Here is a 113,521-nt window from a genome sequence, read left to right on the forward strand (position 1 = left end):
CCTGGAACGGCAGCTGCTCCGCGCGGGGGCCAGCCACTACGTCACCAAGAAGATCAGCGGGGAGGACCTCTCGATGATCGTCTCCGGCGCGCGTCCTGCACCGGCCACCCCGCATCCGGCGGGAGACGACGTGGATGCGGGCGGCAACGCCATCCTGACCAGCCGCGAACTCGAGGTGCTCCGGATGATCGCGCAGGCGTACACGAACCGCGACATCAGCGTGCAGCTGCACATCGCGGAGGGCACCGTGAAGCGCCACACCACGAACATGTACCTCAAGCTCGGCGCCACCTCCCGCATCGACGCTGTGCGCAAGGCGGCCCGACTCGGCCTGCTCGACGGCCCCGCACCATACGCGCCCTGAGGTCGGCCAGCAGCGTCCCTGACGTCCCTCTGTCGCCCGCGTCCGTCGTCCGCTTCCGCCACCGGATGCGCCGCGACCCGGTGACAGGACCGGCCGCGTCCCGTAGCCTCGACAGCATGACGGAGCCGTCAGCAGCCGCGTCAGTCACGTCCGCCTCCCCACCGGCGGGCGGCACCCGCACGTTCATGCAGGTGCTCGTCAACACGATGATCGCCAACGTCACGACGAGTTTCCTCTGGTTCGCGCTCACGTTCTGGGTGTACCTGGAGACGCGCTCCGTGCTCGCGACCGGCATCGTCGGCGGTGCATACATGCTGCTGGTCGCCGTGTTCTCCATCCTGTTCGGCTCGATCGTCGACCGCTACCGCAAGCACGCCGTGATGGTGGTGGCGAGCGCCGTCACCCTGGTGTCGTTCTGCATCGCCGGGGTCTTCTACCTGCTCTACCCCGAGTCGACGCTGCTCGACCTCGGCGGGCCGATGTTCTGGGTGTTCGCCGGGATCATCCTGTTCGGGTCGGTGATCGAGAACATGCGCAACATCGCGCTGTCGACCACGGTGACCCTGCTCATCCCGGTGGAGCGCCACGCCAACGCCAACGGACTGGTCGGCACGGTGCAGGGGCTCGCCTTCATCGTCACCAGCGTGTTCAGCGGTCTGGCCATCGGGATGCTCGGGATGGGCTGGACGCTCGTCATCGCCATCGCGGTCACCGGGCTGGCGCTGCTGCACCTGCTGTTCCTGCGCATCCCGGAGGACGCACCGCACGCGGACGGGGAGAAGCCGCCCGGCATCGACCTCCGCGGCAGCATCGCGGCGATCCGCAGCGCGCCCGGCCTGTTCGCGCTGATCGTGTTCTCCACGTTCAACAACCTGATCGGCGGCGTCTATCTGGCGCTGATGGACCCGTACGGGCTCGAACTGTTCCGGGTGGAGGCGTGGGGCATCGTCCTCGCCGTCACGGCGACGGGGTTCATCATCGGTGGCCTGCTTGTCGCGAAGTTCGGGCTGGGCACGAACCCGATCCGCACGATGCTGCTCGTGGTGATCGCGATGGGCGTCCTGGGCGCGCTGTTCACCATCCGGGAGTGGTGGTGGCTGTACGCGCTCGGCATCTGGCTGTACATGACGCTGATCCCCGTGGTGGAAGCGGCGGAGCAGACGGTGATCCAGAAGGTGGTGACGTTCCGGCGCCAGGGGCGCGTGTTCGGGTTCGCGCAGGCGATGGAGTCCGCCGCCGCACCGATCACGGCGTTCCTGATCGCCCCGATCGCGCAGTTCGTGATCATCCCGTACATGGCCGGCGACGACGGGCAGGCGACCTGGGGCTGGCTGCTCGGGGAGGGCGACACCCGGGGCATCGCGTTCGTCTTCCTGGTCTCCGGTCTCGTGATGGTGCTGCTCGGGGCAGGGGCGTTCCTCACCCGCGCGTACCGGATGCTCTCCCGAGAGTACGAGACGGCCTAGCGAGATACCGCTAACTGCGGCGCATCCCGGGCGTTTCGCGACAGTTAGTGGTGTCTCGCGGTGGAGTCGCGCGGGATGAGGGTGGTGGAGAGTTCGATGCGGGGTGGACGGGAGGGCTCGTCGTCCTGGTGGGTCTGGCGGGTTTGGAAGAGGAGGCCGACGGCGCCGGCTCCCATCTCGGCGACCGGCTGGTGCACCGTCGTGATCGCGGGCGTCGCCCACTCGGCCTCCGGGCCGTCGTCGAAGCCGACGACGCTGAGGTCGCCCGGGATGCTCAGGCCGAGCGAGCGGGCTGCGTCGTACACGCCGAGCGCCATCAGGTCGGAGCAGGCGAAGACGGCCGTCGGCCGGTCGTCGGCCGACAGCAGCTCGACGGCGCGCTCGGCGGCCAGCGCCCTGCTCCAGTCGGCGAACGCGACGGCCGGCTCTGCCACTCCCGCTTCGCGGAGGGCGGAGCGGAAGCCGTCGATCCTGGCCGTGTTGTAGAGGTGGTCTCGGCCGCCGCCGATGACGCCGAAGCTGGTGTGGCCGAGCTCCAGCAGGTGCTCTGCCGCGGTGCGGCCGCCCTCCCAGTTGGTGACGCCGACGCTCGGCACCGGCGCGGCGGGCCTGCTCATCGGCGTGACGAGGACGACGGGGACGCCACCGGCCGACAGGGCGGCGAGTTGCGCATCCGTCGGATCGACAAGCACGATCACGGCGCCCTGCGACGGCCGCCGGAGCAGGCGGGAGACCCAGTCGCCGTCCCCGCGGGCGATGGTGATGACCACGTCGACGTTGGCGGCGGCGGCCGCCCGTTCCACACCGACCAGCACCCGGTTGGCCCAGCTGCCGTCGACGTGGTTGACGACCAGGTCGATGAGCGGTGGAGCCTCGGAGGAGACCGACCTGGCCCGTGGACGCGGGGCGCCTTTCGCGTATCCGACCTCCCGGATCGCGGACATCACCCTGTCGCGTGTGGCCGGAGAGATGTCCGTTCCGCCCCGCAGAACTTTCGAGACCGTCGGCACGCTCGTGCCGGCAACGGTGGCGACGTCCGACAGGGTCGGCTGCCGCTCCCGTTTCTTCTCTGGGGACATGATCAGAGCATATACATACAATCAACTTGCGCAAGTTTTCGCGATGTGAATCGGTTGCATCCGTTGTATTGACTGTGCGAGGATCGCACCGTCGCTTCGCTCTGAAAGCTTCTTTTGCGCAATTTCTTGCACTTCAGGGGCCGGCGGGTCGGCACTCCATCACTCAACGATGACCACCGGCAAAGCTGCCGGGAATGGAGAAGACGATGCCCGGGTTCGACACCCCCCTGACGGTCTCCCGCCGCGGACTGCTCGCCGGCGCCGGAGGAGTCGCCGTTCTCGCCGCGCTCGCGGCGTGCGCACCGGCCGGTGGAGGCGGAGGCGGTTCGGGAGCGATCAAGTTCTGGAACATGCCGTGGGGGAACACCCAGTTCACCCCGCTCGACAAGAAGATCACCCTCGGATACAAGCCGAAGAGCGGGCTCCCCTCCGCCAGCTACCAGGCCGTGCAGTGGGCGAACTTCACCACCACGTTCGCGTCGGCGGTCGCATCCAACACGGGTCCGGCGGTCAGCAGCGGAAGCGGAACGCAGGCGTTCCAGTTCTCGCAGCAGAACCGGATCGCGTACGCGGACCACCTGCTGGAGTCGTGGAAGTCGAACGGCATGTTCGACGACTTCCTCCCCGGCCTCCTCGACACGATGAAGACGTCGCGCGGCTACGTCGCCCTCCCGTACAACCTCGACATGCGCGCCCTCTGGTACCGCAAGTCGCTGCTCGAGAAGGCCGGCGTCGAGCCGCCCACCGACTGGCAGTCGTACCTGGACGTCTGCGAGGCGCTCAAGAAGATCGGCATCTTCGGCTATGGGATCGCGGCCGGCGCACAGGGCAACGGCGCGCAGGGCATCGTCGGACTGATGATCAACAACGGCGGAGGGCTCTTCGACCACGACCAGAAGCCGAACTGCGTGACGCCGCAGAACATCCAGGCGCTCGAGTTCATCGTCGAGATGGTGAAGAAGGGCTACATGGACCCCGGCAGCGTGAGCTACTCCAGCAGCAACGCGCAGGCGCAGTGGAAGAACGACAAGTTCGCGATGGGGTTCGAGGCGCCGTCTCTCGCCCAGATCCTCGGCGGGACGGTCCAGGACGACATGAGAGTCGGCGACCCGCTGGTCAGCGCGAACGGCACCAAGGGCGCGCTCTACTTCTCGAACAACATCATGATGTACAAGAACACCCCCAGCCAGAAGGGCTCCGAGGCGTTCCTGACCTACTACTACCAGAACATGAAGCAGCTCTGGACGACGAGCACCGGAGCCGGCCTCCCCGTGCTGCGCTCGATCGCCGAGACCCCGGAGTTCCGCGCGGATGCGAACGCGGCCAAGATGGTCGACGTCTGGCAGCCCGTGTGCAAGACGTGGGCCGCCCCGGGAAACGACGCGCTCTTCCCCAACGTCGCCCTCGTGGACAGCACCCCGGCCATGTCGACGTTCGCGCAGAGCATCCTCTCGCTCAAGGTCACTCCGAAGGATGCGCTCAGCACCCTGCAGAAGGCCATCACCGCCGGGATGAAGTGAGTGGCGATGTCCACCGAAACTCTGCGGCGATCCGTCGACAGGGCGCGCAGCGGGGTCGGCTCGTCCGGCCGTGGCCGCCCGCCCGGCGCCGGACGTCCCCGCCGCCGCTTCAGCGTCTCGTGGACGCTGCTGCTGTTCGCGCTCCCCTCGCTCATCCTGCTCGTCCTGCTGAACGCCTATCCCGTTGTCTACGCCGCCCTGCAGTCTCTGCGGAACGGCGACCTCATCGACGCGGGCGACTTCGTCGGCCTGGCCAACTACGTCACGGTGCTGCAGTCGCCCGAGTTCTGGCGGGCGGCGCAGTTCACGGTGGTCTTCACGATCGTCGGCGTCTTCGGAAGCTGGGCGATCGGACTCGCGCTCGCCCTGCTGCTCCGGCCCCGCACCCCGGGCGGCGGCATCTTCAAGGTGCTGCTCCTGCTCCCCTGGGTCGTGCCGATCGTCGTCTCGGCGATGTCCTGGAACTGGCTCGTCGCGACGCCGCAGAGCCCGCTTCCGATGCTGACCAAGGCGCTCGGTCTCGGCGACACCCTGTTCCTCGCCGACCCGACACTCGCGCAGATCACCGTGTGCATCTTCAAGGTGTGGATCAGCTTCCCGTTCATGATGATGATGATGAGCTCGGCGCTCGCGTCGGTGGACGCCAACGTCTATGAGGCGTCCCGGGTGGATGGCGCAGGACCTTGGCAGACATTCCGCCACATCACGCTGCCGATGATCTCGCGCTCCACCTTCATCAGCTGGATCCTGATGACCATCTTCTGCGTCAACGACTTCCCCACGGTCTTCCTCCTCACCGGGGGCGGCCCGCTGCAGTCGACGCAGACGCTCGTCGTGCTCGCGTATTCGACGGTCTTCCAGAACTTCCAGACCGGGCCCGGGGTGGCCATCGCCTTCCTGATGACGCTCGTGCTCGTCGTGATCTCCGTGTTCCTCTACCGACGGATTCGAAAGGTCGACATCTCGTGACCACCACCACCGCCGAGACGACCGGAGGGCGCATCCAGTGGCTGCGGTTCTCCGCCCTGCTTCTGATCGCCGCTCTCGTGCTCGTTCCGCTCGCCGCCGTGATCTTCCTCTCCCTGCAGCCGGCCTTCGGCAGCAGCACGCAGGGACTCACCCTCGACAATTACGCGACGGTGTTCTCGGAGACCGGGGTCGCCGCCTGGCTGGGCAACAGCGTCCTGGTCGCTCTCATCACCGTCGTCGTCGCGATCGTGGTCGCCGCCCCTGCCGGATACGTCCTGTCCCGCGGGCGCGGGCGCCTGGTCTCCGGATACTCGCTCGGCCTGTTCGTCATCCAGTCGCTGCCGGTGATCACCTCGATCATCCCGTTGTTCATCCTGTTCGCGAACCTGGGGCTGGTGGACAGCCTCGGCGGCATCATCATCCTGTACGTGGGCGGCACCCTGGCGGTGGCGACCTGGATGATGGCGGCGTACTTCGACTCCATCCCGATGGCGCTCGAGGAGGCGGCCTGGATGGACGGCTGCTCGGTCTTCACCGGGTTCCTCCGGATCGTGCTCCGCAACTCGCTCCCCGGCATCCTGTCGACGGCGATCTTCTCGTTCCTGCTCTCCTGGAACGACTACCTCGTCGCGGTGATCTTCCTCCGCTCCGAACAGAACTACACACTGCCGATCGGCCTGCAGACCTTCTTCCAGCAGAACGCGACGGACTGGGGACCGGTGATGACGGTGGCGGTCGTGATGATGGTGCCGCCCATCCTGATCTTCGCCTTCCTGAACCGCTACTTCAGCGTCGGAGGCATCGGCGGGTCGCTGGCGGGTCGCTGAGCCCCACTCCGCCGATGTCGCCAGACTGATGCTGTGGCCGGCGGCCGACGACTCCCGGCCGGCCACCGCGCAGTGTGGGTCATGGATGGAGGCTGGCAGTGAAGGCTGAACAGGTCACGGCACCGGTCACCTGGCACGGGGAAGGGCCGTCGTGGGACCGGGTGGGGCAGCGCCTGCTCGTGGTCGACATGCTCGCCGGCGCTGTCGTCGACCTCGCGTCGTTCGACCGCCCGCGGCGCTACGACGTCGGCAGCCCCGTCGCCGCGGTGATCCGGCGCAGGGCCTCCGGCGGTTTCGTCGTGGCGACCGAGCACGGCTTCTCGCTGTTCGACGAGGAGTTCTCCCTCGACCGGCGCCTGCCCGACGTGCTGACCGACCCCGGCATCCGGCTCAACGAGGGAGGCTGCGATCCGTTCGGCCGGTTCTTCTGCGGCTCGATGGCCTACGACGCCACGCCCGGCGCCGCCGCGATCTACCGACTCGAACCGGACACCACCACCTCCGTTGCCCTGACCGGCGCCACCATCTCGAACGGCCTGCAGTGGAGCGCCGACGGGTCGGTCGCCTACTACGTCGACACGGACACCAGGAGGGTGGATGTGTTCGACTACGACGGCACGGACGGCTCGTTCCACGATCGCCGCCCGCTCGTGACGATCGGCGACGACGTCGCCGGATCGCCGGACGGCATGACCATCGACGCGGACGGCGGGCTCTGGGTGGCCTTCTGGGGCGGAGGCGCCGTGCGACGCTACGACCAGGCGGGAGCCCTGACGGCCGTGCTCGACGTGCCCGGCGTCACGAACACCAGCGCGGCCGCCTTCGGTGGGCACGACCTGGACACCCTCTACGTCACGTCGTCCAGGCAGCACCTGCCGGACGACGCCGAGCCGCAGGCCGGGGCCGTGTTCGCCGCGCAGCCGGGGGTGCGCGGCGTCGCACTCCCCGACTACGCCGGCTGAATCAGGGCAGCTGGATCGTGCCGTCCATAAGGCGCGGGATGCCCAGCGGGTTCGCGTCCTGCAGGGCGGGCGGCAGTGCAGCATCCGGAGCGTCCTGGTAGGCGACCGGCCGCAGGAACCGCCCGATGGATGCGGTGCCCACCGAGGTGAAGTGCGGCGCCGTCGTCGCCGGGTACGGCCCGCCATGCTGCTGCGCGTACGTCACGGAGACGCCGGTCGGCCAGCCGTTCCAGAGCACGCGGCCCGCCTTCGCGGCGAGCAGTTCGATCAGGTCGCCGACGCTGTCGTCGTCCTCGCCGTGCACAGTTGCGGTGAGCTGGCCGTTCAGGCTGCGAGCGGCGGCGAGCAGCTCGTCGTCCGAGCCGTAGCGGACGAGCAGGGCGGCCGGCCCGAAGTGCTCCTCCAGCAGCTCCTCCGGATGCGCGAGGAAGGTGGCGACGTCTGTGCCGTACACCGTCGGCGTCGGCTGGTCCCCGCGCTCGGCCGACCCGGCGAGCAGGTCGACTCCGTCGCGGCCGGCGAGCGGGTCGAGGCTGCCGTAGAAGCCGTCGCGGATCGTGTCGGTGAGCATCGGGCCTCCGCTGCTCGCGCGCACCGCATCCACCACCAGCTGCTGGAGCGCAGACGACTCCGGCACGAACAGGACGCCCGGCTTCGTGCAGAACTGGCCGACGCCGAGCGTCATCGACGCCGCGAAGCCGTCGGCGATCCGTTCCGGCCGGGCCGCAGCGGCCGCCCGCGTCACGAAGACGGGGTTGACGCTGCCGAGCTCGCCGTAGAACGGGATCGGCTCCGGCCGGGATGCTGCCAGGTCGAACAGCGCCCGCCCGCCGGAGAGCGACCCGGTGAAGGTCGCGACAGCGAGCCGCGGGTCGAGGACGAGCGTGCGTCCCTCCTCCCTGCCCTCGACGATCGCGAACGTTCCGCCGGGTGCCTCCGCCTCGTCCAGTGCAGCCAGAATGTGCCCCGCGACCGCCCGGCTGAGCTCCGGATGCGCGGGGTGCGCCTTCACGACCACCGGCGCTCCCGCCGCGATGGCCGCCGCGGTGTCTCCACCGGCGACGGAGAAGGCGAACGGGAAGTTGCTCGCCGCGTAGACGGCGGCCGGCCCGATCGGGCGGAGCACCCTGCGCAGGTCGGGGCGGGCGCCCATCGGCCAGTCCGGATCGGCGTGGTCGATGGTGGCGTCGAGATAGCGGCCGTCCTCGACAGTCTGCGCGAACAGGCGCAGCTGGAAGGTGGTGCGCACCAGTTCGCCAGTGAGGCGCTGCGTGGTGAGGTGGCTCTCGCGCGCTGCGAGGTCGACCAGGGCGTCCGCATCGGCATCCAGCCGGTCGGCGATGGCGCGCAGCCAGGCGGCGCGCGCGGTGGGGGCCGAGAGGGCCAGCCGCGGGGCTGCGGCGGCCGCCTCCGTCATGGCGGTGTCGACGTCCACGGTGATCGTGTCCGATGCTGTCATCGCGCTCCCTCCTTCTGGGCGCCGACGAGCGACACCCCGTTGACCAGGCGTCCGACCCCGGCGATGTCGACTCCGACCTCATCGCCGGGCAGCAGCGTGAAGTCCGCGTCCGGCACCACGCCGGTGCCGGTCAGCAGGATCACACCGTCGGGGAAGTCCAGCCCCCGGAACAGCCAGTCGGCGAGGTCGTCGAGCGTGCGCGCCATCTGATCGGTCGACGCGGAGCCGCTGAAGACCGTCTCGCCGCCGCGGCTGATCTCGAGACCGATTGCGAACGGCGCCGCCACCTCCCAGGCCGGGACGATCTCCGGCCCCAGCCCGCAGGCGGCGGTGTACACCTTGGCCTGCGGAAGGTAGAGCAGGTTCTCCCCCTCGATCGACCGGCTCGACGCGTCGTCACCCGGCACGTAGCCGAACAGCCCGCCGTGGGCGTCGAGCACGAGGCCGAGTTCCGGCTCCGGCACGTTCCACGGAGAATCCGCGCGGACACCGACGTTCCCTCCCGGCCCGATCACGCGCGCGCCCGTCGCCTTGAAGAACAGCTCGGGGCGCTCGGCGGCGTAGACCTTGTCGTACGGCGTCCCGTCGCTCGCCTCCTCGATGCGGCCGTCCCTGCTGCGCAGGTAGGTCACACCGGCAGCCCAGACCTCCTGCTGCGGATCGACAGGCGCGAGCACCCTGGTGGGCACGATGCCGCCGCCGGATGCGCGCTCGACGGCGCTGCGCGCATCCGGAGCAGGCAGCCGGAGCAGCTCGGTCAGGGTGAGACCGAGCGGCGAGTACTCGTCACCGCGGCGGACCGCCCAGACGATCTCGCCGCCGGCCTCCACTCTGGCGATGGCCGTGCGCGGCCGGGCTGAGGCGGTGTTCTCGGTGCTCAATGGGACTCCCTCGTGACCACCGAGCCGCTCGACCCGACGAGGAAGTCGAGGTCGGCGCCGGTGTCTGCTCCTTGGACGTGTTCGATGTACAGCTTCTGCCAGCCGCGGTCTGCCCTCGCGAAGCCGTCGACCTCGCGCTGGGCGGCGGTTCGGCCCGCCAGCTCCGCCTCGTCGACCAGGAGTTCCAGGCGCCGGTTCGGCACGTCGAGCGAGATCAGGTCGCCGTCCTGCACGAGCGAGAGCGGTCCGCCGGCGGCCGCCTCGGGGGCGACGTGCAGCACGACGGTGCCGTATGCCGTTCCGGACATACGTCCGTCGCTGATCCTGACCATGTCGCGCACGCCCTGCTTCAGCAGCTTCTGCGGGATGGGCATGTTGCCCACCTCCGGCATGCCGGGGTAGCCCTTCGGCCCGCAGCCGCGGAGGACGACCACGGAGTCCGCGTCGACGTCGAGGTCCGGGTCGTCGAGGCGCGCGTGGGCGTCCTCGATGGAGTCGAAGACGACAGCCCTCCCGGTGTGCACCAGCAGCTCGGGGGTCGCGGCGGCCGGCTTGATGATCGCGCCGCGTGGGGCGAGATTGCCGTGCAGGACCGCGATGCCCGCGTCGTCCTGCAGCGGGTCGTCGCGGAGCGTGATCACGCCGCTGTCCCACACCTGGTTGCCGCCCAGGTAGTCGGTGAGCGGACGCCCGGTGACGGTCTGCGCCGCGGGGTCGAGCAGATCGGTGAGCTGGTCGAGCACGGCGAGGAAGCCTCCGGCGCGGAACAGGTCCTCCATCAGGTATGCGCCCGCCGGCTGCAGGTTGACGAGCAGCGGCACCTGGCCGCCGATCCTGTCGAAGTCCTCCAGGGTGAGGTCGATGCCCAGCCGCCCGGCGATCGCCAGCAGGTGCACGACGGCGTTGGTCGATCCGCCGATCCCGGCGAGCGCGACGATCGCGTTGTGGAAGGACTCCTTCGTGATGACCTGCGAGATGCGGCGATCCTCCAGCGCGAGCTCCACCGCGAGCCTGCCGGACGCGTGGGCCGCTTCGAGCAGGCGGCTGTCCGCGGCAGGGGTGCCCGCGACGCCGGGGATGGTCATGCCGAGCGCCTCGGCCATCAGCCCCATCGTGGATGCGGTGCCCATCGTGTTGCAGTGCCCCTTGCTGCGGATCATCTTCTTGTCCGTCGCCTCGAACTCCGCCTCGCTGAGCGTGCCGGCCCTGACCTCTTCCGAGAGCTGCCAGACACCGGTGCCGCAGCCCATCCGCTCCCCGCGGAAGTAGCCGTTCAGCATCGGGCCGCCCGGCAGCACGACGGCGGGGATGTCGACGGACGCCGCTCCCATCAGCAGGGCAGGGATCGTCTTGTCGCAGCCGCCGAGCAGCACGGCGGCGTCGATCGGGTTGGCGCGCAGCATCTCCTCGGTGGCCATCGCGGCCAGGTTGCGCCAGAGCATCGCCGTCGGCTTGACCAGCGTCTCCCCCAGCGACACCATCGGTACGTTGACCGGGACGCCGCCCGCCTCCCACACGCCCTGCTTGACGTATTCGGCCACCTCGTTGAGGTGCAGGTTGCACGGCGTGAGGTCGCTCGCGGTGTTCGCGATGGCGATCTGGGGCCTCCCGTCGAACGCGTGATCCGGCACGCCTCTGCGCATCCACGCCCGGTGGATGTACGGGTCGCGGCCGTCGCCGCCGTACCAGCCCTGTGATCGGACCATCGGGTGAATCTCCTTTGATTGATGTGCCCTACGGCGTACCGATTACGAAAGTTTTCCACGTTCCGCCATCCGCCGACGCAGGAGCCGATGGCCCCTGCTCCCGCCCGCTCCGAACTCGTTCTCGCGAAAACTTTCGTTAAATCGACGACTTGTTTCGTCGCGCTCTCAGGCTAGGGATGCGGTCTGAAGGTGTCAAGCGCGCCGACGCGGAGCGCGGCTATCCTGTGCCGATGACCCTTGAACTGTGCGTCCTGCTCTGGGCATCCGACGGCAACGACGACGCCCTCTCCCGCTACGAGGACACGGTCCTCGCACTCGTGCCGGAGCACGGAGGCCGGGTGGTCAGCCGGGTGCGCCGCATCGGCGACGGCGACGCCCCGCTCGAGGTGCAGGTCATCCAGCTGCCGGACGACGCAGCGCTGCAGGCGTACCTGACCGACCCGAGACGGGTGGCGCTGGCCGACGTGCACCGCGAGGTCGTGGCGCGCACCGAGCTGATCCGGGTGGAGACGCTGGTCTAGGCCGTTGCCTCCCGGGCCCGCCAACGGGAAGAGGGATATACTGTCCTCAAGACAGCATTTCGAGAGACGGCGGCGATGGCAGTGGATGAGGTTCCCGGCACAGCCCCCGGCCTGCCCTATCGCTCCGGCCAGCTCGCCGCGCTGCTCGAAGTCTTCGCGCTCTGGTCGTCCGGCGCGTTCATCCGGGGTCTCGCCGGCCGGGTCGGCGTCGAACTGGATACCACGGCGATCGTCGCCATCACCCTGCTGGCCAGGGACGGCGAGCAGCGCGCATCCACCCTCGCCTCCCGGCTGCACGTCGGAGCGTCGGCGATCTCGAAGCTGAGCGCCAGGCTCGGCGCGCACGGACTCGTCGAGAAGCGCGACGATCCGGACGACTCCCGCGCGACGCTGCTCCGGCTGACGGAGGACGGCACCGCAGCGGCGAGCGCCCTGGTCGACGCGGGCGACGCCATGATGGCCGACCTCCTGCAGACCTGGCCGGACCGCGACCGCGACGACTTCCGCCGCCTCCTGCAGCGCTTCAGGGACGAGGCCGTAGCGTACGCGGCGGGCGTCTCCGACCCGGCGGCCACGCCCGCACGACCCCCTCAGACCGACACATCCGCATAACCCGCATAACCCGCACAACCCGAGAAAGAAGAGACATGACCCGCACCTACCTCGTCACCGGAGCCGCGAGCGGCATCGGCAAGGCGACAGCCGAACTCCTGCGCTCCGGCGGACATCGCGTGATCGGCGCCGACCTCGCCGGCACCGACATCTCCGCCGACCTCTCCACCGCGGAGGGACGGGCGACGCTCGTCGAGAAGGCGACAGAGCTCTCCGGCGGAGTGCTCGACGGCGTGCTCGCCGTCGCCGGGCTGAGCGCCGGCATCCCCGTCACCGCAGCCGTCAACTACTACGGCGCCATCGCGACGCTCGACGGGCTGCGCCCGCTGCTCGCCGCCTCCAGCGCTCCCCGCGCCGTGGCTGTGGCGTCGATGGCCTCGCTGCAGAGCCACGACGAAACGCTGGTCGACCTGCTGCTCGACGGCACCGAGGAGGGTGCGCTCGCCCGCGCCGCGGTGCTCGCCGAGTCCCAGGCCACCGCGCACCAGATCTACTCGTCCAGCAAGCGCGCGCTCGCCCGCTGGCTGCGCCGGAACGCCGCGACGCCGGAATGGGCGGGTGCGAGCATCCCGCTCAACGCCATCGCCCCGGGTGTCGTCCTCACCCCGATGACCGCCGAGCTCGTCGCCACCCCGGAGGGCCGCGCCCGCCTGAACGAGCAGGTGCCGATGCCCCTCAACGGGCCGTTCGGACCCGAGGTCGCCGCCGAGCTGCTGGTCTGGCTCGCCGGCGAGCAGAACTCGCACCTGTGCGGGCAGGTGATCTTCGTCGACGGCGGCTACGAGGTGACCGTGCGCGGCGACAGCACCTGGTGAGCTGATCCGGACGGCCGCGCGCGGAGGGATGTCCGCTCGCGGCCGCTTTTGTTGCTATGGTCTGGATAGCTATTTCCACGTTGCAACTCTCGATGATGAGGATGTGATGGGTCCACGAACCGAACCCGCAGCCCCCGCAGCACTCCGCGTGACCCGTCCCGTCATCGGCGGCAGGACCTGGCTGGCGCTCGTCGTCGTCGGCCTGGTCGGCCAACTGGCGTGGACCGTCGAGAACATGTACCTCAACGTATACGTGTACGACACGATCTCTCCCGACCCCAACGTCATCGCCATCCTGGTCGGGGCGAGCGCGGTCGCCGCGACGATCGCCACGCTGCTCGTCGGCGCCTGGTCTGACCGGATGGGCCGCCGGCGCGCGATCATCGCCGTCGGCTATGTGGCCTGGGGCATCTGCACGGCCGCGTTCGGGTTCGTCGGAGCCCCGTCCGGTGCTGAAGCTCCCACCGGGGCCGCCCTCATCGGCGCCATCGTCGCGATCGTGCTGCTCGACTGCGTGATGAGCGCGTTCGGCTCCGGCGCCAACGACGCCGCGTTCAGCGCGTGGGTGACAGACTCCACCGCTCCGGCCAACCGGGGCAGGGTCGACGGCGTGCTCGCCGTGCTCCCGCTGATCGCCATGCTGCTGGTGTTCGGGCTGCTCGACGGCCTCACCCGCGCCGGAGACTGGAAGCTGTTCTTCGGCGTGGTCGGCATCGTCACCATCGCGACGGGCGCGCTGTCGTGGTTCCTCATCCGGGATCGCGGCGTTCCGGCCAGGCGGGAGCGCATCCTGAGCGCAGTGGTGCACGGTCTGCGCCCGAGCACGGTCAGGCGGCAGCCCGCCCTCTATCTCACGCTGGCGATCTGGGCCGTCATCGGCACGAGCACCCAGGTGATCCTGCCCTTCGTGATCATCTATCTGCAGCGCTACCTCCGCATCGAGTCGTACGCGCTCGCCCTCGGGATCGTCCTGATCCTGGCGTCCGCGCTGAGCATCGTCGCCGGCCGCGTGATGGACAGGGTCGGCAAGGCCAGGTTCCTGCTCCCCGCCGTCGGCGTCTTCGCTGTCGGCCTGATCGCCATGGCGTTCGCGCGCGACCTGCCGCTGGTCATCGCGGCGGCCACGGTGATGATGTCGGGCATGATGGCGTCGCTGGCGACGATCTCCGCGATGACCCGCGACCACACCCCGGCCGACCGTGCGGGCGCCGTGCAGGGCATCCGGATGATCCTCGCGGTGATGATCCCGATGATCGCCGGTCCGTTCCTCGGCGCCGCTGTCATTTCCGGTGCGGCGAACACATACACCTCGCTCGGCGTCGTGCAGCCGGTGCCCGGTCCGGAGATCTTCGCGACGGCGGCCGTGGTGCTCGTGCTGGTTCCCGTGCTCGTCGCCGTGCGCGCGAAGTGGGGCCGCGCGTGAGTCTGAGGACGCCGTGGGCCGATTCCCTCGACCGGGATGCCGTGCTGCAGGAGTACCCGCGCCCGCAGCTCGTGCGCGACAGCTACCTCAACCTCAACGGCCGGTGGGAGTACGCGATCACCGACAGCGCCGAGCATCCGGTGGACTGGGACGGCGACATCCTCGTGCCGTTCTCCCCGGAGGCGGAGCTCTCCGGCGTCGGGCGGCAGCTGCTTCCTGGACGGCACCTCTGGTACCGGCGCACGCTGCGCATCCCGATCGGGTTCGCGGAGGACAGGGTGCTGCTGCACTTCGGGGCCGTCGACCAGGACTGCGTCGTGTACCTCGACGGCGTTCGGGTGGGCGGGCACTCCGGCGGGTTCCTGCCGTTCTGCATCGACCTCGGTTCCGCTCTGTCCGACGTGGCCGAGCACGTACTGACCGTCGACGTGGTCGACGTCAGCGACACGAGCCACCGTTCCCGCGGCAAGCAGGCGTTGCGCCGCGGGGGCATCTGGTACACCGCGCAGTCCGGGATCTGGCAGACGGTCTGGCTGGAGTCCGTGCCGGCGGTGCACGTGCAGCGGCTCGACATCCGGCCGCTGCTCGCGGACGCCACGGTCGAGGTGACCGTGATCGGCAGCGCCGCCTCGACGACCGCCGAGGCCACGGTCGTCCTGACCGCCGACGGCGCGGTGGTGTCGAGCGGCAGCGGCAGGCCGGGCGAGCCGATCACCCTCCCCGTCGACGACGTGCGTGCGTGGAGCCCGGAGGATCCGTACCTCTACGACCTCGAGGTGCGACTCGGCACCGACAGCGTCACCAGCTACGTCGGGATGCGCTCCGTCGGCGTCGAGCGCGACGGGAACGGCATGCCCCGGCTCCTCCTCAACGGCCGCCCGTACTTCCACGCCGGCGTGCTCGACCAGGGCTACTGGCCGGACGGCCTGCTCACCGCACCCTCCGACGAGGCGCTCATCCACGACATCCAGAGCATGAAGGAGCTCGGCTTCACGATGCTGCGCAAGCACATCAAGGTCGAGTCGCTGCGCTGGTACCACCACTGCGACAGGCTCGGGATGCTCGTCTGGCAGGACATGGTCAACGGCGGCCGCCGGTACAACCCGGCGGTCATCACCGCACCGGTGCTGCTGCCCGTGCGCATCGACGACCGGCGGCATCGCGTCTTCGGCAGGCAGGATGCCGCGGGGCGCGAGGAGTTCCAGCGCGAGCTCGCCGAGACCGTCACGCTGCTGAAGAGCGTGCCGAGCGTGGTGGTCTGGGTGCCGTTCAACGAGGGCTGGGGGCAGTTCGACGCGCTCGACGCCGTGGAGCGCATCCGGTCGCTCGACCAGGACAGGGTCATCGACCACGCCAGCGGCTGGCACGACCAGAGCGGCGGCGACCTGCGCAGCCTGCACGTCTACTTCCGCCGCATCCGGCCGGCCAGGAGCTGGGGCCGCGACGGGCGCGCCGTCGTCGTGTCCGAGTACGGCGGGTACAGCCTCCGCCTCGCGGGGCACGCGTTCAGCGACCGCGAGTTCGGCTATCGCAGACTCCCGTCCGTCTCCGCGTTCACGGATGCGTTCGCCGCACTGCACAGGGATGAGGTACTTCCCGCCATCGCGGCGGGGCTGTCCGGAATCGTGTACACGCAGCTCGCCGACGTGGAAGACGAACTGAACGGCCTCCTCACCGCCGACCGGACCGTGCTGAAGGCCGACGCGGGCACCGTCCGCACGATCACCCGGGAGCTCGCCGCGCGGTTCTCGCTCGTCGCCCCACCGAACCAGCCGGCACACGAAGGAGTCCAGGATGGGTCGCAGAATCGTCGAGCGTGAACTGACGGAGCCCGTGTCGCTCTGCCTCGCGGATGGACGGCTCGACCGCCGCTCGGTCGGCTGGTCGCGCACACCGCTGCACGACACGTCCGGCATCGACGGCCGCACCGTCTGGGGCCGCAACAAGCGCTGGGAGTACTGGGCCGTCACGACGCCGACGCACATCGTGTCGCTCACCGTCTCGTCGCTCGACTACGCGGCTGTGCACGGGATCATGGCCCACGACATCCGGTCGGGCGCGACCGTCGAGCGCGGAGCCGTCTCCCCGCTCGCCGGGAGCGCGACCCTCCCTCCCCGGCTGGGCGCGTCGTCGGCCAGGGCACGCACCCGCTCGCTGTCCATCGACATCGACGAGCTGCCGGGCGGCACGCGCCTGCGGGGAACAGCACCCGGCGTCGCCTTCGACATCACCGCCGAGCGTCCGGACGGACACGAGGTGCTCGCCGTCGTCGTCCCCTGGTCGCACAAGCGCTTCCAGTACACGGTCAAAGACGTCGCGCGCCCCGCCACCGGCTGGCTGGACATCGACGGTACGCGCGTGGAGCTGCCGTCCGGCGAGAGCTGGGCCGTGCTCGACCACGGCAGAGGGCGCTGGCCGTACCGGATGCGGTGGAACTGGGGCGCGGCATCCGGTGTGGTCGACGGGAGGACGATCGGCCTGCAGCTCGGCGGGAGGTGGACGGACGGGACGGGCTCCACGGAGAACGGCGTGCTCGTCGACGGCGCGCTGCACAAGATCAGCGAAGAACTCGACTGGGAGTACGACGAACGGGACTGGCTGGCGCCGTGGCGCATCCGCGGCACCAGTGTCGACGTGACCTTCGTGCCGTTCTGGGACCACACGAGCTCGACGGAACTGGGCGTCTTCGGCAGCCGCGGCCACCAGTGCTTCGGCCACTACTCCGGGTGGGCCGACACCGCGGAGGGGCGCATCCGGATCGACGGGCTGCTCGGCTGGGCGGAAGACGTGCGCAACCGCTGGTGACGCTCAGCCGATGAGCGCGTGCGCCCTGGCCGGGAACGACGTCGGAGACTCGGCGAGCAGCGTGAAGACGCCGAGCTCGCCGATCACACTGTGCAGCACCCAGGTCCTGCTGTGCAGGCCGCCGGACGACGCGTAATCGACCACGATCATGTCCGGATGCGGGGCGTCGCCCTCCAGGTGCAGGATGCGGGCGGTGCCGGAACCGGCCGGCCCGCTCAGCCAGGCCGAGCATCCGCCCTGGTCGTCGCCGGAGCGGGGAGAGGCGATGGCGAGCGCTGCGTCGCTGACGCGGAGCACGGCGGGAGTCTGGCGCGTGGTCTTCACTGACATGGTGCGGTCTCCGATCGGTGCGGGTAGTGGTGCTGTGAAGGTGGTGCTGTGGTGAGCGGGGCGCCGCATATCGGTACAGCGCCCCGCTCGGCTCCGGCTGCGGTAGTGGACCTACGCAGTGGCGTCCGGAGCGGTCTGTGCGGGCCCGGGGGCCCGGGTGAGGTGCGTCACCAGCGGCGTTCGACCTCCTCGACGTGGCCGAAGACATCCGCGAACTCGACGACCTCGCCGGTGTCGAGCGTGATCCGCCCCGAGTAGTGGCCGAAACAGCTGTCCGCCCTGCTCATCACGATCCAGCGGTCGAACAGGTGCCGTGAGTGGTGCTCCGGGGTGAAGGTGACCTCCACGCCGGGGCCGGTGAGCGTCCAGGGCCGCAACCACTCCGTCGGGTCGTAGCGCCAATCGAGGTGCGAGCTGATCTTGTGCAGGCGGCCGTCGACGCGGATCCAGTTCTCGGTCGACGGAGTTCCGTCCGTCCACTTGCCGCCGAACTGCAGGCCGAGCTCCCGCCCGTCCGCGCTCAGGCCGTTGCCCGCTCCCCAGTTCCAGAAGGTGAAGTACGGCCAGCGGCCACGACCGCGGTCGTGCACGGCGTACGACTCCTCCGGCTCGATGTTGTGGGTGACGCCGTCCACGACGATCACGCCCTGCGCGCGCAGGCAGTTGTCCTTCTTCGTGTACTGGAAGACACGGTCGCTCCACGGGACGACGACGCCCATCGACTCGTGATCCGGCTCGCCGATGATGCGCAGGTCGACTGAGATGCGTGCAGACTCTGCATGCAGCACGGTGTTCACCCCGCGCGGCGTCATCCTGACCAGCACGTCGTTGCGGCTTGCCTCCATCGGCTCGCGATTGGTCTCGTCGCGCATCCCGCCCGCTCCGGGGAACCAGGTGTTCCCGCCCTGCCGGATCTCGGTGTACGTGGCGCGGTCGAGGTGGGTGACGGAGACGTTCGCGCGGTAGTCGTGGTGCGAGATGTTCATCGTCACGATCGACGTCGGCGTGACGATGGCCCAGTACTCGAAGCGCTTGTTGCGCCCCCAGCCCGGCAGCCCTGTCCTGTGCAGCGCCCTGCGCGTCCAGCCGACCGCCGCCGGATTCAGCTTGCCCGATGGGAGACACAGCTCCGTCATCTCGGTGATCTCGCGCTCGATGACGCTCTCGCCACCGGGCTCCACCTGTTTGAGAGGTAGCCTCACTCGTTCCGGCCTTTCTGTCTGTCGTCGTTCATGGGATCAGCCCTTCGTGGCGCCGTCGGCGAGGCCGCGGATCAGCCACTTCTGGACGAGGAGGGCGAGGATCACGACGGGCACGACCGTGAGCATGCCTGCGGCGGACAGCGCTCCCCAGTTGGCGCCGTGCTCGGTGTCGCCCGCCATCCCGGCGATGGCGACGGGGAGCGTCGTGGCCTTGCGATTGGTCAGCACCAGGGCGAAGAGGAGCTCCTCCCAGGCCAGGATGATGCTGAAGATGAAGGTGGAGATGAGGCCGGGCGCGGAGATCGGCACGATGATCCGGAAGAAGGCGCCCATCCGGGAGCAGCCGTCGATCATCGCCGACTCCTCCAGCTCCTTGGGCAGCGCGAGAAAGAACCCGCGCATCAGCCACATCACGTACGGGATGACGAACGAGCAGTACGCGAGGATCAGCGTGATGTGCGTGTCCGTGATCCCGAGCGTGCGGGCCACGAGGAACATCGGCACGGCTAGGGCGATCGGCGGAACACCGCGTGACGCGAGGATCAGCACGCCGATCGTGGCCGCGCCCTTGATCTTCAGGCGGGACAGCGCGTAGCCGGCCATCGCTCCGGCGACCAGCGACAGGATGCCCGCCCCGCCCGCCACGATGATCGTGTTGATCATCTTCGGGCCGAGGCCGCCCTGCACGAACGCCTGCACGTACTGGTTGAGCGTCGGATCGAAGAAGACCGTCGGCGGGGTGGTGAAGATGTCCCTCTGCTGCTTGAACGAGGTGAGGAGCATCCAGAGCAGCGGCAGCAGGAAGAGCGCGCAGATGATGACGCCCGACCAGATGCGGGCTCGCTCGCTGCGGCGTCGCCGGACGATGGCGGAGGTCCTTGGCTGCTTCGTCTGCTCCCTGAGACTCTCCCTGTCCCTGGTGATCGTGGTCACAGTCTGTCCTCCAGTTTCTTGCTGCCCAGCAGGAACACGAACGTGAGGATCATCGTGATGACGAGCACGATCACCGCCATCGCCGACGACTCGCTGAACTTGAGCAATCGGAACGCCTGTTGATAGATGAAGAGGTTGACGACGTTCGTCGCCTCCCCCGGGCCGCCGTTCGTGGTCGCGAGGATGATGTCGAACATCTTCACCGCACCCAGCCAGCGCACCACGAAGGTCGCGGCGATGATCGGGCCCAGCATGGGGAGACTGACCGATTTGAGCGTCTGCCACCAGTTGGCCCCGTCCACCTTTGCCGCCTCGAACACGTCCTTCGGCAGCGCGAGCAGCGCGGCGGCGGCGATCAGGGCGACGAACGGCACGGAGCGCCAGGTGTCGATGAGGACCACGCTGATCATCGACATGGTCGCGTTGCCGAACCAGTCGATCGGCGGGATCCCGAACAGGCCGAGGAACCACCCGACCACACCCCAGAGCGGGTCGAGGATCATCTTCCAGATCCCGCCGGAGACGACGGGGGCCACGACCATCGGGATGAGGAAGAGGGCGCGGACGATGCCACGCCCTCTCCACTCGGCGTTCATCAGATAGGCGATCCCGAAACCGAGCACGATCTGCAGCGGAAGAGCGAGCACCAGGTAAATGCCGGTGACGACCAGGGAGTTCTGGAACGTCTCGTTCTGCAGTGCAGCCGTGTAGTTCTCGAGACCGACCCATTCGGTCGGTGAGAACGTTGCGAGGTCGAACTTCGAGAAGCTGATCTGCAGCGTGTAGAGCAATGGATATGCGAGGACAGCGGCGAGGAGCACCGTTGCCGGCAGCATGAACGTCCATCTGCTGAAGATGTCCCGCATCCGCGAGACGCGACGAGCGCGGTCCACACGCTGTCTCGTGAGTTCGACCGTCATGTTCCTACTTCTTCAGGAGTTTGTTGATCTGATCCGTGGCCTTCTTCAGCGCGTCCTCCGACGACGCCTGGCCTTGGACGGCTGCACTCGTCTGGTCGGCGAGGACCTCCTGGATCGCGTTCGACTCCGGGCTGCGAGGCCGCCACATCTGGCCCTTCTCCGCCACGTCGTACGCGCTCTGGATGGTCGTGAAGACCGGGGAGAGCCACGCCTGCTCCGGGGTGGTTGCGAGCGTCGACTTTCGGGCGGGGAACGATCCGAGGGTGTTGGTCGTCCAGACCTCGCCCTTCTTCGACGTCATCCACTGCAGGAACGTCCAAGCCGCTTCTGGGTGTGTGGAGTTCTTGAAGACCGAACCGCTCCAGATGCCGCGGTGCGTGCTCGGCCCGTCCGAACCGGCCGGCATCGTCTGGATGCCCACCTGGTCCGGCGTCAGCTTCGTGACGGCCGGGTCGACGGCGGCGCTCTTGTATGCACTGCCCCAGGTGAAGATGGAGGCGACCTTGCCCTGGCGGAACGCATCCAGGGGCTCGGTGTAGTTGTAGTTCGTCGCTCCGGGAGGCGCGTACTTGAGCAGGTCGACCTGCGTCTGCAGCGCGGCCGCGCCTTCCTTGGTGTCGAACGTCGGCTTCATGTTCTTGTCGAACAGCGCGCCTCCGTTGGAGTTGAGGACGGCCTGCCAGACCGGCGGGGAGAGCACTCCGCGCATCCAGGTGAGCCCGACGGCCCACGAGTCGACCTTGCCGTCTCCGTCGGTGTCCTGCACCAGAGACGGGGCCTCCTTCAGGTACTGGTCCCAGGTGAGCTCGGGGGTGGGCTCTGCGAGACCGGCCTTCGCGTACAGCGCCTTGTTGTAGAACATCAGCAGCATGTTGGAGCGCAGCGGGACGCCGTACTGCTTGCCGTCCCACTCACTGGATGCGAGGGGCGCAGCGTTGAAGTCGGCCCACTCGTACGCCTTGTCCGTCCACTGCTTCGCGTCGTTCTTGAGGTCGAGCAGCACCCCGGCGTCCGCCAGCTGCGGCGTCCACGGGTCGTCGAGCGTGATCAGGTCGTACTGCGGCTCGGGGTCCGTGCCGTTGAGCAGGCCCTTCGCGAGCAGTTCGGTGTACGGCACGGCGTCGATGGTGACGTCGATGTACGGGAACTCTTTGTTGAACTCGGGGACCAGCTGGTCCTGCCACTGCTGTGCGAACGCGTCGTTCGACATCATCGTGATCTTGACGTGCTTCTTGGCCGTGCCGATGCCGCCGCCGTCCGCGGCGGGCGCTTCGCTGGTCCCAGTGCACGCGGTGAGTGCGATCAGGCTGAGTGCCGCAGCTCCTGCGACTGCCAGCAGCCGTTTCGGCCGCCGTTGGGTGCCTGCTGTCATACAGATCATCTCCTCGTCGTTGATTGGATGTTCGTGGTCGGGTGGCCGCTGGGCGCTTCGAGGTGGGGGTGCCTCGGTGTCGTGTGCGAAACGGTGCTCCGGCCGGAATGTGGATGCCGGAGAGCTGGCGCCGGGGGTGTGGCGAGCTGCTCTGCAGGGACACTCAAGCAGACATTCCAAAATATTGCAACGTGGAAACATGCAAATGTGTCAACGTTGCAACAATCGACTCCCCTACGATGTGACCGTGACCAGTATGGACGAGCAGAACCCGGGCCGACGATCGGGAGCGCCCACGATCAAAGACGTGGCCGCGCTCGCCGGCGTCTCGTACCGGACGGTCTCGAACGTCGTCAACGGGCACAAGTACATCAGCGAGGCGACCCGCACGAAAGTCGAAGCGGCCATCGCCGAGGTCGGCTACCGCCCGCAGCTGGCGGCCAGGCAGCTGCGCAGCGGACGGAGCAACCTGCTCACCCTGTCCGTGCCGTTCGTCTCCCACCCGTACTTCGCCCAGCTCGCCCACGCCGTCGTCACCGAGGCGGAACGGTTCGGCTACGACGTGGTGATCGACGAGACCAGGGGCCTGCTCGAGCGGGAGCTGCGCGTGGCGGCCGGATTCCGCACGATCCTCACCGACGGGATCCTGTTCAGCCCGCTCTCGATCGACCTCGAACGCTTCGAGGCGGAACGCGGCTCGACCCCGCTGGTCCTGCTCGGCGAGCGCTTCCGCAGCGAGAGGATCGACAGCGTCGTCGTCGACAACGTCCGCTCCAGCTACGACGCGACGATGTGCCTCATCGAGAGCGGCAGGCGCACCCTCGGCTTCCTCGGGAACGTGAAGGTCGGAACGATCGGCGCAGCCCCGGCCGACCTCCGCATCCGGGGCTTCCAGAAAGCCCTCGACGAAGCGGGGCTCACCGCAGACCCGGCGCACATCGTCACCGTGTCGCGCTGGGACCAGTCGAGCCCGGACGGCGACTACTCGCGCGAGGAAGGCTACGAGCGCACGAAGGAGCTGATCGAGCGGCTGGGTGCAGGTGGCGCGGGTGGCGCATCCAGGGCTGGCGGCGCAGGAGGCGCGGGCGGCGCACCCGGCGCATCCAATCCCCTCGGCGGCCTGGACGGGCTGGTGTGCGCCAACGACCTCCTCGCCATCGGTGCGCTACGGGCGTTCCGCGAGGCAGGCATCTCCGTGCCGGGCGACATCGCGGTGGTCGGCTGGGACAACACCGCGGAGGCCGCGTTCTCCGCGCCGTCGCTGACCACCATCTCCCCCGACCTGCACGAGATCGCCCGGCTGGCGATCGTCGCGATGCTGCGGCGCCTCGACGAGCCGGAGGCCGAGCCGCGCACCGACCACGCGCCGTACAGCCTCGTGCGCAGGGAGTCCACCGCGGTCGGCTGATCGGCTCCACAAATATTTCCACGTTGCAACAAGACAAGGATGTCTGATTGGATGCACGCATGACGCACCACGAGCCGCCGATGCCACTCGCCGGGGCGCCACTCCCCGGGACACCGCTCGCGGGCATCCGGGTCGCCGACTTCACGCGCATCCTGGCCGGCCCGTACGCCACCATGATGCTGGCCGACTTCGGCGCGGACGTGGTCAAGATCGAGAGCCCGCTCGGCGACGACACCCGCCGCTGGCTTCCCCCTGCCGACGAGCACGGCGACTCCACGTACTTCTCCGGCGTGAACCGCTCCAAGCGCTCCGTCGTCTGCGACCTGCGCACGCCGCAGGGCCTCGCCACCGCCCGCCGCCTCGCGCACACCGCCGATGTGGTGATCGAGAACTTCCTCCCGGGGACGATGGAGCGGTTCGGCCTCGGCGACGCCGCCGTCCGCGCGGCCAATCCGGGAGTCGTCTACTGCTCGATCACCGGCTTCGGCCCGGGAAGCGACCTTCCCGGCTACGACCTGCTCGTGCAGGCGGTCGGCGGCCTGATGAGCGTGACCGGCGCGGCAGACGGACCTCCGACCAAGGCGGGCGTCGCCCTCGTCGACGTGCTCACCGGACTCAACGCCTTCTCCGGCATCCTGCTCGCCCTCCGCGCCCGCGAGACGACCGGGCTCGGCGACCATCTCGACGTCGACCTCCTCAGCACCCTGCTCGCCGCCCTCACCAACCAGGCGTCGAGCGCGCTCGCCACCGGCATCGACCCAGGACGCCTCGGCAACGCGCACCCGAGCATCGCCCCGTACGAGCTGTTCGACTGCCAGGACCGCGAGCTCGTCATCGCGGTCGGCAACGACCGCCAGTTCGCCGCCCTCTCCGACGAGCTGGGCCGCCCCGACCTCGCCGCCGACGAGCGTTTCCGCAGCAACGCGCAGCGCGTCAGCCACCGGGATGCGCTCCGCCACGAACTCGAGTCCGTCCTCCGCACCGCTCCGGCCGCTCACTGGAAACAGCGCCTCGACGCCCGGGATGTGCCGGCCGGGCTGGTGAACACGATCAGCGAGGCCGTGGCGCTCGCGGAGAGCCTCGGCGCGCATCCGGTGCAGCAGCTGGTCGACGACCGGGGCGAGGTCGCCGGCCGCCAGCCGGCCAACCCCATCCACCTGGCCGGTTCGCCCCCTCGGCTCGGCCGCGCCGCCCCCGCGCTCGGCCAGCACGACGATGCCGACTGGCTCCCCTCCACCCCCGATGACGAACCCGCCCACGACCCCGGCACCCACCGACAGGAACCCCGATGACAGCACTCTCCGACACCTTCGACCTCGCACCGCTGCTCACCGCCGAGGAGCTCGACTGGCAGGAGCGAGCGCGCACCTTCGCCCGCGAGCGCCTGCTCCCCGTGGTCGACGAGGACTTCGAGAACCGGCACTTCCGCCGCGAACTCATCGCCGAGTTCGGGGCCGCCGGGTTCCTCGGCATGCACCTCCCCGACGATGGCTGCGCCGGGGCCGGAGCCGTCGGCTACGGCCTGGTCTGCCACGAGCTGGAGGCCGTCGACAGCGGGTGGCGCACGTTCGTGTCCGTGCAGGGTTCGCTCGCCATGACCGCCATCTCGCGGTTCGGCTCGTCCGATCAGAAGGCACTCCTCCCCGCGATGGCCCGCGGCGAGGTGATCGGATGCTTCGCGCTGACCGAGCCGCAGGGCGGAAGCGACCCCGCCGCGATGACCACCACAGCCACGAGGGACGGCGACGACTGGCTGATCAGCGGCCGCAAACGCTGGATCGGACTGGCGGGCGTCGCCGACGTCGCCGTGGTGTGGGCGCGCACCGACGACGGCATCCGGGGCTTCGTCGTCGACACCGCCTCGCCCGGCTTCACCGCCACGATCATCGCCGACAAGCTCTCGATGCGCACCTCGGTGCAGTACGAGATCGACCTCGACGCCTGCCGCGTCCCCGCCTCCGCCCAGCTTCCGGATGCCGTCGGGCTGTCCGCACCGTTCACCTGCCTCAACGAGGCGCGCTTCGGAATCGTCTGGGGCGCGATGGGCGCCGCCCGCAGCTGCATCGAGGTGGCCGTCGAGCGCGCGACGTCTCGCGAGGTGTTCGGCTCCCCGATCGGCTCGAAGCAGCTCATCCAGCAGCGTCTCGCCGACATGCTGGTCGAGTACGAGAAGGGCATGCTGCTCGCCCTGCACCTGGGTCGCCTGGAGGAGCGGGGAGCCATCACGCCCGTGCAGATCAGCGTCGGCAAGCTGAACAACGTGCGCGAGGCGCTGACCATCGCGCACAGCGCCCGCACGATCCTCGGCGGTGACGGCGTGACGAGCGCGTTCCCGGTGATGCGCCACATGGCCAACCTGGAGTCGGTCAGGACGTACGAGGGCACCGACGACATCCACACGCTCGTCATCGGCCGCTCGCTCACCGGGCTCTCGGCGTTCTGATGCCAGGACCGACCCCCGTGGAGGAGGCGGTCGCCGCCGCGGCCGCGTCCGGCTTCACCGCCACCACCCGCTCGGAGCGCGCCGCCGCCCTCGTCGCCTTGGCCGCTGCGCTGGAGCGCGCGAGCGCCGAACTCGTCGCCATCGCCGCGGCCGAGACGCACCTGACGCCCTCCCGCCTCTCCGGCGAGGTCACGCGTACCGCCAACCAGTTGCGCTTCTTCGCCGAGGTGATCGAGGAGGGCGGCTACCTCGAAGCGGCGGTCGACCGCGCCGACCCGTCCACGGTTCCTCCGCGCCCCGACCTGCGGCGCATGCTGCGTCCGCTCGGCGTCGTGGCCGTGTTCACCGCCTCCAACTTCCCGTTCGCGTTCTCGGTGCTCGGGAACGACACGGCCTCCGCGATCGCGGCGGGCTGCCCCGTGGTGGTCAAAGCGCATCCGGGGCACCCGCTGCTCTCCCGCCGCACGGCGGAGCTGGCCAGGGATGCGCTGGCCGCCGCGGGCATCCACCCCGATGCCATCACGCTGGTGGAGGGCATGGACGCGGGTGTCGAACTCGTGCGGCACCCGCTCGTCACGGCGGTGGCGTTCACCGGTTCCGAGCGCGGGGGCAGAGCCCTCTTCGAGGTGGCGGCGTCGCGTCAGCAGCCCATCCCGTTCTACGGCGAACTGGGCAGCATCAACCCGGTCGTCATCACCGCCGCCGCGGCGAGCGCCGACGCCGCCTCCCTCGCCGCCGGGCTGGTGGAGGTGGTGACCAGGGATGCCGGGCAGTTCTGCACCAAGCCCGGCCTGGTGTTCGCTCCGGCCGGGCACGGCTTCGCCGCCGCGGTGGCGGGCGAACTCGCGTCTGCTCCCGCGCATCCGCTGCTCACCGACGGCATGACGAGCGCGTTCGAGCAGCGGGTGGCGGTGCTCACCCGGCGCGACGACCTCGCGGTCTCGCGCGGCCCAGGACACGCGGACGCGCGCCCCGCTGTGGTGACCGCGGACATCGCGGCATTCCTCGCCGACCCGGATGCGCTGCTCGCCGAGTGCTTCGGCCCCCTGACCGTCGTGGTCGAGTACACCGCCGACGACGACCTGCTGCCCGCGCTCGGCCACCTTCCCGCCTCGCTGACGGCGACCATCCGCTCGGCGCCGGACGAGGACGTGACCTGGCTCGCCGCGATCCTGTCGCCCCGGTGCGGAAGGCTGGTCTTCGACGGCTGGCCAACCGGCGTCGCGACGGGATGGGCCCAGCACCACGGCGGAGCGTGGCCGGCCACGACCGGCTCGTTGCACAGCTCGGTCGGCGCCAGTTCGCTCCGCCGCTTCCTCACTCCGGTCGCCTACCAGAACGCCCCGGAGAGCGTGCTGCCGGCCGAGCTGCAAGACGCGAACCCGCTGCACCTCCCGCGCCGGGAGAACGGGCGGCTGGTGCCCGCCGCCCGCGGGTAGTCCACCGGGCCAAGAAGGAAGCTCCCGTTCACCCTCTCCGCAGCGCCGCGAAGTCCAGCAGCCGCTGCTGCGATTCCGCGTACGACGTCGCCGACGGCACCGCACGCCCGTCCCTGACGGCCGCAGCGACCTCCACGGCCGCGTCGATCGCCACGCGGTACGGCAGCGACCCCGTGCTCACCCTCCGCACGCCGAGCTCCCCGAGTCTGGCCAGCGACAGGCCCGGCGTGACGAGCACGTTGAGCGGGAGGGGGATGGCGGCGCCCAGCTGTTCGACGGTCGCCGGGTCGGAGGCGCCTGGCACGAAGATCCCGTTGGCGCCCGCGTCGGCGTACGTCTTCGCCCGCTCGACGACGGCGGCGACCGTGTCGTCTTCGTGGAACCAGTACGAGTCGATCCTGGCGTTGACGAACACGTCGGGGGCCGCGCGCCGGATCGCCGCGATCTTCGCCGCGGGAATACCGGGGTCGACGAGCCGCCCGTCCGCCGAGTCCTCGAGGTTCACGCCGGCGACGCCGAGCCCCGCCACGAAGTCGGCCACCTCGGCCGGGTCGTCGCTGTAGCCGTCCTCGATGTCCGCGGAGATGTGCACGGGCAGGGCGGTGAGCATCCCGACCAGCGCGACGGTCGCATCCCTGCTGGCGCCCCCGGCGTCCGGCCGGCCCGTGGATGCGTTGACCCCGAAACTCGTCGTGCCCACCGCGGGGAAGCCCGCAGCGACGAAGGCGAGCGCGGAGCCGACGTCCCACGCGTTCGGCAGCAGCAGCGGAATGTCCTGGTCGTGCAGTGCGGTGAACGTCATGGTGGTCCTTCCCACCCTGCGAGAGTACCGCCGGGGGCAGGGACCGGCGCACGAGCGACCGCGGTGACCACGCCGACCTCGCGGAGGGACTGCGTTCCCACGTCGAGGTAGCCGTGCTCGGCCAGGTGCGCCAGGAACGCCTTCCGCCTGTCCTGCGGGGCGGGGATCGCCGTCCACACGGCGGACCGGATGTCGTCGTTGTACGCGGAGTGCAGGATCGGCGCATGGCCGGTGACGGCAGCCAGCCCGGCCGCCCGGTCGCCGTCGACGGGGAGCACGTGGGCGCCGAACCCCGGCGAGCGAGGGTCGGAGCGGCTCGCCCTGCCGAGCCCGGCCTCCGCGTCTGCTGCCGCCTCTCCGGCGAACACCGCTCCCGCGTGCAGGGAGGCTGCGGTGGGGATGCGCTCCTCGACCCCGGCGGATCCGAGCATCACGAAGGTGCTCACTCCGAGCGGTGTGTCTGCCAGGGCGTCCGCTGCCATCGTCGTGCCGTAGGAGTGCGCCACCACGTTCAGGGTGGGCGCATCGTGGGAACGGGAGGCGGTCAGACCCTGGATCGCCTCGGTGAGCTCCGGAGCCCCTCGCGTCGCGTACTCGCCCAGTGCTGCGTCGATGCCGACCGGCGGCACGACGTACCCCATCCAGGCGATGACCGCGTGATCGGCCGGAGCAGCAGCATCCCGTTGCGAACCCCACAGGTTCTGCGCGGCCAGCGCCCACAGCTGCATGTCGGTGGCGTACGTGCCCATGCCGGGAACGGCCCAGGTGACCATCGACGCCGTCTCCGGGTTCCCCACCGCGATGGCCGCGGTCGGGCGCACGCCGGGAACGAATTCGATCAGATGCCGCGACGGGTGGGTCTTCGCGTGCAGCGCAGCGGAGATCGCCGTGTACGCCGCCAGGCTCAGCAGCCCCGCCTGCCCGGACGGGTGCGTCCGGACGGCAGCCCTGGCCGCGGCCAGCTGCTCGGTCAGCGCACGCCGGTTTGCCCGATCGCGGACCGTGTACGAGACGCCGTCCAGGTTTCCGACCAGGCTGGGCAGGTCGCGCTCCAGCCGGCTGCGCGCTGCCGCCGGCAACGCAGGCCACTCCCGTGCCGCCTGCCGGGGCAGCGAGTTCAGCAGCTCGAGGATCTGGTCGGGATGCTCGGAGATGACGGCGTCCACCGCGCTGCCCTCGAGCGAGGCAAGCTGGTGCAGGACCAGCGAACTCGACTGCTGGCCGCCCGCCGGGGCGACGATCACCGCGACGACGGCGAGCACCGACGCGCCGCACGCGACCACGATGCGCCGCGCACCGTGAGCCCGAGTCGCACCCCTCATCTTCCCGAGGGTACGCCCAGCTGGGCCACCGGACGCGGGCGGAGCCGGACGCCGCCGTCGCCCGTGATGTCACCCCATCAGGGTGACGTGGTCGCCGCACCGGCTTGCCACGCTGGGAGGGAGGAGCGAGGGAGCAGCGGATGGCGGAAGCGACACCACACACGTCCGGCCACGGCGTCGCCGTGGGCCCGACGAGCGAGTTCAGTCTGTTCTTCCGGGTCAAGCCGGGGGCCGGCGATTCGCTGCGGTCTGCGCTGGACGCTCTGCAGCAGACGCCCGGATACCGGCCGGGGGATTACGGGATGGCGATCACGACGATCCACGAGGCGCGCTTCGTGTTGTTCGACGACGACACCAGGCTCGCGTTCATCACGAGCTTCGACGGGCCGTGGGATGCGTACATGGAGGACTTTTTCTCGTCCGGACCGACGCTCGCGCTCTTCGACGTGATCTTCCAGCACACCGAAGGCTACGAGGGGCTGCCCGACCTCGCGGCGGAGAAGGCGTTCATCCTGGGCGCGCAGGTGAGCGCAGCCGCGTACGCCCGCAACTATCCGGGCACCGTCAAAGAGATCCGCAAGGCACAGCGCGTGAATGCGGCGTTCCAGCGGGTGCTTGACCATCCGGATGCTGCGGCGGCCCTGCAGCATCCCGCGCTGGCGCCCCTGCTCGACGAAGCGGGGGACTGACGGGGATGTCGGATCACATCTCCGGCCCGCGGGCTCTGGCCAACGCGATCGCCGACATCACGGACGTGTTCGCGTTCCCGAGCCCCGAGCGGGCGGACCGGCTGGTGCTCGTGATGAACACACTGCCGTTCGCGCAGGTCGGCAACGCCTTCTCCGAGGGCCTGATCTACCGGTTCAGGCTGCGCCCGCTGACGCCGAACCCGGCCGGCGACGGCGCGCCCTTCTCCGCCGGTCCGGAGAAGGGCGCGGAGGAGTTCGTGTTCGACTGCGTGTTCTCCGCGCCCGTCAGGGCGGAGGACGGGAGCTTCGAGCAGGAGGGGACCTGCACGACGCCGTCGGGCGACACCGTCGCGTTGCTGGTCAACGACGAGCGCGGCGGTTCCGGCCACGGCGTGCGTGTGTTCGCCGGGGCCCGCTGGGATCCGTTCATCCTGGATGCGCCTGCCGCACTGAAGACGGTGGCGAGCGGCCACCTCGCGTTCTCGGAACTCGGCGCCATCTACATGGACGGCAAGAACATCCTGGGTCTCGTCCTGGAGATCGACACGGCGCTGCTCGGAGGCGCGAGCCTGGTGGCCGTGGTCGCCGAGACGCTGACCCGCGGCACCTTCAACGTCCGGATCGAGCGCGTCGGCCGACCGGAGGTGAAGAACCTGATCCTCGGCCCGAAGCAGTTCGACCCTGTCAACAGAGACCTGGAGATCCGGGACCTGTTCAACATGGAGGACGCCTTTCACATCCAGCACGGCTACGAGGGCGCATACCGGGCGCGGCTCAACGCCAACCTCGCCTTCTGGGACGGCCTCGACGGGCGGACCGACTGGCCGGCCGACGGGGGTGCGCATCCACTGACCGAGCTGGTGCTCGCCGACTACCTGGTGGTCGACGTCACGAAGCCGTACCAGGAGAAGGGCTCCTTCCTCGAGATCGAACTCGCCTCCCGGCAGGGCAGGACGCACGAGACCTGCGGAGGGCGGACGATCAACGACGACGTGATGGATGTGTTCTTCACGACCCTGATCAACGCGGGCAACGGTCCCGTCATCAGCGACGGGGTCGACGCGTCCTCCCGCCCGGCCTCCCGGATGTTCCCCTACCTGTCTCCCCCGAATCCCCACCCTCCCGAGAAGCCGGAACACCACTGACCATGTCGACGGCAGAGGGGGTCGCGCTCGAACTCGACGACATCCAGAGCGGCGCGCTGCACGAGCGGCCGTCCCCGTACGTCGGCACGTATCTGATGCTGCGCATCGACGACAGGGCGGACGGGCGCGAGCTGGTCCGGCGGCTGCTGACCATCGTCGACACGGGCGCGCAGGCGGCGGAACCCGCCTTGGGCGCGTGGGTCACGGTGGCCTTCACGTACCACGGGCTGCGAGCTCTCGGGGTGCCGCAGGAGTCGTTGGACAGCTTCTCCCCCGAGTTCCGCGAGGGGATGGCCGCCCGCGCCGAACACCTGGGCGATACCGGGGAGAGCGCGCCGGAGCACTGGGAGAAGCCGCTCGGCACCGACCAGGTCCACGTCGCCATCGCGGTGCTCGCGCCCGACGCCGAACACCTCCGGGCCGTGGTCGACCGGGCACGCAGCGCGCAGGAGGAGCTGCCGGGCATCGCGGTGGTCTGGCGTCAGGACTGCTACCAGCTTCCGACCGGGCGCACCTCGTTCGGCTTCAAGGACGGCATCGGCCAGCCGTCCGTCGATGGCAGCGGGAGGCCGCCGTCGAACCCGCACGAGGCGCCGCTCCGGGCGGGAGAGATCATCCTGGGCTATCCGGACGAGACCGGCGAGCTGCCGCCGATGCCGGCCCCGGACATCCTGGGGCGGAACGGCACGTACGTGGTCTTCCGCAAGCTGCACACGAAGGTCGCCGCCTACCGGCGCTACCTCCGCGAGAGGGCCGCGAATCGCAACGAGGAGGCGCTGCTCGGCGCGAAGATGGTGGGGCGCTGGCAGGGCGGCGCCCCACTCGGCCTCTCCCCGGACCGCGACGACCCCGAGCTGGGCAGCGACCCGCACAGGAACAACGCGTTCCTCTACGGCGACGACCCTCGCGGCTTCAAGTGCCCCGTCGGCGCGCACGCGAGACGCGCGAACCCGCGCGATGCGCTCGACGGCGACGGCAGCGTCGACGTGCGCCTGCACCGGATGATCCGGCGAGGCACCAGCTACGGCCCGATGCTCCCCGACGGCATCCTGGACGACGACGGGGTCGACCGCGGCATCGTCTTCGTGTTCGCGGGAGCCCACATCAAACGGCAGTTCGAGTTCGTCAAGACCCAGTGGCTCAATGACGGGATCTTCATCGGCGCCCCGCGCGAAGCCGACCCGCTCGTCGGCGGGGGCAGCGGAGAGCCGAACAGTTTCACCATCCCGCAGCGGCCGATCCGGCGCAGGCTGACCGACGTGCCGCCGTTCGTGGTCACGCGCGGGGGCGAGTACTGCTTCGCCCCGAGCCTGTCGGCGATGCGCTGGCTGGCGGAGCTGCCGTGAGCGGCCACGACGGAGAGGAACAGGACATGGGACCGACGTCTTCGGGCACAGCATCGCGGGGCACCGACCGCTGGAGCGCTCTCGACTTCGCACCACCGGCTGCCGACGCGACCGAGCCGGAATCCTCCGTGCTCGTCGACCATCTCGACGATGGCCGGATCGCGATCGTCACGCTCAACCGGCCGCACGCCGACAACGCGATCACGACCGAGATGGGCGCGAGGCTCACCGAGGCCGTCGAGACCATCGCGGTCAGCACCGGGATCCGCGTCGTCATCCTCACCGGCGCCGGCGACAGGGCGTTCTCCGTCGGCAGCGACCTGCGCCAGCGCAAGAGCATGACGAAGGAGGACTGGCTGCGGCAGCGGCAGGCCTTCGACCGCACCCTCTACACCGTGCGTCAGCTGCGCAAACCGATCTTCGCGGCCGTCAACGGCATCGCATACGGCGGAGGGTGCGAACTCGCGCAGAGCTGCGACTTCATCATCGCCTCCGAGAACGCGACGTTCGGCCAACCGGAGGCGATGCTCGGCCTCGCGGCGGGTGGCGGCTCCCCCGTGTTCCTCCCCCGGCTGCTCGGACCCGGCCGCGCGATGCAGATGCTGATGACCGGCGATCCGATCACGGCGTCGGAGGCGCACCGCCTCGGGATGGTCAACGAACTCCACGCGCCGCACGACCTGGCGGAGGCCGCCCAGCGCATCGCGAGGAAGATCGCGGGCAATTCGCCGACAGCCGTGCAGGCCGTCAAGCGCGCCGTGCAGCTCGGGCAGGGCCAGCCGGTGGAGCAGGCGATCGCGATCATGATGGACGCGCACTGGCGCTCCGCGGTGCATCCCGACCGTGTCGAAGGCATCGGCGCCTTCAACGACGACCGCGACCCCGCCTTCCGCGACGCCGACTTCTGATCAGGAAAGAGGAAGAGGAGCAGTCATGGACCACACCGACGAACTCCAGGTCTCGCGCGCGGCGCTGCAGATGATCAACCCGGCTCCGTACAACGCGGAGGCGCCCGCGGCAGCGCTGGCCGACGAGATCACACCGACCGCGCTCCACTACGTCAGGAGCAACTTCCCGCTGCCCGACCACGACGGAAGGCTCGAGATCGGCGGAGCGGTCGCGCATCCACTGACGCTGACCATCGACGACCTGCTGGCGATGCCGTCCGTCGAGCGCGCGGTCACGCTGGAGTGCGCGGGAAACGGGCGGCTCGCGATGCGCCCGCTGCCGAGCGGTGAGCCGTGGGGGGACTACGCCGTGTCGACCGCCCGCTGGACAGGCGTGTTCCTGCACGAGGTGCTCGCGCGTGCCGTCCCTGCCGCCGACGGCGTCGACGTGCGCTTCTCGGGAGCGGACCACGGCGCATACCACCTGACCCCGGTGCTCGCCGACATCGACAGGAGCGACCTGAGGTTCGTGCGCGCGCTGCCGCTGGCGACCGTCGCCGACCCCGCCGCGGAGATCCTGATCGCGTACGCGATGAACGGAGAGCCGCTGAACAGGGACCACGGCGCACCGTTCCGCTTGATCGTGCCGCACTGGTACGCCGTCGCGTCGGTGAAGTGGCTGCAGCGGATCGACGTGCTGACCGAGGCGTACACGGGCGAGTTCCAGACCGGTCACTACATCTACGAGTGGGCGGACCGCCCGCACGAGCCGGTCGATCTCATGCACGTCCGCGCCCGCATCACCGAGCCTGCCGCCGAGTCGACCATCGTCTCCGGCCGGTGCACCGTGCGCGGCAAGGCGTGGTCGGGCACGGGACCCGTGACGCGGGTCGATGTCAGCCTCACCGGCGCGGGAGAGTGGTACCCGGCCGAGCTCCGTCCCCCGACCGGCCCGTACCACTGGCAGGACTGGTCGTTCGAGTGGGACGCGGACGCCATCGGACGCCACACCGTGCGGGTCAGGGCGACGGATGCCGCGGGCAACGTCCAGCCGGAGGTCCCGCCCTGGAACAGACTCGGCTACGGCAACAACGCCATCGAGGTCGTCTACTTCGACGTCGTCTGAGCCGGCAGAGCGCATGCTGCTCCGCGCATCCGGAACCTCCCGTCTGGGCAGGATCGGGCACGCCCTCACCGCCCGCGAGTGGGTATCGGTCGCCGGCATGGCCGGGGTGGTCATCGCCCTGCACGTGGCCGGATGGTGCGCGCTCACCTGGGCGGTCGCGCCGCAGAACCTGCCGCTCGGCTCCAGCCAGGTCTTCGGTACAGGGCTCGGCGTCACCGCGTACGTCCTCGGGCTGCGCCACGCGTTCGACGCCGACCACATCGCCGCGATCGACAACACCACCCGCAAACTGATGCGCACGGGCGACCGGCCGCTGTCCGTCGGGTTCTGGTTCTCGCTCGGCCACTCCAGCATCGTGTTCGGGCTGTGTCTGCTGCTCGCCGCCGGCATCAGAGCCGTCGCTGGGGACGTGGGCGCAGACGCGTCCCCACTGCACAGCGTGCTCGGGCTGATCGGCACCAGCGTCTCTGGAGGATTCCTCTGGATCATCGGGATCCTGAACCTGGTCGTGCTGGCCGGCATCGTCAAGGCCTTCCGGCGCATCCGGCACGGAGAGCACGACGACGCCGCCTTCGACGAGCAGCTGAACAACCGCGGCGTGCTGAACCGCTTCTTCGGCCGCGCGACCCGGTTCATCACGAAGCCGTGGCAGATGTACGTCGTCGGGCTCCTGTTCGGCCTGGGCTTCGACACCGCCACCGAGGTGAGCCTGCTCGTCCTCGCCAGCGGCGCCGCCGCGTTCGCCCTGCCCTGGTACGCGATCCTGACCCTGCCCGTGCTCTTCGCCGCCGGGATGAGCCTGCTGGACTCGATCGACGGCTGCTTCATGAACTTCGCGTACGGCTGGGCCTTCGCCCGCCCGATCAGGAAGGTCTACTACAACCTCGTCATCACGGCGCTGTCCGTCGGCGTCGCCCTCGTCATCGGCACGATCGAGCTGGTCTCCATCCTGGTCGAGAAGGCCGGCATCACCTCCGGCCCTCTCGCGACCATCGGGCACGTCGACCTGAACAACGTCGGCTACGCGATCGTCCTCGTCTTCGCCGTCACCTGGATCGTGGCGGTCGCCGTCTGGAAGTACGCCAGGATCGAGGAACGCTGGTCGACCGCCCACGACCCTCCTGAGTCGTCGACGTAGCCGTCAGCGCACCTCGAACCCCGCGGCCAGCAGGTCGGAGTTCCGCGACGACGGGCCGACGAGCACCTCGAACGCGCCGGGCTCCACGCGGCGCAGCCCCGCAGCATCCACGATCGTGCACTCGGCGACGGGCAGCCGGATGCCTACCCGCGCGGACTCGCCCGGCGCGAGGTCGACGTGCCGGTATGCCTTCAGCTCCTTGTCCGCCCAGCTCACGCTCGTGACGAGGTCGCGCACGTACAGCTGCACGGTCTCGCGGACGGGGCGTTGCCCGGTGTTGCTCACCGTCACCTCCGCGACGATGTCGTCCTGGAGGCCGACCTCCGTGCGCGCGACCGTGAGGTCCGTGTACTCGACCGTCGTGTACGAGCGACCTTCGCCGAACACCCAGGCCGGCGCCTGCGTGAGGTCGGCGTAGCGGTCGCCGTGCTGGCCGCGGAGCTGGTTGTAGTACGTGGGCTGCTGGCCGACGTGCCTGGCGAAGGAGATCGGGAGGCGGCCCGACGGCTCCACCTGTCCCGCGATGATCTCGGCGATGGCCTGGCCGCCCAGCATCCCCGGGTTGGCCGCCCAGAGCACGGCCGCGGCCTGCGCGACCGACGGAGGAAGCACGAGCGGCTTCGAGGCGAGGAGCACCACGACCACCGGCTTCCCCGTCGCGATCATGGCGTCGAGCAGGGCATTCTGGCCGCCGATCAGCTCCAGCGTGGCCGTCGAGCGGCCCTCGCCGACGAGTTCGATGCGGTCGCCGACGACCGCGACGACCACGTCGGATGCCTCGGCGGCGGCGACCGCCTCGTCGAGCATCCGCAGGTCCGGCTGCGACGGAACGACCAGCGGCGGCCTGGGCTGCCCGTCCGGGAACGTCGCGCCGAGCGGGTCGGGCGCGAGGGTCAGGATGTCCGCCCCGCGGGCGTGCTCGACAGTCCAGCCGTCGATCGCGCTCAGCCCGTCGAGCACGGTGGTGATCATCTCGCGCGGCTGGCCGTCGAGCCAGCCGGCCTGGCCGGAGCCTCCCGCCCAGTCGCCGAGCTGCGTCTGGGCATCGTCGGCGAGCGGTCCGACGAGAGCGACGCGGAGCGGAGACGACGGAGACGACGCCAGCGGAAGGGTGCCGTCGTTCTCCAGCAGCACGATGGAGCGGCGAGCGACCTCGAGGTTGAGGTCGGCGTGCTCTGCGCTGCCGACCACCGCGTCGAGCTCGGCCTGCGGCAGGCGCGGGTTCTCGAAGAGTCCGAGATCGAACTTGATGGTCAGGATGCGCGCGACGGCGTCGTCGAAGTCGTCCTCGGCGAGCAGCCCCGCCGCTACGGCTTCGAGGGCGCCCTCGTAGAACAGCGGCGTCGTCATGATCATGTCGTTGCCGGCCTTCACCGCGGCGGCCGCCGCGTGCGCGTAGTCGGGCTGCACCTTCTGCTCCCAGACCATGCGGCCGACGTTGTCCCAGTCGGTGATGAGCGTTCCGGTGTAGCCCCACTCGCCGCGGAGCACCTCGCTGAGCAGCCAGTCGTTCACCGTGATCGGCACGCCGTCCGTGCTCTGGTAGCCGAGCATGAAGGTGCGGCAGCCCTCGCGGGCCACGCGCTCGAACGGCGGAAGGAACCAGCTGCGCAGCTTGCGCCGCGAGATGTCCGCCTCGCTCGCGTCGCGGCCGCCCTGCGTCTCGGAGTATCCGGCGAAGTGCTTCGCCGTCGCGAGGATCGCCGTCGGGTCGTCGAGGCCGTCGCCCTGGTAGCCGCGGACCATCGCGCTCGCCAGCTCACCGATCAGGTACGGGTCCTCGCCGAACGTCTCGCTGATGCGCCCCCAGCGGAGGTCGCGGGCGATGCACAGCACGGGAGAGAAGGTCCAGTGCACACCGGTCGCCGCCACCTCCTCCGCCGTGGCCCTGGCCACGCGTTCGATCAGGTCGGCGTCCCACGACGCTGCCATGCCGAGCTGGGTCGGGTAGATCGTCGCGCCCGGCCAGAACGAGTGGCCGTGGATGCAGTCCTCCCCGACCAGGAGCGGGATCTGCAGCCGCGTCTCCGCCGTCAGCCTGTTCGCCTCCAGGATGCGTTCCGGCGACGTGTGCAGGATGGAGCCGGCGCGGCGTCGCAGGATGTGATCCTGCAGGTCGTCGCGCGCATCCAGTTGCAGCATCTGCCCGATCTTCTCCTCCACCGTCATCCGGCTGAGCAGGTCGTCGACCCGCTCCGCCGTCGTGAACGATGGATCCCGGTACGGGACGAAACCGGAGGGCCGTGCCTCTGTTGCCGGCAGGGTCGATGTCATTCGGCAGTGCCTTCCGAGGTGGTTCCTGGCGAGGTGGTTCCCCGCGAGGTGCGGACCTCCGTGACGGTGGCGTTGATGTTCAGACCTTTCCGCTTCATGGCGCGAGCGCGCTCACCGGCCGAGCGCAGCCGGGGGTTGACGTACTCGTCGATGCCGAAGTTGACGAGAGAGAGTGCCACCCCGAGGATGGCGATGCACAGACCGGCGGGGACGTACCACCACCAGTAGTCGGGGAAGGCGTTGTTCTGCTGCGCCCAGAACAGGATGGTGCCCCAGTTGAGGTTCGACACGGGGATGACGCCGATGAACGCGAGCGTCGTCAGGCCGAGCACCGCCGCGGTCATCGTGCCGACGAAGCTGGACGCGATGAGCGCCAGCAGGTTCGGCAGCATCTCCACCAGGATGATGCGGTGCAGCGGTTCGCCGTTCGCCCGCGCCGCCTGGATGAAGTCGCGGTTCCTCAGCGACATGGTCTGCGCACGCAGTACGCGCGCTCCCCACGCCCATCCGGTGAGACCGAGCACCGCGGCGATGACGACGAGCGGCGGATCCTGGAACTGCGATGCGATGATGATCATCAGCGGGAGCCCGGGGATGACGAGGAACACGTTCGACAGCGCGGACAGCGCCTCGCTCTTCCAGCCGCGCAGGTATCCGGCGGTCACGCCGACCGCGATCGCGACGATCGTGGCCATGATCGTGGCCAGGAACCCGACGACGAGCACGCCGCGGGTGCCGTAGACGAGCTGGCTGAACACATCCTGGCCGATGTGGGTCGTGCCGAGGAGGTGCTGGAACGACGGCGGCTGAAGCGTCGCGCTCAGGTTCTGCGCCTGGGGGTCGTACGGGGCGATCAACGGGGCGAAGATCGCGACCAGCACGAACACACCGAGGATGATGAGCCCGGTGGCGGACTTCGGGTTGCTGAACATCGCCAGCGACAGCTTGAGCTGCGACCAGAAGGTCTTCTTCTCCGGACTCTCGCTGCCCTGCTGCGGACGACCGGCCAGGACGGCCGCCGTCTCCGGGGCTCCGACGCCGACCGGCTGCGCGAGCGTGGATGTTCTCTCTGCGGGGGTGGTCATGATCAGGCCTCCGTCTGACGTGTGCGCGGGTCGAGGATGGCGTATGCGATGTCCGCGATGATGTTCGCGACCAGCACCGCCAGCACCAGGACGAGGAAGATGCCCTGCATCAGCGCGTAGTCCTTGGCGTTCGTCGCGTTGAGCAGCAGCAGCCCGATGCCGGGATACGAGAACACCATCTCCATCACGAGCGTGCCGCCCACGATGAAGCCGAGCGCGAGGGCGAAGCTCTGGATCTGCGGCAGCACGGCGTTCCGGGCGGCGTAGCGCCAGAGCACGCGGCGGTTCGGCATGCCCTTGGCCTGCGCGACCGTGATGTAGTCCTCGTCGAGCACGGTGAGCATCATGTTGCGCATCCCGAGCACCCAGCCGCCGAGCGAGACGACCACGATGGTCGCCACCGGCAGCACGGCGTGCGAGACCACCTCCGAGATGAACTCGGCGTTCCAGCCGGGTTCGACACCGACCTCGTACGCGTGCCCGGCGGGGAACCAGCCGAGCGTCGTCGAGAAGATCGCGATGAAGATCAGGCCGAGCCAGAAGTACGGGATGGTGCCGAGGAACGTCGTGACAGGCACGAACGCATCCAGGCCGCTGCCGCGCTTCCAGCCGATGACCGCGCCGAGGCTGGTGCCGATCACGAACGAGATGATCGTGGCGACGCCCACCAGCCCGAGGGTCCACGGCAGGGCGGACGCGATCGCATCCCCCACCGGCGCCATGCCCGTGGAGATCGAGACGCCCAGGTTGCCGTGCAGCAGCATGTTCCAGTAGTCGAGGTACTGCTGCCAGAGCGGCACGGAGGTGTCCAGGCCGAACATCGCACGCAGCGCCTTCTCCGCCTCCGGGGTCAGCTGCCCCTGGCTGCGCGCCATGAACGACGACACCGCGTCGCCCTTCATCATGCGCGGAAGGAAGAAGTTGACGGTGATGGCGGCCCACAGCGTGAACAGGTAGAACGCCACCCGTCCGCCGATGAACCGCCACGGGATGCGCGGACCGCTGCGCTCCGTGCGGGCGGCGGTCGTGCCGACGAGGGTCGGGTCGACGGGTGTGTTGTCGACGGGGGTCTGGGTCTCTGCGCTCATCGCGCACCTCCCGAATTCTGGGCGGACAGTTCCCGGAAGAACTTCTCCGGGTCCGGCGAAGCGGCGCGCAGCTCGCGCGTGTACGGGTCGCTCGGACGGAGGATGACGTCGTCCGCCGTCCCGCGTTCGACGACCCTGCCCTGGTTGAGCACCATGATCTCGTCGCTGAAATGGCGAGCGGTGGCCAGGTCGTGGGTGATGTAGAGGACGCCGAGCCCTTCCTCCCTCTGCAGATCGGAGAGGAGGTTGAGCACGCCGAGGCGGATCGACACGTCGAGCATCGACACCGGCTCGTCCGCCACCAGGAGGGCGGGGCGCGATGCCAGCGCCCTGGCGATGGCGACGCGCTGCCGCTGACCGCCGGAGAGCTCGTGCGGGCGGCGGTCGATCACGGCGTCAGCATCCAGGCGCACGCGGAGCAGCAACCGCCGCACCTCCGCGTCCACCTCGGAGCGCGGGACGACGTTGTCGAGTCGCAGCGGGCGCTCGATGTGGTGGCGGATCGAGTGGGACGGGTTCAGCGAGGCGAACGGGTCCTGGAACACCATCCGCAGCTGCTGGCGGTAGCTCCGCAGCCGCCGTCCGCTCCGCGGGATCGGGACGCCGTCGAGCAGTACCTCGCCGCTCGTCGGGGTCTCCAGCTGGGTCAGGATCTTGGCGATCGTGGACTTGCCGCTGCCGGACTGGCCGACCAGGCCGATGGTCTGGTGCGACGACAGCGTGAAGCTCACGTCGTCGAGCGCTCTAAGCTGTCCGGAACCGCGGACGTTGTAGACCTTGGTGACGTTCCTGAATTCGAGGGTCGTCATCGCGCGACCACTCCTCTCTCGCCGGTCAGGCGCGGGAACGACGCCAGGAGGTTCTTCGTGTACTCGTGCTGCGGGTCGTTCCAGATGCGCTCCGCGGTCGCGAGCTCGACGATCTCGCCCTCGCGCATGATCGCGATCCTGTCGCTGATCTCCAGCAGGAGGGGGAGGTCGTGGGTGATGAAGACGACGGAGAAACCGAACTCGTGCCTGAGCTGGGAGATCTGGCGCAGGATCTCGCGCTGGACGAGCACATCCAGAGCGGTCGTCGGCTCGTCCATCACCATCAGCTGCGGCCGGAGGGCGAGCGCCATCGCGATCATCACGCGCTGGCGCATACCGCCGGACAGCTCGTGCGGGTACGAGCGCATCCGCTGGCCGCCCACCTTGACGATTTCCAGCAGTTCGACGACGGCCTTCTTGCGTTCGGCGCGGCTCAGTTCCGGCCGGTGCACGATGAACACGTCCTCGAGCTGGGCGCCGATGGTCGCCACCGGGTTGAGGGCGTTCATCGCTCCCTGGAAGACCATCGAGATCTTGTCCCAGCGGAACCGGCGCATCTCCTCCACCTCGAGGGCGTTGATGTCGATGTCGTCGCCGCTCTTGTCGTGGAACACGACGCTTCCGTCGGTGATGACCGCCGGCGGGCGGAGGAGCCGCTGCACGCCGTATGCGAGCGTGGTCTTCCCGCACCCGCTCTCCCCGGCGAGGCCGACGATCTCGCCCCGTTTGATGTCGATGGTGACGTTCTTGACCGCCCGCACAGGGGGATCGACGTCGTACACGACCGAAAAGTCGCGCACGGAAAGAAGGCTGTCTGTCATGTGCTTGTCGCTTTCTTGCTGGCCGCGAAGCATCCGGGGCGGACTCGGGAGGTGAGTCCGTCGTCCGCCCCGGATGCGCTGGGGACTACTTGGCAGCCGGCTTCAGCTTCATGACCACCTGCACAGCCCAGGGCTGCGTGGGGTCTGCCGTCGCGTACTGGTCGGACTCGCTCGGCCACCCGGTGAACTTGCGGGTGTTGTACTCGCCGAGCTGCGGGTGCGTTCCGATGGCGATGGCCGGCACGTCCTCGACGAAGATCTTCTGGATCTTGTTGAGGGCTGCGGTGCGCGATGCATCGTCCGAGGCCTGCGCGTACTCCTTGAGCAGCGCGGTCGCCTCCGGGTTGTTGTAACGGCCGAAGTTGTCAGCGACCTTGCCGCCCGCTGCCTGCTCCAGGTATGCGCCGTTCATCACGTCGTCGTAGATGTGCCACGGGTTCGATCCCGATCCCGTCCAGTGCAGCACGGCGTCGAAGTTGCCCGTCGCCACGTTGGTGGTCCAGGTGTCCGCGTCCGGGGTGGCCACCTTGGCGTCTGCGCCGAGCGTGTTCTTCACCTGCGTCGCCACCAGCTGGATGCCCGTGACGTAGTCGTTCCAGCCCTGCGGGTCCTGCAGGGTGAAGGAGACCGGGTTTCCGGACGGGTCGATCAGCGCGCCGCTCTTCCAGGTGTAACCGGCGTCGGTGAGGACCTTCTTGGCGCCGTCGACGTCGATCTTGAAGTTCTGGTCCTTGTACTCGGGGGCGATGTACTGGTCACCCGTCGGCTGCGGGATGCCGGTCACGCTCTTCAGCTCGGGACCCGCGTTGCTGCGCGCCTTCTCGGCGTGCGCGGTGCGGTCGACGACCATGTTGACCGCCTTGCGGAACGCCACGTTGTCGAACGGAGCTTTCGTCGTGTTGACCACGATCATGTCCGGGCTCAGGATGTTCGCACCCCAGAACACGTTGTGCTTCTTGTCCTTGTCGACGTAGTTCTTCTGGTAGTCGGTGATGAAGATCTGCGCCCAGTCGGTCTCGCCGTTCTGCAGTGCGCGGAGGAGGCCGGTGTTGTCGTTGTACTCGAGGTACTTCAGCTCGGCGACGGGGACCTTGCCGCCCCAGTAGTCGGTGCGGGACTTCAGCACGACGCCCTGCGACGAGAAGGTCTTGATCGTGTACGGGCCGGTGCCGACGGCGTCCTTGACCGCATCCTTGGTCGGGTCTGCGATGCCCTTCCAGATGTGCTCGGGAACGATGGCGGTCTGCAGCACGTCGCCCTGCTTGACGAACTTCGACTCGGTGAAGCTGAGCACGACGTTGCCGCCGTCCTTCTTGACGTCTGCGAGCTTCAGGCCGGCCAGGTCGAGAGCAGGCGTGCTCTTGATGAGGTTGAAGGTGTAGACGATGTCGTCCGCGGTGAACGGCTTGCCGTCGCTCCACTTCACGTCCGCGCGGGGCGTGACGGTCAGCTGCGTGTAGTCCGCGTTCCACTCGACCTTCGAGGCGAGCCACGGGGTGGTCTCGTTCTTGCCGACCGGATTGACCATCGCCAGGGGCTCGAAGATCATCCGGTTGTATCCGAGGGACTGGCCGGAGCCTGTGCTGATGAACGGGTTGTTGATCTGCGTGGCGAGCACTGCGGAGCCGTCCGGCTTCGCGATCGTGAGGGAGCCGCCGCTCCCGCCGTTCGCGGTGGACGAGCCGCTGGACGAGCAGCCGGTGAGCGCGATCGCGCTGAACGCGGCGATCGCGGTTGCCGTGATCAAGTACTTCTTAAGCCTCATTGCTTCTCCTTCGTGGCGGACACATCCGTTGTGTCCTGTGGTGCGTGGAATGTCGCTGACGATAACTTGCTTACTGGACAGAAAGCAAGTTGGGGCAAGGTTACTGAGTGGTAAGCTCGCTCGCAACCAGCACGAGAAGGAAGCGATAGGAATGGCAACAAGCGGCGGCAGTGCCAGTCCACGCCCGGAAACGGAACGCAAGCGCAAGGAGATCCTGCGCGCGGCGATCGAGACCTTCGGAACCAAGGGTTCGACGAACGGCACCCTCGCCGACATCGCCGAGCAGGTCGGCATCACCCACGCGGGCGTCCTGCACCACTTCGGCTCCAAGCAGAACCTGCTCCTCGAAGTGCTCGAGTTCCGCGACAAGGACGACGTCGCCCAGCTGCCGGACCGCCACGTCCCCCGGGGTCCCGCCCTGTTCGCGCACCTCGTCGCGACCGCGCAGCGCAACGCTCTCCGGCCCGGCATCGTGCAGGTGTACACCGTGCTCTCCGCCGAGTCCGTCACCGACGACCACCCCGCGAAGGCGTTCTTCCAGGACCGCTACCGCGTGCTCAGAGAGGAAGTCGACGCTGCCTTCCGCGCCCTCTGCGCCCAGGAGAACCTGACGGAACCCGAGACGATCGACAAGGCTGCCGCGTCCATCCTGGCCGTCATGGACGGCCTCCAGCTGCAGTGGCTGCTCGACCCCACCGCCGTCGACCTCGCCGGGGCGAGCGAGTTCGCCATCCAGGGGATCGTCAACAGCGCGCTCAACCCCGGACCGGAGCTCGGCACCTACCTGCGCGAGGGCTGAGCCCGTTCGCGGGCGCCGCCTACTCGGCCAGCACGATCCGCGTGCCGTGCTCGGCGGCCGCCTCCAGCGTCGCCGTGCCTGACCCTGGCGTCGTGACGACCGACTCGAAGTCCCGGATGGACGCGATGCGGTAGACACCCTCCCCGGGGAACTTGAGCGACGTGGCGACCAGGATGCTGCGGTCGGCCGCACGGCGCATCCTGTCTTTGATGCCCGCCTCCTGATTCAGGTCGGTGACGACCGAGCCGTCCGGGCGGATGCCCCCGCTGCTGATGACGGCGACGTCGGCGTGGATCAACGCCAGCATCTGCTCGGTGAGCGGGCCGGAGACGGTGCCGGGCTTCGAGCCGACCGCGCCGCCGAGCAGGATGAGCGTGCACGTCGGATCGTCACCGAGCGCTCGCAGGATCCACAGGTTGTTCGTGACGATGGTGACGGGACGGTCCTTCAGCTGCCGCGCGATGGCGAGCGTGGTGTGGCCGATGTCGAGGAGCACCACCTGGCCGTCGCCGATCAGGTCGGCCGTCGCAGCGGCGACGACCAGTTTCTCTCCGGCGTCCGGGTCGAGATCCGGATACTCGTCGTCCGGCGTCTCCGCCGGCTTCGCTCCCCCGTGCACCCTGCGCAGGCTGCCGGCGATCTCGAGTCGTTCGAGGTCGCGGCGGATCGTGGTTCCGCTGACCGCGAGGAGCTGCGACAGTTCGTCCACCGTCGCGCTCCCTGCTCTGCGGACGCGGTCGACGATGGCAGCTTCGCGCTGGTGGGTGAGCATGTTCTCTTCTCTCGTGGCGGGCGAACCTCAGTCTCGCCGTGCTCATTTTCGCTCATATGAACGCCGAATGAACAGTATCTGGCGCTCATTTGAAAGGTGCTGCGCAACTATCGCCAAGAACGCGCATCCCCGATTAGCGTGACGAGTGTTCGCCCCGACGACCAGGACGAACACCCTCCACCCCCTTCCCTCTCAGGAGTGCTCCGTGAAAACCCCTCGCCTGATCGCCTCCGTGGCAGCCGTCGCTGCCATCGGGCTCGCCCTCGCCGGCTGCGCGCAGAGCAGCTCGGCCGCGTCGTCCACCGACGGCGCAGACAAGAAGCTCACCGTCTTCCTCAGCGCAGACACCAACATCCAGGATCTCTGGCAGAAGACGCTCATCCCCGCGTTCGTGAAGGCCAACCCCGGATACAGCGTGTCCGTCGACTTCGACCTGCACGGGCTGCACGACCAGCAGACCGTCGCCAAGCTCACCGCGGCGACCATCCAGAAGAAGGACCCGGGCTACGACCTCGTCGACGCCGGTTTCGTCTCGCAGGTCGCCGCATCCGGGCTGCTCGAGAAGGTCTCCGGCACCGACGTCCCCGGTCTGAAGGACGTTCCGAAGGACCTCGTCACGGCCGGCGGCAACGGCGGCATCCCCTACCGCGGCTCCAGTGTCGTGCTCGCGTACGACACCAAGACCGTCGCCACCCCGCCCAAGACGCTCGACGACCTGCTCGCCTGGATCAAGGCCAACCCCGGCAAGTTCACGTACAACTCGCCGGACACCGGAGGCAGCGGCCAGTCGTTCGTCACGACCGTGCTCGACCAGAACGTCTCCGCCGCCGACCGCACCAAGCTGGTCACCGGCTCGGCGCCCGAGGTCGAGGGCGACTGGGAAAAGGGATTCGCGACGCTCGCGAGCCTCAACCCGTACGTGTACCAGAAGGGCGTGTACCCGAACGGGAACAACCAGGTGCTCGACCTCCTCTCCAGCGGCCAGATCTCGATCGCCCCGGTGTGGAGCGACCAGTTCGTCACCGGCCACAAGAACGGCCAGATCCCCGCGAACATCGCGTACACCCAGATCTCCGACCCGTCGCTGACCGGCGGCGCCAGCTACCTCGGCATCCCCTCCGCCACCCCGCGCAAGGCGGGAGCAGAGAAGCTGGTGTCCTGGCTGCTCACCCCGGATGCTCAGGCCCTCGTCGCAGACAGCATCTCCGGATACCCGGTGATCGCGCTCGACAAGCTGCCGTCCTCCGTGCAGGACCAGTTCAAGGACGCCGACATCGCCAACCTCCGCCCGGCATACTTCGCCACCACCGCCGCCGACATGAACAAGGCGTGGGCGCAGAAGGTTCCCGGCAAGTAATGGCCACCGTCACCGCCGCCCCGGCGGCGACCACCGCGGTCCGCAGCGCCAGCACGGCGCGGCGGTCCGCGGTGACCGGCTTCCTGCTCGCGCTGCCTCCCGTGGTGGTGATCGCCCTGTTCGTCGGGGTGCCCGTGGTGCTCGCCCTCGCGTTCAGCGTCGGCTTCACGGGCGGGCTGAACTCCGTGATCGCGGCGGTCGGCCAGAACGTGCACCACGCGGACGGCGCCCTGCCGACCTTCGCCGCATACGGCGACGTGTTCGCCACCGAGGCGTTCTGGCAGGACCTCGGGCTGACGCTCGGGGTGACCGTCGCGAGCACCGCGATCGTCGTCGTCCTCGCCGGCGGCATCGGCCTGTACCTGCGGCTGCGCGGCGGCTGGCTGGCCCGGTTCCTGTCCGCCATCGCCATCGTGCCGCTGTTCATCCCCGTGGTCATCGCCTCCTGGGCGATTCTCACCTTCTACTCCGCCGACGGCTTCCTCCGGAGCCTGCTCGCGCAGATCGGCGTCGACGGCCCGGTGTGGGCGTACACGGCGACCGCCATCGTCATCGGCTCGGCGTGGACGTCCCTTCCGTTCGCCGTGCTGATGATCGTGTCGGGGCTGCAGTCCGTTCCCGACGCGCTGATCGAGGCGGCCAGGGATGCGGGAGCGGGCACCGTGCGGATCGTGCGCACCATCCTGCTGCCGATGAGTGCCGTCCCGATCGTGATCGCCGTCACCTTCACCGCCATCGGCGTGATCGGCTCGTACACGGTCCCGTACTTCACCGGTCCGAACGCTCCGACCATGCTCGGCGTCGCTCTCGCCAGCTATTTCACCTCGTACAACCAGCCGCAGCAGTCGCTCGTGATGGCCTTCGTGGTCTTCCTCGCCGCGGCGGGCATCGGCGCGCTGTACGTCTGGGCGAACTTCCGCAGCGCCCGCCACGAGGGGAGGATCTGATGCCGCGCGCCGTCTCCGCCGTGCTCCGCGCATCCGGTGCCACGCTGTTCGCGATCGTGCTGCTGGTGTTCGTGCTCGGCCCGCTGCTCTGGCTGGGCGCCCACGCGTTCGCGGACACCTGGACGTACCCGCACCTGCTTCCAGACTCGTGGACGCTGCGCTGGTGGTCGACGGTGTTCAGCGACCCGGCGCTCGGTTCGTCCATCCAGAACTCGCTGCTCATCACACCGGTGGTCGTGCTCGACTCCGCCGTGGTCTGCCTGCCCGCCGCATACGCCTTCGCGCGCTTCGAGTTCCCCGGTCGCCGGCTCTTCCTGATCGGCCTGTTCGCCACGAACGCGTTCCCGCGGATGGGGCTGTTCGCGACCCTCGCCTCCCTCTACTACGCGCTCGGCCTGATGAACACGATCGCCGGCGTCGTGGTGGTGCAGCTCCTCGGGACGATCGTGTTCATGACCTGGATCCCGGCCGCCGCGTTCTCCGCCGTCCCCCGCTCGCTGGAGGAGGCTGCGCGCGACGCGGGAGCATCCAGGGCGCGCGTGTTCTTCACCGTCACGCTGCGACTGGCGCTCCCCGGCATCCTGGTCGGCGCCGTGATGGCCTTCCTCGCGGCGTTCGACGAAGCGCAGGGCACATATTTGGTGGGCGCACCGGACATCCTCACCATGCCGACCGAGATGTACAGCCTCGTCCTCAACTTCCCCAAGCAGGTCGCCGCCGTCTTCTCGATCCTCCTCGCCATCCCCTCCGTCGTGCTGCTGCTCACCGTGCGCAAGCACGTGATGGGCGGCCAGCTCGCCGAAGGCTTCCAACTCAAATGACCGTCCGACTCACGAACAAGGAGCACTCCGTGACCTCCCTCTCCGCCGCGACCGGCGGCTCCGGTGCAGACGGCCTGCGTCTCTCCGGGCTCAGCAAGACGCTGGGTGGCCGCACCATCATCGACGACCTCGACCTCACCGTGCAGAGCGGCGAACTGGTCTCCCTGCTCGGTCCGTCCGGCTGCGGCAAGACCACCACGCTCCGGATGATCGCCGGGTTCCTCGCCCCGGACGCCGGCAGCATCACGATGGCGGGCCGCGACGTCACCCGCCTCGGACCGGACAAGAGGCCGAGCGCGATGGTGTTCCAGAACTACGCGCTCTGGCCGCACCTGACCGTGGCCAAGAACGTGGCGTACCCACTGAAGCTGCGCAAGCTGTCACGCGCGCAGATCGCGGAACGGGTGGATGCGATCCTGACCCTGGTCAATCTCCTGCACCACCGGGACTCGCGCCCTCCGCGCATCTCCGGCGGCGAGCAGCAGCGCGTCGCCCTGGCGCGCGCTCTCGTGCAGGAGCCGGATGTGCTGCTGCTCGACGAGCCGCTCAGCAACCTGGACGCGAAGCTGCGCGTGAAGGTGCGCGAGGACATCCGGGACCTGCAGCAGCGGCTCGGGATCACCACGGTCATCGTCACGCACGACCAGGAGGAGGCGCTCTCCATCTCGGACAGGGTCGCGGTGATGAACGCGGGCAGGATCGAGCAGTTCTCGACGCCGACGGAGCTCTACGCCCGCCCGGCGACCGAGTTCGTCGCGACCTTCATCGGCTCCCTCAACCGCTTCGACGGCTCGTTCGACGGCTCGCGCGTCGTGGACGGTCCCGGCGTCGTCGGCATCCGGCCGGAGGACGTGGTGTTCACGCAGGCGCCCGTGCCCGGCGGGGTGCGCGCCGTGGTCGAGCGGGTGGTGCCGCACGGTCACTTCCACGAGCTGCGGCTGCGCCGCGACGACATCACGCTGAACGCGTACGTCACCGGCCAGCCGCCGCAGCTGGGGAGTGTCGGCTTCGCAACCGTCGAGTCCGCCCTCCTGTACAGGGACGGCCGTCTGGTCGAGCGCGCAGAGGCGGTGGTCGCATGACCCCGCGCGCCTGCGCCCACCGCGGCGACTCGTCGGTCTTCCGCGAGAACACCATCCGGGCCGTACGGTCGGCTCTCGACAAACGTGCAGAGGTGGTCGAGATCGACGTGCGGCTCACCGCGGACGGCGACGTGGTCGTGCTGCACGATCCGACGCTCGAACGGCTCTGGAACGATCACCGCGCGATCGACGACGTGCCGACGGCCGACCTCGCGTCCTTCGGAGCGGCCGACGACCGGCCTCCCCTGCTCGCCGAGCTGCTGCCGCTCTTCGCCGACGCGGAGAGCAGGCTGGTGATCGACATGGAGGAGGCGCGTTTCGCCGCCCCCGCGCAGGCCGTCGTCGCGGCATCCGGGATCACCGTCGACTGGTGCGGCGACCTCGACGGGATGCACACCATCCGCTCCCTCGACCGGGATGCGCGCATCTGGTACCCCTGGGCCGCGCCCGTCGCACCGACCGCCGACGCCATCGCGAGCCTCGCGCCCGTGACGATCAACATCCCCTTCGCCATCGCCGGCGACGCCTTCGTCCGAGCGGTCCACGACCTCGGCCTCACCGTCACCGCGTGGACCATCGACGACCCGGCCGACCTCGCGGCGGCCGTCGCCCTCGGCGTCGACACCGTCACCACGAACCAGCTCGACCGCCTCCAGGCGATGCGGTCGCAGCCCGTCTCCTCCCGTGCGGAGGTGGCGCGATGACCCCGGCCGAACTCGTCGACGCCCGCGACCGCGCCCGCGAGCTCGGGGCCTGGGCCGCCGAGCAGATCCGCACGAGCAGGATCACCGAGGTCTCCACCAAGGCGAACCCGGCCGACCTCGTCACCGAGCTCGACCAGTCGATCGAGCGGCACGTGCGCGAGCGGATCTCCGCCTGGTACCCGGATCACGCGTTCGTCGGCGAGGAGTACGGCGGCGAGCCTGCGCCCGGCCGCCCGACCTGGTACCTCGATCCGGTCGACGGCACCACCAACCTCGCCAACGGCGTGCCGTGGACGGCGTTCTCCCTCGCGCTCGCCCTGGACGACGTGCCCCTCGTCGGCGTGGTCGCCGACCCGTGGCAGAACGCGCTGTTCGACGCCATCGCCGGCGAGGGCGCTCGTCGCGACGGCGAAGCCATCGCGATCGCGCCCGGCGGATCCCTCTCGGGAGGCGTGGTCGGCAGTGAGCTGGCCGGGCATCAGGCCTGGACGGGGATGCGCGAGCTCGCGCACGCGCTCACCGATCGGTTCTGCACCCTCCGCGTGATGGGCTCCGGCACCCTCACCCTGCTCGGGCCGGCGGCGGCGCGCGGAGTCGGCGCGGTCATCCACCGGTTCAGCCCGATCGACCACCTGGCCGCCTGCCTCATCGCGGCGGAGGCCGGGGCGGTCGTCCTCGGCGAGGACGGGCAACCAGCCGTGTTCCCCGCGACCGGCGGCGTGCTGGTCGCCGCACCGGAGGTCAGCGAGGAACTGTACGGCCTCTGGCGGGCTGCACTCGCCGGGCGATGATCAACGACGCCGGGATGTGCCCGGCCGCGAGGACCAGCGCCGCCGCGGCGATCCAGAGGTTGCCGAGCCAGGCCGCCGTGCTCAGGAACACCACGACGGGCAGCACGGCCATCGGGACCGGGAGCACCCACCAGCGCCGGTAGAGCGTCTCTCCCGCTCGCCCCGTTGCGAGGTACCGCGCCCACAGGGCGTAGTAGCCCGCCAGCGCGGCGAGCGCGGGAACCGCCCACCAGCCGACCAGCTCGCCGGGCTCGGTGATCGGCGGGACGACCAGGCAGAGCGCCTGCCCCGCGCGTTCCAGCCACCCGAGCGGACGGGGCACGCGCGCCTCCGGCATCGGGGAGAGCGGCGGGAACCACACCAGCAGCAGGTTGGGAGCGAGCACGGCGAGCGCCATGATCAGACCCAGCAGAGAGAAGCCCACGCATGAAGGCTAGCGGTGCGCGATCTCCCTCTCCCGCATCGGGTCAGTCGTCGGCGGCGGCCTTCCCGTCCCCTGCGCCCTGATCGCGGAGCTTCGCCCACTGCCGGAGGCGTTCCGCGACGTTGCGTTCGTACCCGTTCTCGGTCGGTTCGTAGAACGTCTCGCGGGCCATGTCGTCCGGGAAGTAGTTCGCGCCGGAGAAGCCGGTCTCCGTGTCCGGGTCGTACTGATACCCCTTGCCGTAGCCGAGGTCTTTCATCATCCGGGTGGGGGCGTTCAGGATGTGCGCGGGCGGCATCAGCGATCCCGTGCGCTTCGCCGCGGCGTTCGCCCTGCTGAACCCGCGGTACACGCCGATCGACTTCGGCGCCGTCGCCAGGTAGAGCACGGCCTGGGCGATCGCCAGTTCACCCTCCGGCGAGCCGAGGCGTTCGTAGACGTCCCACGCGGCGAGCGCCTGCTGCACCGCGTTCGGGTCGGCCATCCCGATGTCTTCCGTGGCGAACCGGGTGATTCGGCGGGCGATGAACAGCGGGTCCTCTCCGCCGGCGATCATCCGGGCCAGCCAGTACAGCGCGGCGTCCGGATCGGAGCCGCGCATCGACTTGTGGAGGGCGGAGATGAGGTTGTAGTGCCCCTCCTGCGACTTGTCGTACAGCGGGGCGCGCTTCTGCACGGCCGCGGCGAGCGCCGCCGAATCCACGGGTGCTGGTAGCGACTGCACCTGCTCGATCATGTTCAGCAGGTACCGGCCGTCGCCGTCCGCCATCGCGATGAGCGCCTGCCGGGCGTCGTCGTCGAGCGGCAGCGGTGCGCCGAGCAGTTCCTCCGCACGCGTGATGAGGATGCCGAGGGCCGCGTCGTCGAGACGTTTGAGCACGAACACCTGGCAGCGGGACAGGAGGGCACCGTTGAGCTCGAAGCTGGGATTCTCGGTGGTCGCTCCGACGAGCACGATCGTGCCGTCTTCGACGTACGGCAGGAAGGAGTCCTGCTGCGCCCGGTTGAACCGGTGGATCTCGTCGACGAACAGCAGCGTGCCCTGCCCGATCTCGCGCCGCCGCTGCGCGGCCTGGAACACCTTGCGGAGGTCGGCGACGCCGGAGAACGTGGCGGAGAGCGGTTCGAACGCCAGGTTCGTCTGCTCGGCGAGGAGGCGCGCGATGGTGGTCTTCCCGCAGCCGGGCGGTCCCCACAGGATCATCGACACGAGCCGCTGCGCAGCGACCATCCGCCCGATCGGCGCATCCTGGGCGAGGAGGTGGTCCTGGCCGACCACGTCTGCCAGGGTGTGCGGGCGCAACCGATCGGCGAGCGGACGGGATGCGTCGTCCACGTCGAACAGAGAAGGCGGTAGCTCGCTCACGATCGCAGACTACCGTGGGGACCACCGCATCCCCAGCTGAGAGAAGGGAACACGACATGAGACTCACGATCAGCCTGCAGGTCACTCTGGACGGCGTCGCCCAGGCGAACGGCGGCAACAACGAGGAGATGGACCCCGGTTTCACCCGCGGCGGCTGGGCGCTGCCGCTGGGCGACGACGAGGCGGTGCAGTACATCCTCGACACCTGGCGACGCCCGGATGCGTTCCTCCTCGGTCGCAAGACCTACGGCCTGTTCGAGACATACTGGGGCGCCCGCAGCGACGACGACGGCTTCGGCGCCGCGATCAGCTCGAAGCCGAAGTACCTGGTCTCCAGCACGGTGTCCGACCCCACCTGGCAGAAGACCACCGTGATCTCCGGCGACGTCGCCGAGCGCGTGCGCGAGCTCAAGGCGCAGCCGGGCGGCGAGCTGCTCGTGGTCGGAAGCGCCGCGCTCGCCCGCTGGCTCCTCGAGAACGAGCTGGTCGACGAGCTGAACCTCATCCAGTTCCCGGTGATCGTCGGCGAGGGCGAGCGCCTGTTCCCCGAGCGCGGTCTCGACTTCGCCCTGGACCTGCTCGACTCCCGGGTGTTCGGCACCGGGATCGTCGCCCTCACGTACGGAGTGGGAGGGCGGCCGGAGTACGCCTGAGCGACCGCGCACTCGCTCACCCCACCGGGATACCGGCCCTCGCGGCTTCCAGCGAAGCTCGTAGCTCGGCCAGGACCGCCGCCGCCGCCGCCCGCTTCGCCTGCGGGATCGGGATGAGGGCGTCGAGCTGCGCCCGGAACACCGCCTCGGCCTCCCCGACCAGGTGCTCCCCCTCGTCAGTGAGGCTGACCAGCGACGACCTCCCGTCCGACGGGTTCGGGTGCCGCCGGGCCAGGCCCCGCTCCACCAGGCGGTCCACCCCCTTGCTGATGGCTCCGACCCCCGCGACGAAGTTCTCGGCGATGTCGATCACTCGCGCGCCCGGCTTGGCCGCGAGGTAGCGGAGCATCTCGAACTGGGATGCGGCGATCCCGTGCTCGGCGCGCAGTGCGTCGTCGACCGCGTTGTACAACCGCGTCTCGGAGCGGACGAGGTCGTCGAAGAAGGCGACCAGGTCGTCGTTCGCGCTTTTGTATGCCACGGCATATAGTCTACTAACTACATGCCTCGGCATATATCTACGCGATCGGAGAGACCATGAGCACGGAACAACGGAGGAACCTCGACAAGCAGCTGCGGCTCGCCCCGGCGGAGCACCCGGCCACGATCGAGCAGCTGCGGACCGGGTTCGCCGACTTCATGGGCACCTTCCCCGTGCCGGGCGGCATCCGCATCACCCCCACCCGCCTCGCAGACCGGGCAGCCGTGCTGGTCGAGCCGGAGGCGGACCAGCTCCCGGGCACCCTGCTCTACTTCCACGGCGGCTCCTTCATCCTCGGTTCGCCGACGACGGCCCTGAGCATCACAGCGCAGCTGGTCCTCCGATCCGGGATGCGGGCGCTCTCGCCGGACTACCGCCTGGCGCCCGAGCATCCCTTCCCCTCCGCCATCGACGACGGTGTCGCCGCATACCGGGACCTCCTCTCCCAGGGCACACCGCCGTCGTCCATCGCCTTCGTGGGCGACTCGGCGGGCGGCGGACTGTCGGTCACCGCCTGCCTGGCCGCCCGGGACGCGGGTCTGCCGCTCCCGGCGGCGATCGTCGCGTTCTCGCCCGGCCTGGACCACACCCGGTCAGGGAGCAGCGTGGTCACCAAGGACGGCGTCGACCCCTTCTTCACCGCCGAGGGGATGCGGCGCACCGGCGAGCTCTACCTCGCCGGCCAGGACCCGGCCCAGCCACTGCTCGCTCCCGCCGTGCATGCCGACCTGCACGGGCTGCCGCCGATGCTGCTCCAGGTGGGGACCAACGAGCTCCTGCTGGACGACTCGGTTCGCCTGGCCGAGCGCGCCCGCGACGCCGGCGTCGACGTCATCCTGGACATTACCGCCGACGTGCCTCACGTGTTCCAGGCGTACGTCGGCGCCCTGGACGAGGCGGCGGATGCGCTCGACCGCGCCGCGCTGTTCCTCCGCCAGCGGGTGGAATGATGAAGCGACCGCGCTGAGCCGCACCCACCGACAGGAGACCGCCGTGACCACCATCGCCGCCAATCTGGAGTGGCTGTTCACCGAAACGACGGACTCGACCGCCGACCGCATCCGGGCAGCAGCGGCCCACGGTCTCGACGCCGTCGAGGTCTGGGGATGGCGCGACAAGGATGTGGAGGCCATCCGGGCGGCGCTCGACGAGACCGGCGTCACGCTGCTGTCGCTCATCGTGGACCCGCAGCTGCAGCTCACCGACCCGTCCACGCACGAGCCGTATCTCGACGGGGTGCGCGACTCGCTGGAGGTCGCGATCGCGCTCCGCGCACCCAACCTGGTGGTGGTGGCCGGCCAGGAGCGGGACGGGGTGCCGCGGCAGGCCCAGCACGATGCGGTCGTCTCCGTGCTCTCGCGCGCGGCGGCGATCGTCGGGGACAGCGGGGTCACGCTGCTCCTGGAGCCGCTGAACTCGCGTGTCGACCACGTCGGGACGTACCTCTGGTCGACGAGGGAGGGACTCGACATCGTGCGCGAGGTCGGCTCCCCGCAGGTGCGCCTCCTGCTCGACGCCTACCACGCGCTCGTCATGGGCGAGGATCTCGCGGCCGTGGTCGGCGACGACATCGCCCTGGTCGGCCACGTGCAGGTGGCCGATGCCCCCGGCCGGCACGAACCGGGCACAGGGACGATCGACTGGGAGGCGCAGTTCCGTCTCCTCCGCGACCTCGGCTACACCGGCCGTTGGGGCATGGAGTACACCCCGAGCCGCGAGACGGTCGCCTCGCTCCGCCACGTCGAAGACCTGGCAGCGCTGGTCGACGGGCCGCGCGCGTCGGGAACCACGACGTTCGTCGCGGACACTACTTAGATATGAGGGGTATTCGACTGGACGAGCCGACAGTGCTCGAACGTGTGCGGGGCGGTGACGCCGACGCGTTCGGGGAGCTGTTCGACCTGCACCACGATCGTGTCTTCCGCCAGGCCATGCGACTGACGGCGTCCATCCATGACGCTGAGGACGTGACGGCCGTGGTGTTCTTGGAGGCCTGGCGCCGCAGGGATGCGATGCGCGAGGTGAACGATTCGGTCATCGGCTGGCTGCTGGTGATGACGAACTTCGTGTTCCGCAACTATGCGCGCGCATCCCGCCGGTACCGCACCGGGCTGGAGCAGCTGCCACCGCCCGAGCACGCGCCGGATCACGCGGACGCCGTGGACGAGCGCATCGACCGCGACTCCCGCCGTGCGGCACTGCGCCGCGCACTGGCCACGCTTCCGAGACGCGACCAGGACGTCCTGACGCTGTGCGTGCTGGAGGAGCTGAGCACGGCCGACGCCGCCGCGGCACTCGGCATCGCGCCGGGAACGGTCAAATCGCGCCTCTCCCGGGCGAAGGCCCGGCTCACCGAACTACTGCAGCAGGACCCGGCTGCGGCGGAATCCACCGCGAGCCCCGCCGCGACGGAACCCACCACGACGAACCCCACCACGACGAACGGAGGAGAGCGATGAGCACCGAGCCCACCTTCGACCCGCGCCGCAAGGCCGCGATCCGCGACCTGGTCGTCACTCACGCGGCCGCAACGCAACCAGGCACCGCCCGCAAACGCACAGCGCTGATCGTGGCCCTGGTGCTGCTCGCCGTCAGCATCTCCGGCGGCACGGTGGCGTACGCCCTCGGCACCGGACTTCTCGACCCGGCCCCGGTGGCGACCGCGACACCGACGCCGACGCCCACTCCGACGCCGACGCCGACCGAGACACCGACCCCGACGTCGACGCCGACCACGGTGGCGCCCGTCGACGATCCGGCAGATCCGTCCACCTGGACCATCCGCTTCGACGGTGTTGGTCCGGTCAGTCTCGGGACGCCCGTCCAGGACCAGCACCCAGCGATCCCGGCGTTCTCGGACACCACCGACCCGATCTGCGTCCCACAGCTGGCGGTCCTGGTCTCCCCCGACAACCTCCGCTTCACGTTCGTGGGCGCGGCGGACGGCTCCGGCCGGACCGCTGCGATCGAGTTCGGCAACTACGGAAACGGCTCAGACGACCGCGCGACGACGCCGAAGACGGCTGAGGGCATCGGCATCAGCTCAACGGCCGACGAGCTGCTCGCCGCGTACCCGAACATCCAGAAGACGGGCACATACGGCGACATCGTCACCTTCTACGGCCTGACCGACGATCAGGGCGGCTGGATCGTCTTCTCCGTGATGAACGGCGCGGTCACCGACATCCAGCTCGGGAACGAAACAGACCTGCCGATCGGCCAAGGGACCGTGAAGGCCATCCCCTCCGAGCGCTGCCCGGCCTGACGGTGGGCACCATGTAGGGCGGCGAGCGCCGCCCTACATGAACGCCGGCTTATCCCCTTCGGTGCCCGGCTTGTCCACGCCGAGGTTCGCCCGGCTCCACGTCGACGGTTCCCGGATGATGCCGACGACCAGCGCGGCGACACTCTTCCGTGACACCTCCGTCCCCCGGAACGGTTCGCCTTTCTCGGTGACCTCGTAGTCGATCTCGTCTGCATCGGTGAGCCACGCCGGCCGGAGGATCGTGAAGTCGAGGCCGGAGGCTTCGATGGCGTCGGCCGCTGCCCGGTATGGCCCGAGCAGCGAGCCGATCTGGCTGCGGTTCCAGCGGCCGAACTCGCCGGGGACCTCGTCGTAGATGCCGAGCGAGGTGATGAAGATGAGACGCCGGACGCCTGCGCCCTCCATCGACCGGACGATCGCCTGCGCCTGCCGGTCGACGTCTCCTGCCAGGTTCGCGTACACGATGTCCTGGCCGTGCACCGCGGCGACGAGAGTGTCGGTGTCCAGCACATCCCCCTCGACGACTCTCGCGCCGTCCGGCACACTGTCGAGTTTGCGCCTGTCTCTCAGAAAGAGGGTGAGCTCGTCGTCGGTGTCCGCCAGCATCCGGATGGCGTGGCGGGCGATCTGGCCGCCGGCTCCGAGAATCAGTACGCGCGTCATCGGGGGTCCTCCTCGCTGCTGTTGCTCCTGTGGGTATCGAACCACTCGACGGCGCGTTGTGGGAGTTTTTCGACGTATCGGGGGGCCAGAATGCGGGAATGAGCGGCGACGAACGGCAGACTGAAACCACGCACCGACGGTCACGATTCCGGCTCACTCCCATGCGCGCGCGTGACCCGCACGAGCGCGGGCGGACCGCATCCACCCTCGAGCTCTTCTTCGACCTCGTCTTCGTCGTGGCCGTCAGCGTCGCCTCCAGCCAGTTGCACCATGCCCTGACCGACGCGCACATCCTGGATGGGCTGGCCGTCTACGCCGTCGTGTTCTTCGGCATCTGGTGGGCCTGGATGAACTTCACCTGGTTCGCCACCTCCTTCGACACCGACGACTGGCTCTACCGCGTCCTGACCATCGTGCAGATGGGTGGCGTCCTGGTGCTCGCCGCCGGCATCGAACCGGCCTTCACCCGGCACGATTTCACGGTCCTCATCCTCAGCTACGTGGTCATGCGGATCGCGATGGTCGCCCAGTGGCTCCGCGCCTCGCGTGCGGCAGGCAGGAGCCGCCGCGCCACCCTCGTCTACGCCGGCGGAATCGCGGTGGTGCAAGTGTCCTGGCTGGTGCAGCTCGCGCTGCCGGCGGCGATCTCCTGGATAGCGCTCATCGTGCTCATCGCCGCCGAAGTCGCCATCCCGATCATCGCCGAACGGATCGGCAGCACGCCGTGGCACCCGCACCACATCACCGAGCGCTACGGCCTGTTCACCCTCATCCTCCTCGGCGAGAGCCTGCTCGCCTCCGCGAACGCGATCATCGAGACCATCCACACCGGCGAGCACGTTCCCGCATTGGTGGGGGTCTCCGCGCTCACGCTGATCGTGACCGCCGCGCTGTGGTGGATCTACTTCTGGCCGCCGCACTACCGAGCCATCAGCTCGTTCGCCAGCTCGCTGCGCTACGGCTACATCCACTACTTCGTCTTCGCAGCCGCCGGCGCGCTCTCCGCCGGAGTCGAGATCCAGATCGACGCCATCACCGGGCACACGCGGCTCCCCGCCATCGGCGCAGCGTTCACCCTCAGCATCCCGATCGCCGTCTTCATCCTCGGGATCTGGTGGATCGCCCTCCGCCAGAACGCCGACCGGCTCGTCAAGGCGGTCGTCCCCGTCGGGGCCGTGCTGGTCGTGCTCACCCCGCTCACTCCGGTGCCGGTGGTGCTCACGGCCGGGATCCTCATCGCCGTCGTCGTGGTGCTGGTCGCCCGGCCGCCTCTGGACGGGGTAGGCGCGCACCGACCATAAGACGCTCAGCATCCGGACCACTTGACACAGTTTCTGACTACGCTCATAATTGAGCGCAGTCACCAATTTCGTCAAGAGGGGCAACTCGTGCAAGCAATCACCCTGACCGCCTACAAGCAGCCGCTCCAGCGCTCGGAGGTCCCCGAACCGACCGTTGGCCCGGGCGACGTTCTCATCGCGGTGCAGGCGGCCGGGCTCAACCGGCTGGACGAAGGGATCCGGCAGGGACAGTTCACGCAGATCGTGCCGCTGGAGCTTCCGCACACTCTCGGACTCGATGTCGCCGGCAGGGTCATCGAGGTCGGTGCCGCGGTCCGGAGGTTCGCACCGGGCGACGAGGTCTTCGCCCGCCCGCGCGATGGTCGCATCGGCACCTTCGCCGAACGCATCGCCGTCTCCGAGGACGATGTCGCGCACAAGCCCACCTGCGTCGACATGATCGAAGCGGCATCCCTCCCCCTCGTCGCGCTGACCGCCTGGCAGGCGTTCGTCGAGCGAGGTCACCTGCATGCGGGTCAGAAGGTCCTCATCCATGCGGGTGCGGGAGGAGTCGGCACGATCGCGATCCAGTTGGCGAAACACCTCGGCGCGACCGTCGCCACCACCGTCAGTGCGGCCGACCGCGACTTCGTTCGCGGGCTCGGGGCGGATGTGGTGATCGACTACCGCACAGAAGACTTCGAAACCCTTCTCAGCGGTTACGACCTCGTGCTCGACAGCCTCGGGGGTGAGAACCTCGAGAAGTCGCTGCGCATCCTCAAGCCCGGCGGCACAGCGATCGGCATCGCCGGTCCCCCTGACCCCGCGTTCGCTCGACGGATCGGGATGAATCCTGTGCTCCGGGCGGCTGTCACCGGGCTGAGCCGGAAGATCCGCACACAGGCGAAACGCCTGGGCGTGACCTACGAGTTCCTCTTCATGCGCGCGGACGGCGCGCAACTCGAGCAGATCGCCGCGTTGGTCGACGAGCAGGTGCTCCGGCCGGTCGTCGGCCGCGTCGTCCCGTTCGAGCAGATCCCCACCGAACTCGGTTCGCTCGCTCGCGGCATTCGCGGCAAGTCCGTCGCCGCCATCTCCGGCCCGTCGCCACGCGCCGACCGCTGATCGTCACCCACCACCGAAGGAGCCCACCATGAGCACCGAACCCGTCGTCACCGCCTACCGTGACGCCCCCACCCGGACCATCCGCGTCGGCGACACGACCGTCGCCTACCGAGAGCTGGGACCGGCAGGCGGCATCCCGGTCGTCTTCTTCGTGCACCTCGCGGGAACGCTCGACAACTGGGATCCGCGGATCGTCGACCCGATCGCGAAGCACCGGCACGTCATCGCCTTCGATCAGCGCGGGGTCGGCGGCTCCTCCGGGAAGGTTCCCACGACCCTCGAGGCCGCCGCGGACGACGCATACGCGTTCATCACGGTGCTGGGATACGACCTGATCGACGTCTTCTCCTTCTCCATGGGCGGGATGATCGCGCAAGACCTCATCTTGAAGCACCCCGGCCTCGTCCGCAGGCTCGTCCTCACCGGGACCGGCCCGCGCGGCGGCAAGGATATGGACAAAGTGCTCTGGACGACGTACTGGGACATCCTCCGCGCAGCGCTCACCCGGTCCGATCCCAAGGAGTTCCTCTTCTTCAACCGCAACGCGACGGGCAAACAGGCGGGAAAGGCCTTCATCGGGCGACTCGAGGAACGCGTGACCGACCGCGACAAGGACATCTCGCTCTCCTCGTTCCACACCCAGCTGAAAGCCATCCAGAGGTTCGGCAGATCGGCACCGTCCGACCTGTCACGGATCACGCAGCCAACGCTCATCGCCAACGGCGACAACGACCGGATGGTGCCTTCCGTCCTCTCGGAGGACCTCCACCGGCGCATCGCCGGCTCCGAGCTCGTCATCTACCCGGACTCCGGCCACGGTGCGATCTTCCAGTACCACGAGCAATTCGCCCCGGTCGCCGTCGACTTCCTCGGCGCCTAGCCGCCGCAGCACCCCTCACCCGCACCGCTACCCAGACAGTCAAGGAACCCTCATGCCATCGCTCACCAATGCCGTCGTCCTCGTCACAGGCGCGAACGGAGGCATCGGCACCGAGTTCGTCCGTGCCGCCCTCGACCGCGGCGCGTCCAAGGTCTACGCCACCGCGCGCAACCCACAGACGTGGACGGACGATCGCATCGTCCCGCTCCCCCTCGATGTGACGGACGCCGACTCCATCGAAGCGGCCGTCAGCGCGGCGGGAGATGTCACCGTGGTGATCAACAACGCGGGAGGTGTCCCGCCGACGGCGAGCATGCTCGACATCTCCGAAGCCGACCTTCGAGCCAACCTGGAGCTCAACTTCTTCGCCCCGGTGCGCGTGTCACGCGCGTTCGCCCCCACCTTGATCGCGGCCGACGACGCTGCCCTGGTGAACATCCACTCTGTCGCCAGCTGGTACGCCTTCGGCGGGACGTACAGCGCGTCGAAGGCCGCACTCTGGTCCGCGACCAACTCGCTGCGGCTGGAACTCGACCCGCTCGGCGTGCTCGTCACGGGGGTGCACGTCGGATACGTCGACACACGGATGGCCGCGCACGCGGACGGCCCGAAGATGCTGCCCGGCGACCTTGTCGCAGCGGTGTACGACGCCGTCGAGGCCGGCGCGTACGAGGTCGTCGCCGACGACATCAGCGCACGGATCAAGTCCGGCCTCGCCGCGCCCATCGAGGTCCTCTACCCGGAGCTGAGGACAGCCGGCGGCAACTAAGCTCGTCTCCGAGCCGACCGACCACGTCGAAGGAACCCGAAATGAGCGACGTCACCGCCGAACTGGGGCGGCGCGAACGGAACAAGCGCGCCAAACTGGACCGCATCACCGCGGCAGCCTCCGAGCTGTTCGCCGTGCACGGGGTCGACGACGTCACCACGCAGCAGATCGCAGAGCTCGCCGACGTCGGCACCGGCACCGTGTTCCTCTATGCGAAATCGAAGGGCGAACTCCTCCTGCTCGTCCAGAACGCCCACTACGCCGAGGCGCTCGAGGAAGGGCGGGCCGCGGCCGCAACGGCACCGGATGCGCTCGAGGCGCTGCTCGCCGTCGCCCGCCCGATCGTCGCCTGCAACCGGGTCCAGATCGACAACGGACGCACCTACCTGAAAGAGATGGCCTTCGGCGATGCCGACGAGCCCCACCACCGCGCGGCGCTCGACATCGTCGCGCGGACCGAGGTACTCCTGAGCGAGACACTGCTGAAGCACGAAGCGAGCACCCCGGCGGACGCGCCCGTGCTCGCCCACGTCATCTCCGCGATCATGCTCCTCGCCATGGCGTCCGCCCCGGATCCGGAGACCTCCGTCGACGACGTCGTGCGCGACATCGCGACACAGCTCGCCGCGGTGCTCGCGCAGCGGTGAGCGTCAGAGCTGCCGCGCCGTCGCCCGGCCGAGGTGCGGCTCGTCGACGTCGCGGCCCAGGAGTTCGATCGCTTCCTCGGCGGGCGAACCGCTCTCCGAGGTGAACATCAACAGGCGGTGCATGGACTCGTCGGCAGGGGTGAGCACCTCGAACGCGAGTTCGACATCGCCGACCTCGGGATGGTGGAACTGCTTGACGCCTGACACGCACACCGCGACGGGGTGCCGCGCCCACAGCCTGCCGAATTCCGGGCTTTTGAGGCTCAGTTCACCGACCAGCGCGATCAGTTCGGGATCGTCGGGGTTCCGCGCCGCGAGGACGCGCAGCGACGCGACCGCGCGCTCCGCCTCCTCCTCCCAGCGCCCGTAGAGTTCCCGGGTGTGCCCGTCGAGGAAGAGCATCCTGGTCGTGTTCGGCCTGTCGCGGGGACGTGTCGGGCTGTCGACGTGGAGGTGGCCGGCGACGAGCCGATGACCGAGGGTGTTCCAGCCGAGCACCTCGCTGCGCCTGCCCAGGATGACGGCGGGGGTGTGCGTCAGCGAGTGGATGAGGCGAAGGGTGCCCGGTCGCGCGTAGTCCGGCTTCGCCGCGCCGGTGCGCCGGACCGGACGCTGGGGTCGTGCCAGGTCGAACAGGTGGGCCCGTTCATCCGGAGTCAGGTTCAGGGCGCGCGCGATGGAGTCGATGACGGACTCCGATGCGTTCACGCTCAGCCCCTGCTCAAGGCGTGTGTAATACGTCGCGCTCACCCCGGCGAGCATCGCGAGTTCCTCACGGCGCAGCCCGGGAACCCGGCGTGCGCCGTATCCGACGACTCCCACGTCCTCGGGCCGGAGGGCAGCCCGACGGAGGCGGAGGAATTCGCCCAGCTCGCTCGGATTCGTCATGGCCTCATTCTGCTCTCTCGCCGCCGCTCGTGCCTGTCACTGCCAGTGCTAGGCAAAGCCGGGTGTGGTTGCCGTTCCCGCACGACGGCATCGTTGGCGGAGTCATCACACGAGAAAGGCTCACCATGACCACCAACGCAACGCCGGCTCACACCACCGGCACCGGGCCGACAAGGAGGGCGGCCGCGATGTCCGGCCGGCAGCGGGTTGCCCTCACGGTGCTGCTGACCGCGAGCTTCACGCTCGCTGTCGACTTCTCCATCCTGAACGTCGCGCTGCCGAGCATCGGAACCGATGTGGGCTTCGCGATCCAGAACCTGCAGTGGATCGCCACCGCCTTCGCTCTCTGCTCGGCCGGTTTCACCCTGCTGATGGGTCGCGTGGCCGACCTCGCGGGGCGCCGCAGGATGTTCCTGATCGGGATGGCGCTGCTCGGCGCCGGGTCGCTCGCCGGCGGCCTCGCCACGACCCCCGCACTACTCGTGATCGCCCGCGTCGCACAGGGCCTCGCCACCGCGATCGTGGTCCCCGCGGCCCTCGCCCTGCTCCTCAGCGCCTTCCCGGAGGGGCGCGCTCGCGAGAAGGCCCTGGGCCTGAACGGTTCGCTCATGGCCGCCGGGTTCACGACCGGCGCGATCCTGGGCGGGCTGCTCACCGACCTTCTCTCCTGGCGCTGGGCGTTCCTCATCAACGTACCCATCGCGGTCGGGGTACTGATCGTCGCGCCTCTGGTGCTCACAGAGAGCAGGGCGGCCGCGCGGATGAAGCTCGACGTTCCCGGCGCGATCACGGTGACCGCTGGACTGCTCGCGCTCGTATTCGGGCTCACCACCGCCGCCGCGAGCTCGTGGGCGAATCCGACCACCGTGGTCTCACTCGCCGCCGCGCTGGTGTTCCTGGTCTGGTTCGTCCTGATCGAGCGGAGGGCCGCGCATCCACTGCTGCCGCTCGCCATCCTCGCTCGTTCGAACGTGTCCTGGGGCAACCTGACGGGGCTCGTGGCGTTCGCGACGGAGACCTCCCTCGTGTTCCTGCTGACGCTCTACCTGCAGCAGGTGCTCGGCTTCACACCCCTCGCGGCCGGCCTCTCATTCGCCGTGCTGGGCGCCGGCACGGTGATCGGCGGTCTGGTCGGACCAGCGCTGATCGCCCGGTTCGGCAACAAGACCGCGATCGTCGGCGGCTTCCTCGTCCAGGGGGCGGCGACACTGGCCCTCGTCCTTCTGTCGTCGTCAGCAGCATCCATCTGGCTCCTCCTCGGCGCCACCTTCGTCGGCGGCGTCGCGAACCTGGTCGTGATCGTCGGGTTCATGGTCACCGCCACGTCGGGACTCGCCCCGGATGAGCAAGGGCTCGCCACCGGACTCACCACGATGAGCCAGCAGGTCGGCATCACCCTCGGAACGCCGATCATGAGCGCCGTCTTCACCGCCGTCGTCGTCGGCAGCACCGCGCCGCTCGCCGAAACGGTCCTCCGCGGTGTCTCGACCGCCATCTGGGTGAACGGCGGCCTGTGCATCGCGGCCGCGGTCGTGATCGCGCTGTTCCTCCGGAGGCGCGCCGAGTGAAAAGTCAACCGCCAGCGTCTTCCATTACCTCCCATTGCCCCAGATTTCAGTCGGACCACCACCTCCGCCGCGGGCCCACTACCGTCGCGCTCATGACTGATCACCTCATCCTCGGCGCAATGTTCCGCGCGGTCGGTGCATACCCGTCCGGCTGGCGTTTTCCCGGCGCGCACCACGACCCTCGCGACGATGCGGCTGTGCTGCGCCGCACGGCCCTCGCCGCGGAGGCCGCCAAACTCGACTACATCTTCTTCGGTGACTGGCTGGCCACCGGACACGATCTCGAGTTCCGCGACCCGTACCTGCTCGCGCGCATCGACCCCGTGAGCGCCATCGCCCATCTCAGCGGAGTCACCGAGCGCATCGGGCTCATCGCGACGGCGAACACCACGTACTTCGACCTCTACACCCTCGCCCGGCTGACGGCGTCGATCGACCGCCTCAGCGACGGTCGCGCCGGCCTCAACCTGGTCACCGGTGCCGAACCGCGCGCAGCGGGAAATCACGGCCGGGATGCTCACGCGCCCAACGAGCACCGCTACGACCAGGCCACCGAGTTCGTCGACGCGCTCACGCGGCTCTGGGACAGCTGGGAGGACGACGCCTTCGTGCTCGACCAGGGCACCGGCACGTTCATCGACCCCGACCGGCTGCATCGGACGGATGCGGTCGGCGAGCACGTGCGCGTCACCGGCCCGCTCAATGTGGCCAGGCCCGTTCAGGGGCGCCTCCCGATCGTGCACGCCGGCACATCGCCGCGCTCCCGGCAGCTGGCCGCCGAGGCCGCGGACCTCGCGCTGATCGCAGCGCCGAGCCGGGAGGCTGCGGTGCAGATCAGGGCCGGCCTGCGCGAGGCGGCGGCCTCGGCCGGGCGGCCATCCGGCGCGCTCAAGGTGGTCACCCCCGTGCTCCCTGTCGTCGCGCCGACGCGCGCGCTGGCGCAGGACATCTTCGACGAGCTGCTGCGGCTGGTCCCCCTGGACGACGGCTCACCCCTGTCTCGCAGTGCCGCCTTCCCGGCCAACCGGTCCGTCGCGTCGCTCGCCGGAACCGTGGGCACCGAGCTCGGCGCGGCCGGTCTGGACGACGCCGTCCCCGCGTCGGTCGCCGCCGCGTTTAACGACGACGGGCAGCGCCTCATCGAACTGGTGGCGTCCCGGACGCGCCGGAGGGTCGGCGGCGACCTCCCGGTGACCTACCGGCACCTCATCGCCAGCAACGCCGTGCCCGCGGCCGCCGTGGTCGGCAGCTCGTCCGAGGTCGCCGACCACCTGGAGTCCTGGTTCACCTCCGGTGCCGCAGACGGATTCAATGTGCTCACCCCGTACCTCCCCGCCCAGTTCGACGCGTTCACCCACGACGTCGTGCCCGAGCTGCAGCGGCGCGGCCTGTTCCGCACCGAATACGAAGGGACGACACTGCGCGAGCACCTGGGCCTGCCTGTCCCGGCGAACACCCACACGGTCGACGAACTCGTCGACGCGCGCGGCTAGGCCGTCACGACCAGCGGAGCATCCGCGTCGGCCGCCCACTCGTTGAGCGAGCCGTCGTAGATGCGCACGTCGTCGCGGCCGAGCAGCGCGAGCGCGAGCGCGTCGGACGCCGCGGCGATCCCTCCCCCGCAGTACGTGATGATCGGGTCCGGCGAAGCGAGGGTGTCTGCGAAGAGGATCCGCAGCCCCTCCGGTGGGAGGAAGGCGTTCGTCTCGCGCGAGACCAGTCGCCCGGCGGGGATGTTGACACTTCCCGGGATGTGCCCGCGCCGCGCCCTGAATCCACTCGCGCCGCTGAACTCCGCCGGAGCCAGCCCGCAGATCAGAGTCGCCTGCGCGTGCCCGTCGACGACGGCGCGCACATCGGACATGTCGGCCCAGAATCCGGAGCGCTGCGCCGGAACGAACACCGTGCTCGGCGCGGCGCGCTTCCGGGCGACGGGTTCCCCGGTACCCACGCCACTCACGACGCCCGCACCTCCGCTCTCGACCTGGCGCCCCTCGGAACGCCATTTCGTGAGACCGCCGTCGAGGACGACGACGCTCTCGTGGCCGAACGATCGGAACAGCCACCAGAGCCTGGCCGCCCAGTTGCCGACCGATGCGTCCGAGACGACGACCGTCGTGTCCGCCCCGATGCCGTGCGCGGAGGCGGCGGCGGCGAACTGCGCCGCTCCTGGCCGGGTGAAGGCGAACTCTCCCGTCGGGTCGCTGAACTCCTCGATGATGTCCGCGAAGAGCGCCCCGGGGATGTGCGCATCCTCGAACTGCGCGCGACCGCTCCCCCAGGTGAGGGAGCCGTCGGCGACGACGGGCAGCACCGTGGCGTCGAGCACCACGACGGCCGGATCGTGCAGGTTCTCTGCGAGCCAGTCCGTCGTGACGAGTGGCCCGTGCGCTGTCACCTCAGCCCTCCGCGCCGGCCGCCGGCGCCTCCGGCTCTCCCAGCGAGAGCATCAAGCGGTTCGCCCAGTTGAAGAACGCTGCGCCGTGGATGACATCGGCGATCTCGAGGTCGTCGAGGCCGGCGGCGCGCAGCCGTGCGACGTGCTCCTCCCCGAAGGCGATCGGTGTGGAGGCGAGAGCAACGGATGCGGCGACGATCGCGTTCCAGCGTTCGCCGAGCTCGGCCGATACCCCCTCGTCGAGCAGCCGCTGCACGTCGTCGGTGCGCTTCGAGTGGTGCGATGCGAAGCGCGCGTGGACCGACGCGCAGAAGACGCAGCCGTTGAACCGGCTGGTCGCGGCCGCCGAGAGCTCGCGCTCCGCACGGGGCAGCCCCGACTTCGTGTTGTAGAAGATGTCTTTGTCGGTGCGGGTGCGGGCTCCGAGGATCTCCGGGTCGCGCGCCAGCAGCAGGAAGTACGGGGACTTGGCCCTGGATGCGTCGACCAGGCCGTCGTAGTGACGGTCGGTGAGCTCGTCGGCCGGGAACGGCGGGAGCCACGGCACCCAGCCGAGCTCCGCCTGCGTGAAGCGCTCCGGCCGGTCCAGGTCGGGATACGCGATGGTCTCGGTCGTGGTGGTCTGGTCGGTCACGTCACTGTCCAATCGGGGTGGTCGAAACGGAGTCGGCGTCTGCGGTCGCGGTCGTGGCCAGCACACTGAGTCCGGCGACGACACGGGCCTGGAAGGCCAGGAAGGAGATCAGCTGGGAGAGCGTGACGATGTCGGTCACCGACCACCCAGCGGCGAGCAGCGCGTCGAGCGACCGCTCGTCGGCTTCACGCGGGCGGAACACCAGGAGGTGCGTGTGGTCGAGCGCAGCGGCGAGGCGGTCCCCGATCCGTTCTCGGACGTCCGCGCCTGTCCTGGCACGCAGCCCATCGGTGTTCTCCCCGGTGAGCCCGGCTGGTCCGTAGTGGCCGAACGGTCCTGTCGCCGCGGCGCGCTCGGCCTCGGCGGCGACGATGTCGGCGAGGTCGCCGGACTCCCCGGCCTCGGCGAGCGCTCGGCGGAGCTCCCCGTCGTAGTGCTCCACCAGCCGGGCCTCGCGGTGCAATGCTGCGAGGTACGCGGCGACCGCGAAACGTTCGACGGCGGTCACGTCTCCGGCGACCTGGGGCGAGAAGAGGGCGTCGTAGCTGCCCTGCGCGTTGCGCTTGGTCTCCGGGCGCTCGTCGCGCAGAAGCGCGATCGGCGAGCCGGGCGCGGTTCCGGTGAGCAGATCGACGATGTCGGGCGGTGCGGTGGTCATGGGTCTCCCAGTGGTGTGCGGATGGATAGGACGGACGACGGTCAGGCGTGCGACGTGGCGAGCGACAGACCGAGAGCAGGCGCCACCTCGGTGGCGAGCAGTTCGATCGAGCGCAGGATGAGCGGGTGCGGCGGATCGATGGAGTGCACCTGGCAGACGAGGTCGGTCACCCGGTCGATGGCGGTGTCGGCGGCGAGCGACGCGGCGACCTCGTCGGGCGTCCCGACGTGCACGTCGAAGCCGGCGATGAGATCGTCCAGTGTTCCGTCTGCCACGGGCTGACCCACCTGGCGGAAGTGCTCGACCACCCGGCGCAGTCCCCGCTCCGCCAGCCGTCGTGCCTCGGCGCGATCGTCGGCGACGAACACCGTGCGTGAGCCGACGATCCGGGGCTGCGCTCCCGGCGGCAGCGCGCCGAGGTAGGCGTCGATGATCGGGTTCTGGATGTCGTCGAGCCTGGCGCCCGGCGCATCCTCTGTCCGCGGCTGCGTGCGGGAGAGCATCAGCCCGTCCGCCACGGCTCCCGCCCGTGCACCGCCCGAGACGCTGAAGGTCGCCTGCCAGATGCGGTCGCCCAGCTGTGGTGCCGCGGGATAGAGCCGGTTGTCGTCGTCGCCGAGCGCCTCCCCCGCCCACGCGGCACGCAGCACCGCGAGATGCTCGGCGAACACCGCGGAGCGCGCACTGCTCTCCTGCCCGAACGCCGAGAACGACGACGCGGTTCCGCCGGAGCCGACCCCCACATCCAGTCGTCCGTCCGACAGGAGGTCGAGCACAGCGGCGTCTTCTGCGACCCGCACGGGGTTCTCGAGCGGGAGGGTGATGATCCCGGTCCCGAGCCGGATGCGCGTGGTCTGGGCGGCCACGCTCGCCAGGAAGACCAGCGGCGACGGCAGGCCGCCCTCCGCCGCGTGGAAGTGGTGCTGCGCGACCCACGCAGACTCGAAGCCGTGACGCTCGGCGTGGACGATCTGCTCGGTGGCGAGACGGTACCGCTCGCCGGCCGGGGCGTCGTCGAGCAGTCGGGAGAAGAAGCCGAGTCTGCGGGCTGTCATGCTGTGACTCCTGTCAGGGTGTTCGGTGCGATCGGATCGCCGTGGTCGGGCGCGGGTGCGACTGGTGCGACCGCTGAGGCCGATCCTCCGACGACGGTACGCGCGCGCGGCACGGACGCGAGCAGCTCGCGCGTGTACTCCTTCTGCGGTTCGAGGAAGATCTGCTCGGTGGTCCCGCTCTCGACCACCCGGCCGGCGCGCATCACCGAGACCGTGTCCGAGATCGCTCGCACCACGGCGAGGTCGTGCGAGATGAAGAGGTACGTGAGCCCCAGGTCGCGCTGCAGGCCGTCCAGCAGCGTGAGGATCTGCGCCTGCACCGTCACATCGAGGGCCGAGACCGCCTCGTCGAGCACGAGCACCTCCGGCTCGACCGCCAGCGCTCGCGCGATCGCGACCCTCTGCCGCTGCCCGCCGGACAGTTCACGGGGGTGCCTCCCGAGCACGTCGGAGGGGAGCGCGACCCTGTCGATCAGCTCGGCCGCCCGCCGGTGACGCGCATCCCCGCCATCGACGATGCCGAAGTTGCGGAGCGGCTCGGCGACGATGTCCCGGATGCTCTGCCGGGGGTCGAGAGACGCGAAGGGGTTCTGGTACACGAGCTGGATGCGCCGTCGCAGCGCGCGCACATCGCGGCCGGCCAGAGCGCCGACATCCCGCCCGTCGACCAGCACGGTTCCCGACGTCGCCTCGTCGAGCCGCACGACGATCCTCGCCGTCGTCGTCTTACCCGATCCGGACTCCCCCACCAGCGCGTGCGTCGTCCCCCTGCGCACGTCGAAGCTCACCTCGTCCACCGCCCGGAAGGCCGGCCGGCCGCGCGACGCCGTACCGAACTCCTTCACCAGGCCGTCGACGCGGATGGCGAACGGATCCTCGGAGGCGGCGGCTCCCGCATCCCGCAGGTACACCGGCGCACGCCGAGCGCGGAACCCCGGCTCGGCGAGGGCCGGAGCATTCGCGAGCAGGGTGCGGGTGTACTCGCTCTCCGGATGCGCGAGCACCTCGGCCGTCTGCCCCTGCTCCTGCACTTCTCCGCCGCGCAGCACGACGATGCGCTGCGAGCGGTCGGCGGCGACCCCCAGGTCGTGCGTCACGAACAGCACGGCGGTGCCGAACTCCTCGCGCAGGTCGTCGAGCAGGTCGAGGATGCGGCGCTGGACGGTGGCGTCGAGGGCGCTCGTCGGCTCGTCGGCGATGATCAGCTCCGGCTCCAGGGCGATCGCGATCGCGATCAGCACCCGCTGCCGCATCCCGCCGCTCAGCTCGTGCGGATACTGCCCGGCACGGCGCTCGGGATCGTCGAGCCCGACCCTCGTCAGCAGCGAGAGCACGCGGGCGCGGAGGTCCCGCCTGCTGCCTCCTCGCCGGTGGATGCGCAGCGCCTCACCCACCTGGGCGCCGATCGTCGCCACTGGGTCGAGTGAGCTGCCCGGATCCTGCGGCACCAGGCCGATGCGTGCGCCCCGGATGCTGCGCAGACGCCGCTCCGACCATCCGGCGATGTCCGTGCCGTTCAGCACGATCCGTCCGCCGTCGATCCGGCCGTTGTCGGCGAGCAGCCCGAGCACGGCGTGGGCCGTCGTGCTCTTGCCCGAACCGGATTCGCCGACCAGCGCGACCACCTCGCCGGGCTGCACGGCGAACGACACGTTCTTCACCACGTGCTGCGTGCCTGCGCGGGTGGCGTAGGAGACCGAGAGATCGCTGATGTCGAGAAGAGTCATCGGGTCCTCCTGCGGGATGCGCCGCCGATGGAGCGGCTGATGCGGTTGGCGGAGAGCACGATGAGGACGACGACCACACCCGGGAACGTGGTGATCCACCAGGCCGTCGCGATGTAGTTGCGGCCCTCCGCGATGAGCAGCCCCCACTCCGGAGTGGGAGGCGGGGCGCCGTAGCCGAGGAAGCCGAGCGTCGAGATCGCGATGATCGCCGTCCCGAACTGCAGGGCCGTCAGAGCCAGCACCGGGCCGACGGAGTTCGGCAGCACATGCCGCAGCAGCACGCCGCCGAACCTCCCGCCGGAGCCGAACGCCGCTTCGACGTAGTCGCTCCCGCGCACACGAACGACCTCTGCGCGCGACAGCCGGGCGAACGACGCGACCGAGGTGATCCCCACGGCGATCGCCGCGTTGATCGTGCCGAAGCCGAGCAGGATGATGATCGAGAGCGACAGGAGCAGCCCGGGGATCGAGAGCAGGACGTCGACGATCCTGCCGATGATCGCGTCCACCACGCCGCCGATCGACCCGGCGAGAAGGCCGAGCGTCGTTCCGAGCACGAGACCGACGGTGACGGCGACGAAGGCACCGGCCAGGGAGTTGACGGCGCCGTAGACGATGCGGGCGTAGAGGTCGCGGCCGAGCTCGTCCGTGCCAAGCCAGTGCTCGGCGCTCGGCGGAAGGAGCTTGTCCCTCGGAACGCCGACCGTGCCGCTGAACCCGGTGAAGAGCCAGGGCACGACAGCCCAGGCGACCACGACGACTACCACCAGCCAGGCCAGCACAAGGCCAGGGCCGACCGGGGAGAACGTGGATGCGAACCGCCTGGAGCGGGGCGCGCCGCTCCTGGCGGCGACGGAGGCGTCGAGCGTCGTCATGCTGCTGCTCCTTCGAGACGGGGCGCCGCCGGTGCGCGGCGGGCTCGCGACGATCGCCGGCCGAGGCGGGGGTCGAGCACCGGATAGAGGAGGTCGACGGCCAGATTGACGATCACGTAGACGAACGCGGCGAGCAGCACGACCGCCTGGAGCACGGGGGTGTCCTGACCGCCGACCGCTGCCTGGGTGAGCCGCCCGATCCCGTTGCGCCCGAACACGCTCTCGGTCACGACGGCACCGGCGATGAGCTCGCCGAACAGGACGCCCGCGATGGTCAGGGTGGGCAGCAGCGCGTTCTTCGCGACGTGCCGCCAGAGCACCCACGAGGCGGACGCGCCCTTGGCGCGCACGACGGCGACGAACGGCTGCGTGTTCACCTCGTCGATGCTGCGCACGAGCACCTGGGCGAGCGGGGCGGAGATCGGCACGGCCAGCGTGATAACGGGCAGGATGAGCTGCTGCGCCGGGCTGCCCCCGATCACCGGAACGAGGTGGAGCCGGAACGAGAAGACCTGGATGAGCGTGATGCCCAGCCAGAACGTCGGGACAGAGATGAAGAGGGAGGGCAGCGACTGCAACGCCGAACGCAGCCAGCCGAACGGCGACAGCGTCGACAGGAAGGCGATCGCGACGGCCAGCACCGCGGCGAGCGCGAAGCCCAGCCCGGCCAGCGCGAGCGTCGACGGCAGGTTCGCCTGCAGGAGGTCGGCGACGGGGACGCCCTGCTGGATCGAGTACCCGAAATTGCCGGTCAGCGCGTTGCCGAGCGTGTGCAGGTACTGCACGATGAGCGGCTCGTCCGCGCCGTACGATGCCCGGATGTCCGCGAGCTGCTCCGGGCTCAGACCGAGGTCGCCGCCCTGGAACTTGATGAGCACGGCGTCGCCGGGCAGCGCTTGGAGCAGCACGAAGGCCACCGTGAACGCGGCCCAGAGCACGAGGACTGCCTGGCCGATCCTGCCGGCGATGTAGCGCAGCATCCGTCGTCCTTTCGTCGATGGGTGGATGCGCGGGCCGCGGCTTTGTGGGCCGCGTCCCGCGCATCCTGAGTCGGCTAGTGCTTCGCCAGCCAGGTGTTGTAGAAGCTGGGGCGGCCGACGGCCTCGAACCCGAGCCCCTTCACGTACGGTGCGCCCGCGAAGACCTGCGGCTCCTCGAAGAACGGGATGGTGAGAGCCTGATCGATCAGGTACTTCTGCACCTCCTGGGTGTCCTTCAGCCGCTGCTCACGGTTCACCTGGCTCGTCTCCGCCTCGAGGAGGCCGTTGAGCGTGGTGTCCTCGAACGTGGCGGTCGTGCTGAGTCCGCCCTTCTGCAGCAGGGCGTCGCGGTTCTTCGGGTAGAACTGGCTCTTGATCACGTCCGGGTCTGCGCGTCCGACCTCGGCAACGACCAGCGGCGTCTTCTGCGCGTCGGCGTTGTCGGCCGTCGCGCTTCCCGCGTCGCCGGCGAGCACGTCCAGCTTCACGCCGACCTTCTCCCACTGCTGTGCGACCAGCTGGAGCACCTGCTTGTTCTGCGGCTGCGGGAGGGACTCGTAGACCGTGAGTTCGAGCTTCTTCCCGTCCTTCTCGCGGACACCGTCGCTTCCGGCCTTCCAGCCTGCTTCGTCGAGCAGCTCCTTCGCCTTCTTCACGTCGGGCTTCAGCTCGGCGGAGAGGTCGATGAACCCGGCGGCGCTCGAGGACAGCACGGACTTCGCCTGCGGGTAGTTCGACGAGAAGAGCGTCTCGACGATCTCCTTCGAGTCCGTGGCCTTGAGCAGCGCCCGCCTGACCCGCACATCCGACACCAGCGGGTTGTCCGGCCGGAACGCGACGCTGTCGTTGACGCCGCGCGTCGGCTCGGCATACACGTCGAAGTTCTGGGCTTCGACCTGCTTCTCGTCGTACGCCTGCACCTGGCGGATCAGGTCGGCCTGGCCGGAGAGCAGAGAGCCGATGCGCACACTGTCCTCACCGGTCACGATGAAGGTGATCCCGTCGAGGTATGCGCGGCCCTGGTTCTTCGACGCTTCCGGACCCCACTTGTAGTCGGGGCGCGCCTTCAGGTCGACCTCCTTGCCGAGCTCCTCCTTCGCCACCACGAACGGCCCAGACCCGACGATGTTGGTGGCAGAGCCCAGCTCGTCGAACGGCTTGGCGAGCGTGCTCAGCGACACGAGCCCCGCACCGATCACCGAGGTGCCCTGCAGGAATCCGGGGCTCGGCTTCTTGAAGAAGAACCGCACCGTGTGCCTGTCGACGACCTCACTGTGGTCGTAGTTGTTGAACACCTCGGAGACCGGCTGCTTCAGCGCGGGATTCCCCAGACCGTATGTGTCGTAGTTCTTGGCGACGGCGTTCGCATCGAGCGGTGTGCCGTCGGAGAAGGTCACGCCATCCCGGATCGTGAACGTGTACTCGGTGTTCTCAGCATTGACCGTCCACGAGGAGGCGATCCACGGCTCCACCTTGAGGGTCTTGGGATCCTGCCAGGTCAGCTTGTCGGTGATCTGGTTGAGGATGCCGCCGTTCGGGTAGAACCCGCCCGACGGCGGATAGAGGTTGGTGTGCGCCTGCTGCTCCAGGTAGACGAGCGTTCCGCCCGTCACCGGGGAGCCGTCGCCGGATGCGCCGGGCTTCCCGGACGCGCCCGTCGCGCATCCGGCCAGGAGCGCGGTGGCCGCGACGGCCGACGCCGCCCCGAGAATCCATCTCGTTCGTGAGGTTCGTGACACGGTGGTGTCCTTTCGTGCGGCCGCCGTCCGAAGCGGCAGGCCAAGCTGTGGCGCACTCAGCAGGGTTGCGTGAGCACGCGACGAGCTTGTCAACGCCGCCGCGATCGGGTCGAGGCGGCGGGGTCACGAAAGTTCTCCGGCCGTCACATAACGCAAAGCGCGTTGTGACGGTTGATTTTGGGGGTGGGGTTCGGCTAGAAGGCGCGATCAGGCGTCGGTCGGCTGTCCGGGGTCGCCGACGACGGGCGTCGGCCGGAAGGCGTTGGCGGCCGTGTCGACGCTCGTCTGCGCACGGGTTCCGGAATCGAGGACGGTGTTCGCTGTGGAGCCCGGTTCGACGAGGACGGTGGTGACGTCGAGCGTTTCGGTCGCGGCTGTCGTGAGGAGCGCATCCACCTGGGCATCGAACGCCGATTCTCCGGATGTGGCCCGCACGTTCAACGCGACAGTGTTGTTGTTCGCGAGGAAGTTGCCGCCTCCCCCCGCCAGCCTGATGATGACGGGCGTGGCTCCACGAGGGCGCAGCTTCGAGGAGTCGACCACTTCGGAGAAATGGTTGCCGATGACCGAGTTGTTCGTGCCCTCGATGCGCAGGAGGCCGAACACGTCGTCGCGTCCGTTGTCCACCTCGACGAACGGCGCCCACGGTTCGCGGTCGCGCAAGAGATGGTTGGAGGCGATGAGGTTCTCCGAGGCGTTCCCCTCCAGGATCAGCATCCCTGGGTAGAAGGAGTGGAGCCGGTTGTTGGTGACGCTCGACCGCGTCACCGCGTTGAGGTGAACGCTGCTGGCGCCGCGCGGGAACACGTTGTTCGCGGTGATGAGCAGGCCGCCGTGGTTCTCGGCGTAGATCGAGTGGCCTGCCGGTCCTGCACCGATCAGGTTGTCTGTCACCTTCGATGCCTGACCCCAGCCGCGCAGTTCGATGCAGTTGCCGCTCTCGGCGATGAAGTTGTCGTGAATGGAGAGCGCGTCCGCGTTGTAGATGGTGAGCGCGTGCTCGAGGTACACGAACCCCATGCCGGTGAACCGGAAGGAGTCGTTCGCGCTCGCGACGTAGATGCCCGTCTTGCCGTTGACGTAGGTGTTCTCGGGGTGGAGATCGGATCCGTCCGCGACGAAATGCAGCCCATCGATGCAGAAGTTCGAGAACTCCACGGAGCTGATCCTGGGGCTTCCCGTCCTGGTCACGAGGAACGCGGCCCCGGCGCACTGGTCTTCGTCGTCGCCGGCCGCGATGTCGACCAGGATGCGGCTCCCTCCCGGCCAGAGCTCGTGCAGCTCCGCCCACTGCTCCTCCGGGACGTTGAACCGGATGCTCGACGATGTGAAGCCGTGACCCGATCCCTCGATCCGGAGAAAGCTGACGTCGATCACGACCTGAGTTCTGAGGCGATAGTCCCCCGGCGGAATGGAGATCACCGCTCCCGGTTTGCCGCCGTCCCGATCCTCCGAGACACGCTGGCGCTGTTTCACGTCGGCGATGATGCTGTTGATCACCTCGCCGATGTCGTCAGCGGCATCGCCGATGGGCCAGGTGGTCACGTCGTAACGGGTGGTGCTTGGCATGGGTCCTTCCAATGGCGTTGCGTGTTTCACCGATGACACCGGCGGGTCACGGGGTGGGACGGAATCCGTAACTGGACGAGTCGGCGAGCAGTTGCGCCTCTGTCCCGCTGTCGAAGACGTGAGAGTTGGTCGTTCCGGCATCCAGGACCACGGTGTGCACGGCGAGGTTGGAAATGGTGTGGTTGGCGCCGATGTAGTTCTGGTCGCCGCTCTTGACGCGGAAGACAGCGGCAGTGCCTCCTGCAGGCGTGACCTGCTCGGGCGGGACGACCAGCGTCACGTGATTGGCGGTGATGGTGTTCCCGTCGCCGTTCACCTGGACGACGCCGAAGTCGTCCTCCCGGCCGTTTCCGACGCCGATGAACGGACCGTAGGTTTCCACCTGCCGCTCGAATACGTTCGAGCTGATGAGATTCTCCTTGCAGTTGCCTTCGAGGGTGATGCTGCCCGGGTAGAAGGACTGGAGGCGGTTGGCCGAGATGTTCGACCGGAACGAATCCTTGAGGTGAACGGAGTCGATCCCGCGCGGGAAGATGTTGTTCCCGGTGATGAGCAGGCCGTTGCTGTTCTCTGCGAAGATCGAGAATCCGACGGGGCCGGCGCCCAGATGGTTGTCTTCAATCTTGCTGGCCTGGCTGCCGCCGGCGATGAACACACACGTCCCGCACTCTGCGATGAAGTTGCCCGACACATCGAGAGCATCCGGACCCTGGATGAGGAGCGCCTGTTCCAGGTACACCATCCCCATGCCGCGGACCCGGACGGAGTCGTTGTCCGTTGCGAACCGGATCCCGACTTTTCCGTTGCGGTAGGAATTCTGGTTGGCGCCGAAGGACACGCCATCGAGGCAGAAGTTCTCGAAGGCGATGGCGCTCAGTCGCGGATTCCCGTTGCGGGCGACGAGGAACGCTTCCGCGTTGCCGTCGGTGTTCTCCACCCGGATGTGGCTTCCGCCGGGGTTCAGCTCCTTCCAGCCGGTGGTGTCCGAGTTGTATCGGATGGAGAGCGACGTGAAGCCGTGGCCGGATCCGCGGATGGTGAGGAAGCTGATGTCCACGACGACCCGCGTCTTCAAGGAGTACGTCCCCGGCGGGACGTAGATGACCGCGCCCGGCTTGTCGGCCGGATTCGGCTGGCGTCTCTTGATGTCGCCGATGATGCTGTTGATGACGGCGCCGATGTCGTTGTGCGGGTTCACCGGCTTCCCTGGGGTGTTCCAGTCCGTCACGTCGTAGACGTTGGATTCCATCGCAGTTCCTTTCGTTGCTCGTGCACCGTTGTTGTCACAGAAGACCGACAGGGACCCGGTGGGGAGGAGCAGGCTGCTTCCCCTGCTCGGGCGGCGGCGCGGCACCGACCGCGGGCGTCGTGCTGAGGACGTTGAGCGTCGCCATCGCTGCGACGGAGGCGGCGGTCTGAACGACCGCGCGCCGGCTGGGCTGCATCTTCTCCGTCATCGGAGTCACCTTTCGTGCGTTCAGCGGGTCGGCGAGACCGCACGAAGGTCGCTGAGGGTTGGCAGGTCTGCGCCGGTCCGCGAGACGGTGATGGCTGCTGCGCGTGCGGCGCGTGTGCCGGCAGCGAGGAGCCGGCTCTCGCTGACGGCATGGCCGTCCCACCCGCCGTCTTCGACGGTGATGGACCAGATGAGCGCGGCCATGAACGAGTCTCCGGCGCCCACTGTGTCTGCCACCGTGACGGCATCGGCCGGGATGTGCGCCCGGTGCGTGCCGCTCGCCAGGATGGCGCCGCCGCTCCCGAGGGTGACGCCGACGACTGCGATCCCGCTGTCGACGAGCCGGTCGACGACGCTCTCGATGGACGTCCCCGGGAAGAGGAACTCCGCATCCTCGTCGCTGAGCTTGGTGAGGTTGCTGGCCAGCGCCAGCTCGGTGAACTGTTCCCGCGAGCGGTCGGCGTCGACGATGAGCGACGGCCGGATGTTCGGATCGAAGCTGATGAGGGCGCCCGCGGCACGTCCACGCCGGATGATGTCCAGCGTTACCCCGGATCCGGGCTCGAGGAACGCGCCGAGGGAACCGGTGTGGATGATGGCCGGGTCTCCGAGGGCTTCCAGGCGTCGCGGCTCCCAGCCGAGAGCGAATCGGTAGGTGGCCGACCCGTCGGCTCCGACGGTGGCGATGGCTCGGGAGGTCGGGCGATCCGTTGCGGACTCCGGCGTGAGAGCCACGCCGGAATCGGCCAGATGCCGGCGGACGAGCTCTCCGTCGGAATCGTCCCCGATCATCGTGTGCAGTCGCGTGACCACGTCGAGTCTCGCCAGGCCGAGAGCCACGTTCGCCGGTGACCCGCCGGGGTACCTGCTCACGGTGGAGTCCGTGACGACTTCGTCGACGAGGGCTTCGCCGACGACGAGGGCTCCTGTGCTCACGATCCGACTCGCAGCTGCTCCGCCGGGACCGCGTCGCTCCCGTGGATCGTCAGCCGTCCGTCGACCCAGCTGACGGGGCGCGGGTCGGAGATCTCCCCGATCCAGCCGCCGCTGCCATCGCTGTTGTGGAACGCCAGAAGGTGCCATGCGCCGCTGCGATCTTGAACCAGGCGCCCGACGTACAGCTGCTCGTCGGTGATTTGGTACGACTGCGCGGTGTCGAACGGTCCGGTGAGCGAGTCGGCGGGGAACGCCCAGACTCCCCCTGTCCGATCCCGGTTCCGCCGTTCTTCGGAGAGTTCGGAGCCGAGGCAGGAGAAGAGCCCGACGGGCCGACCATCTACCGTGACGGTCTGAACGACCTCGAGGTGACCGAACCCCGCGCCGGGTTCCGAGAGCGGAGGCTGCACGGCCCAGGAGACGAGGTCCGGCGATGTGGCGTGGCCGATGACGCCGCGGTCGTCCGGGTCCCCCTGATTGGCGCGTGCGGTGATGAGCATGTGCCAGGTCCCGTCGTTCCGGAACACCCACGGGTCACGCCACGCCTGGTCCGGCCACTGGCGCGTCTCCGCGGTCTCGTACCACCGAGGGTCGGGCTCCAGCACCTGCCGTCCATCCTCCCGACGCCAGGTGAAGAGATCGTCGGACACGACGGAGCTGATGCGCTGGGCGACGCCGCCGTCGTCTCGGCTCACGGCGGTGTAGAACATCCGCCAGGTGCCGTCGTCCTGGCGCACGACCGATCCCGTCCAGGTGGCCAGGTCGTCGAACGCGGGCGAGTCGTCGGGGATGACGGCGTCCGCGTGTTCCGTCCACGAGATGAGGTCCTCGGACGTTGCGTGCCCGATGGTGGCGCGCCAGTGCCGGCGGTCGGGGTCCAGGAGCGCGCGGGACGCCTTGAGGAAGTAGAGGTGGAAGCGGTCGCCGTCGTCGGCGATCCAGAAATCCCACACCCAGGAGGCGGCGAGACGAAGCATGTGTGCGAGTACCTTTCAGTCGGCGCGCGGCGGGGCGACGGACCCGCGGATGACCAGCGGGCAGTCGAGGAGGGTTGGCTTGTCGGCGAGGAGGCGGTGCTCGGCCTCTCCGTGCAGGAGGTGGACGAGGGTCTCCACCGCCCACACGCCCATCTCGTAGTGCGGGAGTGCGACGGTGGTGAGCCCGGGGAAGAGGTTGGCCGCGATGAGCTCCTGGTTGTCGAAACCGACGATGGAGAGGTCGCGGGGGATGTCGAGTCCCAGCTCGGCGGCCGCCCGGTATGCGCCCATCGCCATCCGGTCGTTGTAGCAGAAGAGGGCGGTCGGACGGTCGGCTCGGCTCAGCATCTCGCGCGCCAGCTCGTATCCGGGGAGGGTCTCGGACGGCGCAGACGCGGTCAGCGTTGCGACGAACGGGATGCCCGCTCGATCCAGCACCTCGCGATACCCGGCGAACCGGAGATGGGTCGCTGGGACGTCATCGTCGTTGTTGAGGAACCCGATCCGGGTGTGTCCTGCTTCGACGAGGTGGCTGACGGCGGCGACCGCTCCGCCCACCTCGTCGGGGACGACGGCGGGGACGATGCCTGCCCGATCGGTCGAGTCGATGAGGACGGCCGGGAGCGCTTGGAGGTTCGGCGGAAGCGACACCTGGCGGTGGTACATCGTCGCGTAGAGCACAGCATCGACCTGCCGGTCGAGCAGCGCCTGCACGTCGTCCCTGTGGGAGGTCCCACTCGACTCCCTCTCCGTGTTGATGATGACCAGCGTGAGGTCGTGCTCGCGGGCCGCGTTCTGTGCGCCGAGGATGATGCGTCCGGCGTGCGGTGTGGTCGCGATCTCCTCGCTGAGCAGGCCGATGAGCCCGGACCTGTTGGTCCGCAGGGCCTGCGCAGCGCGGTTGGGTCCGTAGCCGAGGGTCTTCGCCGCGTCGCGCACGCGCGCACGGGTCTCCTCGGCGACGCGCGTGTGCGGCGTCTCGTTGAGCACGTGCGAAACCGTGGTGACGGAAACACCGGCCAGCACCGCGACGTCCCGGATGCTCGAGCTTTTCACTGCCACGACCGTGTCCTCCCCCTCATGTGGTTCGAGCGCCGATTCGCGCTTCTCTGGTCCATCATCCCGGCTCAGCCCTTGACCGCACCGAGCGTGAGCCCGGCGACGATGTGCCGCTGGAGCAGCAGCGTGAGCAGGATCACGGGGATCGAGTAGATGACGGCCAGCGCCGTCATGGAGCCCCAGTCCAGCCCGAACTGGGTCTGGAAATTCGCGATGACGATCGGCGTGGTCTGCGACCGCACAGCAGTGAGGAGCAGCGCGAACAGGAACTCGTTCCAGCTGGCGAGGAACGCGAAGATGGCGGTGACGGCGACGCCCCCGGCGGTGACGGGGATGACCACCCGCCAGAGCGCGCCGAGCCGGCTGTTGCCGTCGATCTTCGCCGCCTCTTCCAGCTCACCGGGGACGGCTTCGAAGAAGCTCGACATGAGCCAGATCGACAGCGGCAGGGAGATCGTGGTGTGGGCGATCGCCAACGCCAGCGACGTGTCCGAGATGCCCAGGTTGCGGAAGATCGAGATCATCGGGACACCGATCACGATCGGCGGCACCATCCGCGCGACCAGCGCGAGGACGATGAAGATCCTGCCCGTCCTGGTGCGGAACCTGGTCACCGCATAGGCGGCGGGGATCGCGAGCACCAGGGAGATGAGCGTGCTCAGGACGGCGGTGATGATGCTGTTGATGAACGACGCCACCACGCCGTCGCGGGTCAGCGCCGAGATGTAGTTGTCCACCGTCCACACGCTCGGCAGCAGCTTCGGAGGGACGGAGATGGTCTCCAGCGGCGTTTTGAACGACGTGAACAGCATGTAGAGGAACGGGAACCCGTACAGCAGGACGACCGCGATCAGGATCAGCCAGAGCAGGGCGCGTGAGCTCAGGCGGCGCGCTTCCAATCCGTTCATCGCTCTGTCTCGCTTCCCGGTCGCCAGATGGTGAGGATCGCGAACAGGGCGACGGCGAGCATCGCGATCAGGTAGATGGTTCCCATTGCGCTGGCAAGGCCGGGGTCGCCGAAGCGGACCATCGTCCGGTAGATCAGCAGGGACAGTGTCTCCGTGCTCTGCTGGGGTCCGCCGTTCGTCTGGATGACGATGACGTCGAAGGCGCGGGCCGCGTCGATGCCGCGCACGATCAGGGCGACCGCGATCACCGGCCGGAGCAGCGGGATGATGATGCGGAACAGGATCGTGGTGTACCGGGCACCGTCGAGCCGAGCCGCCTCGATCACATCCCCTGGGATGTTCTGCAGGCCGGCGAACAGCACCAGTGTGATGAAGGATGTGGTGAGCCAGATGTCCGGGATCGCGACGGAGAACAGGGCGATGTTCGGGTCGCTCAGCCACTGGATCTGGTCGCTGGAGTGGATGATCCCCACGGTCTTCAGCAGCTCGTTGACGATGCCGAAGTTGTCGATGAGCAAGAACCGCCAGAGGAGACCGGCCACGATCGGGGCGATCATCAGCGGATACAGGAAGATCGTTCGGAACACCCGTGACGAGTTGCCCAGTGACGTGAACAGCAGGGCCACGAGCAGTCCGAGGACGAATTCGAAGGTGACGACGATCACCGTGTAGAGCACGGTTCGCCACACGGAGTTGGTGAAGTCGGAACTGGTCAGCGCCGTGATGTAGTTGGCGAACCCGACGAACTCTCGTGGTCCTCCTGCGATCGGGCTGATTTTGAAGAAGCTGTCGCTGACGAACTGGAGCAGGGGCCATCCGATGAAGACGGCGAGGAACAGTCCGGCCGGCAGCATCAGCAGGGCCGCGAAGCGCCGGTCGGCGGTGCGGAGGGAACGTTGACGAGGAGAGCGGAGCGGGCGGCCGGTGCGGCCGCCCACTCGCGGCTCCATCACTTGACTAGCGATTGGACCTGCTCCTTTGCTGCGTCCAGCAGCGCCTGCTTGTCAGCGCCGGGCTGCAAGGACTTCTGGATCATCGGGACGAGGACGGTGTCCACGATCTGCTGCCACTTCGGCGTCGCCGGGCGGGGGATGGTCGCCTCGGCATCCAGAGTCTCGACCAGCGGCTTGTAGTTCTCGAAGCCCGGCTGGTCTTGGTACTTCTCGAATGCCGACTTGCGGGCCACGAGGCCGAGGTCGGTCTTCGCGCTGAGCTCGTTGTGCTCGTAGGCGAACTTAACGAAGTCCAGACCCTGCTGCTGCTTCGTGCTGGCCTTCGCCACGGCGAGATACCAGGCGCCGGGCACACCGGCGATTCCGCCGGGCCCGGCGATCATCGGTGCGACGCCGACCTTGCCATACACGGAGGCGTCTTTCGGGATCTGGCGGTATGCGTGAGCCCAGAACCGCATCATGGCGGTCTTGCCCTGGTTGAAGAGGTTCTGCGCGCCGGCCCAGTCGAGCTGCGCTGCACCGGACGGGGCGTACTTCTGCAGCCCGGTGTAGAAGTCGAGCGCTTTCAGGCTGTTCTCGTCGCCGAGGGAGATCTCGCTGCCCGAGCTGTTGAGCACCATCGTCTTCTCGCCGGTCTGCGACAGGGTTGCCAGGTACTCGGTCTCGACCGCGCCCTTCACATCCGTCCCATACAGACCCTTGTCGGGCTGCGTGAAGAACTCGGCTGCATCCTGGTACTGCTGCCAGGTGGTCGGCGGGACGAGGTCGTAGCCGTATTTGGCCTTGAACGCTGTCTTGTTCGCAGCGTCGTCGAAGAGGTCCTTCCGGTAGTAGAGGATCTCCGAGTTCGTCCAGACCGGCATGCCCACGTACGTGCCGTCGACGTTCGCCTCCTTCACCAGGGCCGGGAAGAGGTCGCTCTTCACGTCGGAGGTGAACAGCTTGTCCAGCGGCGTGACCGCATCCTTGAAGGTCGGAAGCCAGATGGAGTCGAGCGCGGCCACATCGAACGACACCGCGCCGGAGGTGAACTCGCTGTTCAAGCGGTTGTACAGCCCGTCGTACGGGAGTTCCACGAAGGTCACCTTCGTTCCGGTGTCCTTCGTGTAGAGGTCGGCGATCGGCTGGAGCTCGGCGTGACCGCCTGCTTCCACGAGCACCGTGATCGATTTGCCGGAGGAGGAGGTGCCCCCTCCTCCGACGCCGCACCCGGCCAGGGTGAGCGCAACCGCGGCGCCGATCGCTGCGGCGGCCGCGAACTTCTGACGAAGCATCGTTACTCCGAATCTGCTGTGCAGCGGAATGCTGCGTGGATTGAGGATATCTGTGCCAAGACGTTTTGGCAAAACGTCTTGGCACGACCGTAAAGACCCGGGCCCAGCGCCGTCAACTGCCAAACGATGCCAAATTGCCAAAACTTGCCAAACGCCTTGCTCCGGGGTCGACCGAAAAGGACGGAGAGCACGAGGTACTGCTCAGGACAGATCCCCTAGGGGGTCAGTGGCTGAGCACGGCCGTCGAGCCCAGCCAGAATCAACGCGAGGCCCGCTTCGAAGGCGGTGTCGTGGGAAATGTGAGGAAGGTCGTCGTTCGCGTCGTCCGCGTCATTCACGTCATTCACGTCATCGACCGCTGAGTCGGCTTGTTGCTCGAGGACACTGCCGACCGTGAATCGGCTCGCGGCGAGCATCGCCATTTGAGCGTCGAACTCTGGAACGCCCGACTCCGTGAGGAACTGCATTTTCCGGGTGATGCGATCCAAGTCTGCGACGGGCACGAAGCCGGCGTGGAGTCGCGCGCCGTCTCGGCGCATCAGCAACGTGCGCCGGAAGCTGCGGGTGTTGTCCAGGAACCATTCACGCCAGTCATCGCCGGCAACCGGGAGCGGCTCTGCCGCGTGCGGCACCATCGCGGCCCCCGCCATAGCGGCGAGCAATTCACCCTTGTTACGAAAATGCCAGTACAAGGACGGCTGCTCCACGCCGAGCCGCGCCGCCAGCCGCCGCGTGCTCACGGCGTCGAGCCCGACCTCGTCGAGCAGGTCGAGCGCTTCGAAGACCACCTGATCCCGCTCCAGCTTTCCCATCTTGACAGCCTATCAGCGATAGGCGATGATCAGGCTAACCATTCACTGATAGGGAAGAGATGATGGAGATGTCCTCGAAAGCAGGAGCGCGATCGTTGAAGGTGCACATCGTCGGCGGCGGGATCGCCGGACAGGCGTTGGCATTCTGGCTCGCCCGCGGAGGTCACAGAGTCACCGTGGTCGAACGGTTCCCGGCGTTGCGCGCTGTCGGCGCGCAGGTCGACCTGCGCGGCCAGGGTATCGAGGCCGCTCGGCGGATGGGGCTGCTGGACACGATCCGCGAGCACCTGGTCGACGAGCCAGGCGTCGCGTTCGTGGATGCGAAGGGCAAGCCCCGCGTCAGAATCATGGCGAACACCTCGGGGAAGGGCCGTCAGAGCCTGACCTCCGAGTACGAGATCATGCGCGGTGACCTGGTGCGCATCCTCCACGATGCGACCAAGGACGACGTCGACTACGTTTTCGGCACCAGTGTGGACCGGTTCGAGCAGGACGAACATCGTGTGCTCGCCCATTTCTCCGATGGCCGGTCCGACGAATTCGACCTGCTCATCGGCGCGGACGGGCAAGGGTCCCGCATCCGCCGATCGATCCTGCCGGACGGTGCGCCGGCGCCGTACTGGCGCACCGGGATGCACATGGCTTACTGGTTCATCCCCAGGACCGAGTCCGACGGCAGCATCCGCGACACATACATGGCCACGCGCGGGCGGCAGATCATGCGTCGCAGCCACAGCCCGGAGGAGACCCAGGTGTACTTCGTGTTGCGGGAGACCTCGGAGGAGGCGTCCGCCATACACCGCGCTCCTGTCGAGGCGCAGCAGCGATTCTGGGCAGAGCGGTTCCGTGATGCGGGCTGGCAGACCGACCGGTTCGTCAACGGGATGAAGGATGCCCCGTTCTTCTACTCGCAGGAGGTGGTGCAAGTCCGCAGCGAAACCTGGTCGAAGGGTCGCGTGGCGCTCGTCGGCGACGCCGCGCACTGCGCTTCGCCTTACAGCGGCATGGGAGTCTCCGGGAGCCTCGTCGGCGCGTACGTCCTCGCTGGCGAGATCAACGCGAGTCCACATGACCTGGCTCCAGCGCTAGCCCGCTACGAAACGACCCTGCGACCGTTCGTGAACGAGATCCAGGCCACCGTGAAGCCGAAAATCCTGCGGCTCGGCCTCCCGGAGAGCCGGTTCGCGATCACCGCGTTCCAGACGATCACAGCCGCCGCCGTACGACTGCACATCCCGGACGTCGCCGCGCGGTTCGCGAAACACGACCGCGGCGGCACGTGGGACCTTCCCGCCCAGCCTGCTGCTCCGGCAGCGTCTCCGCCGGCATGCGAAACGCCCCGCATCCCTCTGTTGTGAAGGGGTGCGGGGCGTTTTCGTGGCGGTACCGGTGGGATTTGAACCCATTATGGCCGCCACTGAGCTCCCGACTTCGAATTGAAAATACCGAGATTCCGCGGCGGTAGCCCGCATGTAGTCACATCGTCTCACGCCATTTCGCAACTACTCCTGCACCAAAATGCACCACAGAGCATCTCAGAGTTGCTCTGCCCGCTGGCGGCTCAATGCCTCCGTGACGTTGTCCAGATCGTCTGGGAAGAGAGCAGCATATGTGTCCAACGTCACCTTTGCGGACTTGTGACCGAGCATCTTCTGCACGACTTTAACGTTGGCACCGGCGCTGATCGCGAGCGAAGCTGCTGTGTGCCTCAGGTCATGCGGAGTGACGCGACGGAACTCCGGATCGCCGGCCGACGACCGCCGTACCGCGGCAGCGAACCATCCAGAGGTCGAATGACCTGGGCGCAGGAACCCCCCGTTGTCGGCGTTCCAAATTCGGGCGTCCGGCCCATTTCCTTTACATGCCTCAGCCACGTCAGCGTCGAGGAAGTCGGGGTAAGCAACCGTGCGCCGCTCATGGGTCTTCACACTGCCCAGCACATGCTTTCCGTTTACCTCGGCAACCGCTTCTCGGACGTTCACGCGCCGCCGCGCGAGATCGATGTTCCGCACCCGGAGCGCCGTCGCCTCTCCCCACCTCAGCCCCGTGTACGCGAGAAAGCGAACTAGATCGGGGTAGCGGGAGGACGTGGCGAGTACCTCGACCTGGGTGTGTGTGAGGAAGACCTCGTCCGGGATGGGCTTCTTCTTTATCGCAAGCCCTCGCGCTGGGTTCTTGATGACGCGATTGTCCTCAATCGCATCGTCGAATATTCCCGCGAGCAAATCGCGCGCCCGGGCAACGGTTGTGTGCGAGCGCCGTTCGCCGAGCTCGTTGAGCCATGTCTGGATCTCACGCTTGGTGATACCGCCGATCGGGTAACTGCCCCACTTCGGTTCAACGTGCACACGCCATGCGCTCTCCACGGAGTGGAAGCTGCTCTGCAAGAGCTTGGCCTTATGGCGCTCGAGCCAATCAGTTCCGAGTTCTCCGACGGTCGCGCGCGCATCCGCGCGATCCACGAACGCGCCCTTGAGCTTCGACACCTCGACCACCGAGAGGTGCGCCTCCGCGTCACGCTTGAGCTTGAACCCGCGGTCATGCCCTCGAGTGCCATCAGGCTTTGTGTACCAGACTTCGTAGAGCCGGCCCTTGGTCTTGGTGCTGTAGGACTTTACGGTTCCCAAGTCGCTCCCTATGAAAAGTGGCGTGAACAGGCGCGAGTTTATCGGTGGCCGGTGTTAGCTTTTGGGCTCAATTGAAAACACGAGTGTTGTCGCAGAGACGGCTAGCCTGGCTTGGAAATACTCCCAAGTCACGACCTTTGAGGTCGTAACTGGCACAACGGAGAGCATGCAGAACTTCGGAAGCACTCCTCACTAGAGGAGCTCTTCCGTGCCTGGATCCACCGCAGTAGGTACCAATCTGCTCGACTCTCTCGTCTCACCTGCGACGCTGGCTGCTCGGTTGGGTACCACCGAGCGCAGCCTGAGCGAATGGCGCATCAAGGGGCGCGGACCGAAGTCTATTCGGATCGGTCGAGGCGTCCGCTACCGCCCAGAAGCAGTCGACGCTTGGCTGCTCAGCCAGGAGCATGCGAGCACCTCTGAGGAGGTGCGATGATGCAGGGCCGTTACGCCCCCGAAGCAACGGCCCGTCTCCCCGGTTCCGGTCACCCCAAGACCGGCAATCCGCAAGAAGTCCCAGGGGCCGACTGGACGCCGCCGCCGACGACGACTAGTCGCTTCGCCGGCGCTTACGGATTCCGAGCTCGTCTGCGCTGAGCAGGTTGGCCTCTCCGTCCTTGAGCCTGTAGAAAACAGTGTCATTCGTTTTGATGGTGTCATCGCCGGTGGACAAATGCGCGAAGATGTCAGCACCGCCATCAGCGGGAGCAATGAAGCCATAGCCCTTTTCTGCGTTGAACCACTTAACCGTTCCTGTCTTGAGAGCGCCTCCCGTCGTTAGGTCGGCATCGATGCGACCCTCTGTCCCAGATTTGAAGTCTTCCGCGAGGCGCGCTGCAAGGACACGCGAGCGGAGGACGCCCAGTTGGTTCTCGAATTCGTCAGTACTATTCGCGAGCCCCGCCGTGACAGCGTCTGCTATTTCGAGCTCGAGCGAGGTGAGCAGGTGCGCTTCCGAGTAATACAGGGCGCAATTCAGTGCTCGCTGTAGGGAATCTTCGAGAGCAAACGCCTGGTAGAGCTCAAACATGACGCGCGTCGTGTCAGCACCGTTCTGTCGAGACTGAAGGAAGATTGCTCGGTACAGGAGTGTTTCAAGTTGGTTGGCGTACGACTGCATGAAATCGCGATAATCACGATACGTGCCAGTAGTCCAACGGAAACCACCGCGAAGTGGTGACCACACACGCATTCGTTGAGCGAGAAGCTTTGCATCGCCGGAACGGAGTTCGCGAAGCAGTCGAGGACCAGCGATCCAGACTCCTTCGTCAACCCCGATCTCTCCGACATCAGTTTCAGAGAACCAGCGAACGAAATCACGATCGCGTGCCGCAAGGGGTCTCAACTCAAAACCACCAGCGTCTGTCTCGGCGGCGACGAAGTCCGCACCAGCTGACGACACGACTGGTCGTGCGAAAACCACGTCGGCTTCGTTGCCTTCGAGCTCGACGGTGATGCCCCGTAGGATCAGCCCGTTACCTACAGGAGCTGACTTCACAGCGTGGCTCCCGAAACAAACCGGCGGCCGGCGCGGACGGGCTCAGTTGTTTCCTGGCCGATTCGCGCGATGAGAGCAAGGTGCTCTGCAGCCTCGACCATCGACATCGGAGCCTCCTTCTTGACCCAGTCCCTGTAGCGGAGTTTACGCCCCGGCTGAAAGAAGACTGCGGTCGGAAGCATGGGCGCCGAGGGCAGATCGAGCGCAGTGATCCGACCCTCCCAGATCCACGCGCGCCCATCATTGTCCGCCGCCGCGAGATCAATCTCGGGCGAGATGAGACTTCCGGGTCGAACTCCGGACGGATAGTCATTGCGCGTTTCGTAGGCAGCCGCAACCCAGTCGTTGAATCGCGACTGGTAGTCGCCGACGTTGTAACTCTCGCGCTTGACAAGTGCCGCTGGCTCAATCGGGGTGCTCAACGCAACGTGACCTTGCGCGAGCCCACCGGTGTCAAAGGGCGAGAGAACAGTCGCCGAAATTGCCGCGGAGGTGTGCGCTCCGTATGAAGCCACATACAGGCCAAAGTCGGGATGGCAAGCACCGACGTAGTAGTAAATGTTGCGGCCAATACCCAGTGTGAGTTCGGACTCCCGGGTGGTGTTACCGCTTCTAAGTCCCCCAAAACGGCCCGTGAGACGCCGCCAAAGAACCTCCTGCCAAGGCTGGGGTCTGGGCAGGGCACTTGGCTCGTCGGGCCGCATGCCCTGGGTCCAAGCAAACGGAACCGTCAAATCCGTCATGCGACTCCCTTAACTACAGCCGACGCCCAAATGCCCGGCCAGAGATCCGTTCTGGGGCGATACTAGCTTCCCTGCGTCTCGGTCGCCCGATTCTGGAGGCGAATGAATCTGGAAATGATTTGCATGAAATTCGACGCAACGGGGTCGGATACCTCGCGGCCGCTCCGTTCGAGCGCGGCGAACGACGCAATTCCGAGCTAACGGCCCGAAAGCATCTCCTCCGGCCCTTCAGCGGCATCGCCGCGCAGCTGCCACACGTCCCGGCAGGGCGCGGTCAGCCGACGGTGTCCACGGGGGAGCGCAGCGGGGGAGAGGCATCGGCGGAAGGCACCCTCCAACACCACCGACGTGGCGTTGGAGGGCAAGGAGCGAAGCGACGCAGTAAGGGCCCAAGGAACGCCAGCGACGAGGGTGAGGGAAGCCCGTCGACCGAGCGCAGCGAGAGTCGAAAGGGGTGACCGAAGAGGTGTCGGCTATGCCGACCACCGAGCAAGTTTCGGCCGAGCGGAGCGAGGTTGAAACGCAGCGAGGTGCCACCTCCCCTTATGCCCTTTTCCTTTCTCCCTCGCATCGGGAGCTTCAGCGAGCGATCGAGGTCACGTTCTGCTGTTTCATCAGGGGAAACGGATGGATCAACTCCATCTTGATCAACACCGAACCCGAAGGATCATCGACGGTGGTGTTGATCAAGGACCATCCGTTTGGCCTGGAAAGTCGGGGTTTGGCTTGATCCACGGTTTGGAACGAAGTGGCACCGTGGATCAAGACTGGAGCGAAGCGACGTCGGGCGTTGAGGAGCCTGCGGATCAACGACCGTTTCAACCCCGACGCGGCCGCGGGCACGCGGGCGCCTCTACCTCGAAGCAGCGCAGGTCGCCGCGGAGCTGCGACCTCTGGGTGTAGCGCTCTGACACCGTTCCGACGGGTGTGACAACGGAGCAGCCGGCGGGCATCGTGAGAGCCGCTTCAGCGGCGACTGAGAAGCTCTTCTTTCACCTCATCGGCCACGACTGTGGAGTGGCCAGGACCGTCACGAGAGACGCCTCGAGCGCAACAGCGGCGCGGATCAATGCCTGCAGAAGCGTGACAGAATCCGTGACACCGCCTGCCCTGAGCCCCTCGAAGGAACCATCATGGTCACCAGACAATCCCCTGCCCGAGCCCGCCGGCTCGCCGAACTCGGCACCAACATCGCTCGATGGCGGAAGCTCCAGCACCTGACTGCGAAGCAGCTCGCCGAGCGCGCACACGTCACGACGAACACCCTGCGAGCCATCGAACGAGGCACCGGCGCACCGCAGTTGGACTCCCTCATGGCCGTGCTGACCGCACTGGGCATCGTGGACACCGTGGTCGGAAGCACCAATCCTTGGAACTCGACCGCAGGGCGCGCGCTCATGGATGAGCGGATCGGCGTCGTCCCAGCCGAACCCGTCACCAGGTACGTCCGCTGGCGGCGACAACAGGTGTCGGTGCGCCGATCAAGATGTCCCGGTCTCACAGCCGAGAGCCATTCCCGCCAAGACTTTGTCCCACATCTCCGCCAGATACATTGTCCGGCCAAAGGTTTCGACTGTAACCGTCTCGCTGACCACACGGCGCGAACATCAGCCTCATCTCACTTCAAGGGGTCTTTTTCTGACCCATGACACTTGACTGAAACAGGACTTTTCATGGTCTCTGAAGCTCACAAATTGCTGAGTCACCTGGCAGCGCGGAGCAGTGATGGCGGTACGTCACCACGAGAAGGGGCTTGGGCGAACCGACCGCTACATTCAAACAGTGATCACAAGTGGCTTGAGCGATTGGTTGGCGACTCAGAACTGGGGACAGTCCCGGACTGGCTGGCTGCTGTAGGCACAATTGGGGCACTTTTCCTCGGCCTGACGATTCTGGCGCGCGAGATCACGGTTGCCCGCCGGAAGAGCGCGGATGGGTTCGTGTCATGGGTTACACATGGGCTACATCTCACCACCGAGGGCGAACGGTGCATGACGATTGTTCATGGTACAAACACCGGCGATAGGCCCATCAAGGCTCCCGCTGTGACCTACAAGACGAAGAGGGGCACCTACGAGTCCCAATTTCTGAACGACGGTGGCGATCCAGGAATCATTCTGCCGGGCCAAAGGGTGGCGCTAGAAACTCCTCCGAGAATGGCCCCGCGATCTCGCATGTATCTCCTAATTCGAGACGCTTCGGGCAAGCCTTGGGTCCGCTACGCCGATGAGCACGTATATCCGCGCGGCATCCCCAGGATCATCGCCCTGGTGGCGATGTTGCGTGCTGAGCTGACGCGCAGGTGATACGAGCGCTCGTGGCAAGCGATTGGTATTGCCTGCGCCACTTCGCCAACTTGCCCTGAAGCTCAGCTCAAGCAGCACGACACAAAACGAAAGCGCGATCTACAATCCAGCAGCGCGAGCTGGTCCGCGGTGCAACGAGAAGACTGTGAAGCGCTAGACGATTCCCTTTCGAGCGCGGCTGCCAGCTAGCTAACAGTCCGAGGTGTGCTCGGGGGGCGCCGTCCCAGCCGATCAGGCTCGATACTCCAGTTGGCGAGCAAGCCGTACAACACGCGTCGACGACTTCACGCGTCCATCTCATCTTGGGCCTCGCACCAATGATCGCCATCGTGCCCAAGCTCGAGTCGGCAGAACACCCCGCCGAATTTGTGACGCCCCTGCGGGAAGTACAGCGCGTTGCACCAGTTGTCGAAATCAGTCACGGACGGAGCTCCAATTCTCTACGCGAGTTCGAGGACACTGTTTCAACTTGTCGCACGAGTAGCCCTGCAAGCATTGCGGTCGGCGCGACTAGCCTAAGCAGCTCAACGATCACTCGTCGTCGAGCGCTTTCTGTAGCTCTACTGCACTGTAGCCAAAGGTGTCCTCGTCGCCCTTGCCGCGCGATGCCCAAATTTCGGCTGCGTCCCAAACGCTCAGCGCGTCGTCCGCGGCATAGTCAGCTTCTTCCAGGACGGTGCCATCAGCGACGTGATCCGCACCGATCATGCAACGGCATTCAGAAGTTCCGACACCCAGCGGCTGCGCTGAGTCTTCGTACGTGCGGTAGTGCAAGGGGCCCGTGGGCATCGTTTTCTCACCTTTCGGTCCGCAATATTCGACCGTCACTCTAGCCCGTGCAACGAGCGCCACTCGTCCGATTTTCGCTATGGCTGCTGAAGTGGCTTACGTCGGTTTGCCTGCACTGGCTTCGATCCTTCCAGGGAGGCATGGCCGCTTAGTCCTTGTCGACAACCGCCATGTCTCGAAGGTCGTTCCGACGCACTCTGAAACCAACCCGACCCGCCGGCGCCGAGCGGTATGGAAACACGAGAGAGAAGAGGCTAGCGATGTCGTTCGCAGCCAGCGAGCCACCTTCCAACGCATCTCTGACTGCGCCCTTCCGGTCCTCATCTCGAACCGTAGAAAAATCGAGATCCGGTGAGAAGGTGAGCAACATCGCCCCTCGCGTACCGTCACCCATCAGCCGTTCCGCCTCGGGGCCGCCGTAACGGGCACGAGGGTTCCCCGCGATGTGTTGGAGCGCGTGGCGCTGGCGAAAGGAGCTGCCTGAGAACCCGGGCCGATCTTCGCGCCGGCTGCGCTGCAGGAGCGGCACGCTCACACCATCCACTGTCGCGCGGTACGGAGTCAGATCCGGGGTCAAAATGACCCATTCGCTTAGCGTTCCCTCGGCGATCGCCATGTCCATTAGGTGGAGGGTCGGCTCGAACGTGTAGTCCTTCGCCCACCTGAAACCGGAAAGCCGCCCGCGGACGTCCTCTGCGTCTGCGACCACCGCCCAGGCTCTGAAGCTTCTTACCGACGAGTTGGCGTCGACGAGGTCCTGCTGGTTGTCGTCCACATCGGGGTTCGCGAGCCGATAGGTGAACTCGAGTGTCGAGTCGGGGGCACTCAATTGCTCGGCCCAAGGCTTCACGAGCACGAAATGTGCGGCGTTGACACGCTTGTTCCTATCGGGCTGGCGCGGGAAGTCCTTTACGACGCCGCCATCGCCCTCGAACGCCAGCTCAGCGTTGTACATCTTGTTTCTCGCAGATGGGCGAAGCCATGGGAGCGATTGAAATACGAGCGGCGGGATATCGATGGGTCGGACCACAGGACGGTCGTCCTCGCGCAGCAGGGAGAACTTCAATAGCTGATCGCGGAAATCCCGCTCGTCTCTGAGAATCGCCTCGAACGCCTCATAAAGGTTGAAACTCTTCCCTTTGGGATCCTCGGCTTGAGTGGCGATGAACAGCCGGACGAGGTCGCGGTATCCGCGACGGTAACCGAACCAACGTCCCATCTGCATTAGGCTGTCGGCCGCTTGAGAACGTCGGCGATAGTAGGTGATCGTGAGCTCTTCGACTGTGAATCCTCGGCTCAGCTTCGCTCCGCCGACAAGGATCCGCCAGACACGGCCGGCCTGGAAATTCAGCTTCTGGTAATCCGAATTGGTGTCTCCGTTGACAACGACGACCGGCGATCCCTGGGACGTTATCCGATCAACGGCACGCCCGAGGTGTTGAACGAGGTCCTCGAAGTCGTCCGGCATGGCGACGGCGCCCCACTCACCTGTCTCCCGCCGAGATTGCCATACTGGCAGGAAGTCGCTCTCGAACAACTCTCGCAGCCGCGCGTTCGCGGATGGCATGCTGTAGGCCGCGGCGTTCCAGATGGTGTCGATCCGCTTCGCCATCTCGGCGTGGGCTTGCTGGGTTACCGATTCGTGGACAAGCATCGTGTGGTGGTAATACGACACCGGCTTGGCGTTGACCGTGTTGTGATCCGGGTTAGCCTCGCGCCACAGCTTGATGGCACCCGTCAGCACGAAGGCGTCGATCGCCTTCATAAGGTCCGCGTCCTCGTCCGGCTGGTGGTCGAGTTCGCGCACGAACGCCGCCTTATTCGAGAGCGCAGGTGTGGGCGAGACGTCATCGGGCAAGCCGTCGAGATCGTGGAACGCTGCTCCGCCCATGTACTCGCTGCTGGGCTCCAACGAGTAGACGAAGTCCCTTGGAAAGATATCGGACACGTCCTCAGGATCAACGAAAACGTTGGCGAACGGGGTCGCGGTGTAACCGACGTACTGCGCACGCTTCAACAGGTCAAGAAGTTCGGAGAGTCGCTTGTTGATCGCAGTGCGCTCCCGCTTTCCCTCGGCGTCCACCTTGCCTAGCTGCGTGGTGTTCACCGAGGCGAGATCTGCCTCATCGTCAAGTATCAAGGTGGGTATTTCGCCCAGGTCGGCATGGATCTTCTTCAGGTCACCCAGAATCTTGGCCAGCACTGACGAGTTCTTCTTGATGACCATCAGGCGGACGTCTGTTGTGAAAAGGTTCTCGGGCGCCCAGACTCCCTTGTTCGGGAATTTCAACTCGTTGCCAGCACGAAAATCGAGCGCCGGGAGTCCTTGCTTTAGAGCTTTGTAGTCGTCGGTGGAAGTGGTTAGGCGCCGTATGCGCGGAATGCCGCCCGTCGCCCAGAATTGCGCACCATGTCGGACGAACTTGTCGCTCTGCCAGTCCTGGTCGTCGCTGCGCCAATAGTCGACATTGACCGCCTGAGATACGTCTTCCTCTTCAATGCCGCCGAGAATGTTCTCTCGGCCCACAAGCTCCTTGTCCAGCCGGCGCTGCGTCTGATCACGAAGGATGTCGTAGGTACCGGTCAGCACGATAATGAGCCGGTAACCGACGTCCATGGCTTTAGCGATCACGCCGGTGAAGTTCGCCGTCTTGCCACTCTGGACGTGGCCCACCACGAGGCCCTTCGCTTGGTAAGGAGTCCCCGAGCACGGGTCGGAAAGTCGACTGATGATCCGATTGGTGGTCTCGTCGATGTTTTGTATCGAAGTCGCCGGCAGTGATTTCTCCAAGACCGTCCGATATGCGTCCCAGTAGAACGAGTGCGCCTGACGGACTCCCGCTGCATACCAGGGCTCCCAGTCGGCGTCCTCGATGAAGACATTCTTGGCCTTGTTGGGCGGGAAGGTCTCGTTGACCTCCGCTGCTGCCAGGTCGGAGAACGCAAGCTTCGAGAGAACGAGAGTGCGACGCTCGTCGGTAAGTGGCTTCGTGTCGAATATCCACCGGCCCTCTTCGACCAGATCCCACGCGCCGAGCTGAAGGTGAAATGCGGTGGACTGAGGCTCTCCCTCCGCGAACAGAAGCTCGAGCAGTTCGCTCTCGGTCACGGGCTGCTCGTCGGCGAATCCGAGATTCCGATTCACCTCGTCCAGAAGACCTCGCGGCCCTAGCCCCTTCATTCCCTCAAGCGCAGCTTTAGTTGCGGCTCTCAACATCTGGGCCGCGGTCATGCTTCCGCACCCAATCGGGTGAACGAACCCACGGGCTCGGGTGCGGTTGATCCTTCGACGGTAGTCACATCTACACGATATTGAACGCTACCGACGAGCTCTGGTCGAGGGACCGCCGTTTGCAAGCGGGAGCGTGTGATCGCAGGAAAGGACTTATCCACCAGGTAGGCCCGCGGCTGGGTACGAAGCACCCAGCGTTTCGCGTAGTCATCTGCGTCGGATTCTCGCCACCCTAGGGATTGGAGCCGGCTTTCGAAGGCCCGGATGTGTCGGCGGTCCAGCAGCCGCCGGATCGCGGCGATGTGCTCACCGAGCGTGCTCCCTTGCTTTGCCCCGCCTGCCGCAGTGACCTGGATCGAAAGCATATAAAGAGGCCTGCCAGGCGTCGGCTCTAGTTGGGTGACGGAATTGATTAGGTGAATGCGCTGTTCACTGCGCGTGGTCTTCACCTCGGCGTCGAAACTGAGGAAGACGAAGTCGTGCTCCTCTCTATCAGGTCCGAGCCATGCGCTCATGACGTCGTCCCCTGACAGGGTGCGTAAGGAGTGCTCTGCCAGGAGAAGCTCCCCCAAGAGTCCGATCTGGGCCTCATCCGAGAGCTTCTGCTTCGTTCTGAGCAGTTCGCGGAACGAATCGACTCCTTCCGGAATCGCCGCGGCGAAGCTCAGGCCGCCACGCATTAGGTCGACCACGGATGCGAGAACCAGGTAGGCCTCGTAATGCATCTCTCGCGCGTCGACTCGCAGCTCGGCCCAAACTCCCGCGCCGAGCTCGTCAACCACGTCTACAGTGATGCGCTCGAAGCCACTGAGTTCGGGCGCGGTCTCAGCTGCCGGTGTCCGGAGACGAATCCATTCCTGCTCGGGGTTGAATTCGATGTATGCCTCCGGAGAGTCGAGAACCTTGCGACGGTTGAAGAAGCCCGCGCGAAAATAGGCCTCTACATCGTCGCCGCTCAATCGCGAGCTCTGCGCGGTTTCACCGCTCATCGATTTGTCCTCCTCGACTCGTGGCCCGTCATGCTGATATTCGATCACCCAGTTTCGGCACTTGAGTGGCTCGGCCGGCATCAGTCAGGATCGGCTCAACCATAGCGTGCGATATTCAACTGCGCCGTGACGCAGACGCTCTTCCGCGAGATTCCCACATGGCACGGCGAACCCTACAGAAGATGATTCGGTCGATACGCTGAGAAGATGGTGCCGCGCGATTCAACGTCTGGCGACGATGTCAGGCGCACCGTCCCGCTGCCACCGGACGAAAGCATCACTGACGCAATCGGCCGGGGCCACACTCTAGCGACGGCAGTCGCGGACATTATCGACAACTCCGTTGATGCAAGAGCAGAGAACATTCGGATTCGATTCGTCACGGACGACGATCGACTTGTGGCCGTTCGCATCCGGGACGATGGTGACGGCATGACGCCAGCCGGTCTTCAGGACGCCATGACGCTGGGAAAGCAAAGAGAGCGGGAGGACGGAGCCCTCGGACATTTCGGTATAGGATTGAAAGCCGCTTCGCTTAGTCAGGCACTAACGCTCACCGTCTATTCGCGGGACTCCTCCGCCGATCCCTGTGCGATGCGCATCCATCGCGGGTCATTCACCGGTGAGGTTCTGGACGACGTGGCCGCGCGCAATGGCTACGACTGGGACGACCGTGGCCCGGCGAGCACTGGCACCGTCGTTGAGTGGCGCGACCTCGAGACCATCAACCAGTCACAACTAAGGTCCGAACGCCGCAGCTGGCTCGAGCGTACGATCACGTCGTTGATGCAAACCCTTGGTCTAACGTTCCATCGCCTCATTCAGGATCGCGGTGTTCGGATCGCAATAGACACTTGGGACTACCGCCTAGGAGCTCCGGGATTCCCGCGCACCGTGGAACCGCGCGATCCGTTCCAATTCAACCTCTCGGGCGACGCCCGCTACCCGACGACGATCTCGGCGACGACCAGCGACGGCGCACGGCTCGACGCTGAATGCTTCATTCTGCCGCCGAGGTCTGACTCGCCATCTGCTTGGCTGCTCGGGCGGAGCCCGGTGGAGTGGCAGGGGATCTACGTCTATCGCAACGACCGGCTGCTTCAGGCTGGCGGCTGGCTTGATGTGCGCCAGGACGACAAGCGGCTCCGCCTTGCCCGAATGCGGATGAATCTAACGAAGCCACTGGAACGACACCTCCGGCTACGGCATGAAAAGAGCGGGGTCACTGCGACGCCGGAGTTCACCGCGGCGCTCGAAGCGGCGACGAATGCGACCGGTGTGACGCTCGACCGGTTCCGCGATGACGCTCTGGAGACGTATCGCATCTCGAATGTGAAGAAACAGGCTGTCAAGCCTGCGGCACCGATCGAGTCGGGTTTGCCGGACCGCGTCGTGGAGGCGGTGAGAGATGAGTTGGGCGAGAGGGACGAGGAGCCCATTCGGATCGAGTGGAAGATGCTGCCCGAGGACCGACTCTTCGAGATGCACCACGACAGGCGCGTGTTGCGTTTCAACCTCGGCTACCGTTCCGCCCTGGGGGGCGAGAATTCCGCAATCATCCCGACACTCGTGTACCTGCTCCTCGAGAGCAACTTCACGAAGTCCCGACTCAACCAGGTGACCAAAGATCAGATCGATGCCTGGCAGACAATCGCGTCCGCCGCGCTACTCGCGCAGCTCAGCGAGGACGCATACGACCCGCTCGCGAACTGGCCGAAGCCCGAGGCCGTCCCGGCGGACACGGAACCGCGTCCCAACATCATGGCTGGCCCGCGCCCCGCCCCGCCGTCTATCGAACTGCATTGGGCACACCTAGGCCATCGTGGACAAGTTCCACCCGAACCTGCGGAAGAGCTTGGCGATATTGCCGGTTGGGAGATGGAAACCGCAGAGCTAGTCGTGCCGCCCTCAAGCGTCGAGCGCCCGGACGGCGGCGCAATTGGTCCCTCACGGGTCAACGAACCCTTCTCGCTGCCTGAAGAGCTGGTTGCCGAAGTCGATTTCGGCGAGCACGAGATGAAGTCGGGCGAGCTTGCCGCTTCGCAACAGCCGAAAGTCAACGCGACGGAGGCATCCCGCGAACGGCTCCCACCTCTGGTCGTTCACCCCGGCGACCGAGAGATCGTCGCGATGTACCGTAGCCGCGCCGATATAGATGCGATCGCGACGACGCTGGACATGGAGGAGCGCGATGTCGCGATGCGCCTCTGTGCACTAGCGCTCGACCTCGAGGGCGACGACATCGACGACCAGGGACTTGCGGCAATGCACGGCATGCCGTACACGCCCGACGACCGGGAGCGAATTCTCGAGATGTACCGAGATCGGCGCACTGTGCGCGCTATCGCGGCGCATTTCAACCGCACTCCGTTCGCAATAGCGTGGCAACTTCTCTCAAGTCCCAAACGGCCTGTCGAAGTGCCGCGTAACCTCGTCAAACGCATTGATCGGGCTCTTCCGCGTGCGGCCGGCACGCCGTCGCCCGATGCGCTCGAACGTCAGTCCGGGCCTCTAACATTGGAGGGATGACCCCCTCACCTGGCACAAGGATCAAGGTGCTCGATCTGTTCGCAGGTGCGGGCGGCCTCTCGGCTGGCCTCCATGAAGCGTCGACGCGCTTTACCACCGTCCGCGCTGTGGAAATGGACAAGGCAGCCGCGGCCTCCTACGAGGCGACGTTCGGCCGAGGGCTCACATATGCCGGCCCGATCCAGGATTGGCTCGCTGAAGAGGACGTCCCTGAAGTTGATGTCATCGTGGGCGGCCCCCCCTGCCAAGGCTTTTCGACTCTCGGTAAGCAGGATGTGGAAGACCAGCGCAATTTCCTGTGGCAGGAGTATGCCGAGACGATCGTGCGGGCCAAGCCCCGCTATTTCGTCGTGGAGAACGTTGCGGCCTTCGCTAAATCCCGCCAGTTCGAGGACTTCACGACGGCAACTCGTTTCGGAGGGGCGCTCGCCGACTATCAGTTCGAACACCGAGTCCTCAACGCTGCGGATTTCGGCGCTCCACAGGCTCGGAAACGGGCCGTCGTCATTGGCTGGCGCCGTGACGTCGAGTTCCCGGGATGGCCCGATCCGACACATTCGGCGGACGGTCGTGCGCTCCCGAAGCACAAGACGGTGGCGGATGCGCTGAATCGTGTGCCACTCGCCCCGGACATGGACGACGAACTCAATCGTTGGACGTTCGAGTTCGGAGGCAGGGAGTACGCGGGATCTTTTGCGCCTCGACAGATGCATTGGAGTCGCGAGTACTCCGACCTTTCCAAGAGACGGTTCCGTGAGATTCCAGAAGGCGGTAACCGATTCGATCTGCCGGATTCACTGCTAGCCGAATGCTGGAAGAAGCACCGCACGGGCTCCGCGGACGTGATGGGACGCCTTCATTGGAACCGGCCATCAGTGACGATTAGGACTGAGTTCTTCAAGCCGGAGAAAGGCCGATACCTTCATCCGAACCCTGGAGTACACCGCGCAATCACCCACTACGAAGCGGCCTTGCTCCAGGGCTTCGCCGATAGCCACCGTTTCGTAGGCTCCCGCACGGCGATCGCCAAGCAGATTGGTAATGCCGTCCCGATCCCGCTCGGCGCCGCGATCGGGCGGCAACTCGTCAGCGTCCTCTGACATGTCGTGGGCGTCGTCTCCGGGCTCCCGTCGCTCGATGAAGGCGAATCGGGGACGCGACACGTCGCCCGAACTTGCCGTTCGCCGGTTGCTGCATGCCGACGGTCTCCGCTACCGCGTCGATTACGCCCCGATCGGGGGCCGACGACGAGCGGACATCGTCTTCACACGCCAGAAGATCGCCGTTTTCATCGACGGCTGCTTTTGGCACGGCTGCCCCGCTCACGCGACTCGGCCCAAGACGAACGTCGACTTTTGGGCGCCGAAGCTTGACCGGAACATCGAACGGGACCGAGAAACGACGATGCTGCTTCAACAAGCTGGCTGGACAGTGCTTCGCTTCTGGGAGCACGAGGTATCGAGCGACGTCGCACGAGCGGTCATCGAGGCCGCGCGATCTCCAAGAGTCGCGGATCACTCGTAGTCCCTTCGCGAATCGGATGCCTGTCAGGACCGTTCATCATGTCGTCGTTGAGGACTTCGTGAAAGCGAGATTCCGCAGAGCGCACAACATGGATCTGGAGCAGCAGAAAAATCCCAGACCTTGTTGTGCCCCTGAAGGGACTCGAACCCCCAACCATTTCCTTAGGACGGAACTGCTCTTCCATTGAGCTACAGAGGCCGGCGCAACGAGTATACCGAGTGGCGTTCTTGCTGCTGAGGCGCACTACCTAACGGACACTTAGCAGGCGCGGGTCAACATTGGCCAAGGCGCGCTCGTTGAGGCGTTCGGCAACCCCGTCGAGATCGTCCTCGAAAAGGTCAGCGTAGGTGTCGAGTGTCATCGCCGCTGATTTGTGTCCGAGCATCCTTTGGAGCGCCTTGACGTTGGCGCCAGCGCTCACGGCGAGACTTGCAGCGGTGTGCTTCAGCGCGTGCGGGGTCAGATGATCCATGTGCGCGTCGCGAAGGGCTGTGTTCCACCATGATGGCCGCCGAAAAGTGGTATCCGGCCGACGTAGAAAGCCCCCCGTCGCCGACGGGAAAACAAGCGCATCGGCCGTTCGGTTCGACACGCGGACCGCTAAGCGCGGCGTCAGGAACTCGGGGAAAGGAACGGAGCGGGCTTGCCAGCTCTTGGGCGCTCCGATGCGAATGTGCCCTTCGACCTCGGTCGCGGTTCGATATATGCGGAGCCTGCGCCTGATCAAGTCAACGTCAGCCGCGGTCAACGCGACAGCCTCACCCCATCGGATACCGGTGTAAGCGAGGGTGATGATGAGGGTTTCCCGGATGTCATCTGGCATTGCTGAGGCGAGGCGGAATACCTCTTCGTGGGTCAGATAGCGTCGACGTGGCGTCCAATCATGACGGGGCAAGTTGGACAAACCACGTGCGGGGTTCGTGCTGATGCGGCCGTCTCGTACAGCAACATCGAGAATGCCGACCAAGACGCCTACGGCTCGAATCACCACGCTCGCGGAGAGTCGCTTCCTCACGGCTGCTGCGCGCATGCGGGCGGTTGGCGCACTCCCTTGAGCCAGTTCGCGTACCCATTTCTCGACTGCAGAGGGAAGTATCAAACCGATCGGCGTGGTGCCCCATCGGGGTGCGACGTATACGCGCCATGCCGTGTGCATCGGAGCAAAGCTCGAGGGCTTGAGGGCCTCTCGCTTGTTTTCTATCCATTCGATAGCCAGCTGTCCAACTGGTGCGCGCGCCCCGGAGGGAAGTGAAAAGGTCTGGCCGAGTAGCGTCGGCTCCACAGAGTCCACGTAGCTCAGAGCTGCGCGCTTCGTGCGGAACCCCCGCTTCTCGTGTTGAACGCCCGAAGCGTCTCGCCATCGTGCTCGAAAGCGTCGACCGTGCGCCGATTGGTACCCTGTAGCGCTTCCCATTTGTGACCTCGGTTTCGCTCCGGCCTCCAACGAAGGTGCGACTTCGCAGCCGTCACCCATGTGGTCAGCAGCAGCCTAGAAGAGACGGGCCGGCGCAGGCAGCTCCTCTCGCCGGCCAGCGGCCTTGGGAGCTGCGATGGAAGCGGCGGCCCACTGCACGGGCGGCGCGATGGTGACAGAAGACCACTCGAGTGCGCTTCCGGCTCTCGCCGGAGCCCATCGTGTTTGGCCGCGATAATCGCAGTTATCCCGAGTATCGGCTTAAGTGTTGTTCCTGCCCTACTCCGCGATGCGCCGGCGCCGACTCACACGCTTGGTAAGCCTGTGTCTAGCGATTCGACTCCTGCTCGCGCGAGAAGTCCTCTCCCGTTCGGAGTTGCGCATGCGTCAGAAGCAACTCTGCTACCCGGACGGCGTCATCTGCTGCGCCGTGCACGTGGACTAGCCGCTTTATCCCACTTCGCATCTGGGCGCGAGCTTGGGTGCGAACGCTCCAGTCTGTCGTCGCTTCCTGTTCGATCACCTCCTCCGCGGAAAGGAGAATCTGCTCGTACTCGACGAACGCCGTCGGCACTGAATACGCCACCGCCCTTCCAGGCCCCTCGTAAACGGCGGTAAGCGCTTCAGGAAGGTCCTGCGGCACAGCGCCGCGGTCTTCGAGGATGCGGGTCAAACGAAGCACAGGTGTGGCGAACTGCCGAAGCGATCGGTCGGCCTCGCTAAGCCCGGCGATCTCGTAAACCGAGTCACGTTCAAGGTGACCACCATTGGCAGCTGCTGCACGAAGGACTTTCGCCTGCATTAGGTAACCCTCGTCCTCTAGCGCGTATATCAACTCCGCATAGGCTGCGAGCGTCCACTCCGCCGCCCGGCTGGTGAGCGCTTTTTGTGATTCAGCCAGGGTCGCATCGGACACTTGGATGGCTCGTACATCTTCGGCTAACTCGAGGAGTTTGTGGGTGGTGAGCAGGAAGATTTCTGAACCGCCCGCCTTCAGTACGTCGTCAATCAAGGCCGATTGAGGTCCGATGGATATGCCGTGCTGTTCGTACCACCAATCACCCTTCGCAAAGTCGTCACTCACAACTAGAAGAGGCTTGGACTTGATTTCTGGGCACCGCATAACCTCGGCCCACCAAAGATAGTCGCCGCCCTCAGTGTCCCTAAAACCTGGTGCAATCTCCTGCTCTCGGCGTCGAGCAGCTTCCGCCGTGTCCGCTTTTAGCAGGTCATCGCTGGGTCGCGGCGCCACCTTGCCGCGCAACGCATCATTAAGACGAATTGTCCATGGATCAAGATTCCCAACGAGTTTCGCGGGGTCCAAGTCGTATTGCTTGAGCGCGTCATCCGCGGCGGAGCGCAGTCTCTCGATAAATTCGGTGAGCGAATCTTCTAACTGCTGGGTCTCCTGAGCGGCCACCATTCGTCGCTCTCGCATTCGCTTCAGCAAGGTACGCGTGGTCGTGCGCACCTTATCGATCGCCGTCGACACCTCGTTGAGTTCTTTCCGACGGTCAACGACAACCCCTACGCGCCCTGCGTTGAACTCCGCCGCGACTTGGTGAGGGACAAAACACTGACTCGAGATGCTCTCGATAACCGTCAGGAGCTCCTCGCGGGCGGAAGGTGAGTAACGAAATATATTGAGCAAGACGTTCGTGTCAAGCACAATCAATCCGCTGCTGAACGCAGCCTTGACCCTTTCGGGGTCGGGTCGGAAGAACTGGTCGAACCCGTCTGTCAGGTTCATTCCCATATCAGCGACTCCTTCGATTTCTGAACAGAACCGTCTCCACTGCGAGGGAGATCACCGAGACTCCCCCTTCGCGAATAGCTCCGCCTGTTCGAGCACCAACTCGATCGCCGTTTCTTCGGCGTCGGGGGGATAGTCGTACTTGGCTAGTAGGCGTCGCACTTTCGAGCGCATTGCTGCACGAACAGATTCCTTAAGATTCCAGTCAATCGTCGCAGATTCACGGACGGCGTTGACAAGCTCGCGGGCAATCGCCTTCAGCGTCTCATCGCCCAGCTCCAGAATCGCAGAACCATTTTGTGCAATTGCGTCGTAGAAAGCGATCTCGTCGTCGCGGAGGCCTAGTTCGCTACGCCGCAACTGATCATCGCGCACCTGCTTGGCGAGCTTCACGAGCTCTCCAATGATCTCTGCTGTGCTCAGTGATCTGTTTGTGTACCGATTGATCGCTACGTCGAGCAGTTCGGAGAATCTCCGTGCCTGCACGATGTTCACCTGCTGCACAGTTCGAATCTGATCGGCGAGAAGACGCCGAAGCAGGCCCATCTGAAGGTTGGGCTTGTCCTTCTTAGCTAGGGAATCGAGGAACTCGTCGCTCAAGATGGACAACTCTGGTGCGTCCATCCCCGCAAGCTGGTAGATGTCAACGACGCGGTCCGCCGCCACAGCCTCATCGAGGAGTTGCGCCAGCGCCGTGTCGATTTCCACCGATCCAGATCCACCTCGACCTGAATCGGGGTTCAGGATCTTCAGGATCGCGGCTCGCACGTCAGTGAAGAGGCGGACGTCGTCGCGGATCGCGGCTGCTTCATCGCTTGCCCCTACCAGTGCGAACGCCTTCGCGAGTGCCAACACCTGATCGTTGAACCGTGCGGTACGGTCAGGCTCCGCCATCACGAAGTCGACAACCTTCGCATACTCTGCCAAGCGTTGGGGGGCCGTGAGGTTCGGCGATGAGTCGTATTTCACCCCGTGAAGCAAGCCTCGTATGATGTCATGCTTCTCAAGCATCACCGAAACCATGGTGTCAATCGGCACCCCAGCTTGGTCGCGGTCGGACGGCGAGTACTCGGCGAGGGCGGCCTGCAGATTTGCAAAGACTCCGATGTAATCCACGATAAGCCCACCGGGCTTGTCGCGAAAGGTGCGGTTCACGCGAGCGATTGCCTGCATCAGGCCGGCGCCCTGCATCGTCTTATCAACGTACATGGTGTGCATGGACGGGGCATCGAATCCAGTGAGCCACATGTCGCGCACGATCACGAGCTCGAGCTCGTCCTCCGGATCCTTCGCCCGAAGCTTAAGTGCCTGTCGGATATTCCGCGGATAAATATGGGGCTGAAACTCCATCGGATCAGCGGCAGACCCTGTCATCACGATTTTGAGTTTGCCCTTGGCCGGATCGTCCGAATACCAGTTGGGGCGGAGCGCGATGATCTTCTCGAAGAGCTGCACGGCGATGCGGCGGCTCATGACGACGATCATGCCCTTGCCGAATAGGGCCTCTCGCCGTTTTTCCCAGTGCTCAACAATGTCTCGAGCGACAAGGTCAAGGCGAGAATCCGCGCCGACTATTGCCTCGAGGCGAGACCAACGGGTCATAGCTGCTGCGGCGGCGCCGTCTTCGACAGTCTCAGTTATCTCATCAGCCAGCTCATCAAGTGCGGCGTAGTCCCCGGCCGACAGGTCGACCTTTACCAACCGCGACTCGTAAAAAATCTTCACAGTCGCACCGTCCTCGACCGCACGGGTGAGGTCGTAGACGTCGACGTAGTCTCCGAAGACGGATCGCGTGGACTTGTCATTTGACTCGATGGGCGTCCCGGTAAACCCTAGGTACGTCGCTCCAGGTAGGGCATCACGCATGTGCTTAGCGAGACCGCCTCTAAGGCGGCCCTGGCGATCGAGGTACTCTCCAAATCCGTACTGTGAACGGTGTGCCTCGTCCGCCACCACGACGACATTGCGGCGATCAGTGAGCACCGGGCTGTCGTCACCGTCCTCCCCAGGCGCAAACTTTTGTAGCGTTGTAAATACGATCCCGCCGGAGGCGCGACGCAACTTCTCACGCAAGTCGGTACGAGTCTGGGCTTGCGTGGGCGCCTCGGGCAGGATCCGGGCCGGAGCAAACGTCTCACCGAAGAGTTGGTCGTCCAGGTCATTGCGGTCAGTGATGAACACGAGGGTCGGGTTCGCCATCCGCCGATCACGCATGATCTTCGCTGCATAAAAAGCCATCTCGAAGCTCTTGCCTGAGCCCTGCGTGTGCCAGACCACGCCGCCTCGACGATCACCTTCGGGTCGAGATGCCTGCACGGTAGATTCCACTGCGGCGTTCACTGCCCAATACTGGTGGTATTTAGCGACGCGCTTCGCAACCACCCGCGTTAGCTGACGTGTGGACTGGTCGGTGGCAGTCTCGTCGCTAAATACGATGAAGTTCTTGACCAGGTCCAGGAAGCGCACTGGGTCGAACACGCCCTTGATCAACACTTCAAGGGCAGGGCGATCGCTCACGACCTCGCGGCCGTCGATGGTCCTCCAAGGAGCGTAATGCTCGAATGCGCCGGTGTAGCTGCTCATCGCTGCCGTAGTGCCATCCGAGATCACAGTCAGCGCGTTAGGGACGAATATCGAAGGGATATCTCGTCGATACGTCTGTACTTGGTTCCACGCCGACTTTAGCGTCGCGTGTCCAGCCGCGGGGTTCTTAAGTTCAAGCAAGCCCAGTGGAATTCCGTTTACAAACACCACTACGTCGGGACGTCTGTTCTTACCGTTTTCGAGAATCGTGAACTGGTTAGCCACCACCCAGTCATTGCTCGCCGGAACGCTGAAGTCGACTAGCCACAGCCGCGTCGTTCTGAGGATCCCGCTTGGATCGCGGTCTTCGACGGGAACTCCATCAACGATCAGGCTGTGAAGCCGATAGTTCTCTTCGATCGGGCTTTGCGACTCTGCACGCCTCACCCGTCGGACTGCCTCATCGACCTGGGCCGGCTCTGCGCCCGGATTTACGCGATTGATTGCGTCGCGTAGGCGGCCCCACAAGAAGACATCCCCATATGACTCGCGCTCATATGCCGGTTCTCCCGGCGCAATGCTGGGCCCATGCAGCGTCCGATAGCCAAGCTCGGCAAAGTACTCCAGCGCCGCGAACTCGACGGTGTTCTCGTTGAAGGAGATCATTCCTGATCTCGCCCAATCGGGACGCGCATACGACCTGAAAGCAGTTCTGGCAGGAGGGCGATGCGGAGCGCGGTCAGGCGAGCTGATTCGGCGCGGAGTGCCTCCGCGCGCGTAAGCAGAGCTAGCACCGCTCGCTTCAGCTTACGATCTGCCTTGGAGAAGTCCGGAACTTCGATAGCCAACACGTCCTCGGGGCGCACTCGCTGATGGCTTCCAGAAGTACCTGTGACCCTACGTCGCAACTCGTTGCGGAAGAATTCATCTCGCAGTGCCAGCCAAAGGGCCGCCAGCTCCGCGTCATTTGCTGAGGTGAGAGCCAAGAATTCGGTGGAAGCAAAGGCAGGCACCTCCGCTTGCGGCGTCACCCACCATGTCCGATTAAACCGCGGGTTCAGTCGCGAAAGCAGGATCGAGCGTCGGGACACCCGGAGTTTGTTGCTCATGATATTTGAGGCAGGGACGCGCTCGGGCATGGCACCCGAATCGAATGCAGGCAGGCTGAAATGGTCGACCATGACATCCCCGAACTTGCCAGGGTTCACGGTGTCCTTGTCCACTACGGAGAGATCGGCAAGGGGGACGACCGGGAGGTCCAAAGACGCGGTCGCCGAATAAGCATCAACAAGGTCGGCGATGAGAGAAGCTGCCTTCTTGTTCGACTTGATCTTGTCATCGAGCACACCGAGGGTGGCTGCGATTTCTTTTTGATCTGGTAGCGGCGCCAATTCGACTTCGATGTTGGCCAGGTAGTTTCGGTTGAGGGATGGTTGCGCGCTCCCGGAGTTGTACGCCGTGAAGTCGATCGAATCCAACAGATAGTAGACCCAACGCGGGTCGTTACCCTTGAAGTCCTTCACGAAAAGAGTGGTGTTTAGCGGCCAATAGTCGTCCTCGACGTATGTCGCCACACCAATCGATGCGCCGCTTCGCCCGATCGTCACCCCCGGCCCCGAATACTTGGCGACGTCGTGATAACCGGTCACCCCAAACGATCCGATCACCGGAACGGATCCGCTACCGCGCGTTGTTGCTGGCAGGTCGTGTCCACGCTGAAGTGCGACGACATCAGCCAGGTTTGACTTCATCCAGCTCTTCACGGAACGAGTCCACTCAGCCGTTGCCGAACCTCTTCCTCGAGCTCCTGTCCGTGATCAAACTCGGCAAACAGTTCGTTTGTAAGACGCTCGATCCGCCCTTCTATCGGTTCGGCGTCGGCGTCCGGAACTTCGGACCCGACATACCGCCCAGGCGTGAGCACGAAGTCGTGTTTGACGATCTCGTCCAGCTTGGCTGCCTTGGTAAAGCCTGGGACGTCTTTGTAGCCTCCGTCGTGGTTGCGCCAGAGGTGGTAACTGTCGGCGATGCTGGCAATGTCCTCATCTGTCAGCACGCGCAAGCGTCGACTTGCCATTGTGCCGAGCTTGCGGGCGTCGATGAACAGAACTTCACCCTGACGTTCCCGATGGCCATTTCCGTGGCGCGCCTTCGATATGAACCAGAGTGAAACGGGGATCCCAGTGTTGAAGAAGAGCTTGTCGGGCATAGCGACGATACAGTCCACGAGGTCGGCTTCAACAAGTTTGCGCCGAATATCTCCCTCGCCGCCGGCATTGGAAGATAGTGAACCGTTCGCGAGCACGAAACCGGCCGTGCCAGTGGGGCTCAGGTGGTAAATGAAGTGCTCCACCCATGCGAAGTTCGCGTTCCCCTGCGGGGGCGTTCCAAACTGCCAGCGAGGGTCGTTTGTGAGCTTCGGGTCCCACCAATCCGACACGTTGAACGGCGGATTAGCGATAACGAAGTCGGCACGCAGATCAGGATGCAGGTCTTCGGTGAATGAATCCGCAGAGTGGCTACCCATATCGGCCTCGATGCCCCGCAGCGCTAGATTCATCTTCGCCAATTTCCAGGTCGTGTCTGTGAATTCCTGTCCATAGACCGAGATGTCTGAGCGCTTGCCGCCGTGCGCCTGCACGAATTCAGCCGACTGAACGAACATGCCGCCCGAGCCCGCCGCAGGGTCAAATACACGACCCTTGTAGGGTTCGAGCATCTCTACTAGCGTCTTGACTACCGAACGCGGGGTGTAGAACGCTCCGGCGTCCTTACCCGATTCCTTACCGGCAAACTGACCCAAGAAGTACTCATAAACTCTTCCAAGCACGTCGTCCGCACCGTGGTCATCGGTAGCCGTGAATCCGATCGAGCCGATCAAGTCCACGAGCTCGCCCAGCCGACGTTTGTCGAGACCGTCACGGCCGTAGTTGCGCGGCAGCACTCCGCGCAATGAAGAGTTCTCCTTCTCGATCAAGTCCATCGCTTGGTCGATTCGCTGCCCAATTTCCGGCTGTTTGGCCGCTGACTGAATATCGCTCCAGCGAGCCAGTTCTGGTACCCAGAACACATTCTGGCTGGCATATTCATCCCGGTCCTCGAGGAAGGACGCGATGCGCTCGGGTTTGATGCCTTCGGCGGTCAGTTCCTGTTGAAGCGTCTTGCGACGATCCTCGAAACGATCCGAGATGTACTTCAAGAAAACCAGTCCAAGCACAACGTGCTTATATTCACTGGGCTCCTGATTGCCACGCAATTTGTCGGCAGCTTCCCAGAGGGTCTGCTCAAGCGTCTTCGTGGAATTGAGCGCACTAGTTTTGGCCAAGGTCGGCAGCTCCTTCTTGCTGCGACCTAGTAGAAATTGGTCGCGATTCTCACGCTAGTGGAGACGCACTGTGGTGCCCGACAGGCGCGGCGACGCTGTTGATGCTCCGTCGCTGGATGAATCACAAATGACTCCGGTTGACGGGACCAGGGACTACGGCGAGCCCGCAAGGTCCTCCCACACCCACCGAAGGACTTACAGGTCGCGGACCATTTGAACCGAACCGTGAGATACGCACCACGGCCGCACCACCCATGCAAGCTAGACGAAGAAAACCCCTGTTTTACCAGGGGTTTTCTATGGCGGTACCGGTGGGATTTGAACCCACGGTGGGCTTTCACCCACACAACTTTTCGAGAGTTGCACCTTCGGCCGCTCGGACACGGTACCGCGGACTATCGTACGCGAACGCCCCGCCGACCGCCAATCGACAGCGAACGGTCAGCGCACCACCAGCGCGCGTCAGGATGCGCGCGAGTACAGTGCTGGGAATGGGGACGAAGAGTCGTGTCGCTGTCGGTGCCGGTGTTTCCACGGTCGCGGTCGGGCTTCTCGCGTGGGCGCGGGTCAGGAAGGCTCAGGACACGCTGGAGGCGAATCGGGTCCGGCTCAATGAGACGCTGCCCGTGCACTCCAAGTGGTGGCGGGATGCGGCCAAGGTGGAGGGCGAGCTGCTGTACGTGGCCATCGGCGACAGTGCAGCGCAGGGCATCGGCGCCTCCGCCCCGCGCAACAGTTACGTCGGCGTGATCGCCGACCACATCAAGGCCGCGACCGGGCGCTCGGTCCGGATGGTCAACCTCAGCGTGTCCGGCGCCACCGTCGCTCTCGCCGTGGCCGATCAGCTGCCGCGGTTCGCCGAGTTGAAACCGGATATCGTCACCGTCGCCATCGGAGCCAACGACATCGCCGCGTTCGATCCCGACCTGTTCCAGGAGGGCATCCGGAAGGTGTTCAACGCCGTCCCCCAGGATGCGATTGTGGCCGACCTGCCCTGCTTCTACCTGCCGTGGAACGAGAAGAAGGTCGCCGTCGGCAACGCCATCCTGCGCCGCGTCGCCGGCGAGCGCGGGCTCACCGTCGTCCCGCTGCACGACACCATGAAGCGGCAGGGGCTGCGCGGCATCGTGACCCAGTTCGCCGAAGACCTGTTCCATCCGAACGACCGCGGCTACCGGGTGTGGGCGTCCGCGTTCCTGCCGGCCGTCACCGCCCACGTGGTGCGCCGATTCCCGCGCCGTCCCGTCGCCGCGGCGACCCAGCAAGCGCAGCAGCTACCGGATGCGCAGGCCAGCTGACCGGCAGCTGACCGGCAGTGGATGCCCGGGGCGGCGCAGCACGACGCCTTCCCGCCCCGGAGCCATCACCCCTTCGTCGTGCCAGGCGCCAGGTGCGACAGCACCCGCTCCCACGCGGGGATCACCACGAGGTGACCGGCGCCCGGCATCATCTCGACCCGCGCATCCGGGATCGCCTTCTGGTACCAGCTGGCGTGGGCGTTGCCCGCGATCGGGTCGGCCTGGCCGTTGACGATGAGCGTCTTCGCCGCGATGTCGGCGAGGTCGAAGTCCCAAGGGCGCGCGGTGTAGCTGAGGATGTCGGCCGCGACACCGCCGGGACCCTGCCGGAAGGCGTCTTTGAGCATCCGGCCGAGGCGGTCGCGGGCGCCCGGCCTCGCGAGCGCTGCGTCGTCGACCGGGGATGCGCCGAGCAGGTCGAGAGGCACGTCGGCTTCCTGGTCCGCGGCGTTCACCGCGTCGGCCTGCGGCTGCAGCATTCCGCTCAGCTGGGCGAGCGCCGCATCCGGTTCGAGCGTCGCCAGGTGGTCGGACATGGCCTGCAACTGCGGGTCGATCCATTCGACCGCGTCGTTCGGAGCAGGGGTGCCGATGATGGCCACGCGGTCGGCGATGTCGGGGTGCCTGGCCGCGAAGGCGAGCGCGATGCGGCCGCCGGCTGACCAACCCGCGATGCCGATGGTCTTGGGGCGGTTGACGCCCATGCTCGACTCGTCCCTGTTCATCGACCGCAGGTATTCGGCGATGTCGTCCGCCGCCTGCGTGATGCTCGGCCAGGTGCCGGCAGGGAGCGGGTCGCTCGAGCCGTAGCCGGGGCGATCGAAGGCCAGGATGTGCACGTTCCTGGTGCTCGACGCATCCGGATCCGGGTCGAAGACGGACGACCCGGGCGCCGGATGGCAGAACACCACGATGCGCTCCGCCATCGAATCGCCGAGCCCGGTCACGCCGAGCTTGCGGCCGGACGCCAGTGTGAAGGTCAGATTCGCCATGCCGCCCATTGAACCCCTCACAACCGACACTGGCCAGCAGTTGTCCACAGTCCGCGCGATCCTCCGCCCGATGACGGTGGTCCCCCGTAGTGTGAAACCGGATCGAGGAGGTTGCGTGGCGAAGGCTCAGCTCAACTATCGCTGCACGGAGTGTGGCTGGACGACGGCCAAGTGGGCCGGCCGCTGCGGCGAGTGCCAGGAGTGGGGCACCGTCACGGAGGCCACGGCGCCGACGGGAGTCCTGCGCGCGCTCAAGCCCGTCTCGATCGGGGCGGACCGCGCCGCCCGCTCCATCACCGACATCGACACGGCCACGGTCAGTCACTGGCCGAGCGGCATCGCCGAGTTCGACCGCGTGCTGGGCGGCGGCATCGTGCCGGGCGCCGCCATCCTGCTGAGCGGAGAGCCCGGCGTCGGCAAGTCCACCCTCCTGCTCGAGGTCGCCTCCCGCGCCGCCCGCGCCCGGTCGCGCGTGCTCTACGTGAGCGCCGAGGAGTCGGTGAGCCAGGTCAGGATGCGCGCAGAGCGCACGGGGGCGATGCACGACCACCTCTTCCTCGCCTCGGAGACCGACCTCGCCACCATCGTCGGCCAGATCGACGCCGTCGACCCGCAGCTCGTCATCGTCGACTCGGTGCAGACGGTGTCCAGCAGCAACGGCGAAGGCCTCGCGGGCGGACCGAGCCAGGTGAGGGAGGTCGCGAGCACGCTCATCCGGGTGGCGAAAGACCGCAACCTGCCCGTGCTGCTCGTCGGCCACGTCACCAAAGACGGCTCCATCGCCGGGCCGCGCCTGCTCGAACACCTGGTGGATGTGGTCTGCCAGTTCGAGGGAGACCGCCAGACCGCGCTCCGCTTCGTCCGGGCGCTCAAGAACCGCTTCGGCCCCACCGACGAGGTCGGCTGCTTCGAGATGTCCGGCGACGGCATCGTG

Annotated in this window: 104 protein-coding genes and 2 tRNA genes (2 of these 106 cut by a window edge); 50 read left to right on the top strand and 56 right to left on the bottom strand. The window is 67.2% G+C overall.

The window, feature by feature from the left end; all coding sequences use genetic code 11:
• On the top strand, nucleotides 1-364 hold the 3' portion of the coding sequence (locus ACN6M5_RS09735) for a response regulator transcription factor (protein ID WP_434949473.1). It extends 269 nt beyond the left edge of the window; the window shows 364 of its 633 coding nt (coding positions 270-633); its start codon lies off the left edge, out of view; its stop codon occupies nucleotides 362-364.
• Nucleotides 365-480: 116 nt separating this feature from the next.
• Nucleotides 481-1,830 (top strand): MFS transporter, encoded by a 1,350-nt coding sequence (locus ACN6M5_RS09740; protein ID WP_434949474.1) that lies wholly within the window; start codon nucleotides 481-483, stop codon nucleotides 1,828-1,830.
• Nucleotides 1,831-1,874: 44 nt separating this feature from the next.
• Here ACN6M5_RS09740 and ACN6M5_RS09745 read toward each other — a convergent pair whose 3' ends face one another.
• Nucleotides 1,875-2,909, bottom strand: a complete 1,035-nt coding sequence (locus ACN6M5_RS09745; protein WP_434949475.1) for a LacI family DNA-binding transcriptional regulator — start codon at nucleotides 2,907-2,909, stop codon at nucleotides 1,875-1,877.
• Between the two features lie 206 nt (nucleotides 2,910-3,115).
• Here ACN6M5_RS09745 and ACN6M5_RS09750 point away from each other — a divergent pair, with 206 nt between their 5' ends.
• The 4 genes from ACN6M5_RS09750 (at nucleotide 3,116) to ACN6M5_RS09765 (ending at nucleotide 7,187) form a co-directional block, all read left to right on the top strand.
• Entirely contained in the window at nucleotides 3,116-4,429 is a 1,314-nt protein-coding gene (locus ACN6M5_RS09750) for an ABC transporter substrate-binding protein (protein ID WP_434949476.1), read from the top strand.
• 6 nt (nucleotides 4,430-4,435) lie between these two features.
• The gene (locus ACN6M5_RS09755) at nucleotides 4,436-5,398 is read left to right on the top strand and encodes a carbohydrate ABC transporter permease (protein WP_434949477.1); all 963 of its coding nucleotides are present in this window, start codon (nucleotides 4,436-4,438) and stop codon (nucleotides 5,396-5,398) included.
• Nucleotides 5,395-6,225, top strand: a complete 831-nt coding sequence (locus tag ACN6M5_RS09760) for a carbohydrate ABC transporter permease (RefSeq protein ID WP_085368912.1) — start codon at nucleotides 5,395-5,397, stop codon at nucleotides 6,223-6,225. Before ACN6M5_RS09755 ends, ACN6M5_RS09760 begins: the two co-directional genes overlap by 4 nt.
• A 98-nt stretch (nucleotides 6,226-6,323) precedes the next feature.
• Nucleotides 6,324-7,187, top strand: coding sequence for an SMP-30/gluconolactonase/LRE family protein (locus ACN6M5_RS09765; RefSeq protein WP_434949478.1), 864 nt, complete (start codon nucleotides 6,324-6,326; stop codon nucleotides 7,185-7,187).
• Nucleotide 7,188: 1 nt separating this feature from the next.
• Here ACN6M5_RS09765 and ACN6M5_RS09770 read toward each other — a convergent pair whose 3' ends face one another.
• The 3 genes from ACN6M5_RS09770 to ACN6M5_RS09780 are packed head-to-tail and all read right to left on the bottom strand — an operon-like array spanning nucleotide 7,189 to nucleotide 11,233.
• A complete protein-coding gene (locus ACN6M5_RS09770) occupies nucleotides 7,189-8,646 on the bottom strand; it encodes an aldehyde dehydrogenase (NADP(+)) (protein WP_434949479.1) in 1,458 nt (485 codons plus the stop codon).
• Nucleotides 8,643-9,527 carry a fumarylacetoacetate hydrolase family protein gene (locus tag ACN6M5_RS09775; RefSeq protein ID WP_434949480.1) on the bottom strand — a complete coding sequence of 295 codons (885 nt, stop codon included), beginning with the start codon at nucleotides 9,525-9,527 and terminating at the stop codon, nucleotides 8,643-8,645. Before ACN6M5_RS09775 ends, ACN6M5_RS09770 begins: the two co-directional genes overlap by 4 nt.
• Nucleotides 9,524-11,233 (bottom strand): IlvD/Edd family dehydratase, encoded by a 1,710-nt coding sequence (locus ACN6M5_RS09780; protein WP_434949481.1) that lies wholly within the window; start codon nucleotides 11,231-11,233, stop codon nucleotides 9,524-9,526. The genes ACN6M5_RS09775 and ACN6M5_RS09780 overlap by 4 nt, the downstream gene beginning before the upstream one ends.
• Nucleotides 11,234-11,463: 230 nt before the next feature.
• Between ACN6M5_RS09780 and ACN6M5_RS09785 the strand changes: the two genes are divergently transcribed.
• The 6 genes from ACN6M5_RS09785 (at nucleotide 11,464) to ACN6M5_RS09810 (ending at nucleotide 17,409) form a co-directional block, all read left to right on the top strand.
• Nucleotides 11,464-11,754: a DUF1330 domain-containing protein gene (locus ACN6M5_RS09785; RefSeq protein ID WP_434949482.1), complete on the top strand. Its 291-nt coding sequence runs from the start codon at nucleotides 11,464-11,466 to the stop codon at nucleotides 11,752-11,754.
• A gap of 75 nt (nucleotides 11,755-11,829) precedes the next feature.
• The gene (locus ACN6M5_RS09790; RefSeq protein ID WP_434949483.1) at nucleotides 11,830-12,366 is read left to right on the top strand and encodes a MarR family winged helix-turn-helix transcriptional regulator; all 537 of its coding nucleotides are present in this window, start codon (nucleotides 11,830-11,832) and stop codon (nucleotides 12,364-12,366) included.
• A gap of 35 nt (nucleotides 12,367-12,401) precedes the next feature.
• Nucleotides 12,402-13,181, top strand: a complete 780-nt coding sequence (locus ACN6M5_RS09795; protein ID WP_434949484.1) for an SDR family oxidoreductase — start codon at nucleotides 12,402-12,404, stop codon at nucleotides 13,179-13,181.
• A gap of 106 nt (nucleotides 13,182-13,287) precedes the next feature.
• Entirely contained in the window at nucleotides 13,288-14,604 is a 1,317-nt protein-coding gene (locus tag ACN6M5_RS09800; protein ID WP_434949485.1) for an MFS transporter, read from the top strand.
• Entirely contained in the window at nucleotides 14,601-16,424 is a 1,824-nt protein-coding gene (locus ACN6M5_RS09805) for a glycoside hydrolase family 2 protein (RefSeq protein ID WP_434949486.1), read from the top strand. The genes ACN6M5_RS09800 and ACN6M5_RS09805 overlap by 4 nt, the downstream gene beginning before the upstream one ends.
• Complete coding sequence (locus tag ACN6M5_RS09810) at nucleotides 16,399-17,409, top strand: DUF2804 domain-containing protein (protein ID WP_434949487.1); 1,011 nt, start codon at nucleotides 16,399-16,401, stop codon at nucleotides 17,407-17,409. Before ACN6M5_RS09805 ends, ACN6M5_RS09810 begins: the two co-directional genes overlap by 26 nt.
• A 3-nt stretch (nucleotides 17,410-17,412) precedes the next feature.
• Here the strand turns inward: ACN6M5_RS09810 and ACN6M5_RS09815 are convergent, their stop codons facing one another.
• The 5 genes from ACN6M5_RS09815 to ACN6M5_RS09835 all read right to left on the bottom strand — a co-directional run bounded on the left by ACN6M5_RS09815 (nucleotide 17,413) and on the right by ACN6M5_RS09835 (nucleotide 22,166).
• The gene (locus ACN6M5_RS09815) at nucleotides 17,413-17,739 is read right to left on the bottom strand and encodes a hypothetical protein (protein ID WP_434949488.1); all 327 of its coding nucleotides are present in this window, start codon (nucleotides 17,737-17,739) and stop codon (nucleotides 17,413-17,415) included.
• A 167-nt stretch (nucleotides 17,740-17,906) separates the two neighbouring features.
• On the bottom strand, nucleotides 17,907-18,941 hold the full coding sequence (locus ACN6M5_RS09820) for a DUF2804 domain-containing protein (RefSeq protein ID WP_434949489.1): 1,035 nt from the start codon (nucleotides 18,939-18,941) through the stop codon (nucleotides 17,907-17,909).
• A gap of 36 nt (nucleotides 18,942-18,977) precedes the next feature.
• Entirely contained in the window at nucleotides 18,978-19,874 is an 897-nt protein-coding gene (locus tag ACN6M5_RS09825; RefSeq protein WP_434949490.1) for a carbohydrate ABC transporter permease, read from the bottom strand.
• Nucleotides 19,871-20,794, bottom strand: coding sequence for a carbohydrate ABC transporter permease (locus ACN6M5_RS09830; RefSeq protein ID WP_210723966.1), 924 nt, complete (start codon nucleotides 20,792-20,794; stop codon nucleotides 19,871-19,873). Before ACN6M5_RS09830 ends, ACN6M5_RS09825 begins: the two co-directional genes overlap by 4 nt.
• Before the next feature lie 4 nt (nucleotides 20,795-20,798).
• A complete protein-coding gene (locus ACN6M5_RS09835; RefSeq protein WP_434949491.1) occupies nucleotides 20,799-22,166 on the bottom strand; it encodes an ABC transporter substrate-binding protein in 1,368 nt (455 codons plus the stop codon).
• Nucleotides 22,167-22,422: 256 nt separating this feature from the next.
• Between ACN6M5_RS09835 and ACN6M5_RS09840 the strand changes: the two genes are divergently transcribed.
• From ACN6M5_RS09840 to ACN6M5_RS09855, 4 genes are read left to right on the top strand one after another with little or no spacing between them, the layout of a single operon-like run.
• Nucleotides 22,423-23,574, top strand: a complete 1,152-nt coding sequence (locus tag ACN6M5_RS09840) for a LacI family DNA-binding transcriptional regulator (protein ID WP_434952365.1) — start codon at nucleotides 22,423-22,425, stop codon at nucleotides 23,572-23,574.
• Between the two features lie 59 nt (nucleotides 23,575-23,633).
• On the top strand, nucleotides 23,634-24,866 hold the full coding sequence (locus tag ACN6M5_RS09845; RefSeq protein ID WP_434949492.1) for a CaiB/BaiF CoA transferase family protein: 1,233 nt from the start codon (nucleotides 23,634-23,636) through the stop codon (nucleotides 24,864-24,866).
• A complete protein-coding gene (locus tag ACN6M5_RS09850) occupies nucleotides 24,863-26,017 on the top strand; it encodes an acyl-CoA dehydrogenase family protein (protein WP_434949493.1) in 1,155 nt (384 codons plus the stop codon). Before ACN6M5_RS09845 ends, ACN6M5_RS09850 begins: the two co-directional genes overlap by 4 nt.
• A complete protein-coding gene (locus ACN6M5_RS09855; RefSeq protein WP_434949494.1) occupies nucleotides 26,017-27,456 on the top strand; it encodes an aldehyde dehydrogenase family protein in 1,440 nt (479 codons plus the stop codon). The genes ACN6M5_RS09850 and ACN6M5_RS09855 overlap by 1 nt, the downstream gene beginning before the upstream one ends.
• Before the next feature lie 28 nt (nucleotides 27,457-27,484).
• Here ACN6M5_RS09855 and ACN6M5_RS09860 read toward each other — a convergent pair whose 3' ends face one another.
• Both ACN6M5_RS09860 and ACN6M5_RS09865 read right to left on the bottom strand, forming a co-directional pair.
• Entirely contained in the window at nucleotides 27,485-28,258 is a 774-nt protein-coding gene (locus ACN6M5_RS09860; protein WP_434949495.1) for an isocitrate lyase/PEP mutase family protein, read from the bottom strand.
• Nucleotides 28,255-29,580, bottom strand: a complete 1,326-nt coding sequence (locus ACN6M5_RS09865) for an alpha/beta hydrolase (RefSeq protein ID WP_434949496.1) — start codon at nucleotides 29,578-29,580, stop codon at nucleotides 28,255-28,257. Before ACN6M5_RS09865 ends, ACN6M5_RS09860 begins: the two co-directional genes overlap by 4 nt.
• Before the next feature lie 140 nt (nucleotides 29,581-29,720).
• Here ACN6M5_RS09865 and ACN6M5_RS09870 point away from each other — a divergent pair, with 140 nt between their 5' ends.
• The 6 genes from ACN6M5_RS09870 to nicT are packed head-to-tail and all read left to right on the top strand — an operon-like array spanning nucleotide 29,721 to nucleotide 35,911.
• Complete coding sequence (locus ACN6M5_RS09870) at nucleotides 29,721-30,269, top strand: hypothetical protein (protein WP_434949497.1); 549 nt, start codon at nucleotides 29,721-29,723, stop codon at nucleotides 30,267-30,269.
• 5 nt (nucleotides 30,270-30,274) lie between these two features.
• The gene (locus tag ACN6M5_RS09875) at nucleotides 30,275-31,414 is read left to right on the top strand and encodes a DUF4331 family protein (RefSeq protein ID WP_434949498.1); all 1,140 of its coding nucleotides are present in this window, start codon (nucleotides 30,275-30,277) and stop codon (nucleotides 31,412-31,414) included.
• A gap of 2 nt (nucleotides 31,415-31,416) precedes the next feature.
• Complete coding sequence (locus tag ACN6M5_RS09880) at nucleotides 31,417-32,760, top strand: Dyp-type peroxidase (RefSeq protein ID WP_434949499.1); 1,344 nt, start codon at nucleotides 31,417-31,419, stop codon at nucleotides 32,758-32,760.
• Between the two features lie 26 nt (nucleotides 32,761-32,786).
• Nucleotides 32,787-33,668, top strand: coding sequence for an enoyl-CoA hydratase/isomerase family protein (locus tag ACN6M5_RS09885; RefSeq protein WP_434949500.1), 882 nt, complete (start codon nucleotides 32,787-32,789; stop codon nucleotides 33,666-33,668).
• Between the two features lie 25 nt (nucleotides 33,669-33,693).
• Nucleotides 33,694-34,773, top strand: a complete 1,080-nt coding sequence (locus tag ACN6M5_RS09890) for a sulfite oxidase (protein WP_434949501.1) — start codon at nucleotides 33,694-33,696, stop codon at nucleotides 34,771-34,773.
• A gap of 13 nt (nucleotides 34,774-34,786) precedes the next feature.
• Nucleotides 34,787-35,911 (top strand): Nickel transporter NicT, encoded by a 1,125-nt coding sequence (gene nicT, locus ACN6M5_RS09895; RefSeq protein WP_434949502.1) that lies wholly within the window; start codon nucleotides 34,787-34,789, stop codon nucleotides 35,909-35,911.
• A gap of 3 nt (nucleotides 35,912-35,914) precedes the next feature.
• On the opposite strand, the gene ACN6M5_RS09900 is transcribed toward nicT, so the two are convergent.
• The 6 genes from ACN6M5_RS09900 to ACN6M5_RS09925 form a co-directional block, all read right to left on the bottom strand.
• Complete coding sequence (locus tag ACN6M5_RS09900) at nucleotides 35,915-38,185, bottom strand: exo-beta-d-1,3/1,6-glucosidase (protein WP_434949503.1); 2,271 nt, start codon at nucleotides 38,183-38,185, stop codon at nucleotides 35,915-35,917.
• Nucleotides 38,182-39,270: an ABC transporter permease gene (locus ACN6M5_RS09905; protein ID WP_085368958.1), complete on the bottom strand. Its 1,089-nt coding sequence runs from the start codon at nucleotides 39,268-39,270 to the stop codon at nucleotides 38,182-38,184. Before ACN6M5_RS09905 ends, ACN6M5_RS09900 begins: the two co-directional genes overlap by 4 nt.
• Nucleotides 39,271-39,272: 2 nt before the next feature.
• On the bottom strand, nucleotides 39,273-40,358 hold the full coding sequence (locus ACN6M5_RS09910; protein WP_434949504.1) for an ABC transporter permease: 1,086 nt from the start codon (nucleotides 40,356-40,358) through the stop codon (nucleotides 39,273-39,275).
• Complete coding sequence (locus tag ACN6M5_RS09915) at nucleotides 40,355-41,167, bottom strand: ABC transporter ATP-binding protein (RefSeq protein ID WP_434949505.1); 813 nt, start codon at nucleotides 41,165-41,167, stop codon at nucleotides 40,355-40,357. Before ACN6M5_RS09915 ends, ACN6M5_RS09910 begins: the two co-directional genes overlap by 4 nt.
• Nucleotides 41,164-41,988, bottom strand: a complete 825-nt coding sequence (locus ACN6M5_RS09920; RefSeq protein WP_085368961.1) for an ABC transporter ATP-binding protein — start codon at nucleotides 41,986-41,988, stop codon at nucleotides 41,164-41,166. The genes ACN6M5_RS09915 and ACN6M5_RS09920 overlap by 4 nt, the downstream gene beginning before the upstream one ends.
• Before the next feature lie 85 nt (nucleotides 41,989-42,073).
• Entirely contained in the window at nucleotides 42,074-43,753 is a 1,680-nt protein-coding gene (locus tag ACN6M5_RS09925) for an ABC transporter substrate-binding protein (RefSeq protein WP_434949506.1), read from the bottom strand.
• Between the two features lie 151 nt (nucleotides 43,754-43,904).
• On the opposite strand from ACN6M5_RS09925, the gene ACN6M5_RS09930 reads away from it, so the two are divergent.
• A complete protein-coding gene (locus tag ACN6M5_RS09930) occupies nucleotides 43,905-44,552 on the top strand; it encodes a TetR/AcrR family transcriptional regulator (RefSeq protein WP_168690137.1) in 648 nt (215 codons plus the stop codon).
• A gap of 19 nt (nucleotides 44,553-44,571) precedes the next feature.
• Here the strand turns inward: ACN6M5_RS09930 and ACN6M5_RS09935 are convergent, their stop codons facing one another.
• Nucleotides 44,572-45,324, bottom strand: coding sequence for a DeoR/GlpR family DNA-binding transcription regulator (locus ACN6M5_RS09935; protein WP_085368964.1), 753 nt, complete (start codon nucleotides 45,322-45,324; stop codon nucleotides 44,572-44,574).
• Nucleotides 45,325-45,529: 205 nt separating this feature from the next.
• Here ACN6M5_RS09935 and ACN6M5_RS09940 point away from each other — a divergent pair, with 205 nt between their 5' ends.
• Genes ACN6M5_RS09940 through ACN6M5_RS09965 form a run of 6 tightly spaced genes read left to right on the top strand, consistent with a single transcriptional unit; the run spans nucleotide 45,530 to nucleotide 51,026 of the window.
• Complete coding sequence (locus tag ACN6M5_RS09940; protein WP_434949507.1) at nucleotides 45,530-46,681, top strand: extracellular solute-binding protein; 1,152 nt, start codon at nucleotides 45,530-45,532, stop codon at nucleotides 46,679-46,681.
• Nucleotides 46,681-47,628 (top strand): ABC transporter permease, encoded by a 948-nt coding sequence (locus ACN6M5_RS09945; protein WP_434949508.1) that lies wholly within the window; start codon nucleotides 46,681-46,683, stop codon nucleotides 47,626-47,628. The genes ACN6M5_RS09940 and ACN6M5_RS09945 overlap by 1 nt, the downstream gene beginning before the upstream one ends.
• A complete protein-coding gene (locus ACN6M5_RS09950) occupies nucleotides 47,628-48,449 on the top strand; it encodes an ABC transporter permease (protein ID WP_434949509.1) in 822 nt (273 codons plus the stop codon). Before ACN6M5_RS09945 ends, ACN6M5_RS09950 begins: the two co-directional genes overlap by 1 nt.
• A complete protein-coding gene (locus tag ACN6M5_RS09955) occupies nucleotides 48,446-49,531 on the top strand; it encodes an ABC transporter ATP-binding protein (protein ID WP_434949510.1) in 1,086 nt (361 codons plus the stop codon). The genes ACN6M5_RS09950 and ACN6M5_RS09955 overlap by 4 nt, the downstream gene beginning before the upstream one ends.
• The gene (locus ACN6M5_RS09960) at nucleotides 49,528-50,235 is read left to right on the top strand and encodes a glycerophosphodiester phosphodiesterase (RefSeq protein ID WP_434949511.1); all 708 of its coding nucleotides are present in this window, start codon (nucleotides 49,528-49,530) and stop codon (nucleotides 50,233-50,235) included. Before ACN6M5_RS09955 ends, ACN6M5_RS09960 begins: the two co-directional genes overlap by 4 nt.
• Nucleotides 50,232-51,026: an inositol monophosphatase family protein gene (locus ACN6M5_RS09965; RefSeq protein WP_434949512.1), complete on the top strand. Its 795-nt coding sequence runs from the start codon at nucleotides 50,232-50,234 to the stop codon at nucleotides 51,024-51,026. The genes ACN6M5_RS09960 and ACN6M5_RS09965 overlap by 4 nt, the downstream gene beginning before the upstream one ends.
• Here ACN6M5_RS09965 and ACN6M5_RS09970 read toward each other — a convergent pair.
• Complete coding sequence (locus ACN6M5_RS09970) at nucleotides 50,977-51,450, bottom strand: hypothetical protein (RefSeq protein ID WP_434949513.1); 474 nt, start codon at nucleotides 51,448-51,450, stop codon at nucleotides 50,977-50,979. The two genes, ACN6M5_RS09965 and ACN6M5_RS09970, sit on opposite strands and share 50 nt — an antisense overlap.
• A gap of 43 nt (nucleotides 51,451-51,493) precedes the next feature.
• Complete coding sequence (locus ACN6M5_RS09975) at nucleotides 51,494-52,816, bottom strand: replication-associated recombination protein A (RefSeq protein ID WP_434949514.1); 1,323 nt, start codon at nucleotides 52,814-52,816, stop codon at nucleotides 51,494-51,496.
• 56 nt (nucleotides 52,817-52,872) lie between these two features.
• Between ACN6M5_RS09975 and ACN6M5_RS09980 the strand changes: the two genes are divergently transcribed.
• Entirely contained in the window at nucleotides 52,873-53,469 is a 597-nt protein-coding gene (locus tag ACN6M5_RS09980; RefSeq protein ID WP_085368973.1) for a dihydrofolate reductase family protein, read from the top strand.
• Nucleotides 53,470-53,485: 16 nt separating this feature from the next.
• On the opposite strand, the gene ACN6M5_RS09985 is transcribed toward ACN6M5_RS09980, so the two are convergent.
• The gene (locus ACN6M5_RS09985) at nucleotides 53,486-53,950 is read right to left on the bottom strand and encodes a MarR family winged helix-turn-helix transcriptional regulator (RefSeq protein WP_434949515.1); all 465 of its coding nucleotides are present in this window, start codon (nucleotides 53,948-53,950) and stop codon (nucleotides 53,486-53,488) included.
• Nucleotides 53,951-54,006: 56 nt separating this feature from the next.
• Here ACN6M5_RS09985 and ACN6M5_RS09990 point away from each other — a divergent pair, with 56 nt between their 5' ends.
• From ACN6M5_RS09990 to ACN6M5_RS10005, 4 genes are read left to right on the top strand one after another with little or no spacing between them, the layout of a single operon-like run.
• A complete protein-coding gene (locus ACN6M5_RS09990) occupies nucleotides 54,007-54,900 on the top strand; it encodes an alpha/beta hydrolase (RefSeq protein WP_434949516.1) in 894 nt (297 codons plus the stop codon).
• 43 nt (nucleotides 54,901-54,943) lie between these two features.
• Complete coding sequence (locus tag ACN6M5_RS09995) at nucleotides 54,944-55,765, top strand: hydroxypyruvate isomerase family protein (RefSeq protein ID WP_434949517.1); 822 nt, start codon at nucleotides 54,944-54,946, stop codon at nucleotides 55,763-55,765.
• Between the two features lie 32 nt (nucleotides 55,766-55,797).
• Entirely contained in the window at nucleotides 55,798-56,409 is a 612-nt protein-coding gene (locus ACN6M5_RS10000) for an RNA polymerase sigma factor (RefSeq protein WP_434949518.1), read from the top strand.
• Nucleotides 56,406-57,215 carry a hypothetical protein gene (locus ACN6M5_RS10005; RefSeq protein ID WP_434949519.1) on the top strand — a complete coding sequence of 270 codons (810 nt, stop codon included), beginning with the start codon at nucleotides 56,406-56,408 and terminating at the stop codon, nucleotides 57,213-57,215. The genes ACN6M5_RS10000 and ACN6M5_RS10005 overlap by 4 nt, the downstream gene beginning before the upstream one ends.
• A 33-nt stretch (nucleotides 57,216-57,248) precedes the next feature.
• Here ACN6M5_RS10005 and ACN6M5_RS10010 read toward each other — a convergent pair whose 3' ends face one another.
• On the bottom strand, nucleotides 57,249-57,878 hold the full coding sequence (locus tag ACN6M5_RS10010) for an SDR family oxidoreductase (protein ID WP_434949520.1): 630 nt from the start codon (nucleotides 57,876-57,878) through the stop codon (nucleotides 57,249-57,251).
• 161 nt (nucleotides 57,879-58,039) lie between these two features.
• Between ACN6M5_RS10010 and ACN6M5_RS10015 the strand changes: the two genes are divergently transcribed.
• The 5 genes from ACN6M5_RS10015 to ACN6M5_RS10035 all read left to right on the top strand — a co-directional run bounded on the left by ACN6M5_RS10015 (nucleotide 58,040) and on the right by ACN6M5_RS10035 (nucleotide 62,579).
• Nucleotides 58,040-59,179 carry a low temperature requirement protein A gene (locus tag ACN6M5_RS10015; protein ID WP_434949521.1) on the top strand — a complete coding sequence of 380 codons (1,140 nt, stop codon included), beginning with the start codon at nucleotides 58,040-58,042 and terminating at the stop codon, nucleotides 59,177-59,179.
• An 87-nt stretch (nucleotides 59,180-59,266) separates the two neighbouring features.
• Nucleotides 59,267-60,283, top strand: coding sequence for an NADP-dependent oxidoreductase (locus ACN6M5_RS10020; RefSeq protein WP_434949522.1), 1,017 nt, complete (start codon nucleotides 59,267-59,269; stop codon nucleotides 60,281-60,283).
• Nucleotides 60,284-60,311: 28 nt separating this feature from the next.
• Nucleotides 60,312-61,163 carry an alpha/beta fold hydrolase gene (locus ACN6M5_RS10025; RefSeq protein WP_434949523.1) on the top strand — a complete coding sequence of 284 codons (852 nt, stop codon included), beginning with the start codon at nucleotides 60,312-60,314 and terminating at the stop codon, nucleotides 61,161-61,163.
• A gap of 52 nt (nucleotides 61,164-61,215) precedes the next feature.
• Complete coding sequence (locus ACN6M5_RS10030; RefSeq protein ID WP_434949524.1) at nucleotides 61,216-61,932, top strand: SDR family oxidoreductase; 717 nt, start codon at nucleotides 61,216-61,218, stop codon at nucleotides 61,930-61,932.
• A 41-nt stretch (nucleotides 61,933-61,973) separates the two neighbouring features.
• The gene (locus ACN6M5_RS10035; RefSeq protein WP_434949525.1) at nucleotides 61,974-62,579 is read left to right on the top strand and encodes a TetR/AcrR family transcriptional regulator; all 606 of its coding nucleotides are present in this window, start codon (nucleotides 61,974-61,976) and stop codon (nucleotides 62,577-62,579) included.
• A gap of 3 nt (nucleotides 62,580-62,582) precedes the next feature.
• Here ACN6M5_RS10035 and ACN6M5_RS10040 read toward each other — a convergent pair whose 3' ends face one another.
• On the bottom strand, nucleotides 62,583-63,467 hold the full coding sequence (locus ACN6M5_RS10040) for a helix-turn-helix transcriptional regulator (protein WP_434949526.1): 885 nt from the start codon (nucleotides 63,465-63,467) through the stop codon (nucleotides 62,583-62,585).
• 125 nt (nucleotides 63,468-63,592) lie between these two features.
• On the opposite strand from ACN6M5_RS10040, the gene ACN6M5_RS10045 reads away from it, so the two are divergent.
• Both ACN6M5_RS10045 and ACN6M5_RS10050 read left to right on the top strand, forming a co-directional pair.
• A complete protein-coding gene (locus ACN6M5_RS10045) occupies nucleotides 63,593-65,035 on the top strand; it encodes an MFS transporter (protein ID WP_434949527.1) in 1,443 nt (480 codons plus the stop codon).
• 92 nt (nucleotides 65,036-65,127) lie between these two features.
• Nucleotides 65,128-66,528: an NtaA/DmoA family FMN-dependent monooxygenase gene (locus ACN6M5_RS10050; protein WP_434949528.1), complete on the top strand. Its 1,401-nt coding sequence runs from the start codon at nucleotides 65,128-65,130 to the stop codon at nucleotides 66,526-66,528.
• Here the strand turns inward: ACN6M5_RS10050 and ACN6M5_RS10055 are convergent.
• The 18 genes from ACN6M5_RS10055 to ACN6M5_RS10140 all read right to left on the bottom strand — a co-directional run bounded on the left by ACN6M5_RS10055 (nucleotide 66,525) and on the right by ACN6M5_RS10140 (nucleotide 85,045).
• Entirely contained in the window at nucleotides 66,525-67,433 is a 909-nt protein-coding gene (locus ACN6M5_RS10055) for a sulfurtransferase (RefSeq protein WP_434949529.1), read from the bottom strand. The genes ACN6M5_RS10050 and ACN6M5_RS10055 overlap by 4 nt on opposite strands.
• Before the next feature lies 1 nt (nucleotide 67,434).
• Nucleotides 67,435-68,067 carry an alkylhydroperoxidase domain protein gene (locus ACN6M5_RS10060; RefSeq protein WP_434949530.1) on the bottom strand — a complete coding sequence of 211 codons (633 nt, stop codon included), beginning with the start codon at nucleotides 68,065-68,067 and terminating at the stop codon, nucleotides 67,435-67,437.
• Between the two features lies 1 nt (nucleotide 68,068).
• Complete coding sequence (locus ACN6M5_RS10065; RefSeq protein ID WP_434949531.1) at nucleotides 68,069-68,725, bottom strand: CMD domain protein; 657 nt, start codon at nucleotides 68,723-68,725, stop codon at nucleotides 68,069-68,071.
• 41 nt (nucleotides 68,726-68,766) lie between these two features.
• Nucleotides 68,767-69,780 carry a putative FMN-dependent luciferase-like monooxygenase gene (locus ACN6M5_RS10070; protein ID WP_434949532.1) on the bottom strand — a complete coding sequence of 338 codons (1,014 nt, stop codon included), beginning with the start codon at nucleotides 69,778-69,780 and terminating at the stop codon, nucleotides 68,767-68,769.
• On the bottom strand, nucleotides 69,777-71,507 hold the full coding sequence (locus ACN6M5_RS10075) for a dipeptide ABC transporter ATP-binding protein (RefSeq protein ID WP_434949533.1): 1,731 nt from the start codon (nucleotides 71,505-71,507) through the stop codon (nucleotides 69,777-69,779). Before ACN6M5_RS10075 ends, ACN6M5_RS10070 begins: the two co-directional genes overlap by 4 nt.
• Nucleotides 71,504-72,382, bottom strand: coding sequence for an ABC transporter permease (locus ACN6M5_RS10080; protein ID WP_434949534.1), 879 nt, complete (start codon nucleotides 72,380-72,382; stop codon nucleotides 71,504-71,506). Before ACN6M5_RS10080 ends, ACN6M5_RS10075 begins: the two co-directional genes overlap by 4 nt.
• On the bottom strand, nucleotides 72,379-73,362 hold the full coding sequence (locus ACN6M5_RS10085) for an ABC transporter permease (RefSeq protein WP_434949535.1): 984 nt from the start codon (nucleotides 73,360-73,362) through the stop codon (nucleotides 72,379-72,381). The genes ACN6M5_RS10080 and ACN6M5_RS10085 overlap by 4 nt, the downstream gene beginning before the upstream one ends.
• A 74-nt stretch (nucleotides 73,363-73,436) precedes the next feature.
• Nucleotides 73,437-75,101, bottom strand: coding sequence for a TIGR04028 family ABC transporter substrate-binding protein (locus ACN6M5_RS10090; protein WP_434949536.1), 1,665 nt, complete (start codon nucleotides 75,099-75,101; stop codon nucleotides 73,437-73,439).
• 207 nt (nucleotides 75,102-75,308) lie between these two features.
• A complete protein-coding gene (locus ACN6M5_RS10095; RefSeq protein WP_434949537.1) occupies nucleotides 75,309-76,670 on the bottom strand; it encodes a NosD domain-containing protein in 1,362 nt (453 codons plus the stop codon).
• A 46-nt stretch (nucleotides 76,671-76,716) separates the two neighbouring features.
• Nucleotides 76,717-77,919 (bottom strand): NosD domain-containing protein, encoded by a 1,203-nt coding sequence (locus tag ACN6M5_RS10100; protein ID WP_434949538.1) that lies wholly within the window; start codon nucleotides 77,917-77,919, stop codon nucleotides 76,717-76,719.
• Between the two features lie 34 nt (nucleotides 77,920-77,953).
• The gene (locus ACN6M5_RS10105; RefSeq protein WP_434949539.1) at nucleotides 77,954-78,127 is read right to left on the bottom strand and encodes a hypothetical protein; all 174 of its coding nucleotides are present in this window, start codon (nucleotides 78,125-78,127) and stop codon (nucleotides 77,954-77,956) included.
• A 20-nt stretch (nucleotides 78,128-78,147) separates the two neighbouring features.
• On the bottom strand, nucleotides 78,148-79,062 hold the full coding sequence (locus ACN6M5_RS10110) for a carbohydrate kinase family protein (RefSeq protein WP_434949540.1): 915 nt from the start codon (nucleotides 79,060-79,062) through the stop codon (nucleotides 78,148-78,150).
• Nucleotides 79,059-80,039, bottom strand: coding sequence for a glycoside hydrolase family protein (locus tag ACN6M5_RS10115; protein WP_434949541.1), 981 nt, complete (start codon nucleotides 80,037-80,039; stop codon nucleotides 79,059-79,061). The genes ACN6M5_RS10110 and ACN6M5_RS10115 overlap by 4 nt, the downstream gene beginning before the upstream one ends.
• 15 nt (nucleotides 80,040-80,054) lie before the next feature.
• A complete protein-coding gene (locus tag ACN6M5_RS10120; protein WP_434949542.1) occupies nucleotides 80,055-81,101 on the bottom strand; it encodes a LacI family DNA-binding transcriptional regulator in 1,047 nt (348 codons plus the stop codon).
• Between the two features lie 65 nt (nucleotides 81,102-81,166).
• Entirely contained in the window at nucleotides 81,167-82,006 is an 840-nt protein-coding gene (locus ACN6M5_RS10125; RefSeq protein ID WP_434949543.1) for a carbohydrate ABC transporter permease, read from the bottom strand.
• Nucleotides 82,003-82,956 carry a carbohydrate ABC transporter permease gene (locus ACN6M5_RS10130; protein ID WP_434949544.1) on the bottom strand — a complete coding sequence of 318 codons (954 nt, stop codon included), beginning with the start codon at nucleotides 82,954-82,956 and terminating at the stop codon, nucleotides 82,003-82,005. Before ACN6M5_RS10130 ends, ACN6M5_RS10125 begins: the two co-directional genes overlap by 4 nt.
• Nucleotides 82,956-84,233: an ABC transporter substrate-binding protein gene (locus tag ACN6M5_RS10135; protein WP_434949545.1), complete on the bottom strand. Its 1,278-nt coding sequence runs from the start codon at nucleotides 84,231-84,233 to the stop codon at nucleotides 82,956-82,958. Before ACN6M5_RS10135 ends, ACN6M5_RS10130 begins: the two co-directional genes overlap by 1 nt.
• Before the next feature lie 215 nt (nucleotides 84,234-84,448).
• Nucleotides 84,449-85,045: a TetR/AcrR family transcriptional regulator C-terminal domain-containing protein gene (locus ACN6M5_RS10140; protein WP_434949546.1), complete on the bottom strand. Its 597-nt coding sequence runs from the start codon at nucleotides 85,043-85,045 to the stop codon at nucleotides 84,449-84,451.
• Nucleotides 85,046-85,146: 101 nt separating this feature from the next.
• Between ACN6M5_RS10140 and ACN6M5_RS10145 the strand changes: the two genes are divergently transcribed.
• Nucleotides 85,147-86,403 carry an FAD-dependent monooxygenase gene (locus tag ACN6M5_RS10145; protein ID WP_434952367.1) on the top strand — a complete coding sequence of 419 codons (1,257 nt, stop codon included), beginning with the start codon at nucleotides 85,147-85,149 and terminating at the stop codon, nucleotides 86,401-86,403.
• A 177-nt stretch (nucleotides 86,404-86,580) separates the two neighbouring features.
• On the opposite strand, the gene ACN6M5_RS10150 is transcribed toward ACN6M5_RS10145, so the two are convergent.
• On the bottom strand, nucleotides 86,581-87,672 hold the full coding sequence (locus ACN6M5_RS10150) for a tyrosine-type recombinase/integrase (protein ID WP_434949547.1): 1,092 nt from the start codon (nucleotides 87,670-87,672) through the stop codon (nucleotides 86,581-86,583).
• A gap of 208 nt (nucleotides 87,673-87,880) precedes the next feature.
• Between ACN6M5_RS10150 and ACN6M5_RS10155 the strand changes: the two genes are divergently transcribed.
• Complete coding sequence (locus ACN6M5_RS10155) at nucleotides 87,881-88,108, top strand: helix-turn-helix transcriptional regulator (protein WP_434949548.1); 228 nt, start codon at nucleotides 87,881-87,883, stop codon at nucleotides 88,106-88,108.
• Between the two features lie 114 nt (nucleotides 88,109-88,222).
• Here ACN6M5_RS10155 and ACN6M5_RS10160 read toward each other — a convergent pair whose 3' ends face one another.
• Together ACN6M5_RS10160 and ACN6M5_RS10165 are read right to left on the bottom strand one after the other, a co-directional pair.
• On the bottom strand, nucleotides 88,223-88,465 hold the full coding sequence (locus ACN6M5_RS10160) for a cold-shock protein (RefSeq protein ID WP_434952369.1): 243 nt from the start codon (nucleotides 88,463-88,465) through the stop codon (nucleotides 88,223-88,225).
• Between the two features lie 701 nt (nucleotides 88,466-89,166).
• Nucleotides 89,167-89,913, bottom strand: coding sequence for a hypothetical protein (locus ACN6M5_RS10165; protein ID WP_434949549.1), 747 nt, complete (start codon nucleotides 89,911-89,913; stop codon nucleotides 89,167-89,169).
• Nucleotides 89,914-90,388: 475 nt separating this feature from the next.
• On the opposite strand from ACN6M5_RS10165, the gene ACN6M5_RS10170 reads away from it, so the two are divergent.
• Together ACN6M5_RS10170 and relB are read left to right on the top strand one after the other, a co-directional pair.
• The gene (locus ACN6M5_RS10170; RefSeq protein WP_434949550.1) at nucleotides 90,389-90,643 is read left to right on the top strand and encodes a hypothetical protein; all 255 of its coding nucleotides are present in this window, start codon (nucleotides 90,389-90,391) and stop codon (nucleotides 90,641-90,643) included.
• Nucleotides 90,644-91,046: 403 nt separating this feature from the next.
• Nucleotides 91,047-91,562, top strand: coding sequence for a type II toxin-antitoxin system RelB family anti-toxin (relB, locus tag ACN6M5_RS10175; RefSeq protein WP_434949551.1), 516 nt, complete (start codon nucleotides 91,047-91,049; stop codon nucleotides 91,560-91,562).
• Between the two features lie 941 nt (nucleotides 91,563-92,503).
• Here relB and ACN6M5_RS10180 read toward each other — a convergent pair.
• The 4 genes from ACN6M5_RS10180 to ACN6M5_RS10195 all read right to left on the bottom strand — a co-directional run bounded on the left by ACN6M5_RS10180 (nucleotide 92,504) and on the right by ACN6M5_RS10195 (nucleotide 97,229).
• Nucleotides 92,504-92,641, bottom strand: coding sequence for a hypothetical protein (locus ACN6M5_RS10180; protein WP_434949552.1), 138 nt, complete (start codon nucleotides 92,639-92,641; stop codon nucleotides 92,504-92,506).
• A 109-nt stretch (nucleotides 92,642-92,750) separates the two neighbouring features.
• The gene (locus ACN6M5_RS10185; RefSeq protein ID WP_434949553.1) at nucleotides 92,751-93,071 is read right to left on the bottom strand and encodes a hypothetical protein; all 321 of its coding nucleotides are present in this window, start codon (nucleotides 93,069-93,071) and stop codon (nucleotides 92,751-92,753) included.
• An 85-nt stretch (nucleotides 93,072-93,156) separates the two neighbouring features.
• Nucleotides 93,157-96,240 carry a Z1 domain-containing protein gene (locus ACN6M5_RS10190; protein WP_434949554.1) on the bottom strand — a complete coding sequence of 1,028 codons (3,084 nt, stop codon included), beginning with the start codon at nucleotides 96,238-96,240 and terminating at the stop codon, nucleotides 93,157-93,159.
• On the bottom strand, nucleotides 96,237-97,229 hold the full coding sequence (locus tag ACN6M5_RS10195; protein ID WP_434949555.1) for a PD-(D/E)XK motif protein: 993 nt from the start codon (nucleotides 97,227-97,229) through the stop codon (nucleotides 96,237-96,239). The genes ACN6M5_RS10190 and ACN6M5_RS10195 overlap by 4 nt, the downstream gene beginning before the upstream one ends.
• Before the next feature lie 207 nt (nucleotides 97,230-97,436).
• Between ACN6M5_RS10195 and ACN6M5_RS10200 the strand changes: the two genes are divergently transcribed.
• From ACN6M5_RS10200 to ACN6M5_RS10210, 3 genes are read left to right on the top strand one after another with little or no spacing between them, the layout of a single operon-like run.
• A complete protein-coding gene (locus tag ACN6M5_RS10200; protein ID WP_434949556.1) occupies nucleotides 97,437-99,758 on the top strand; it encodes an ATP-binding protein in 2,322 nt (773 codons plus the stop codon).
• A 26-nt stretch (nucleotides 99,759-99,784) separates the two neighbouring features.
• Entirely contained in the window at nucleotides 99,785-100,858 is a 1,074-nt protein-coding gene (locus ACN6M5_RS10205; RefSeq protein WP_434949557.1) for a DNA cytosine methyltransferase, read from the top strand.
• Between the two features lies 1 nt (nucleotide 100,859).
• On the top strand, nucleotides 100,860-101,282 hold the full coding sequence (locus ACN6M5_RS10210) for a very short patch repair endonuclease (RefSeq protein ID WP_434949558.1): 423 nt from the start codon (nucleotides 100,860-100,862) through the stop codon (nucleotides 101,280-101,282).
• Between the two features lie 126 nt (nucleotides 101,283-101,408).
• Here the strand turns inward: ACN6M5_RS10210 and ACN6M5_RS10215 are convergent.
• From ACN6M5_RS10215 to ACN6M5_RS10245, 7 genes are all read right to left on the bottom strand, one after another.
• A tRNA-Arg gene (locus ACN6M5_RS10215) sits at nucleotides 101,409-101,480 on the bottom strand.
• Nucleotides 101,481-101,529: 49 nt separating this feature from the next.
• Entirely contained in the window at nucleotides 101,530-102,756 is a 1,227-nt protein-coding gene (locus tag ACN6M5_RS10220) for a tyrosine-type recombinase/integrase (protein WP_434949559.1), read from the bottom strand.
• 268 nt (nucleotides 102,757-103,024) lie between these two features.
• Complete coding sequence (locus ACN6M5_RS10225) at nucleotides 103,025-104,452, bottom strand: PIN-like domain-containing protein (RefSeq protein ID WP_434949560.1); 1,428 nt, start codon at nucleotides 104,450-104,452, stop codon at nucleotides 103,025-103,027.
• Between the two features lie 51 nt (nucleotides 104,453-104,503).
• Nucleotides 104,504-107,638 carry a type I restriction endonuclease subunit R gene (locus ACN6M5_RS10230; protein WP_434949561.1) on the bottom strand — a complete coding sequence of 1,045 codons (3,135 nt, stop codon included), beginning with the start codon at nucleotides 107,636-107,638 and terminating at the stop codon, nucleotides 104,504-104,506.
• Nucleotides 107,635-108,723: a restriction endonuclease subunit S gene (locus tag ACN6M5_RS10235; RefSeq protein ID WP_434949562.1), complete on the bottom strand. Its 1,089-nt coding sequence runs from the start codon at nucleotides 108,721-108,723 to the stop codon at nucleotides 107,635-107,637. The genes ACN6M5_RS10230 and ACN6M5_RS10235 overlap by 4 nt, the downstream gene beginning before the upstream one ends.
• 8 nt (nucleotides 108,724-108,731) lie before the next feature.
• Nucleotides 108,732-110,306 (bottom strand): class I SAM-dependent DNA methyltransferase, encoded by a 1,575-nt coding sequence (locus ACN6M5_RS10240; protein ID WP_434952371.1) that lies wholly within the window; start codon nucleotides 110,304-110,306, stop codon nucleotides 108,732-108,734.
• A gap of 291 nt (nucleotides 110,307-110,597) precedes the next feature.
• Nucleotides 110,598-110,687 (bottom strand) — tRNA-Ser (locus ACN6M5_RS10245).
• Nucleotides 110,688-110,788: 101 nt separating this feature from the next.
• Here ACN6M5_RS10245 and ACN6M5_RS10250 point away from each other — a divergent pair.
• Nucleotides 110,789-111,595, top strand: a complete 807-nt coding sequence (locus ACN6M5_RS10250; RefSeq protein ID WP_434949563.1) for an SGNH/GDSL hydrolase family protein — start codon at nucleotides 110,789-110,791, stop codon at nucleotides 111,593-111,595.
• Between the two features lie 65 nt (nucleotides 111,596-111,660).
• Here the strand turns inward: ACN6M5_RS10250 and ACN6M5_RS10255 are convergent, their stop codons facing one another.
• Nucleotides 111,661-112,587, bottom strand: coding sequence for an alpha/beta fold hydrolase (locus tag ACN6M5_RS10255; RefSeq protein WP_434949564.1), 927 nt, complete (start codon nucleotides 112,585-112,587; stop codon nucleotides 111,661-111,663).
• Nucleotides 112,588-112,702: 115 nt separating this feature from the next.
• On the opposite strand from ACN6M5_RS10255, the gene radA reads away from it, so the two are divergent.
• A protein-coding gene (gene radA, locus ACN6M5_RS10260; protein ID WP_434949565.1) for a DNA repair protein RadA crosses the window boundary here: on the top strand, nucleotides 112,703-113,521 show its 5' portion. The gene runs 543 nt beyond the window's last position; the window shows 819 of its 1,362 coding nt (coding positions 1-819); its start codon is at nucleotides 112,703-112,705; its stop codon lies beyond the right edge, outside the window.

This window comes from Leifsonia araucanica (assembly GCF_051161895.1).
Lineage (GTDB): Bacteria > Actinomycetota > Actinomycetes > Actinomycetales > Microbacteriaceae > Leifsonia.

Coding starts and splice junctions, on each gene's coding strand:
- ACN6M5_RS10140 (WP_434949546.1), bottom strand. CDS start 85,045: ATGGGAAAGCTGGAGCGGGATCAGGTGGTCTTCGAAGCGCTCGACCTG.
- ACN6M5_RS09990 (WP_434949516.1), top strand. CDS start 54,007: ATGAGCACGGAACAACGGAGGAACCTCGACAAGCAGCTGCGGCTCGCC.
- ACN6M5_RS10170 (WP_434949550.1), top strand. CDS start 90,389: ATGCCGACCACCGAGCAAGTTTCGGCCGAGCGGAGCGAGGTTGAAACG.
- ACN6M5_RS09755 (WP_434949477.1), top strand. CDS start 4,436: ATGTCCACCGAAACTCTGCGGCGATCCGTCGACAGGGCGCGCAGCGGG.
- ACN6M5_RS10165 (WP_434949549.1), bottom strand. CDS start 89,913: ATGACGGATTTGACGGTTCCGTTTGCTTGGACCCAGGGCATGCGGCCC.
- ACN6M5_RS09785 (WP_434949482.1), top strand. CDS start 11,464: ATGACCCTTGAACTGTGCGTCCTGCTCTGGGCATCCGACGGCAACGAC.
- relB (WP_434949551.1), top strand. CDS start 91,047: ATGGTCACCAGACAATCCCCTGCCCGAGCCCGCCGGCTCGCCGAACTC.
- ACN6M5_RS09840 (WP_434952365.1), top strand. CDS start 22,423: ATGGACGAGCAGAACCCGGGCCGACGATCGGGAGCGCCCACGATCAAA.
- ACN6M5_RS10085 (WP_434949535.1), bottom strand. CDS start 73,362: ATGCTGCGCTACATCGCCGGCAGGATCGGCCAGGCAGTCCTCGTGCTC.
- ACN6M5_RS10115 (WP_434949541.1), bottom strand. CDS start 80,039: ATGCTTCGTCTCGCCGCCTCCTGGGTGTGGGATTTCTGGATCGCCGAC.
- ACN6M5_RS10100 (WP_434949538.1), bottom strand. CDS start 77,919: ATGGAATCCAACGTCTACGACGTGACGGACTGGAACACCCCAGGGAAG.
- ACN6M5_RS10200 (WP_434949556.1), top strand. CDS start 97,437: ATGGTGCCGCGCGATTCAACGTCTGGCGACGATGTCAGGCGCACCGTC.
- ACN6M5_RS10135 (WP_434949545.1), bottom strand. CDS start 84,233: ATGCTTCGTCAGAAGTTCGCGGCCGCCGCAGCGATCGGCGCCGCGGTT.
- ACN6M5_RS10040 (WP_434949526.1), bottom strand. CDS start 63,467: ATGACGAATCCGAGCGAGCTGGGCGAATTCCTCCGCCTCCGTCGGGCT.
- nicT (WP_434949502.1), top strand. CDS start 34,787: ATGCTGCTCCGCGCATCCGGAACCTCCCGTCTGGGCAGGATCGGGCAC.
- ACN6M5_RS10190 (WP_434949554.1), bottom strand. CDS start 96,240: ATGACCGCGGCCCAGATGTTGAGAGCCGCAACTAAAGCTGCGCTTGAG.
- ACN6M5_RS10070 (WP_434949532.1), bottom strand. CDS start 69,780: ATGACAGCCCGCAGACTCGGCTTCTTCTCCCGACTGCTCGACGACGCC.
- ACN6M5_RS09865 (WP_434949496.1), bottom strand. CDS start 29,580: ATGAGGGGTGCGACTCGGGCTCACGGTGCGCGGCGCATCGTGGTCGCG.
- ACN6M5_RS09850 (WP_434949493.1), top strand. CDS start 24,863: ATGACAGCACTCTCCGACACCTTCGACCTCGCACCGCTGCTCACCGCC.
- ACN6M5_RS10235 (WP_434949562.1), bottom strand. CDS start 108,723: ATGAAGTCAAACCTGGCTGATGTCGTCGCACTTCAGCGTGGACACGAC.
- ACN6M5_RS10015 (WP_434949521.1), top strand. CDS start 58,040: ATGCGCGCGCGTGACCCGCACGAGCGCGGGCGGACCGCATCCACCCTC.
- ACN6M5_RS09835 (WP_434949491.1), bottom strand. CDS start 22,166: ATGACAGCAGGCACCCAACGGCGGCCGAAACGGCTGCTGGCAGTCGCA.
- ACN6M5_RS09930 (WP_168690137.1), top strand. CDS start 43,905: ATGGCAACAAGCGGCGGCAGTGCCAGTCCACGCCCGGAAACGGAACGC.
- ACN6M5_RS09815 (WP_434949488.1), bottom strand. CDS start 17,739: ATGTCAGTGAAGACCACGCGCCAGACTCCCGCCGTGCTCCGCGTCAGC.
- ACN6M5_RS10035 (WP_434949525.1), top strand. CDS start 61,974: ATGAGCGACGTCACCGCCGAACTGGGGCGGCGCGAACGGAACAAGCGC.
- ACN6M5_RS09770 (WP_434949479.1), bottom strand. CDS start 8,646: ATGACAGCATCGGACACGATCACCGTGGACGTCGACACCGCCATGACG.
- ACN6M5_RS09750 (WP_434949476.1), top strand. CDS start 3,116: ATGCCCGGGTTCGACACCCCCCTGACGGTCTCCCGCCGCGGACTGCTC.
- ACN6M5_RS09900 (WP_434949503.1), bottom strand. CDS start 38,185: ATGACATCGACCCTGCCGGCAACAGAGGCACGGCCCTCCGGTTTCGTC.
- ACN6M5_RS09910 (WP_434949504.1), bottom strand. CDS start 40,358: ATGAGCGCAGAGACCCAGACCCCCGTCGACAACACACCCGTCGACCCG.
- ACN6M5_RS10050 (WP_434949528.1), top strand. CDS start 65,128: ATGACTGATCACCTCATCCTCGGCGCAATGTTCCGCGCGGTCGGTGCA.
- ACN6M5_RS09830 (WP_210723966.1), bottom strand. CDS start 20,794: ATGACGGTCGAACTCACGAGACAGCGTGTGGACCGCGCTCGTCGCGTC.
- ACN6M5_RS10105 (WP_434949539.1), bottom strand. CDS start 78,127: ATGACGGAGAAGATGCAGCCCAGCCGGCGCGCGGTCGTTCAGACCGCC.
- ACN6M5_RS10130 (WP_434949544.1), bottom strand. CDS start 82,956: ATGGAGCCGCGAGTGGGCGGCCGCACCGGCCGCCCGCTCCGCTCTCCT.
- ACN6M5_RS09960 (WP_434949511.1), top strand. CDS start 49,528: ATGACCCCGCGCGCCTGCGCCCACCGCGGCGACTCGTCGGTCTTCCGC.
- ACN6M5_RS09800 (WP_434949485.1), top strand. CDS start 13,288: ATGGGTCCACGAACCGAACCCGCAGCCCCCGCAGCACTCCGCGTGACC.
- ACN6M5_RS09925 (WP_434949506.1), bottom strand. CDS start 43,753: ATGAGGCTTAAGAAGTACTTGATCACGGCAACCGCGATCGCCGCGTTC.
- ACN6M5_RS10065 (WP_434949531.1), bottom strand. CDS start 68,725: ATGACCACCGCACCGCCCGACATCGTCGATCTGCTCACCGGAACCGCG.
- ACN6M5_RS09860 (WP_434949495.1), bottom strand. CDS start 28,258: ATGACGTTCACCGCACTGCACGACCAGGACATTCCGCTGCTGCTGCCG.
- ACN6M5_RS10230 (WP_434949561.1), bottom strand. CDS start 107,638: ATGATCTCCTTCAACGAGAACACCGTCGAGTTCGCGGCGCTGGAGTAC.
- ACN6M5_RS09980 (WP_085368973.1), top strand. CDS start 52,873: ATGAGACTCACGATCAGCCTGCAGGTCACTCTGGACGGCGTCGCCCAG.
- ACN6M5_RS09740 (WP_434949474.1), top strand. CDS start 481: ATGACGGAGCCGTCAGCAGCCGCGTCAGTCACGTCCGCCTCCCCACCG.
- ACN6M5_RS09780 (WP_434949481.1), bottom strand. CDS start 11,233: ATGGTCCGATCACAGGGCTGGTACGGCGGCGACGGCCGCGACCCGTAC.
- ACN6M5_RS09915 (WP_434949505.1), bottom strand. CDS start 41,167: ATGACGACCCTCGAATTCAGGAACGTCACCAAGGTCTACAACGTCCGC.
- ACN6M5_RS09880 (WP_434949499.1), top strand. CDS start 31,417: ATGTCGACGGCAGAGGGGGTCGCGCTCGAACTCGACGACATCCAGAGC.
- ACN6M5_RS09855 (WP_434949494.1), top strand. CDS start 26,017: ATGCCAGGACCGACCCCCGTGGAGGAGGCGGTCGCCGCCGCGGCCGCG.
- ACN6M5_RS09810 (WP_434949487.1), top strand. CDS start 16,399: ATGGGTCGCAGAATCGTCGAGCGTGAACTGACGGAGCCCGTGTCGCTC.
- ACN6M5_RS10045 (WP_434949527.1), top strand. CDS start 63,593: ATGACCACCAACGCAACGCCGGCTCACACCACCGGCACCGGGCCGACA.
- ACN6M5_RS09790 (WP_434949483.1), top strand. CDS start 11,830: ATGGCAGTGGATGAGGTTCCCGGCACAGCCCCCGGCCTGCCCTATCGC.
- ACN6M5_RS09745 (WP_434949475.1), bottom strand. CDS start 2,909: ATGTCCCCAGAGAAGAAACGGGAGCGGCAGCCGACCCTGTCGGACGTC.
- ACN6M5_RS09905 (WP_085368958.1), bottom strand. CDS start 39,270: ATGACCACCCCCGCAGAGAGAACATCCACGCTCGCGCAGCCGGTCGGC.
- ACN6M5_RS09875 (WP_434949498.1), top strand. CDS start 30,275: ATGTCGGATCACATCTCCGGCCCGCGGGCTCTGGCCAACGCGATCGCC.
- ACN6M5_RS09845 (WP_434949492.1), top strand. CDS start 23,634: ATGACGCACCACGAGCCGCCGATGCCACTCGCCGGGGCGCCACTCCCC.
- ACN6M5_RS10210 (WP_434949558.1), top strand. CDS start 100,860: ATGTCGTGGGCGTCGTCTCCGGGCTCCCGTCGCTCGATGAAGGCGAAT.
- ACN6M5_RS10010 (WP_434949520.1), bottom strand. CDS start 57,878: ATGACGCGCGTACTGATTCTCGGAGCCGGCGGCCAGATCGCCCGCCAC.
- ACN6M5_RS09885 (WP_434949500.1), top strand. CDS start 32,787: ATGGGACCGACGTCTTCGGGCACAGCATCGCGGGGCACCGACCGCTGG.
- ACN6M5_RS09955 (WP_434949510.1), top strand. CDS start 48,446: ATGACCGTCCGACTCACGAACAAGGAGCACTCCGTGACCTCCCTCTCC.
- ACN6M5_RS09965 (WP_434949512.1), top strand. CDS start 50,232: ATGACCCCGGCCGAACTCGTCGACGCCCGCGACCGCGCCCGCGAGCTC.
- ACN6M5_RS10030 (WP_434949524.1), top strand. CDS start 61,216: ATGCCATCGCTCACCAATGCCGTCGTCCTCGTCACAGGCGCGAACGGA.
- ACN6M5_RS10225 (WP_434949560.1), bottom strand. CDS start 104,452: ATGGGAATGAACCTGACAGACGGGTTCGACCAGTTCTTCCGACCCGAC.
- ACN6M5_RS09945 (WP_434949508.1), top strand. CDS start 46,681: ATGGCCACCGTCACCGCCGCCCCGGCGGCGACCACCGCGGTCCGCAGC.
- ACN6M5_RS09890 (WP_434949501.1), top strand. CDS start 33,694: ATGGACCACACCGACGAACTCCAGGTCTCGCGCGCGGCGCTGCAGATG.
- ACN6M5_RS10080 (WP_434949534.1), bottom strand. CDS start 72,382: ATGACGACGCTCGACGCCTCCGTCGCCGCCAGGAGCGGCGCGCCCCGC.
- ACN6M5_RS10195 (WP_434949555.1), bottom strand. CDS start 97,229: ATGAGCGGTGAAACCGCGCAGAGCTCGCGATTGAGCGGCGACGATGTA.
- ACN6M5_RS10250 (WP_434949563.1), top strand. CDS start 110,789: ATGGGGACGAAGAGTCGTGTCGCTGTCGGTGCCGGTGTTTCCACGGTC.
- ACN6M5_RS10025 (WP_434949523.1), top strand. CDS start 60,312: ATGAGCACCGAACCCGTCGTCACCGCCTACCGTGACGCCCCCACCCGG.
- ACN6M5_RS10075 (WP_434949533.1), bottom strand. CDS start 71,507: ATGACTCTTCTCGACATCAGCGATCTCTCGGTCTCCTACGCCACCCGC.
- ACN6M5_RS10125 (WP_434949543.1), bottom strand. CDS start 82,006: ATGAACGGATTGGAAGCGCGCCGCCTGAGCTCACGCGCCCTGCTCTGG.
- ACN6M5_RS09950 (WP_434949509.1), top strand. CDS start 47,628: ATGCCGCGCGCCGTCTCCGCCGTGCTCCGCGCATCCGGTGCCACGCTG.
- ACN6M5_RS09870 (WP_434949497.1), top strand. CDS start 29,721: ATGGCGGAAGCGACACCACACACGTCCGGCCACGGCGTCGCCGTGGGC.
- ACN6M5_RS09795 (WP_434949484.1), top strand. CDS start 12,402: ATGACCCGCACCTACCTCGTCACCGGAGCCGCGAGCGGCATCGGCAAG.
- ACN6M5_RS10220 (WP_434949559.1), bottom strand. CDS start 102,756: ATGGGTGACGGCTGCGAAGTCGCACCTTCGTTGGAGGCCGGAGCGAAA.
- ACN6M5_RS10255 (WP_434949564.1), bottom strand. CDS start 112,587: ATGGCGAATCTGACCTTCACACTGGCGTCCGGCCGCAAGCTCGGCGTG.
- ACN6M5_RS09920 (WP_085368961.1), bottom strand. CDS start 41,988: ATGACAGACAGCCTTCTTTCCGTGCGCGACTTTTCGGTCGTGTACGAC.
- ACN6M5_RS09935 (WP_085368964.1), bottom strand. CDS start 45,324: ATGCTCACCCACCAGCGCGAAGCTGCCATCGTCGACCGCGTCCGCAGA.
- ACN6M5_RS10095 (WP_434949537.1), bottom strand. CDS start 76,670: ATGCCAAGCACCACCCGTTACGACGTGACCACCTGGCCCATCGGCGAT.
- ACN6M5_RS10005 (WP_434949519.1), top strand. CDS start 56,406: ATGAGCACCGAGCCCACCTTCGACCCGCGCCGCAAGGCCGCGATCCGC.